The sequence below is a fragment of the Microvirga pudoricolor genome, from assembly GCF_016892705.1.
GTDB lineage: Bacteria > Pseudomonadota > Alphaproteobacteria > Rhizobiales > Beijerinckiaceae > Microvirga > Microvirga pudoricolor.
Genome location: NZ_JAFEMB010000001.1, coordinates 111235 through 224982, shown reverse-complemented (window position 1 = coordinate 224982; position 113748 = coordinate 111235). Strand labels below are relative to the sequence as shown.

101 protein-coding genes and 1 tRNA gene (2 of these 102 cut by a window edge) are annotated in these 113748 nt (G+C 64.7%); 57 read left to right on the top strand and 45 right to left on the bottom strand.

Annotation, left to right across the window (positions count from 1 at the left end):
- Both ILT42_RS01030 and ILT42_RS01025 read right to left on the bottom strand, forming a co-directional pair.
- Positions 1-118, bottom strand: the 5' end (the start) of a protein-coding gene (locus ILT42_RS01030; RefSeq protein WP_204213450.1) for an Lrp/AsnC ligand binding domain-containing protein. It extends 119 nt beyond the left edge of the window; the window shows 118 of its 237 coding nt (coding positions 1-118); it begins with the start codon at positions 116-118; its stop codon lies beyond the left edge, outside the window.
- A 19-nt stretch (positions 119-137) separates the two neighbouring features.
- Positions 138-1505: a UDP-glucose dehydrogenase family protein gene (locus ILT42_RS01025; RefSeq protein ID WP_204213449.1), complete on the bottom strand. Its 1368-nt coding sequence runs from the start codon at positions 1503-1505 to the stop codon at positions 138-140.
- Between the two features lie 121 nt (positions 1506-1626).
- Here ILT42_RS01025 and ILT42_RS01020 point away from each other — a divergent pair, with 121 nt between their 5' ends.
- Entirely contained in the window at positions 1627-2637 is a 1011-nt protein-coding gene (locus ILT42_RS01020) for an asparaginase (RefSeq protein ID WP_204213448.1), read from the top strand.
- On the opposite strand, the gene meaB is transcribed toward ILT42_RS01020, so the two are convergent.
- The 3 genes from meaB to ILT42_RS01005 all read right to left on the bottom strand — a co-directional run bounded on the left by meaB (position 2632) and on the right by ILT42_RS01005 (position 6336).
- Positions 2632-3618 carry a methylmalonyl Co-A mutase-associated GTPase MeaB gene (gene meaB, locus ILT42_RS01015; RefSeq protein ID WP_204213447.1) on the bottom strand — a complete coding sequence of 329 codons (987 nt, stop codon included), beginning with the start codon at positions 3616-3618 and terminating at the stop codon, positions 2632-2634. The two genes, ILT42_RS01020 and meaB, sit on opposite strands and share 6 nt — an antisense overlap.
- 40 nt (positions 3619-3658) lie before the next feature.
- Positions 3659-5353, bottom strand: coding sequence for a calcium-binding protein (locus ILT42_RS01010; protein WP_204213446.1), 1695 nt, complete (start codon positions 5351-5353; stop codon positions 3659-3661).
- Positions 5354-5523: 170 nt separating this feature from the next.
- Positions 5524-6336 carry a DUF3750 domain-containing protein gene (locus ILT42_RS01005; RefSeq protein ID WP_204213445.1) on the bottom strand — a complete coding sequence of 271 codons (813 nt, stop codon included), beginning with the start codon at positions 6334-6336 and terminating at the stop codon, positions 5524-5526.
- A 173-nt stretch (positions 6337-6509) separates the two neighbouring features.
- On the opposite strand from ILT42_RS01005, the gene ILT42_RS01000 reads away from it, so the two are divergent.
- Positions 6510-7493: an alpha/beta hydrolase gene (locus ILT42_RS01000; RefSeq protein ID WP_204213444.1), complete on the top strand. Its 984-nt coding sequence runs from the start codon at positions 6510-6512 to the stop codon at positions 7491-7493.
- Positions 7494-7581: 88 nt separating this feature from the next.
- Complete coding sequence (locus tag ILT42_RS00995) at positions 7582-8208, top strand: LysE family translocator (RefSeq protein ID WP_204213443.1); 627 nt, start codon at positions 7582-7584, stop codon at positions 8206-8208.
- Positions 8209-8230: 22 nt separating this feature from the next.
- Here ILT42_RS00995 and scpA read toward each other — a convergent pair whose 3' ends face one another.
- From scpA to ILT42_RS00975, 4 genes are all read right to left on the bottom strand, one after another.
- Complete coding sequence (scpA, locus tag ILT42_RS00990) at positions 8231-10399, bottom strand: methylmalonyl-CoA mutase (RefSeq protein ID WP_204213442.1); 2169 nt, start codon at positions 10397-10399, stop codon at positions 8231-8233.
- 56 nt (positions 10400-10455) lie between these two features.
- Entirely contained in the window at positions 10456-10821 is a 366-nt protein-coding gene (locus tag ILT42_RS00985) for a hypothetical protein (protein WP_204213441.1), read from the bottom strand.
- Positions 10822-10882: 61 nt separating this feature from the next.
- Positions 10883-12886 carry a methylmalonyl-CoA mutase family protein gene (locus tag ILT42_RS00980; RefSeq protein WP_204213440.1) on the bottom strand — a complete coding sequence of 668 codons (2004 nt, stop codon included), beginning with the start codon at positions 12884-12886 and terminating at the stop codon, positions 10883-10885.
- Positions 12887-13080: 194 nt separating this feature from the next.
- The gene (locus ILT42_RS00975) at positions 13081-13464 is read right to left on the bottom strand and encodes a DUF2267 domain-containing protein (RefSeq protein ID WP_204213439.1); all 384 of its coding nucleotides are present in this window, start codon (positions 13462-13464) and stop codon (positions 13081-13083) included.
- A 132-nt stretch (positions 13465-13596) separates the two neighbouring features.
- Between ILT42_RS00975 and ILT42_RS00970 the strand changes: the two genes are divergently transcribed.
- On the top strand, positions 13597-15138 hold the full coding sequence (locus ILT42_RS00970) for a helicase HerA-like domain-containing protein (RefSeq protein ID WP_204213438.1): 1542 nt from the start codon (positions 13597-13599) through the stop codon (positions 15136-15138).
- Between the two features lie 214 nt (positions 15139-15352).
- Positions 15353-16738 (top strand): dipeptidase, encoded by a 1386-nt coding sequence (locus ILT42_RS00965; protein ID WP_204213437.1) that lies wholly within the window; start codon positions 15353-15355, stop codon positions 16736-16738.
- A gap of 48 nt (positions 16739-16786) precedes the next feature.
- Here the strand turns inward: ILT42_RS00965 and ILT42_RS00960 are convergent, their stop codons facing one another.
- Positions 16787-17878: a serine hydrolase domain-containing protein gene (locus ILT42_RS00960; protein WP_204213436.1), complete on the bottom strand. Its 1092-nt coding sequence runs from the start codon at positions 17876-17878 to the stop codon at positions 16787-16789.
- A 168-nt stretch (positions 17879-18046) separates the two neighbouring features.
- On the opposite strand from ILT42_RS00960, the gene ILT42_RS00955 reads away from it, so the two are divergent.
- Positions 18047-18526 (top strand): YkgJ family cysteine cluster protein, encoded by a 480-nt coding sequence (locus tag ILT42_RS00955; protein ID WP_204213435.1) that lies wholly within the window; start codon positions 18047-18049, stop codon positions 18524-18526.
- Positions 18527-18535: 9 nt separating this feature from the next.
- On the opposite strand, the gene ILT42_RS00950 is transcribed toward ILT42_RS00955, so the two are convergent.
- The 3 genes from ILT42_RS00950 to ILT42_RS00940 are packed head-to-tail and all read right to left on the bottom strand — an operon-like array spanning position 18536 to position 21668.
- Positions 18536-19417: an efflux RND transporter periplasmic adaptor subunit gene (locus tag ILT42_RS00950; protein ID WP_204213434.1), complete on the bottom strand. Its 882-nt coding sequence runs from the start codon at positions 19415-19417 to the stop codon at positions 18536-18538.
- Between the two features lie 11 nt (positions 19418-19428).
- Positions 19429-19629: a DUF1656 domain-containing protein gene (locus tag ILT42_RS00945; RefSeq protein WP_204213433.1), complete on the bottom strand. Its 201-nt coding sequence runs from the start codon at positions 19627-19629 to the stop codon at positions 19429-19431.
- The gene (locus tag ILT42_RS00940) at positions 19626-21668 is read right to left on the bottom strand and encodes an FUSC family protein (protein WP_204213432.1); all 2043 of its coding nucleotides are present in this window, start codon (positions 21666-21668) and stop codon (positions 19626-19628) included. The genes ILT42_RS00945 and ILT42_RS00940 overlap by 4 nt, the downstream gene beginning before the upstream one ends.
- Before the next feature lie 290 nt (positions 21669-21958).
- On the opposite strand from ILT42_RS00940, the gene ILT42_RS00935 reads away from it, so the two are divergent.
- Complete coding sequence (locus ILT42_RS00935) at positions 21959-23182, top strand: MFS transporter (protein WP_204213431.1); 1224 nt, start codon at positions 21959-21961, stop codon at positions 23180-23182.
- 8 nt (positions 23183-23190) lie between these two features.
- On the opposite strand, the gene ILT42_RS00930 is transcribed toward ILT42_RS00935, so the two are convergent.
- Complete coding sequence (locus ILT42_RS00930) at positions 23191-23811, bottom strand: TIGR02466 family protein (RefSeq protein ID WP_204213430.1); 621 nt, start codon at positions 23809-23811, stop codon at positions 23191-23193.
- Positions 23812-23999: 188 nt separating this feature from the next.
- Here ILT42_RS00930 and ILT42_RS00925 point away from each other — a divergent pair, with 188 nt between their 5' ends.
- From ILT42_RS00925 to ILT42_RS00910, 4 genes are all read left to right on the top strand, one after another.
- Positions 24000-25223, top strand: a complete 1224-nt coding sequence (locus ILT42_RS00925; protein WP_204213429.1) for an adenylate/guanylate cyclase domain-containing protein — start codon at positions 24000-24002, stop codon at positions 25221-25223.
- Positions 25224-25288: 65 nt separating this feature from the next.
- Positions 25289-25364 (top strand) — tRNA-Ile (locus ILT42_RS00920).
- 548 nt (positions 25365-25912) lie between these two features.
- Complete coding sequence (locus tag ILT42_RS00915; protein ID WP_204213428.1) at positions 25913-27361, top strand: amidohydrolase family protein; 1449 nt, start codon at positions 25913-25915, stop codon at positions 27359-27361.
- A gap of 70 nt (positions 27362-27431) precedes the next feature.
- The gene (locus tag ILT42_RS00910) at positions 27432-28883 is read left to right on the top strand and encodes an amidohydrolase family protein (protein WP_204213427.1); all 1452 of its coding nucleotides are present in this window, start codon (positions 27432-27434) and stop codon (positions 28881-28883) included.
- Between the two features lie 54 nt (positions 28884-28937).
- On the opposite strand, the gene ILT42_RS00905 is transcribed toward ILT42_RS00910, so the two are convergent.
- Positions 28938-30572 carry an amidohydrolase gene (locus tag ILT42_RS00905; RefSeq protein ID WP_204213426.1) on the bottom strand — a complete coding sequence of 545 codons (1635 nt, stop codon included), beginning with the start codon at positions 30570-30572 and terminating at the stop codon, positions 28938-28940.
- Between the two features lie 189 nt (positions 30573-30761).
- Between ILT42_RS00905 and ILT42_RS00900 the strand changes: the two genes are divergently transcribed.
- The 3 genes from ILT42_RS00900 to ILT42_RS00890 all read left to right on the top strand — a co-directional run bounded on the left by ILT42_RS00900 (position 30762) and on the right by ILT42_RS00890 (position 34154).
- Positions 30762-31799, top strand: coding sequence for an amino acid ABC transporter substrate-binding protein (locus tag ILT42_RS00900; protein WP_204213425.1), 1038 nt, complete (start codon positions 30762-30764; stop codon positions 31797-31799).
- 66 nt (positions 31800-31865) lie between these two features.
- The gene (locus tag ILT42_RS00895; protein WP_204213424.1) at positions 31866-33038 is read left to right on the top strand and encodes an amino acid ABC transporter permease; all 1173 of its coding nucleotides are present in this window, start codon (positions 31866-31868) and stop codon (positions 33036-33038) included.
- Between the two features lie 3 nt (positions 33039-33041).
- On the top strand, positions 33042-34154 hold the full coding sequence (locus ILT42_RS00890; protein WP_204213423.1) for an amino acid ABC transporter permease: 1113 nt from the start codon (positions 33042-33044) through the stop codon (positions 34152-34154).
- 17 nt (positions 34155-34171) lie between these two features.
- Here ILT42_RS00890 and ILT42_RS00885 read toward each other — a convergent pair whose 3' ends face one another.
- Both ILT42_RS00885 and ILT42_RS00880 read right to left on the bottom strand, forming a co-directional pair.
- Entirely contained in the window at positions 34172-35473 is a 1302-nt protein-coding gene (locus ILT42_RS00885) for an NAD(P)/FAD-dependent oxidoreductase (protein ID WP_204213422.1), read from the bottom strand.
- A 158-nt stretch (positions 35474-35631) separates the two neighbouring features.
- The gene (locus ILT42_RS00880; protein ID WP_229428389.1) at positions 35632-36597 is read right to left on the bottom strand and encodes a Bug family tripartite tricarboxylate transporter substrate binding protein; all 966 of its coding nucleotides are present in this window, start codon (positions 36595-36597) and stop codon (positions 35632-35634) included.
- Positions 36598-36976: 379 nt separating this feature from the next.
- On the opposite strand from ILT42_RS00880, the gene ILT42_RS00875 reads away from it, so the two are divergent.
- The 12 genes from ILT42_RS00875 (at position 36977) to ILT42_RS00825 (ending at position 48846) form a co-directional block, all read left to right on the top strand.
- Positions 36977-37066 carry a K(+)-transporting ATPase subunit F gene (locus ILT42_RS00875; RefSeq protein WP_204213420.1) on the top strand — a complete coding sequence of 30 codons (90 nt, stop codon included), beginning with the start codon at positions 36977-36979 and terminating at the stop codon, positions 37064-37066.
- Between the two features lie 11 nt (positions 37067-37077).
- Positions 37078-38793 (top strand): potassium-transporting ATPase subunit KdpA, encoded by a 1716-nt coding sequence (kdpA, locus tag ILT42_RS00870; protein ID WP_204213419.1) that lies wholly within the window; start codon positions 37078-37080, stop codon positions 38791-38793.
- A gap of 3 nt (positions 38794-38796) precedes the next feature.
- The gene (locus ILT42_RS22995) at positions 38797-38931 is read left to right on the top strand and encodes a hypothetical protein (RefSeq protein ID WP_267874373.1); all 135 of its coding nucleotides are present in this window, start codon (positions 38797-38799) and stop codon (positions 38929-38931) included.
- 36 nt (positions 38932-38967) lie between these two features.
- Positions 38968-41079, top strand: a complete 2112-nt coding sequence (gene kdpB, locus ILT42_RS00865; protein WP_324617686.1) for a potassium-transporting ATPase subunit KdpB — start codon at positions 38968-38970, stop codon at positions 41077-41079.
- A 12-nt stretch (positions 41080-41091) separates the two neighbouring features.
- Entirely contained in the window at positions 41092-41694 is a 603-nt protein-coding gene (locus tag ILT42_RS00860) for a K(+)-transporting ATPase subunit C (protein WP_204213418.1), read from the top strand.
- A 51-nt stretch (positions 41695-41745) separates the two neighbouring features.
- On the top strand, positions 41746-44445 hold the full coding sequence (locus tag ILT42_RS00855; RefSeq protein ID WP_204213417.1) for a sensor histidine kinase: 2700 nt from the start codon (positions 41746-41748) through the stop codon (positions 44443-44445).
- A complete protein-coding gene (locus ILT42_RS00850; RefSeq protein WP_204213416.1) occupies positions 44442-45134 on the top strand; it encodes a response regulator transcription factor in 693 nt (230 codons plus the stop codon). Before ILT42_RS00855 ends, ILT42_RS00850 begins: the two co-directional genes overlap by 4 nt.
- A 41-nt stretch (positions 45135-45175) precedes the next feature.
- The gene (locus ILT42_RS00845; protein WP_229428388.1) at positions 45176-45625 is read left to right on the top strand and encodes a PTS sugar transporter subunit IIA; all 450 of its coding nucleotides are present in this window, start codon (positions 45176-45178) and stop codon (positions 45623-45625) included.
- Between the two features lie 195 nt (positions 45626-45820).
- On the top strand, positions 45821-46144 hold the full coding sequence (locus ILT42_RS00840; RefSeq protein WP_204213414.1) for a hypothetical protein: 324 nt from the start codon (positions 45821-45823) through the stop codon (positions 46142-46144).
- Between the two features lie 286 nt (positions 46145-46430).
- Positions 46431-47072, top strand: coding sequence for a glycoside hydrolase family 25 protein (locus ILT42_RS00835; protein ID WP_204213413.1), 642 nt, complete (start codon positions 46431-46433; stop codon positions 47070-47072).
- 408 nt (positions 47073-47480) lie between these two features.
- A complete protein-coding gene (locus tag ILT42_RS00830; RefSeq protein WP_204213412.1) occupies positions 47481-47909 on the top strand; it encodes a DUF4112 domain-containing protein in 429 nt (142 codons plus the stop codon).
- The gene (locus ILT42_RS00825) at positions 47881-48846 is read left to right on the top strand and encodes an amidoligase family protein (protein WP_204213411.1); all 966 of its coding nucleotides are present in this window, start codon (positions 47881-47883) and stop codon (positions 48844-48846) included. The genes ILT42_RS00830 and ILT42_RS00825 overlap by 29 nt, the downstream gene beginning before the upstream one ends.
- On the opposite strand, the gene map is transcribed toward ILT42_RS00825, so the two are convergent.
- Both map and ILT42_RS00815 read right to left on the bottom strand, forming a co-directional pair.
- Entirely contained in the window at positions 48814-49605 is a 792-nt protein-coding gene (map, locus tag ILT42_RS00820) for a type I methionyl aminopeptidase (RefSeq protein ID WP_204213410.1), read from the bottom strand. The genes ILT42_RS00825 and map overlap by 33 nt on opposite strands.
- Positions 49602-49814 carry a ParD-like family protein gene (locus ILT42_RS00815; protein WP_204213409.1) on the bottom strand — a complete coding sequence of 71 codons (213 nt, stop codon included), beginning with the start codon at positions 49812-49814 and terminating at the stop codon, positions 49602-49604. Before ILT42_RS00815 ends, map begins: the two co-directional genes overlap by 4 nt.
- Before the next feature lie 489 nt (positions 49815-50303).
- On the opposite strand from ILT42_RS00815, the gene ILT42_RS00810 reads away from it, so the two are divergent.
- Positions 50304-51314, top strand: a complete 1011-nt coding sequence (locus ILT42_RS00810; protein WP_204213408.1) for a hypothetical protein — start codon at positions 50304-50306, stop codon at positions 51312-51314.
- A 57-nt stretch (positions 51315-51371) separates the two neighbouring features.
- Positions 51372-51854, top strand: a complete 483-nt coding sequence (locus ILT42_RS00805) for a nucleoside deaminase (protein ID WP_204213407.1) — start codon at positions 51372-51374, stop codon at positions 51852-51854.
- Positions 51855-51923: 69 nt separating this feature from the next.
- On the opposite strand, the gene ILT42_RS00800 is transcribed toward ILT42_RS00805, so the two are convergent.
- On the bottom strand, positions 51924-52496 hold the full coding sequence (locus ILT42_RS00800) for a peroxidase-related enzyme (RefSeq protein ID WP_204213406.1): 573 nt from the start codon (positions 52494-52496) through the stop codon (positions 51924-51926).
- A 141-nt stretch (positions 52497-52637) separates the two neighbouring features.
- On the opposite strand from ILT42_RS00800, the gene ILT42_RS00795 reads away from it, so the two are divergent.
- On the top strand, positions 52638-53438 hold the full coding sequence (locus ILT42_RS00795; protein WP_204213405.1) for an enoyl-CoA hydratase: 801 nt from the start codon (positions 52638-52640) through the stop codon (positions 53436-53438).
- Positions 53439-53444: 6 nt separating this feature from the next.
- Here the strand turns inward: ILT42_RS00795 and ILT42_RS00790 are convergent, their stop codons facing one another.
- From ILT42_RS00790 to ILT42_RS00775, 4 genes are all read right to left on the bottom strand, one after another.
- Positions 53445-55070 carry an acyl-CoA synthetase gene (locus ILT42_RS00790; protein WP_204213404.1) on the bottom strand — a complete coding sequence of 542 codons (1626 nt, stop codon included), beginning with the start codon at positions 55068-55070 and terminating at the stop codon, positions 53445-53447.
- Between the two features lie 96 nt (positions 55071-55166).
- Positions 55167-55967, bottom strand: a complete 801-nt coding sequence (locus ILT42_RS00785) for a DeoR/GlpR family DNA-binding transcription regulator (RefSeq protein WP_204213403.1) — start codon at positions 55965-55967, stop codon at positions 55167-55169.
- A gap of 14 nt (positions 55968-55981) precedes the next feature.
- Positions 55982-56974, bottom strand: coding sequence for a protein phosphatase 2C domain-containing protein (locus tag ILT42_RS00780; RefSeq protein WP_204213402.1), 993 nt, complete (start codon positions 56972-56974; stop codon positions 55982-55984).
- A 34-nt stretch (positions 56975-57008) separates the two neighbouring features.
- Entirely contained in the window at positions 57009-57983 is a 975-nt protein-coding gene (locus ILT42_RS00775) for an extracellular solute-binding protein (protein ID WP_204213401.1), read from the bottom strand.
- Between the two features lie 141 nt (positions 57984-58124).
- On the opposite strand from ILT42_RS00775, the gene ILT42_RS00770 reads away from it, so the two are divergent.
- From ILT42_RS00770 to ILT42_RS00755, 4 genes are read left to right on the top strand one after another with little or no spacing between them, the layout of a single operon-like run.
- Positions 58125-59186, top strand: coding sequence for an ABC transporter ATP-binding protein (locus ILT42_RS00770; RefSeq protein WP_204213400.1), 1062 nt, complete (start codon positions 58125-58127; stop codon positions 59184-59186).
- A 1-nt stretch (position 59187) separates the two neighbouring features.
- Positions 59188-60825, top strand: coding sequence for an ABC transporter permease (locus tag ILT42_RS00765; RefSeq protein ID WP_204213399.1), 1638 nt, complete (start codon positions 59188-59190; stop codon positions 60823-60825).
- Positions 60826-60846: 21 nt separating this feature from the next.
- Positions 60847-61614: a glucosamine-6-phosphate deaminase gene (locus tag ILT42_RS00760; RefSeq protein ID WP_204213398.1), complete on the top strand. Its 768-nt coding sequence runs from the start codon at positions 60847-60849 to the stop codon at positions 61612-61614.
- A gap of 5 nt (positions 61615-61619) precedes the next feature.
- Positions 61620-62660 (top strand): N-acetylglucosamine-6-phosphate deacetylase, encoded by a 1041-nt coding sequence (locus ILT42_RS00755; protein ID WP_204213397.1) that lies wholly within the window; start codon positions 61620-61622, stop codon positions 62658-62660.
- Here ILT42_RS00755 and ILT42_RS00750 read toward each other — a convergent pair.
- The 5 genes from ILT42_RS00750 to ILT42_RS00730 all read right to left on the bottom strand — a co-directional run bounded on the left by ILT42_RS00750 (position 62639) and on the right by ILT42_RS00730 (position 67291).
- Positions 62639-62992, bottom strand: coding sequence for a RidA family protein (locus ILT42_RS00750; RefSeq protein WP_204213396.1), 354 nt, complete (start codon positions 62990-62992; stop codon positions 62639-62641). The genes ILT42_RS00755 and ILT42_RS00750 overlap by 22 nt on opposite strands.
- A 64-nt stretch (positions 62993-63056) precedes the next feature.
- On the bottom strand, positions 63057-64136 hold the full coding sequence (locus tag ILT42_RS00745) for an ABC transporter ATP-binding protein (protein ID WP_204213395.1): 1080 nt from the start codon (positions 64134-64136) through the stop codon (positions 63057-63059).
- 58 nt (positions 64137-64194) lie between these two features.
- Positions 64195-65019, bottom strand: a complete 825-nt coding sequence (locus ILT42_RS00740) for a carbohydrate ABC transporter permease (protein WP_204213394.1) — start codon at positions 65017-65019, stop codon at positions 64195-64197.
- Positions 65016-65954 carry a carbohydrate ABC transporter permease gene (locus ILT42_RS00735; protein ID WP_204213393.1) on the bottom strand — a complete coding sequence of 313 codons (939 nt, stop codon included), beginning with the start codon at positions 65952-65954 and terminating at the stop codon, positions 65016-65018. The genes ILT42_RS00740 and ILT42_RS00735 overlap by 4 nt, the downstream gene beginning before the upstream one ends.
- Positions 65954-67291, bottom strand: a complete 1338-nt coding sequence (locus ILT42_RS00730; RefSeq protein WP_204213392.1) for an ABC transporter substrate-binding protein — start codon at positions 67289-67291, stop codon at positions 65954-65956. Before ILT42_RS00730 ends, ILT42_RS00735 begins: the two co-directional genes overlap by 1 nt.
- Positions 67292-67517: 226 nt before the next feature.
- Here ILT42_RS00730 and ILT42_RS00725 point away from each other — a divergent pair, with 226 nt between their 5' ends.
- The 3 genes from ILT42_RS00725 to ILT42_RS00715 all read left to right on the top strand — a co-directional run bounded on the left by ILT42_RS00725 (position 67518) and on the right by ILT42_RS00715 (position 72051).
- A complete protein-coding gene (locus ILT42_RS00725; protein ID WP_204213391.1) occupies positions 67518-68414 on the top strand; it encodes a dihydrodipicolinate synthase family protein in 897 nt (298 codons plus the stop codon).
- A 16-nt stretch (positions 68415-68430) separates the two neighbouring features.
- The gene (locus ILT42_RS00720; protein ID WP_204213390.1) at positions 68431-69117 is read left to right on the top strand and encodes a GntR family transcriptional regulator; all 687 of its coding nucleotides are present in this window, start codon (positions 68431-68433) and stop codon (positions 69115-69117) included.
- Between the two features lie 354 nt (positions 69118-69471).
- The gene (locus ILT42_RS00715; RefSeq protein WP_229428311.1) at positions 69472-72051 is read left to right on the top strand and encodes a DNA translocase FtsK; all 2580 of its coding nucleotides are present in this window, start codon (positions 69472-69474) and stop codon (positions 72049-72051) included.
- A 71-nt stretch (positions 72052-72122) separates the two neighbouring features.
- Here the strand turns inward: ILT42_RS00715 and ILT42_RS00710 are convergent, their stop codons facing one another.
- From ILT42_RS00710 to ILT42_RS00675, 8 genes are all read right to left on the bottom strand, one after another.
- Positions 72123-73670, bottom strand: coding sequence for a hypothetical protein (locus ILT42_RS00710; protein WP_204213389.1), 1548 nt, complete (start codon positions 73668-73670; stop codon positions 72123-72125).
- Positions 73667-74842, bottom strand: coding sequence for a TAXI family TRAP transporter solute-binding subunit (locus tag ILT42_RS00705; protein WP_204213388.1), 1176 nt, complete (start codon positions 74840-74842; stop codon positions 73667-73669). The genes ILT42_RS00710 and ILT42_RS00705 overlap by 4 nt, the downstream gene beginning before the upstream one ends.
- Positions 74843-75266: 424 nt before the next feature.
- A complete protein-coding gene (locus ILT42_RS00700) occupies positions 75267-77024 on the bottom strand; it encodes an ABC transporter substrate-binding protein (protein WP_204213387.1) in 1758 nt (585 codons plus the stop codon).
- A 78-nt stretch (positions 77025-77102) separates the two neighbouring features.
- A complete protein-coding gene (locus tag ILT42_RS00695) occupies positions 77103-77384 on the bottom strand; it encodes a DUF2160 domain-containing protein (protein WP_204213386.1) in 282 nt (93 codons plus the stop codon).
- Positions 77385-77395: 11 nt separating this feature from the next.
- A complete protein-coding gene (locus ILT42_RS00690) occupies positions 77396-78172 on the bottom strand; it encodes a carbohydrate ABC transporter permease (RefSeq protein ID WP_204215094.1) in 777 nt (258 codons plus the stop codon).
- A gap of 104 nt (positions 78173-78276) precedes the next feature.
- On the bottom strand, positions 78277-79173 hold the full coding sequence (locus ILT42_RS00685) for a carbohydrate ABC transporter permease (RefSeq protein WP_204213385.1): 897 nt from the start codon (positions 79171-79173) through the stop codon (positions 78277-78279).
- Entirely contained in the window at positions 79170-80273 is a 1104-nt protein-coding gene (locus tag ILT42_RS00680) for an ABC transporter ATP-binding protein (protein ID WP_204213384.1), read from the bottom strand. The genes ILT42_RS00685 and ILT42_RS00680 overlap by 4 nt, the downstream gene beginning before the upstream one ends.
- A 10-nt stretch (positions 80274-80283) precedes the next feature.
- Positions 80284-81369 carry an ABC transporter ATP-binding protein gene (locus tag ILT42_RS00675; RefSeq protein ID WP_204213383.1) on the bottom strand — a complete coding sequence of 362 codons (1086 nt, stop codon included), beginning with the start codon at positions 81367-81369 and terminating at the stop codon, positions 80284-80286.
- 484 nt (positions 81370-81853) lie between these two features.
- Here ILT42_RS00675 and ILT42_RS00670 point away from each other — a divergent pair, with 484 nt between their 5' ends.
- From ILT42_RS00670 to ILT42_RS00635, 8 genes are all read left to right on the top strand, one after another.
- On the top strand, positions 81854-82201 hold the full coding sequence (locus ILT42_RS00670; RefSeq protein WP_229428385.1) for a DUF2726 domain-containing protein: 348 nt from the start codon (positions 81854-81856) through the stop codon (positions 82199-82201).
- Between the two features lie 42 nt (positions 82202-82243).
- Complete coding sequence (xylB, locus tag ILT42_RS00665) at positions 82244-83722, top strand: xylulokinase (protein WP_204213381.1); 1479 nt, start codon at positions 82244-82246, stop codon at positions 83720-83722.
- Positions 83723-83874: 152 nt separating this feature from the next.
- Positions 83875-85434 carry a sugar ABC transporter ATP-binding protein gene (locus ILT42_RS00660; protein WP_229428310.1) on the top strand — a complete coding sequence of 520 codons (1560 nt, stop codon included), beginning with the start codon at positions 83875-83877 and terminating at the stop codon, positions 85432-85434.
- Positions 85431-86471 (top strand): ABC transporter permease subunit, encoded by a 1041-nt coding sequence (locus tag ILT42_RS00655; protein WP_204213379.1) that lies wholly within the window; start codon positions 85431-85433, stop codon positions 86469-86471. Before ILT42_RS00660 ends, ILT42_RS00655 begins: the two co-directional genes overlap by 4 nt.
- Before the next feature lie 93 nt (positions 86472-86564).
- Positions 86565-87500 carry an ABC transporter substrate-binding protein gene (locus ILT42_RS00650; protein ID WP_204213378.1) on the top strand — a complete coding sequence of 312 codons (936 nt, stop codon included), beginning with the start codon at positions 86565-86567 and terminating at the stop codon, positions 87498-87500.
- A 61-nt stretch (positions 87501-87561) separates the two neighbouring features.
- Positions 87562-88251 carry an L-ribulose-5-phosphate 4-epimerase gene (locus tag ILT42_RS00645; protein WP_204213377.1) on the top strand — a complete coding sequence of 230 codons (690 nt, stop codon included), beginning with the start codon at positions 87562-87564 and terminating at the stop codon, positions 88249-88251.
- A gap of 53 nt (positions 88252-88304) precedes the next feature.
- Positions 88305-89906: a ribulokinase gene (locus ILT42_RS00640; RefSeq protein ID WP_204213376.1), complete on the top strand. Its 1602-nt coding sequence runs from the start codon at positions 88305-88307 to the stop codon at positions 89904-89906.
- Between the two features lie 12 nt (positions 89907-89918).
- The gene (locus tag ILT42_RS00635) at positions 89919-90899 is read left to right on the top strand and encodes a glutathione S-transferase family protein (RefSeq protein ID WP_204213375.1); all 981 of its coding nucleotides are present in this window, start codon (positions 89919-89921) and stop codon (positions 90897-90899) included.
- A gap of 51 nt (positions 90900-90950) precedes the next feature.
- Here ILT42_RS00635 and ILT42_RS23140 read toward each other — a convergent pair whose 3' ends face one another.
- Positions 90951-91628, bottom strand: a complete 678-nt coding sequence (locus ILT42_RS23140) for a GntR family transcriptional regulator (protein WP_204213374.1) — start codon at positions 91626-91628, stop codon at positions 90951-90953.
- A gap of 181 nt (positions 91629-91809) precedes the next feature.
- Here ILT42_RS23140 and ILT42_RS00625 point away from each other — a divergent pair, with 181 nt between their 5' ends.
- From ILT42_RS00625 to ILT42_RS00595, 7 genes are all read left to right on the top strand, one after another.
- The gene (locus tag ILT42_RS00625) at positions 91810-92787 is read left to right on the top strand and encodes a TRAP transporter substrate-binding protein (RefSeq protein ID WP_204213373.1); all 978 of its coding nucleotides are present in this window, start codon (positions 91810-91812) and stop codon (positions 92785-92787) included.
- Positions 92788-92841: 54 nt separating this feature from the next.
- Complete coding sequence (locus ILT42_RS00620; RefSeq protein ID WP_204213372.1) at positions 92842-93381, top strand: TRAP transporter small permease; 540 nt, start codon at positions 92842-92844, stop codon at positions 93379-93381.
- A gap of 5 nt (positions 93382-93386) precedes the next feature.
- Positions 93387-94667: a TRAP transporter large permease gene (locus tag ILT42_RS00615; RefSeq protein WP_204213371.1), complete on the top strand. Its 1281-nt coding sequence runs from the start codon at positions 93387-93389 to the stop codon at positions 94665-94667.
- Between the two features lie 28 nt (positions 94668-94695).
- The gene (gene kduI / locus ILT42_RS00610; RefSeq protein WP_204213370.1) at positions 94696-95532 is read left to right on the top strand and encodes a 5-dehydro-4-deoxy-D-glucuronate isomerase; all 837 of its coding nucleotides are present in this window, start codon (positions 94696-94698) and stop codon (positions 95530-95532) included.
- Between the two features lie 11 nt (positions 95533-95543).
- Positions 95544-96299: a 2-dehydro-3-deoxy-D-gluconate 5-dehydrogenase KduD gene (kduD, locus tag ILT42_RS00605; protein WP_204213369.1), complete on the top strand. Its 756-nt coding sequence runs from the start codon at positions 95544-95546 to the stop codon at positions 96297-96299.
- 25 nt (positions 96300-96324) lie between these two features.
- Positions 96325-96669, top strand: coding sequence for a cupin domain-containing protein (locus ILT42_RS00600; RefSeq protein ID WP_204213368.1), 345 nt, complete (start codon positions 96325-96327; stop codon positions 96667-96669).
- A 107-nt stretch (positions 96670-96776) separates the two neighbouring features.
- Entirely contained in the window at positions 96777-97457 is a 681-nt protein-coding gene (locus tag ILT42_RS00595; RefSeq protein WP_204213367.1) for an extensin-like domain-containing protein, read from the top strand.
- A 14-nt stretch (positions 97458-97471) separates the two neighbouring features.
- On the opposite strand, the gene ILT42_RS00590 is transcribed toward ILT42_RS00595, so the two are convergent.
- Positions 97472-97714 (bottom strand): hypothetical protein, encoded by a 243-nt coding sequence (locus tag ILT42_RS00590; protein ID WP_204213366.1) that lies wholly within the window; start codon positions 97712-97714, stop codon positions 97472-97474.
- A 335-nt stretch (positions 97715-98049) separates the two neighbouring features.
- Here ILT42_RS00590 and ILT42_RS00585 point away from each other — a divergent pair, with 335 nt between their 5' ends.
- Positions 98050-101400, top strand: coding sequence for a PAS domain S-box protein (locus tag ILT42_RS00585; RefSeq protein WP_204213365.1), 3351 nt, complete (start codon positions 98050-98052; stop codon positions 101398-101400).
- Positions 101401-101407: 7 nt separating this feature from the next.
- On the opposite strand, the gene ILT42_RS00580 is transcribed toward ILT42_RS00585, so the two are convergent.
- Both ILT42_RS00580 and ILT42_RS00575 read right to left on the bottom strand, forming a co-directional pair.
- Positions 101408-102340: a dihydrodipicolinate synthase family protein gene (locus tag ILT42_RS00580; protein ID WP_204213364.1), complete on the bottom strand. Its 933-nt coding sequence runs from the start codon at positions 102338-102340 to the stop codon at positions 101408-101410.
- 108 nt (positions 102341-102448) lie between these two features.
- Positions 102449-103501 carry an NAD(P)-dependent alcohol dehydrogenase gene (locus ILT42_RS00575; protein ID WP_204213363.1) on the bottom strand — a complete coding sequence of 351 codons (1053 nt, stop codon included), beginning with the start codon at positions 103499-103501 and terminating at the stop codon, positions 102449-102451.
- Between the two features lie 287 nt (positions 103502-103788).
- Here ILT42_RS00575 and ILT42_RS00570 point away from each other — a divergent pair, with 287 nt between their 5' ends.
- The 5 genes from ILT42_RS00570 to cls all read left to right on the top strand — a co-directional run bounded on the left by ILT42_RS00570 (position 103789) and on the right by cls (position 109425).
- Positions 103789-105060, top strand: a complete 1272-nt coding sequence (locus ILT42_RS00570; protein WP_204213362.1) for a glycerate kinase type-2 family protein — start codon at positions 103789-103791, stop codon at positions 105058-105060.
- Positions 105061-105125: 65 nt separating this feature from the next.
- Positions 105126-106361 carry a patatin-like phospholipase family protein gene (locus ILT42_RS00565; protein WP_204213361.1) on the top strand — a complete coding sequence of 412 codons (1236 nt, stop codon included), beginning with the start codon at positions 105126-105128 and terminating at the stop codon, positions 106359-106361.
- 50 nt (positions 106362-106411) lie between these two features.
- Positions 106412-107149 carry an acetoacetate decarboxylase gene (locus ILT42_RS00560; protein WP_204213360.1) on the top strand — a complete coding sequence of 246 codons (738 nt, stop codon included), beginning with the start codon at positions 106412-106414 and terminating at the stop codon, positions 107147-107149.
- A 35-nt stretch (positions 107150-107184) separates the two neighbouring features.
- Positions 107185-107970 carry a 3-hydroxybutyrate dehydrogenase gene (locus ILT42_RS00555; protein ID WP_204213359.1) on the top strand — a complete coding sequence of 262 codons (786 nt, stop codon included), beginning with the start codon at positions 107185-107187 and terminating at the stop codon, positions 107968-107970.
- 27 nt (positions 107971-107997) lie between these two features.
- The gene (gene cls / locus ILT42_RS00550) at positions 107998-109425 is read left to right on the top strand and encodes a cardiolipin synthase (protein ID WP_204213358.1); all 1428 of its coding nucleotides are present in this window, start codon (positions 107998-108000) and stop codon (positions 109423-109425) included.
- Here the strand turns inward: cls and ILT42_RS00545 are convergent.
- The 4 genes from ILT42_RS00545 to ILT42_RS00530 all read right to left on the bottom strand — a co-directional run.
- On the bottom strand, positions 109422-110660 hold the full coding sequence (locus ILT42_RS00545) for an MFS transporter (protein WP_204213357.1): 1239 nt from the start codon (positions 110658-110660) through the stop codon (positions 109422-109424). The two genes, cls and ILT42_RS00545, sit on opposite strands and share 4 nt — an antisense overlap.
- Before the next feature lie 113 nt (positions 110661-110773).
- Positions 110774-111547, bottom strand: a complete 774-nt coding sequence (gene tam, locus ILT42_RS00540) for a trans-aconitate 2-methyltransferase (protein ID WP_204213356.1) — start codon at positions 111545-111547, stop codon at positions 110774-110776.
- A 50-nt stretch (positions 111548-111597) separates the two neighbouring features.
- A complete protein-coding gene (locus tag ILT42_RS00535) occupies positions 111598-112062 on the bottom strand; it encodes a hypothetical protein (RefSeq protein WP_204213355.1) in 465 nt (154 codons plus the stop codon).
- 174 nt (positions 112063-112236) lie between these two features.
- Positions 112237-113748: the 3' portion of an FdhF/YdeP family oxidoreductase gene (locus ILT42_RS00530; RefSeq protein WP_204213354.1), read on the bottom strand. Its footprint extends 816 nt past the window's final position; only the last 1512 of its 2328 coding nucleotides appear in the window; its start codon lies beyond the right edge, outside the window; the stop codon is at positions 112237-112239.

The window sequence follows — 113748 nt, the reverse complement described above, 5'->3', positions numbered from 1 at the left end:
TGTCGTAATTGCCGGCCGTCGAGTAGATCTCGGACGCGATCTCCCGGTCGGCGAGCTTGCTCGCCACGCTGTAGGTTCGCCCGAGCTTGCATTTGATCTCGACGAAAAAGGTCTGCATCGGCTGACTCCGGATATGTTCAGGGCGTCGTGATGAGGCGCGGCGCCGTGGTGTCGCTCACCGCGTCCGCCTGTTCGGCAGCATCGGGACGTCCGATGCTGTGATATTGGAAGCCGTTTTGTTTCATGTCGTCGGGGCGGTAGACGTTGCGCAGGTCGACGATGACGGGCGCCTTGAGCAGGCTCTTCAACCGGGTCAGGTCGAGCGCCCGGAACATGTCCCACTCGGTCACGATCACCAGAGCGTCCGCGCCCTCGGCACACGCATACGGGTCGCCCGCATACCCCACCCCCGACAGCAGCGCCTTGGCCGCCTCCATCCCTTCAGGATCATAGGCCCGGATCTCGGCTCCGCCATCCTGCAGCGCCCCGATCACCGAAAGCGAGGGCGCATCGCGCATGTCGTCGGTGTTGGGCTTGAACGTCAGGCCCAAGATGGCGATCCGCTTGCCCCGCACGCTCCCGCCGCAGGCCGCGATCACCTTGCGGCCCATCGCACGCTTCCTCTGCTCGTTGACCGACGCCACCGTCTCCACCAGCCGGATCGGAGCGGCGTAATCCTGCGCCGTCTTGATCAGCGCCAGCGTATCCTTGGGAAAGCACGAGCCGCCATAGCCCGGCCCCGCATGCAGGAACTTCGACCCGATGCGGTTGTCCAGCCCGATGCCCCGCGCCACGTCCTGCACGTTGGCGCCCACCCGCTCGCACAGGTCGGCGATCTCGTTGATGAAGGTGATCTTGGTGGCCAGAAAGGCGTTGGCGGCATACTTGGTCAGCTCGGCCGTGCGGCGCGAGGTGACGAGCAGCGGGGCCTGGTTGAGATAAAGCGGACGGTAGAGCGCTGTCATCACGTCCACGGCCGGCTCGCTCTCGGCCCCGATCACGATGCGGTCGGGGCGCTTGAAGTCGGCGATGGCCGCACCTTCGCGCAGGAACTCGGGGTTGGAGGCCACGTCGAAGCGGGCGTCAGGCCGGGCCTCGCGGATGATGCGCTCGACCTCGTCGCCGGTGCCCACGGGCACGGTGGATTTGGTGACCACGACGGTGTAGCCGCGCAGGGCCGCGGCGATGTCGCGGGCGGCCTGGTGGACGTAGGACAGATCCGCATGGCCGTCGCCGCGGCGCGAGGGGGTGCCGACCGCGATGAACACCGCATCGGCGCAAGCCACCGGCTCGGCCAGGGCGGTGGTGAAGGTCAGGCGGCCTTCGCGCACGTTCTTGGCCACCAGCTCGGCCAGGCCGGGCTCGTAGATTGGCATGCGGCCGGCCTGGAGCGCCGCGATCTTGGCCGGGTCCACGTCCACGCAGCACACCTCGTGCCCGAAATCCGCAAAACACGCCCCCGACACAAGACCAACATACCCAGACCCTATCATCGCTACGCGCATGACGATCCCTCTCTCGCAGGTGGGAGGTTTAAGGGGCCGGGCGGTTTGCCGCAAGGGATGGTTCGGGATTTGACTTCCGGCCCGGTCTCCCTAAAAGGCGCCGGTCACAACGAGATTCCGTATGGATAATCCCTTCCTGGTCGAAGTCACCCGAGGCGCGCTCGTCGAGTCGCGCCACCGCGGCGCCGTGTGCGTGATCGACGCCGATGGCGGCGTCGTCCTCAGCCTGGGCGACGTGGAGCGCCGGGTCTTTCCGCGCTCGGCCGTCAAGGCGCTGCAGACCTTGCCTCTGGTCGAGAGCGGGGTGGCGGACAAGCTGGGGCTGAGCGACGACGAGATCGCGCTCGCCTGCGCGTCCCATTCGGGCGAGCCCAGGCACGCCGAGACGGCGGCCCGCATGCTGTCCAAGGCGGGCCAGGATGCGGGGTGCCTCGAATGCGGCACCCACTGGCCCATGGGCGAGGCGGCATCCCGCGCCCTGGCCCGGTCTGGCGGGGAGCTGAGCGCCCTGCACAACAACTGCTCCGGCAAGCACGCGGGCTTCGTGTGCCTGGCCTGCGGCACGGGCCAGGATCCCACGGGCTACATCCGGCCGGACCATCCGGTTCAGCAGGCGGTGCACGCCTCGCTCGAGGACCTGACCGGCGCCTCCCATGGCCCGGAGATCGCCGGGATCGACGGTTGCTCGATCCCCACCTACGCAATTCCACTTCCGGCGCTCGCCTTCGCCTTCGCGAAGTTCGGGTCGGGCCACGGGTTGTCCCGCTCCACCGGGGCGGCGGCCGAGCGCATCCGCAGGGCCGTGGCGGCGCATCCCTTCATGGTGGCCGGCACGGGGCGCTTCGACACGGTGCTGATGGAATCGCTGGGCGAGCGGGCCTTCGTGAAGGTCGGGGCCGAGGGCGTCTACTGCGCGGCCCTGCCGGAACAGGGCTTCGGCATCGCCCTGAAGATCGACGACGGCGCGGGCCGGGCCGCCGAGGTCGCGATGGCGCAACTCCTGCGGCATTTCCTGACCCTGAAGAACGGTCAGCTCGCGACCGTGGAATCCCTGGCCCGCCCGGTGCTGAAGAACTGGAACGGCATCGAGGTCGGCCACCTGCGCGCCGCCGAGGCGCTCGCGTCCCTATAGGCCGAGCAGGACGGCGATCTCGTCGGCGGCGGCATCGGGGGACAGGATTCCGCCCGAGAGCTGCCGCTCGATCTCCGGCAGGCGCGCCCGCAGGGCGGCGTCGGTGGCGATCTTCTGATGCATGCGCTCGTCGACCAGGGCCCACATCCACTTGGCATCCTGAGCGCGGCGCTTGGCGGCCAGCTCTCCTGTGGCCTCGAGGCGGGCGCGGTGGTCGAGCACCTTGGCCCAGAGGGCGTCCAACCCATCGCCCGTCAGGCCCGAGATCGTCATCACGGGGGGCGTCCACGCGGACGTGGCCGGAGTCAGGATGTGCAGCGCCGCCTTGTACTCCGCCGCCGCCGCCTGCGCCCGAGGCCCCGCGTCGTCCGCCTTGTTGACGGCGATCATGTCGGCGAGTTCGAGGATGCCCTTCTTGATGCCCTGGAGTTCGTCGCCCGCGCCCGGCAGCATGAGCACGAGGAAGAAGTCGGTGAGGTCCGCCACGGCGGTCTCCGACTGGCCGACGCCCACGGTCTCCACGAGGATCACGTCGAAGCCCGCCGCCTCGCAGAGCAGCATGGTCTCGCGGGTCTTGGCCGCGACGCCGCCTAGCGTCCCGGAGGACGGGGAGGGGCGGATGAAGGCGTCGGGATCGGTGGCGAGCCGGGCCATGCGGGTCTTGTCGCCTAGGATCGCCCCGCCGGTGCGGGTCGAGCTCGGATCCACCGCCAGCACGGCCACTTTATGCCCCCGCGCCGTGAGCAGGCTCCCGAGGCTGTCGATGGCCGTGGACTTGCCCACGCCCGGCACGCCGGTGATGCCCACCCGGACCGCCGCGCCGGTGCGCGGCATGAGTGTCTGCAGCAGGTCCCGCGCCGCCGCCCGGTGGTCGGGGCGGCGGGATTCCATGAGCGTGATCGCCCGCGCCAGCGCGGCGCGGTCCCCGTTCGCCACGGCCTCGGCCGTCACAGCTGTTCGTCGCTTGCCATCCCCATCCATGCGCCAGCTTTAGCGGGCCACGCGGATTCACGCCAGCCGCTCAAACGATCAGGAAGTCCGCATGCGTGAGGGTAGGTTTCTTGTCGAACCGGGCGATCTGGACGGCAGCCGCCGCGCCGTCGCCGTCTCGGTCGTACCAGAGGATGCCCTTCCCCTTGTCGTAGACGATGCGGTCGTTCCCGACGTGGGCCGCCTCGCTGACGTAAAACGCGGCCTTCTTGAGGGCGCCCTTCGGGCCGATCTTGCCGAAGGCGGACTTCGCCAGCTCGATGGTGTCGTCGGCGCTGCTGAAGCCGCTGATCGTATCGACGTTCTTGGCCGAGGGCCTGGTGTCGAACACGAACGCGTCCTTGCCGGCGCCGCCCTTGAGCCAGTCGAGGCCGCCCTTGCCGTAGAGCCGGTCGTCGCCCGCCCCGCCATGGAGCTTGTCCCGTCCGGCCTTGCCGAGCAGGAGCGAGTCGCTGCTGCCCGCATAAACCGTGCCGCCCTTGGCGCTCTGCACGGCGACGATCTGGTAGGATTTGCCGACCGGGACAGGGATGGGGGTTGGTGTCGTGGGCGACGTGGCAGGAGGGGTCGGCGTTCCGGGCGTCGGATTGCCGGGATCGGCAGCGCCGATATAGACGACTTCCTCGACCTCATAGAAGCCTTTGGTCGATTTGAGCGTGGTGTAGACGATGTCGTAGCCGCCGTTCGGGGTCTCCCTGATCTCGTCATCCTCATGATCGACGTAATATCGGTCGTTGCCCCCTCCGCCGATCAAGGTGTCGGCACCGCCGCCGCCATTCAGGGTATCGTTGCCCTTTCCTCCGACAAGCTTGTTGCCGCTGGCGTTGCCGGTGAAGTTCGCCTCCGACGTCCCATCGATTGTTTCGAGAATGAGATGTTCGATGTTTTTGACCGTGAGTTTATGACCGAGACCCGTCGCTTGTTGGGTTTCCTTCTGCAGGTCGACCGTTAGGATGCCGCGGCTTCTGATCGTGAGCGTGTCCACGCCACCTCCGCCGTCGAAGAAATTCGTGAGAGTTTCGGGGGTGTAAGTAGCTACCGGTTCGTTGTCATACTTGAACCTCTCGTCGCCTCCACCACCCGTTGCGTGATTGTCACCGCTACGCAGGTCGATGAGCCCGGTCACCGTGCCGGTGCCACTGTAGACGTCGCCCTTGACGTTGCCGGTGACGTTGCCTTCGATGATGCCGGAATTGCGGATGTCGGCGGACGCGAGGAGGCCTGAGACGAGAATGTCGCCCTGGATCAAAAGGCGATTCTCGACGATGCGGTTCCCGTCACCGGCCATATCCAGGGCCAGGGTGTTATCGACATTCTTGATGATGCCTGTATTCGTGAGGTGAACCTTGGACGTACCCCCAAAGCTGAGCGCGGCTGCGCTGCTCGTGGACACGATGCTGCCGCCGTTCATGATCGTGTGTGTTCCAACTGCGAAGTAGGACGCTTTGCCGCCACTGACGACGCCTCCCGGCAGAACCGTGAGGTCGATGTTGCCGTGTGCCGTGATGGCTTCCGCCGACAGGGAGACTGCCGCACCCGCGATGGAGACCACGTAGGTCCAGTTGGAGTTGATGGGTGGGCGGAGGTTGATGGCATTTCCAACCGGGTTGTTCGTTCTGAGAAGTCCGTCGGCCGCGATCGTCACGCTGTCGTTCTTGGACGTCTCGAAAGCGTGCAAGTTCGCATCGCTGATGGAGTTGCTAGCGGAAAAGACATAATCCGTCACAGGTTTACCCCCTCGAAGCGTTGTGCTCTACTGTCGAAGAGACCATAAACGTTACGTAATATTAAAACAACTCATCGTAGGGTTGAGTTTTCGCTTCGGAATGCCGCAAAGGCAGGTGTGGCAAGGGACTGGACCGCTTCCGCGACATTCCCGCGCAGCCCGGAACCCCTCTACCAGACGACCGGGTTCATGCCGATCCGGCCCCAGGCCGGGATCTTGATCGCCGGGCGGCGGACATCGAGACCGGCGGTCAGGCCCATGAAGTCGATCTCGATGCCCTCGACCCAGCCCACCGACAGACCGGCATAGCCTCCGAGCGAGACCTGGACGCCGGTGCGGCTCGGGGTGAGGCCGACGATGTCCGTGAGGGGCTGCCAATCCTTGCCGAGGGCGGTCGGGGGCAGGGCGGCGCTGAGTTCCGGCACCGAGCGCATCACGTGGGCAACGAAGGTGTTGGAGTTGGGGCCTGGCCAGGCGTTGTAGTCGCCCGACACCTTGTAGGGGTAGCTCGCCACGGCGGCGCGGATCGTGGGGATCAGGGCCTCGGCCTCCCGGCCCTCGATGAACACGATAGGGTGGGGGACGTTGCCGAACCACCGTCCGTCCGCCACCCAGCCGTTGGTGCGGATGGGGCTGCCCCAGCCGACCTTGTCGTAACGGGTATAGGCCGTGGCGCCGGGCTCCTTCACCACCACCCAGGTATGATGGGCGAAGATGCCCCGCCAGCGACCCACGCGGGCCGCGTAGACGGCCACGATGGCCTGGGGCGCTTCAGAGGCCGCGGGGAGCAGCTTGGCGCTCGACCAATCCGCATTGCGGTAGTTCGGCGCCACGTCGTCGCGCAGGGCCCACCAGACCGCATGCGTGGCCAGGGGCAGGATGAACAGGGCGAGGATGACGAGGAGGATGCGGGCGGCGAGAACCATCGTCTCCAAGGTATGGGTCGGCCGCCCCCGCTTCAAGCGGGCGGCTCGCCCGCTCATGAAGTGTTTACCATGATGGCCGAGGGTGTTCCCCCGCACGGCGGCTCTGCCTTGCGCTTGCCATCATCCGGGGCAAGACAGCAGACCCGTCACGTCGTCCCGTGACCGCCCAGGCCCGATTGGATTCGACCGTTCCCGTCATGTTTCATCGATATTCCCAGCCGGCTCGCTTGATGGCCGCCGCCGTCCTCACCCTGTCCCTGGCCGGCTGCTTCGGGGGCGACCCAGAAGTCGCCGGGGCCCTGGTGCCGTCGCGAACGGCCGATATCGCCCGCGATCCGACGGTGCTCGTGGCCACGACCCGCATGCCGGCGGGCGACCCGGTGCAGAAGCCCTGGTTCACGGGTCAGCGTTCGCCGGATCTGATCTTCGCCAAGGCCCGCATGAACGTGCCCGATACCGATCCGTCCATGATGACCCGCGTAGCTTCCATGGTGTCGGACGATTGGGGCGTGCGGAAAGTCGATGCGCTTACCCGATCGGACGCCGCCCATGCCTTCTCCCAGGCGGCCCTGGGGCAGGACGTCCTGCTCTACGTGCACGGCTACCGGGAAAGCTTCACGTCCGCCGTCAGCTCCGCGGCGCAATTGTCCAACGGCATCGGTTTCCGGGGCGTGACGGGCCTCTTCACCTGGCCGTCCGCCGGATCCACCTTGAGCTATGTCAGCGACCGCGAGAGCGCCATGTGGTCCCGCGACGCCATGGAGGACCTGCTCACGGCCATCGCCAAGTCCCCCAGCGGCGGCCGCGTGAACATCGTCGCCCACAGCATGGGCACCCTCCTGACCCTCGAGGCGCTGCGCATGGTGCGAGCGGATGGCGGCGAGAGCGCCATGTCGCGCATCGGCGCGGTGGTGATGGCGGCACCCGACATCGACATCGACCTGTTCGCCCGCGGCCTCGAGCGGCTCGGGCCGGATGCCCGCAAAATCACCGTGATCAGCGCCACGAACGACCGGGCCCTGGCCGTGTCAAGCCGGCTGGCGGGCGGCATCGTGCGGGCCGGCGCGGCCGAGCGCGAGCGCCTGGAATCGCTGGGTGTTCGCGTGGCGGACGCATCGGAGTTTTCCAGCTCCATCGGCATCAACCACGACCTGTTCCTGTCGAACCCGGACGTGCAGCAGGTGGTCAAGCGGGCGATCGAGCGGGTCCTGTAGGGCCTTTCGCCGGGCGCAGCGCTGACGCGAACCGGGAGATGACAAGCGGCCGGGCCTATGGCTTGATGAGCGGACGAAAGGCTCTTTCATGTCCATTGAAACCTGGCTCGCTTTTGTTGCCGCCTCGGCCGTCCTGCTCGTCATTCCGGGGCCGACGATCCTGCTCGTGGTGTCCTATGCCCTCGGCCAGGGCTGGCGCACGGCGCTCCCCATGGCGGTCGGGGTGGCCCTCGGCGACTTCACGGCCATGACCCTGTCTCTCCTGGGGCTGGGAGCCGTCCTGGCGGCGTCCGCGACCCTTTTCACGGCGCTGAAATGGCTGGGGGCCGCCTATCTGGTCTGGCTCGGCGTGAAACTCTGGCGGGCGGGTGGCGCGATGGACGCGAAGCCGCGCAAAGATGCGGCTTCCGCTCTCAAGATGCTGGGCCATGCCTGGCTCGTGACAGCGCTGAACCCCAAGGGCCTGACGTTCTTCGTGGCCTTCCTGCCCCAATTTCTCGACACAAAGGCGGCGCTTCTTCCGCAACTCGGGATCTTCGGCGCGACCTTCCTGACTCTGGCCTTCGTCAACGTGCTGGCCTATGCCCTCGTCGCATCCCGGGCGCGAAGCGCGGTTCGCAACCCGCGCACCATGAGCATCGTCAACAAAACCGGAGGCAGCCTGCTGATCGGCGCGGGTGTCGCAACCGTTGCGATGCGAGCGGGGCAGGGATAGAGGGATCCGACGTCGCCGGGTCTTACTCCGCTGCCTGCCTCGGCTCGTAGCCCAAGCGCTTGTTCAGGTCGTGGATGAGGTTCACGGCCGCCTCCGCGATCACGGTGCCCGGCGGGAAGATCGCGGCGGCGCCCGCCTCGTGAAGGGCCGCGAAATCCTGCGGCGGGATCACGCCACCCACCACGATCATGATATCGTCCCGCCCATGCTCGGCCAGCGCCGTGCGCAGTTCCGGCACCAGCGTCAGGTGGCCCGCCGCGAGCGACGAGACGCCGACGATGTGGACGTCGTTCTCGATGGCCTGACGCGCCGCTTCCGCCGGAGTGGCGAAGAGCGGGCCGATGTCCACGTCGAAGCCGAGATCGGCGAACGCGGATGCGATGACCTTCTGGCCCCGGTCGTGCCCGTCCTGGCCCATCTTGGCCACCAAGATGCGTGGGCGGCGGCCGTCGTCGTGTTCGAAGGCTTCCACGAGAACACGCACCTGCTCGACGGCTGGCGATGTCACTCCCACCTCCCGCTTGTAAACGCCCGAGATCGACTTGATCGAGGCCACGTGACGGCCCCACACATTCTCCAAAGCGTCTGAAATCTCGCCGACTGTCGCCTTGGCGCGTGCCGCTTTTACGGCGAGATCGAGCAGATTGCCGGCTCCTGAAGATGCGCCCTTGGAGAGCGCGTCAAGGGCCGCGTCTACATCCGCTTGGTTACGCTCCCCGCGCAACCGCTTCAGCTTGTCGATCTGGCTCGCGCGCACAGCGGCGTTGTCGACTTTCAGGATGTCGATGGACGCTTCGTCGGTGGGCTTGAAGGCGTTCACGCCCACGATGGTCTGATGGCCCGAATCGATCCGCGCCTGGGTGCGGGCGGCGGCCTCCTCGATCTTCAGCTTCGGGATGCCCGCCTCGATGGCCTTCGCCATGCCGCCGAGCGCCTCCACCTCCTGGATGTGGGCCCAGGCTTTCTGCGCGAGCTCATAGGTCAGGCGCTCCACGTAGTACGAGCCGCCCCACGGGTCGATGATACGCGTGGTGCCGCTTTCCTGCTGCAGGAAGAGCTGCGTGTTGCGGGCGATGCGGGCCGAGAAATCGGTGGGCAGCGCCAGCGCCTCGTCGAGCGCGTTGGTGTGCAGAGATTGCGTATGGCCTTGGGTCGCCGCCATCGCCTCGACCTGCGTGCGGATGACGTTGTTGAACACGTCCTGGGCCGTCAGCGACCAGCCGCTTGTTTGCGAGTGTGTGCGCAAGGGCAGGGACTTCTCGCTCTGGGGGTTAAAGCCCTTGACGAGCTTCGCCCAGAGCAGGCGCGCCGCGCGTAGCTTGGCCACCTCCATGAAGAAGTTCATGCCGATGGCCCAGAAGAAGGACAGGCGCGGCGCGAACTGATCGACGGTGAGACCCGCCTGGATCCCGGCGCGGATGTATTCGACGCCGTCGGCCAGCGTATAGGCGAGTTCGAGATCCTGCGTCGCGCCCGCCTCCTGCATGTGGTAGCCGGAGATCGAGATCGAATTGAACTTCGGCATGTTCTGCGAGGTGTACGCGAAGATGTCCGAGATGATGCGCATCGACCCCTTGGGCGGGTAGATGTAGGTGTTACGCACCATGAATTCCTTGAGGATGTCGTTCTGGATCGTGCCCGATAGCTTGGCCTGGGGCACACCCTGCTCTTCGGCCGCCACGATGTAGAGCGCGAGCACGGGAAGCACCGCGCCGTTCATGGTCATGGACACGCTCATCTGGTCGAGGGGAATCCCTGCGAACAGCGTGCGCATGTCGTAGATCGAGTCGATGGCCACACCCGCCATTCCCACGTCGCCGGAGACGCGCGGATGGTCGGAATCGTAGCCGCGATGGGTGGCGAGATCGAAGGCGACGGACAGGCCCTTCTGGCCAGCCGCGAGGTTGCGCCGATAGAAGGCGTTGGAATCCTCCGCCGTGGAGAAGCCCGCATATTGCCGGACCGTCCAGGGCTGGTTGACGTACATGGTCGGGTAGGGACCGCGCAGATAGGGAGCGATCCCCGGATAGGTGTCGAGAAAATCGAGGCCCGCGCGGTCGCCGGAGCCATAGGCGGCCTTCACGGCGATGCCCTCGGGCGTCAGCCAGGGCTCGGCGGTCTCGGAGGCCGGGGAGGGCTGGGCAGCCGCGTTCGCCCAGTCGAGGGCCGAAAAATCCGGAATGCGTGTCATGGCCTCAATTCTAGGGCAAGGACCCGACGGATGCTACTCGACCAAGGCCGCACCCGTCAGCCTCTCTTGTCGGCGTTCCACTGCCCCGAACAGGCTCGGCCCCCGGAGGTCGTCCAGGTGCCCGTGCCCCTGGTACCCGACAGGCGTCCGCTCACGTTCGCCCGGTCCTGGCCGCGCGCGATGCCCGCCGACACCGCGCCGTTGGGCTGCACGCTGCCGGTGATGTCGAAGGCCTCCGGGCCGCCATAACGGGCACGGCCGTTCTCCACGACGATGGTGTAGCGATAGGCGCGGTCGCAATTGCCCTGCTGGGTCACGACTTCCACGCTCCAGGTTCCGTCATAAGCGCGGTTCTGGGCCAGAGCCGGGGCAGCAATGGCGAACAGCGCGAGGGTCGACGCGCCAAGGCACAAGAGCCGCATGAAAACCTCCGTGAGCGGTTGGGGCTCGGTCAACGTGGGGGCGCCGGGACCGTTCCTGGCCTCACGAAGCTGTGCGAAGCGCCTCTTCCAGGGTCGCGAGCACGTCGCAGCCGGCGAACACGAATGCCGACACGCCGGCGGCTTTCAGTTCGTCTTCTCGATCGCCCGGCCGCCCGGCCAGGTAGATCGCCAGGGCGCCGGCGCGCCGAAGCGCCTCGGCGGCGGAGGTGGCCTGCGTGGCGTAGATCTCGTCGGACGAGCAGAGGCAGGCGAGGCGTGCGCCGCTCTCCCGGTAGGCCTCGACCATTTCCTCCAGCGACGGGAATCCCTCGTTGGTGATGGCTTCGATGCCGCCGGCCTCGAAGGCGTTGCGGGCGAAGGTCGAGCGGGCCGTGAAGGCCGAGACAGGACCGAGATTGGCCAGGAAGACCGCTGGTCTGCGGCCGGTCTCCTTGAACACCTGGTCCGAGCGGTCCCGCAGGCGCTCAAAGGGTTCGGGGACGCGGTGAGCCGTCAGGGGCGCAATGGCGACCGGACCGGGACCGGGAGCGGTCGCGGCGAGCTCCGCGAGGCTCGCGCCACCGGCCGCGTCCGCCACGAGCGACGCGAAGGGCGCGCGGACGGCCGCTGCCGGGCGGCCGGAGCCGGTGAGGGGTGAAGCGGCGCCTTCCGGGCGCTTTCTCGCAGGTCCGGGAGCCCTGGCGTCGCCGGAGGTAGCGGGAAGCAGCACGGCCACCTCCGTCTCGCGGATGTTGGGGAACTCGCTCGTGCCGGTGATGGGGTCCCGGCGGGTGGCGATGGCCTTGTCTCGGGCGGCGCGCACCGCCGCGATCCGGTCTTGGATCGTCCCCTGGGAAAGGCTCGCAACGATGCCGCCCTCGCGCTCGATCTCCTGGAACAGGCCCCAAGCCTTCTCGCACAACTCGTCCGTGAGCGCCTCGAACCCGCCTGCCCCTGCGGCCGGGTCGGACACCCGCCACAGATTGGCCTCGTCGAGCAGGATGAGCTGGGTGTTGCGGGCGACCCGCCGGGCAAAGGCGTCCGGGAGGCCCAGCGCCGCCGTGAACGGCAAAACCGTAACGGCGTCCGCCCCGCCGATCCCGGCCGAGAAGGCCGCCACCGTCGTGCGCAGCATGTTCACCCACGGGTCGCGCCGGCTCGTCATGCGCCAGGCCGTTTCGGCATGGAGGCGGAGCGGCAGGGGCTCCAGGCCGCAGGCCTCCTCGACCCGGGCCCAGAGACGACGCAGAGCCCGGAACTTCGCGACGGTCAGAAATTCGTCCGCATCCGCCACCAGCAGGAAGGCGAGCCCCTTTCGCCCCGCATCGAGCGAGTGCCCGCCGGTCTCGAAGGCGCGCAGATAGGCGAGGCCCGTGGCGAGCACGGCCGCGAGTTCCTGCGCCTCGCTGGCGCCCGCCGCATGATAGGGCCGCCCGTCGGCCAGGAACGTCCGCCCCGTGAATCCCTTGTCGTTCAGGCCCGCCAGGGTTTCGGCGCAACGCCAGGCGACATCCTCCCAGGAGGCCGAGAGCTTGCCGTGGGCCGCCATGGCGCCGATGGGATCGAGGCCGAAATCCACGGACAGGGACGCAGGCGCATGGCCTCGCCGCTCGGCCAGCGCCACGAACAGGGCCGCTACCTGCCGCCCGTGTCCTCCCGCGTCGAGGCGGATATGGACGAGGTCGAGCATCACGCCCGACAGAGCCCGGTCGAGATCGTCGACGGATCGGATCTCGACCCCGAAGCCGTAGCCCGCGGGAGCCCCAGCGGTCACGAGGCTCAAGGCGTTGGCGCCGCCCTCGAGATCGAGAATCGCCAGCTCTCCGGCCTGGGCGGGGTCCGGATGGTCGACCCGCTGCGACACGAGCCAGGGACCCCGGCAGGGGCGGCCCGTCGGCACACCGTTCTCGGCCTTCCCATAGAGAGGCTGGATCGCGATCCCATCATAGGTCCGCCCCACGAGCTTTTTGGCGAAATCCGCACCCTTCAGCACGCCTTCCACCCGCCCGAGCCATTGCTCGCGGGTCGCATCGGGAAAATCGGCGGCAAGAGGGAGGGTGTCCATGCGGGGCCTCATTGTGGGGATCGCGTCGGCGTGTCCTGCCCCCAATGGGCGCAAACGGACCGGAGGTCTATTGGACTTGCGGTTGATGGCGCCGGTCGGGCCGGACTCCCTCGGGACTGTGTCCCCGGAAGCGATCCGGGGACGACGTCGTGCGCGCGGCGCGGGAGGCCGGACGGCGGCCCGAGGGGCGGCCCTCAGACGAACTGCGTCAGGCCGGGGATCGAGCCGACGATGGGGCCCATCACGTCCTCGCCGGCCTTCTCGCGGCCGTAGGCGAAAAGCTCCTGGCCCAGGGGCTGCATCTGGCCCATGGAGACGCCCGCCGACATCAGCTGGCCGCCCAGCGCCATCACGCCGCCGCCCATGGAGCCCATCATGCCCATGAGGCCTCCGCCTCCCCCGCCGTTGCCGGCCTGGGCGATGACATCCTCCGATCCCGGAAGAGCCGCGATGAGCTGGTTGACCTCGTTCGGGGGGCCCTCCTTCTTCAGGAAGGCCAGGATGAGGCCGATGGCCTTTTCGGCTGTCGCGGCGTCGAGGCCCGTCTTCTGGGTGACGCGGGCGAGTAGTTCTTCCATGAAATTCTCCTGATGCGTGGTTCGCAGGTTGCGCACTAGGTCGGGTTCGGGGGCTCAAAATCAAGTCCGGGCCTCCGATGGAAACCGGCGGCCGGGTCTCCTATAAAGGTGAGGGCTGCCCGGAGGAACAGGATGCTCCAAGACGGAAAGATCTTCATCGGCAAGGCCGGCGAAAAGGCCGAGTACCTGGACCTTCGCCTCGCCAACCGCCACGGCCTGATCACGGGCGCCACGGGCACCGGCAAGACCGTGACCCTCCAGGTTCTGGCGGAAGGGTTTTCCAACGCGGGCGTCCCGGTCTTCGCGGCCGACATCAAGGGCGATCTCTCAGGCATCGCGGCCCCCGGGAACGCCAAGGACGCTTTCGTCAAGCGCGCCGCCGAAATGGGCCTGGACTACCGGCCGGACCAGTTTCCGGTCGTGTTCTGGGACCTGTTCGGCGAGCAGGGCCATCGGGTGCGGGCGACGGTGTCCGAGATGGGCCCGCTGCTGCTCTCGCGGCTCCTCGATCTCAACGACGTGCAGGAGGGCGTGCTCAACATCGCGTTCCGCATCGCCGACGAGCAGGGACTGCTGCTCATGGACCTCAAGGACCTGCGGGCCTTGCTGCAGCTCATCTCCGAGAACGCCGCCGAACTGACCACCACCTACGGCAACGTGTCGAAGGCCACCATCGGCACGATCCAGCGACAGCTTCTGGTTCTGGAGAACCAGAAAGGCGACGAGTTCCTGGGCGAACCCGCGCTCAACATCAAGGATCTGATGCGCACCGACCGCGATGGACGCGGGATCGTGAACATCCTGGCCGCCGACAAGCTCCTGAACAACCCGCGCCTCTACGCGACGTTCCTGCTCTGGCTCATGTCGGAGCTGTTCGAGGAGCTGCCCGAGGTGGGCGATCTCGACCAGCCCAAGCTGGTGTTCTTCTTCGACGAGGCGCATCTGCTCTTCACCGACGCGCCCCGCGCGCTGATCGAAACCGTGGAGCGCGTGGTTCGCCTGATCCGCTCCAAGGGCGTGGGCATTTACTTCATTACGCAGAACCCGGCCGATATTCCCGAATCCGTTCTGGCGCAGCTCGGAAACCGTATCCAGCACGCCCTGCGCGCCTATACGCCGCGCGAGCAGAAGGCGGTGCGCGTGGCGGCCCAGACCTTCCGGCAGAACCCGGCTTTCGACACCGAGAAAGCTATCACGGAGCTGGGGGTCGGCGAGGCCCTCGTCTCGACCCTGGAGGGCAAGGGCTCGCCGTCCATGGTGGAGCGAACCTTCATCGCGCCGCCCATGGCGCAGGTCGGGCCCATCGACGCGGCCGAGCGCCAGCGGATCATCGCGTCGAGCCCCATGAAGGGCAAGTACGACCAGACCATCGACAGCGAATCCGCCTACGAGATGCTGGCCAAGCGCGCCGAGAAGGCCGCCGCCGACGCCCAGGCCGAGCAGGAGGGCGGAGGCATCCTCGACATGCTGGGCGGCCTCTTCGGCACCGGCCCGGCCCGCAAGGGCTCCATGACCGTGACCCAAAGGGTCACCCGCGAGGTGACCCGCACCATCGTGAACCAGACGGTGGGCAATCTCGCGGCAGGGATCGGCAAGTCCATCGGGGGACGCCAGGGCAGCTCCATCGGCCGGGCCATCGTTCGCGGGACCCTGGGCGGGCTCTTGAGGCGGTGAGGTTGCACTCGTTCCCTCCCCCTTGTGGGGAGGCCTAGGGTGGGGGTGTGAGCGGCCACATCGAGCCAGCGTAGTGCCAACACCCCCACCTCCAACTCCTCCCCACAAGGGGGAGGAGAGTCCGTCGCGTTCACCCCCTTGCCCCAAGTCCCCGATCGGATGCACCTTGCCGTCCGCCAAGACCCTAAGATTCCCTCCAACAGAACGAAACCTCATGTCTCAGCTCGACCAAGTTCTCGCCAAGATCGATTCGGATCTCGATGCCTCTCTCGCACGGCTGTTCGAATGGCTCCGGATCCCGTCGATCTCCACCGATCCCGCCTACAAGGCCGATTGCCGCCGGGCCGGGGAATGGCTGGTGGCGGATCTGAAGGGCCTGGGGGTTGATGCCTCTTTGCGCGAGACGCAGGGCCATCCGGTCGTGGTCGGCCATGCCAAGGGCGCGGCCGCGCCGCACGTCCTGTTCTACGGTCATTACGACGTGCAGCCGGTGGATCCGCTGGAGCTTTGGGACACGCCGCCCTTCGAGCCCAAGATCGCGACCCTGGCCGACGGGCGCAAGGTGGTCAGCGCCCGCGGTTCCTCCGACGACAAGGGCCAGGTGCTCACCTTCGTAGAGGCCTGCCGCGCCTGGAAGGCCGTGACGGGTTCGCTGCCGATCAACGTCACCTTCCTGGTCGAGGGCGCCGAGGAGGACGGATCCAAATTCCTTCCCGAATTCATCGAGGCCAACAAGGACGAACTGAAGGCCGACGTGGCCCTCGTCTGCGACACCGGCATGTGGGACCGCGATACGCCCGCCGTCACGTCGTCGCTGCGCGGCATGGTCTACGAAGAGGTGAAGGTCCGCTGCGCCGACCGCGACCTGCATTCGGGCACCTTCGGCGGCGCCGCCCAGAACCCGATCCACGTGCTGTCCAAGATCATCGCGGCGATACACGACGAGAACGGGCGTATCACCATCCCGGGCTTCTACGACGGCGTGCCCGAGACGCCCACGCAGATGCTGGAGCAGTGGCGCGGACTCAACCTCACGGAGGAGGAGTTTCTCGGGCAGGTCGGCCTGAAGCACTCCGCCGGCGAGAAGGGCCGCATGCTCATCGAGCAGATCCAGTCGCGCCCCACCTGCGACGTCAATGGCATCATTGGCGGCTACACGGGCGAGGGCACCAAGACGGTGATCGCCTCGGAGGCGAGCTGCAAGGTCTCGTTCCGCCTCGTGGGGGACCAGGACCCGGCCAAGATCGCCGAGAGCTTCCAGGCCTTCGTGCGCGAGCGCATCCCCGCCGATTGCTCGGTGGAGTTCATCCACCACAAGGGCTCGCGAGCCCTGTCACTCCCGCACGATTTCTCGGCGCTGACCGTGGCCAAGGGCGCCCTGCACGACGAGTGGAAGAAGGAGCCGATCGTGATCGGCATGGGCGGTTCGATCCCGGTGGGCGGCGATTTCAAGCGGACCCTCGGCCTCGACACGCTCTTCGTGGGCTTCGGTCTCGATGACGACCGCATCCATTCGCCCAACGAGAAGTACGACCTCCAGAGTTTCCACAAGGGGACCCGGAGCTGGGCGCGAATCTTGGCGGCGCTGGCCCAGAAATAGCCGAATCCCTGTCGAGCCGCGCCCGGCGCTGAGCCGGGCCCGGCCGCATCAGCTTCGTCCGCCGGCCGGCGAGGCCGCAGCGGCATCGTCTCTCGCGCCGCTGACGGCCGGGATGATGCCGTTCGCGAGCAGGGCGTGGAGGTCGCGCACATAGCCGGTTCGCCCGGAGGGCGCGGTCGGATCCGAGGTCATGACCACCGTGAGGCCGAGGCTTGGCACCACATAGAGCATCTGGCCGCCATAGCCCCATGCGTAGTAGATCGTGTGGTCCCCAGCCTGGCGGATGAACCAGCCGTAGCCATACGAGTCGCCCGTGAACGGGGATGCGGTCCGGGGTTCCCAGGATGCCTTGACCCAGCTCTCCGGCACCACCCGCCGGCCGTCGATCATGCCGCCTTGCCGGTACATCTCGCCGAAGCGCAGGAGAGCGCGCGGCGACAGGGCCATCTCGTTGCCGCCGAGATAGATGCCTTGCGGGTCGCGGGTCCAGGCCGCGACGTCGATGTCCAGCGGTTTGCCCAGCCACTCCCGTGCTAGATCCAAGGTGCTGTCCCTCGAGACGCGGGTCAGGATGGCTGAGAGCAGGTGAGTGCTGCCCGTGGAATAGAGCATCCGCCCCCCAGGCTCGTCCACGAAGGGTCGGGAGAGGACGTAGCGCACCCAGTTGGGGCTTTCGATCCAGCGCCCGTAATTCGCGCCCGATGTCCGCTCCAGCCCCGCCCGCATCGACAGAAGGTGACCGATGGTGATCCGCCCGAGGCGCGGGTCGGGATCGGGGGGTGCGCTCCTGTCGAGGAGGGCGACGGCGGGCTGGTCCACGCCGTCGAGAAGGTCCTTCTCGATGGCGATGCCCACCAGGGCGGACAGGATCGTCTTCGAGGCGGATTTCACGTTCACCGGCCTGTTGGCCGCCGGCCCGCGGAACACCTCCTCGGTCAGGACGGTGCCGTTTTGCGAGATGATGAGGGTGCGCAAGCTCGGAAAAGCCCTGGCGCGCTCCAAAACCGGCGACAGCCGAGCCGGGTCGGCGCTTGCGGTGCCTTGCGCCGGGGGCGAGGCCCTGTCCTGGGCGAGCGCCGCCGGTCCTGAAAGCGCCAGGGCGAGGCAGACGGGCAAGGCGAAGTGAAGCGCGACGCGCATCGGCGGATCTCCTGTCGGGTCCCCTTGCACATGGTCGGTCGCCCGGGCCGCGCAACCAAGTCCCACGAGAACGTGAGGTTTCCTCCACCGAGGCTTCCGGGGAGGATTCGGGCTATTGAAATGGCGGCTCGCCGGTCCATGATAGACCAGAGACGGCAAGGAGCGCTTATGGCCGAGAGAGTGATCAAGGACGACCAGCCGCGCACCTACTTCGATTGTACCAAATGTCCGGCCTTCTGCTGCTCGATCTACGAGCGGGTGACCGTCACCAAGCGCGACATCAATCGGCTGGCCAAGCATTTCGGCGTGTCCGTCGAGGATGCGAGGCGGGATTACACCAAGGATTTCGAGGGCGAGCGCGTGCTCAAACGCGTGAAGGACGTCATCTTCGACGAGACCTGCATGTTCCTCGATCAGAAGACGCGTGGCTGCACGATCTATCACGGCCGTCCGGGCGTCTGCCGCTCCTATCCGGGCCGGTCCCGGTGCGCCTATTACGATGTGCTGAAATTCGAGCGGATCCAGCAGGGCGACGAGAACGTGGTGCCGGTCGTCAAGATCATCTTCCGCGAGGTCGAGGAGGTCGAGGTTTCCGACGAGGACGGCACCGAGGAGATCTACGAGTGGAAGGAGCGGACGGACCGCTGAGGCTCAGGCTCACGGTCGCGGTCGTTCGCCGTCCCGTACCACCACGGTCGCCGTCATGCCGGCCGTCAGGCGCACCGTTTCAGGCACGACGTCGAGGCCGATGCGGACCGGGATTCTCTGCGCGAGGCGCACCCAGTTGAAGGTGGGATTGACGTTGGCTATGAGGTCCGCGGTGCCTTGCACGGTCTCCCGGTCCACGATGGCACGCGCGACGCTCTCCACATGGCCGCGCAGCTCGTCGGGATACCCCATCAGCTGGATCGTGACGGGGTCTCCCTCGCGGATGTTACGGATCTTGGTCTCCTCGAAATAGCCGGCCACATAGAACGAATCGCTGTCGACGACGGCCAGCGAGGCCCGGCCGGCGGTGGCGTAGTCGCCGGGATTGACCAGCAGGTTCGTGACGTAGCCGTTCACGGGTGAGCGCACTCCTGCGCGGTCGAGGTTGAGGCGAGCGGTGTTGAGGGCCGCGGACGCCTCGTTGTAGGCGGCTTCCGCCGTGGCCACGGCGGTTTCGGCCTGCTCGCGGGCCTCCGCCGTGATGGCTGCGCTCGACAGGCGGGCACGGCGCTCCAGTTCGCGGCGACGCTGTTCGCGCTCTTCCTCCCGCCCCGACAAGGCCGCCTCGGCCTGCGCCAGCGCGAAACGGTAGCGGGTCGGATCGATGGTGAACAGGATGTCGCCTTTGCGGACGGCCTGATTGTCCTTCACGAGCACCTGAGCGACCTCTCCGGACACGTCGGGCGCGATCTCAATCACGTCCGCACGCACGCGGCCGTCCCGTGTCCAGGGATTGTTCGTGTAGGTCAGCCACGCGAACCAGCCCGCCGCGACCGCCAGGGCGACGACGAAACTGGTGATGACGAAGCGGGCCGTTCGAGAGAGGTTCACGGAAGGGGATCCTAACGAAAGATCGCGATGACGATGACGGACAGGATGAGGCCGTAGAGGGCGGTGTTGAACAGAGCCGCATGCCAGACGAAGCGGTAGATTCCGACGGCGCTCAGGCCCTCGCGCAGGACGTACCAAACGGCGAAAGCCGCTGCCGCGTAGGCGAGGAGTGGCGGCACGAATACGCCGAAGAGGTCGATTTCCTTGATCATGCGGGCGTTCTTTCGCTCAAGGGCGCCGGCAGCATCGTGGGCGCCGCCACCTCGAAGAATCCGGCATGGCGGTGCAGGGCGCTGGAGATCGCGACGAGCGCGGTGAGTGCATCTTCCGCCGCCGGACTCGGCCCGTGGGACAGGAGAGCCGTGACGGCGCGGTCGATGTCCGGCAACGAAGCGTTGGCGGCCTTGCCGTTCTTGAGATGCCGGAAATGGCGGGAGAGGGCGTTCAGCGACTGCTCGACCATACGGCCGGCCCCCGGCTCAAGCCTTGGACGAACGCGCTGCAGGGTTGTGAGGTTCAGGCCGATGCGCAAGGCCGCAAGGCTGCCGCGCAGCAGGTCGCGCTGAGTCGGATCGGCGCCATCGAGGCGTGTGAACAGGGCGTTGATCCGGTCGAACATGCGTCCGGCGAAGGCTTGGCGCGAACCGGATGAGCCTGGATCGGCAAGAACCTGGAGCTCGCGCAGGATGCTTCGGCGGATGCGCCTCACCGTCCAATCCACGCCGAGCGGCCGCAGGAGCCGGAAGGCCAGGATCCCGGCCACGAGTCCCGTGAGCAGGGCCAGGGTCGAATTGACGAACGCGGCGAAATCCGGGGGCGTGCTCGAATTGGTCAGCCCGATGAGCGCCACGAGATTGAGGCCGAGCGGCGTCACCTGCAGGCCGAGGCGTGGCAGCGCCAGCAGGATGCCGAACGGGATGTAGAACGGGATCAGAACCATGACGAGCGACGCGAAGCCGTCGATGCGCGGCAGCACCGCGAAGGCGTAGACGGCGGCCGCAAGGGCCGAATAGATCGTCATCTTCAAGAAGTTGGCGGCCGCCGTCGCGGGATCGTCGAGGGACGCCAGGATGCTGCAGATCACGCCGCTGAAGATCACGGCGGAGCTGCCCTGGGACCAGCCCGTGGCGATCCAGAAGGCCGATGTCGTCAGGACGGCGGTGGTGGACACGGCCGCTGCCACCGCCGCCAGGGTGAAATCGCGGTCCCGCGCAGGCGAGGGCGCCGCCTCCCGGACGGCTACGGGCCTGCCAGAGAAGAGCGCGTCCCGCCATTCGAGGACCCGCTGCCAGGTCTCCAGAACGTCCGACAGGCGCAGCAGGATGTTGCGGACCAATATGGTCTCGCGGTCCCGGACGAGGTCGGCGAAACGGGGCGTCCGGGTGGCGATCGTGGCGCGAAGTTCCTCCACGGAGGCGACAAAGCCGGGTGACAGGGACGCTTGGTGGTCCAAGAGGTCTGCGACCTGACCGAGGAGGGGCTGAAGCGCCGCTTCCTTGGCCGGAGCATGCTCCCGGAGCACGGCCATCCGGTCGTGGATCGAGACCAGCAGGGACAGCATGTTGAGCAGCTGTCCCTGCAGATGGCGGGCCACGTCCGCCGCGGCACGGACGGACGGCGTGTCGAAGGCCGAGAAGACCCGAAGCGCGTCGAGGGCGATGACGTCCGCGATCATGCGCTGCTGGTCGTCCAAAGCCTTCTCGTCCCGGCTTCGACCCCGCAAAACGTCCCCGATCCAGAGCGAGACCGCCCCGATCGTGGCCTCGACCGATCCCTTGAGGGCGGTGCCGGCCGTCTTCGGAAAGACGAGCTGGCTCACCAGGGTCGCGCAGCCGATGCCGAGCAGGATCTCCAGGCAGCGTCCGATGGTGTAGTCGAAGGCCGTGTCGGGCGCGAGGGCGGAAGGGATGCCCACGATGGCGGCCGTATAACCCGACAGCAGGGCCCCGTAGGCCGCGGGCGCATCGCGCAGCAGGACGGACGTGAACGTACAGGCTCCGATCCAGAGGGCGAGCGCCAGGAGAAAGACCGGACCGTTCTGGGCAAACAAGCCCACGAGGACGAGAGCCGTCGCCCCGCCCATCACCGTTCCGACGACCCGGAAGAGGGATTTGGCCACCACCATGCCGGCAATCGGCTGGGAGACGACGAACACCGTCAGCATCGCCCAACTGGGCTGGGTCAGGCTCAACTTGAAGGCGATGAACAAGGCCAGCACCGCCGCGCCGAAGGTCTTGATCGAGAAAACCACCTCTCGCCACCCCGGCTGCGGCATGAAACTCGTGCGCCTCTCGATGGATCCGCATTCCCTTTTCGGCTCGTGCGGAGCATGGTGATTTCGTGGAGGTAGGCCCCCGGGGGGGGGGATCAAGCCACCCGGCAGCCCCCGCATAGCAGAACGGAGATCGCGGGCGATTGTGCCTGGGGCAACCCAGCCCTGCGCGGTTTTGGCATGCCAGAGGCCCCCAAGCGGTCTATACAGCTCGGAATGGGTCGATTTTCCGGCCCCGGCCCGCGCCAGGCCTGCAGAAAAGACGTTCCATGGACACGAAATCGACGATCGCCCCCGCCACCCCCGCCATGACCCGGCCGGAGCGGGTGGCCGTACCCATCCTGGCGGCGATCAGCGTTTCGCATCTCCTGAACGATCTCATTCAATCCCTCATCCCGGCGATCTATCCGGTCCTGAAGGACGCGTTCCACCTCGATTTCGGCCAAATCGGGCTCATCACCTTCACGTTCCAGCTCACCGCCTCCCTGCTGCAGCCTCTCGTGGGGCACTTCACGGACATGAAGCCCCAGCCGTTCTCACTGGTGATCGGCATGGGTTTCACCCTGGTCGGCCTCCTGACGCTCTCGATGGCGGGATCCTACGGGGTGCTGCTGATCGCGGCAGGCCTCGTGGGCATGGGGTCCTCGGTCTTCCACCCGGAATCCTCCCGGGTCGCCCGCATGGCCTCGGGCGGACGGCACGGCATGGCGCAATCGGTCTTCCAGGTCGGTGGCAACACCGGCACCGCGCTCGGGCCGCTGCTGGCCGCCTTCATCGTGGTGCCGCGAGGGCAGGGCAGCATCGCGTGGTTCTCGGCCGTCGCCCTCCTGGCGATGGCGATCCTGTTCTGGGTTGGGCGGTGGTACGGCGAGCGGCTAGCCACCCTGAGGGCCAAGCCGCGCGGGCCATCGGGCGCAGCCAAGCATTCGCGGGCCCGGGTGTTCTGGGCCGTGACGATCCTGATGCTGCTGGTTTTCTCCAAGAACTTCTATCTCGCGAGCATCAGCAGCTATTTCACCTTCTACCTGATCGGAAAATTCCAGCTTTCGGTTCAGGACGCCCAGGTCCATCTCTTCGTCTTCCTGGCCGCCGTGGCCGCCGGCACCGTGCTGGGCGGCCCCATCGGGGACCGGATCGGGCGCAAGTACGTGATCTGGATCTCGATCCTGGGCGTGCTCCCGTTCACGCTGGCGCTGCCTTACGCCAACCTGTTCTGGACCGGTGTCCTCAGCGTTCTCATCGGCCTGATCCTGGCCTCCGCCTTTTCGGCCATCCTGGTCTTCGCAACGGAGCTCGTTCCGGGCCGGGTGGGCATGATCGCGGGGCTGTTCTACGGCCTCTCCTTCGGCATGGGCGGCCTCGGGGCGGCGGTTCTGGGTCATGTGGCCGACCTGACGAGCATCGAGACGGTCTATCAGATCTGCTCGTTCCTGCCGGCTATCGGGCTCCTCACCTACTTTCTGCCCCATGAGCGGCCGGCGCGTTACGCCTGAGGGATCGGTCACCGCCAGGCGTAGTTGAAGCTCACGCTGATGCGCTCGGCTTCCGCCTCGTTGACGGGCACCTCGTGGCGGAGCCAGCTCTCCCAGAGCAGGACCGTGCCGGGCTTCGGCGCCATATAGGCAAACTGCCGGTTCTCGGGGCGCGCCTTCGCCTTCCGGGGCGGGGCCGCCATCATGAAGCCGAGGCGTGGGTCTTCGAGCTTGAGGGCGCTCGCTCCATCGGGAATGCTCACGTAGTAGGTGCCGCTGATCACCGAATGAGGATGGATATGGGACGTGTGGACGCCTCCGGGCGGCAGAACGTTGATCCAGAGGCTGTCCAGGACGAGCTTGCGCCCCTTGAGGTCGAATTCGAGCTCCTTGGCGAAGCCCGCTACATGCTTGTCGAGGGCCTTGCGCAGTTCCCCGAAGACGGGGACGCGCCAGGGAAGGTCGTCCAGGGACGCATAGGATGTGTAGCCCGGGTAGCCGTTTTTCTCGCACCAGCGCTGGCCGGCCTCGTCGTCCTCCGCGATGGAGAGGCAGGCCGCCTCGATCTCGGACAGAAGACCCTGCGCTTTCTCGTCGTTCATCTCGGCGCGATAGACTTTGGTGACGAAAAGCGTATCGATGGTTTGCATGATGGTTTGGCCCTGGTGCTCGCTTCGATGGATTCGACGTCTGCCCTGAACGCTTCCTTGCGGCGCATTCTCAGATGGTTCAAGGGGCCGGCCGGGAAACGGCCCGGACAAAATTTTTCCGGTCTCCCGCGTCCGGTTCCGGCTCGGCCGCGCTTGTGGGCCGGGCCATCAGGTCCCACCTTGGCCGTATGAGCGCGTCCGACACCCTCCTCGATTTTCCAGCCGACCCACTGGTCTTGGGCCGCAGCCTCGAGCCGGAGCTCCTGGCCGGGGTCTTGGCTCTCAGGGACTGGCTGGTGAAGGAGGGAGCGCGCCTCGACGATCCGAGCGACGTCTTCACGGGTTTCATCGAAAACCTCAAGAACCTCGGCCTTCCCATCGACCGGGCCGCGTCGGCGGTCGAAACCCTGCATTCGGAATATGCGGGCATCGGCCGCTTCTGGACGCCGGAGGAGGGGACCGTGGTGCGCTACCTGCCCCACGGGGACCGCCGGGAGGTCGTCTACAAGGCCAGTCCCTTTGCCTACGTGAACAAGACCGGCGAGTGGCTGTTGATGAACCTCGGCGAGACGCCGGACGAGCGCTTCAGCATCATCCCGGAACTCAAGGAGGAGGGTTTCCGGCACTACCTGGTCATCCCGATCCGCTTCATCAATGGGGCCGAGAACGCGGTTTCGTTCGCGACCCGCTCGCCGGAAGGTTTCAGCACGCAGAGCCTCAAGGCCCTCCGTCTCATCATGCCGACCTTCGCCCTCGTGTCCGAACTGAGGGCCACCAGCAACCGCCTGGACGACGTGCTGCGGATCTATGTGGGCGACGAGCCCCATCGGGCCATCCTGTCCGGCGCGATCCTGCGCGGGCAGGTCTCCCGTATCCGCTCGGCGATCCTCTTCGCCGACATGCGCAGCTATACCCGCCTGTCCTCGACCCTGACCCCGGAAGGGGCGGTCGAACTCCTCAACAATTACTTCGACTGCCTCGTGCCGCCCATCGAAGACGAGGGCGGAGAGGTGCTCAAATACCTCGGCGACGGCCTCCTGGCGATCTTTCGCGACCGGGGCGACGATACCGGCGGAGCGCCCCAATCGGCCCTGACGGCGGCCACCAGCGCCATCCGGCGGCTCCAGACGGCCAACAGCGAGGGCCGGTTCCCGGTCCCGGTCCAGGTCGGGATCGCCCTCCATCACGGGGAGGCCGCCTACGGCAATGTGGGCTCCGGCCAGCGCCTGGATTTCACCGTGATCGGCCCGGACGTGAACCTCGCCAGCCGCATCGCCCACCTGAACAAGGAGTTGGGCGAGCCTCTTCTCATGTCCAAGCCCTTCGTGGACCACCTCTGGGGCAACCCCACACCCCTGGGCACCCACCTCGTCGATGGCCTCGACGAGCGAGTGGAGGTGTTCAAGCCGTAAGCCCCACCTTGCGAAACGGCCCTCTTTGCCGCTAAAAGCGCCTCACCCTTCTCGAAGGTTCGGAAGGGCCTGTAGCTCAATGGTTAGAGCCGGCCGCTCATAACGGTCTGGTTCCCGGTTCGAGTCCGGGCGGGCCCACCAATATTTTCAGGCACTTAGAGCCCGGCAAGGTTCTCAGCCTGCAGCACCCGGTGAACCACCCCATTTTCGACTGCCTGACGTCCATCGTCGGGGATCCGATCGCTCGCGTTCCACCGTCCCGGTGACCTTGGTGATGCCCAGGGACGCGGACGAACGTCTCATCGCTCACGCCAACGGCGCATGCTTCAATCCTGCGCTGAGGGACCGTTCGCTCGACAACGCCGAGACCGTGTGAAGTCACGGCAGGGCGTCGGTTGGACGGCCACGTCCGGTTCTCCGGCCACCGTCATGCTGAGAGGCTTCGATTACGCCGCCCGCTTCGTCGACAGGACCGTCTTGCAACCTTGCCGTCGTGATGTCGAAGCCAGTGATGGGGCGTGAACACTCCGCTTAGGCCTAAAGTCTCGTTGACCCCGGCATGGATTGCATATTTTTTGATCACCATGCTCCCGGAATATGCCTGATGCCCCGGACTTCGACTCCGCTTCACAAGACGTTTCCACGTGCTCGCGCGACCTGCGGCGCTTCGGTTCGGGAGACACAAATCCATGACTGATATTTCGAGGTCTGACGTCACGGTCATCCGTCAGGCGGATTGGGCGATCGTTTGGAACGAGGAGCGCCAGGAACACGCCTACGCGCGCGGCGTCGATGTCGCGTTCTCGGATGGAAAGATCCTCAGCATCGGCACCCGCTACGACGGTATCGCGGCGCGCGAGATCGACGGCCGGTCCTCCATGGTCATGCCGGGTTTCGTGAACGTGCATTGCCATTCCGGCGACGAGCCCATCGCGAAGGGGCTGTTCGAAGATGTGGGAACCGAAGCGCTTTGGGGGAACGCGCTCTACGAGTACTCCGCGCTGATCGACGCCGACGCCGACGCGAAGGCGGCGTGCCAGACGGTGATGCTGTGCGACCTAATCCGCAGCGGCGTCACAACGTGTCTCGACATCGCCTCGCCATATCCGCAATGGCTGTCGATTGCGGCGGATAGCGGAGTGAGAGCCTATCTTGCGCCCGGCTTCCGGGAGGCGGAGTGGCGCATGGCCGGGAGTCATCGCCTGGACTTCGACTGGAACAAGGCGGCCGGTAGGGAGCGTTTCAGGGCCGCACTCGATTTCGTCGATGCGGCGCAAGCGCATCCGAGCGGACGCATCCGGGGCGTCGTGGCGCCCTCGCAGATCGAGACGTGTTCGGAGGAACTCATCGTCGAGGCCGTCGGTGAAGCCCGAAAGCGTGGGATGCCGATCACCATCCACGCGGCGCAGACGATGGCGGAGCACGAGGAATTGCTGCGCCGAACCGGTGAAACCGCGCCGGCGATGCTCGACCGCCTGGGCGTGCTCGGGGCCGATCTCATCCTCGGCCATTGCATCTTCCTCGATCATCACTCCTGGACCCGGCAGCGCCGCCACGAGGACCTGCGGCGCCTCGCGCGCACGGGGACCAACGTCGCGCATTGTCCGGTCACCTTCGCCCGGAGCGGCATGACGCTCGAAAGCCTCGGCGGATACCGCCGCGCGGGCGTCAATGTGGGGATCGGGACGGACAGCTATCCCTTCAATATGATCGAGGAAATGCGGGAGGCGCTCATCTGCTCGCGCGTTGCCGGCAAAAGCGTTTTCGACCTCGACACGGGCGGCATCTTCGCCGCGGCCACGACGGGCGGCGCGAAGGCGCTCGGGCGTGATGACATCGGACGCCTCAAGCCGGGAGGGCCGGCCGACCTGGTGCTCGTCGACCTCTCCCAGCCGGCCATGCAGCCTCTCCACGACCCCTTGCGCAACCTCATCCACTGCGCCGCCGAGCGCGCCGTTCGAGACGTTTTCGTCGACGGGCGCACGATCCTCGAGAACAGGCGGGTGACCAACCTCGACTACGAGGGGGCGGTGCGTGAGCTTCAGGATGCCCAGCGGCGTGCCAGCCGCCGGGCCGAACAGGCCGATCCTCAAGGTCGCTCCCTCGCCAGCCTCGCCCCGCTCTCCCTTCCGTCGTGACGTCCGGCTCACACGCATAACGCCTCACGGGAACGTCACTCTTCCGCGCCATCGGACAATGGAACCTGTCATGAACGCCCATCAAGCATCGACGACCGTTTTTCGGAACTGCGACTGGCTGGTCGCCTGGGATCAGGATGCGGGGTCGCATGTGTATCTGCGTCAGGCTGATTTCGCGATCCGCGGCAACGAGATCGTGCATGTCGGACCGGGCTATTCCGGCGACGCCGACACGGAAGTCGACGCGCGGCAGATGATGATCATTCCGGGCTTCGTGAACGTTCACAGCCACCCGGGCCATGAGCCGGGATGGAAGGGCATGCTGGAAGAACTGGGAAGCCCCCGCTTGGGGCAGAGTTCCCTCTACGAGTTCATGCCCGTCTTCCAGATCGACGAACAATACACGCGGCCCGCTCTCAGGATCGCGGCGTCCGAGCTACTGAAGAGCGGCGTGACGACGATCTGCGATCTCGGGCGACCGCGCGAGACCTGGGCGGACGAGTATGCCGAGACGGGCATCCGGGCGGTCCTGTGGGGCATGTTCCGCTCCGGGCCGTGGAAGACCCGCAACGGCCACTCCGTCGAGTACGACCTCGACCCAGCGCGAGGAGACAAGCTGCTGCGCGAGGCCATCGAGATCGCCGACGCGGCATCGAAGCATCCGAGCGGCCGGATTACGGGATATTTCGGCCCCGCGCAGATCGACACCTGCACCGAGGGTCAGATCAGGGACTCCCTGGAGGCCGCACGGGAACGCGGCCAGCCGATCCAGATTCATGCGGCGCAGAGCATCGTCGAGTTCCAGGAGATCATGCGGCGCTACGGCTGCACGCCGATCGAATGGCTCGATCGGATCGGCGCTCTCGGGCCCGACACGATCATCGGCCACTGCATCTTTCTCAACGATCATCCGTGGCTGCACTGGCCGCACGCCAACGACTTCGAGCGCCTGCGGGACAGCGGCGCCGGGGTCGCCCATTGTCCGGTGGTGTTCGCCCGCAGAGGGATCGCCCTGAACGCGCTGAGCCGCTATATGCGGGCCGGCATTCCTTGCGGCATCGGAACCGACACCTTCCCGCACAACATGCTCGACGAGCTGCGTATGGCCTGCTACGCGGGCCGCATCGTCTCGGGAAGCTTCACGGGAGCGACGACGAGGGACGCGTTCATGGCCGCCACCGCGGTTGGGGCCGACATGATCCGCCGGCCAGATCTCGGACGGCTGGCGCCGGGATGCAAGGCGGACTTTGCCGTCGTCGACATGAGCAATCCCTACATGCAGCCCGATTACGAGCCCATCAGGAGCCTCGTCTATTCGGCGAACGACCGGGCCATCAAGGATGTCTTCGTCGATGGCCGGCAGGTGGTGAAGGACGGCGAAATCACCGACTTCGACATCGCAGAGGACGTGGAGACCTTGCGCCGAGGGCAGGCCGAAGCAGTTTCCACGGCGAAACAGCGCGATTGGGCAGGCCGCCGCATGGAAGAGTTGAGCCCGCGGGTCTTTCCCATCGCGGGCTGAGCGATCCTGACCGGAGGGCGCTCATCGATGCGCCTCCGTTCAGGGCATTCCGCCTCAGGCGGTCTCGCCATAGCGGTCGAAGACGATGTTCCCGTCGAGGATCGTGAGGTCGCAGCGGGTGTCGTTCAGAATATCCTCAGGGCTGGCTTCGAGCATATTGCGCGAGAACACCGCGACATCGGCGGCAAGACCCGGCACGAGACGTCCCCATTCAGTCTCCGCCTTGTTCACATAGGCTCCGAACTCCGTGAAGGCCGCGATCGCCTGCGCGATGGACACCGTCTCCCCTTCGCACATGATGGTCCCCTGCGACGTCTTTCGCGTGAGCATGCTGTAGAAGTTCGGGAAGGGATCGATGTCGCACACCGGTGCATCACTCCCGGCAGCCGGCTTGAAACCCTGGTCGATCCACGTGCGGAGAGGATAGGACGGCTTGGCCCGCTCCTCGCCGACTACGGATACGTAGAGATCTCCGAAGTCGTAGATGAACACCGGCTGCGGGACAGGCTGGACGCCAAGGCGCGCCATCCGAGCGTTTTGATCCGGGCGCGCGTAGCCCGCATGTTCGATTCGGTGGCGCCGGTCCGGATCCGGCATGGCTTCGAGAGCGAGCTCGAAAGCGTTGAGAGTCTGCTCGATGGCCGCGTCGCCGATGGCGTGCACGGCAAGCTGGTAGCCCTTCGCATGGTAGTCGTGTACGAGATCGTTCATCTCGTTGTCGCGCAGGAGCATCAAACCTCGGTTGTCGGGTTGCCCGACATAGGGCTCCGTCATCGCGGCCGTGCGTCCGCCCGCGCTCCCGTCCGTGAAGATCTTGACGGGACCGACGCGCAGCATCGCGTCACCGGCACTCGTGACCACGCCGTCCCGGAACGCCTGCTCCACGATGCCACCGGGTCCCCCGAGAAGACACTGAGTTGTCCGCACCGGGAGCTTGCCGAGGCGCTGGGCTGTCCGGTAGGCCGCCACCTCTCGATATCCAGCCCGCATTCCGACACCGGCGTCCATCACGCTCGTGATGCCGTAGGACAGGCAGGCTTGGCCCGCCGCCTCGATCGCCGCGACGAGTTCCTCGTCGGTCGGCTCGGGCAAGACGGCTTTGAGCCGATCCCGCCCCGTTTCGGCAAGGAGACCCGTGAGCCTGCCGTCCTTCTGTTCGATGGCGCCACCCTGCGGGACCGGCGTCCCTTCATCGATGCCGGCGAGCCGCAGCGCCATAGAGTTGCAGATCGTGACATGGCCGCAGGCTCTGACGATCGCGACGGGATGGTCCGGGGCTGCGGCGTCGAGTTCCTCTCGCAGGGGGTGGCGTCCGACATCCAGGTTGAACTGGTCGTAGCCACGGCCTTGGATCCATTGACCCGGCGGCGTCGCGGCGGCGCGTTCCCGCACCTTGTCCAGCAGCGACGCCAGGGTTGGAGCGCTCGCGCTTCGAACGTCGACGTGCCCCATGATGAGGCCGTAGGGCAGGAGGTGCATGTGCGAGTCGCAAAGGCCGGGCGTCGCCAACCGACCCTTGAGATCGATCACTTTCGTCCCGGGACCGGCCAAGGGCTCGATGTCGGACGCCGCGCCGGCGGCCAGAACACGGCCGGACCACAAGGCGACGGCATCGGCGACACCTTCATTCAAGCCGAGAAAGACGCGGCCGTTCGTGAGGATCGTATCTGCGAAAGGGAGAGCTGGCATTGCGCATTGCACCAAAGTTTGGCTCAACGAGAGGCGTTGCAGCCACAGTTTCGCGAGAGTGCATCCCTATTTTGCAGTCAGCAAGCGCGATTGGCACGGTTTTGAGAAAACGGGCCTTGAAACTTGAACCGCTGAAGGGATAGCTTCACGTGTCAGCGGCCAAATAAGGCGCGGCATTGGAGGAAATCAATGGTGAAAGCACGTTCGTTGACCCGCTGGCTCGCCTTCGGCTTTGTCGCCGGCTTGGGGTTCGTCTCCGCGGCTCCCGCATCAGCGCAGGCGACTCTCGACACGGTCAAGAAGCGCGGAAAGATTCTTTGCGGCGTGTCTCCGGTGGCTCCAGGATTTTCCTATGCCGACGACAAGGGAGTGCGCCGCGGATTCGACGTGGACATTTGCCGAGCGGTCTCGGCAGCGGTCTTCGGTGAGCCTGACAAAGTCGAATATGTGCCGTTGAACACGAATGTCCGCTTCCAGGCGGTTCAGTCGGGAGAGGTCGATATTCTCTCGCGGCAGAACACCTGGAGCTTCTCGCGCGACAACTCGCTCGGCCTCGATTTCGGTCCCGTGGTCTTCTACGACGGACAGGGCCTCATGGTCCCCAAGAAGCTCAATGTCTCGAGCGCGTCGGAACTGGCCAACGCGGCCATCTGCCTCCTGCCCGGCACGACCACGCTTCAGAACCTCGAGGACTTCTTCCGGCCCAAGAACATCAAGTACGAACCGGTCGTGTTCGAGAACTCGGACGAGTGGCGAAACGCGTTCTTCAGCGGCCGCTGCGATGCCATCACGACCGATCGGTCCGATCTGGCATCCGTGCGCGCCATCGCGAGCGATCCGGACGCCTACGTCGTCTTGCCGGAAACGGTCTCCAAGGAGCCGCTGGCGCCGACGATCCGGCAGAATGACCCCAACTGGCGCAAGATCGTCGATTGGTCGGTCTATGCCCTGATCGCCGCCGAAGAGAAAGGCATCACGCAAGCGAATGTCGATTCCCATCTCAAGAGCGAGGATCCCGAAATCCAGCGCCTTCTGGGCGTGAACGGCGACTTCGGCAAGATGCTGGGTCTGGACAACAAGTGGAGCTACAACATCATCAAGTCCCTCGGGAACTACGTCGAGGTCTTCGATCGAAACCTCGGACCCAAGACGCGTCTCGGATTGACACGCGGTCCCAACAAGCTCTGGACTGAAGGCGGCCTCCTCTACGCGCCCCCGTTCCGGTAATCGAAGCATCAGGCAGGCGGACGATCCCGCCTGCCTGCCTTGCCACAGGATACCGGGAAGTCCACCATGCGCCCCGTCGCGTCGAGCGGAACAAGCCTCTTCTACAATCTTCGTTTCCGCGCGATCCTCTATCAGGTCGTCGCCGTTGGCATCATCGTTCTCATCAGCCTCTACCTCTTCTCGAACGTCTCCCAAAAACTCGCCGAGCAGAATATCGCGACAGGGTTCGGCTTTCTGAGCCGCGACGCCGGCTTCGTCATCAGCCAGTCCCTCATCGACTACAAGCCGACGGACAGCTACGGGCGCGCCCTCTTGGCCGGGATCGCCAACACCGTCTGGGTGTCCGCATGGGGTGTCGTGCTCGCCACGATCCTCGGCCTCGTCGTCGGTATCGCCCGCCTTTCGCGCAATCCGCTCCTGGCCTTCCTGGCCTTCCTCTACGTGGAAGCGCTTCGCAACGTTCCTCTCCTGCTCTACCTCTTCCTGTGGTACGCGCTGATCGTCACCACCCTGCCTTCCGTCCGGGAGGCCTGGGAGCCGATCCCCCACGTCTTTCTCAGCAACAGCGGCCTGACCGTCCCATCGCTTTCATGGACCGGAGCGCACAGCCTGACGCTGGCAGCCCTCTGCGTCGGCGTCGCGATGGGTGTCGCCGTCCGGCGCCGGGCGACGGCAAGGCGCGTCGCCACGGGCCAGCATCGGCCGTCCTGGCCTTGGGTCGTCTTGGCGGTTGCGGTGCCGGTCGTCCTGGCCGTTCTCCTGTTTCAACCCGACCTGACGGTGAGCCTTCCTGAGAAGGGCCGGTTTCGCATGACGGGCGGAGCGCAACTTCGACCCGAATTCACGGCGCTGCTCGTCGGGCTGGCCTTGTCGGCCTCCGCAGGCATCGCCGAGATCGTGCGCAGCGGCATATTGTCGGTTCGCAAGGGGCAATGGGAGGCGGCTCGGGCCTTGGGCTTGCGCGACGGCCTTTCCATGCGCCTCATCATCCTCCCGCAGGCGCTGCGGGTCATCATTCCGCCTCTGACGAGCAGCTACCTGAGCCTGTTCAAGAACTCTTCCCTGGCGATCGCCATCGGCTACCCGGATCTCGTGATGGTCTCCAATACCACCATGAACCAGACCGGGCAGGCCATCGAGGGAATTGCCATTTTCATGATGGTCTATCTGGGCTTGTCGATCGTTATCTCGCTGTTCATGAACTGGTACAACAGCCGCGTCGCGCTGAAGGGGCGTTAGGTCATGACGACAGCAACCGACCTCGCCGAAGCGCAATCCAAGCTGCCGATCAGGGGCGGCCAGAGGCCCAGGCGCGGCTTCGTGAGCCGGGGCATCAAGCCTTTTTTCGGCACGCCCATCAATGCGCTTGTTACTCTTGCGTGTCTCTGGATCCTGTGGCTCGGCGTGAAGGCTGCCTATGGCTGGCTCATCGTTCGCGCCGTGACAGCGGGCGGTGCAGAGGCCTGTAAGGTGGGACAGGGCGCCTGCTGGCCCTTCTTCGCCGCCAAGCTCAGGTTCATGATCTTCGGGATCTACCCCTACGACGAGCAGTGGCGTGTGGCGCTCGCAATGATCCTGTTCCTCGGCATGATCGGCATCTCGATGGTGCCCAGATTCTGGACGCGGGCGCTCCTTGGATTCTGGGCGGCGACGATCGTTGTCACGGCCATCCTGATCAGCGGCGGAATCCTGGGATTGAGCCATGTGCCCACGACCCAGTGGAGCGGACTCCCCCTGTCCTTCCTGCTGTCGGCAGTCGGTCTCGCCTTGGGCTTTCCGCTGGGCGTCGTTCTGGCGCTGGCGCGGGCCTCCAACCTTCCCGCCATACGAGTTCTCGCTGTCGTCTTCATCGAAGTCATTCGCGGCGTTCCGCTGATCAGCATTCTGTTCATGGCTTCGGTCATGCTTCCCCTGTTCATGCCCAGCGGCATCACCATCGACAAGCTGCTGAGAGCTCAGGTCGCCATCATCATCTTCGCGGCAGCCTACATCGCGGAGGCCATCCGAGGTGGCCTTCAGGCCATACCCCAGGGCCAGCATGAAGCATCAAACGCGATGGGGCTGCACTACTGGCAATCCATGCGTCTCATCGTGCTGCCTCAGGCTTTGAAGATCGCCATTCCGCCTCTCGTCAACATCTCCATCGGCTTCTTTCAGGATACGACCCTCGTCACCATCATCGGTCTGCTGGATTTCCTCTCCACGGTCCGGACGGCGATGCAGGACCCATCGTGGATCGGACTGGCGGTGGTCGAAGGTTATGTTTTCGCGGCATTCATCTACTTCGTCTTCTCCTACATCATGGGAGCCTACAGCCGCTTCCTGGAGAGACGTGCGCGTCTCGGGCATGATTAGCCGGAGCCGCAAGGCCTTCATCGCTCTGTACGGGATGCGGCGCGGCGCTCCTTGATGCGATCCGTCATCTGGTAGTGCCAGTATGTGAGCTGAGCCGCCGCGACACCGAAGGGGCCGCCATTCCAGGCCAGTCCGAACGGCTCGAACATGCGATAGCGATCCGTTCGACCCAGAATGCCCTCTGCGACGACCCGGCCGCCGATGGCTGTCGTGTTCATGCCGCGCCCGCCGAATCCGGTCACGTACCACGCCCCAGGTTCCAACTGCCCGATCAGCGGCATGAGATGGCGCGGGTAGGCCATCAGGCCAGTCCATGCGACATCCACCTCAACTCCCTCGAGCTGCGGGTAGGTCGACACCATCGTACCCCGCATCATCCGGGCGAGGCGCCGCGGCTCCGTCGTGCGGGTCGTGATGCGACCGCCCCATAGGAGCCTCCTGCCGCCGTCGACCAAGCGATAGTAGTCGCCCGCCCTTCGGTTGTCGCTGATCGCCATCGGTGTTCTGACGGCATCTTCGATCCGGCCCTTGGCGTCGTCTGTGAGCAGAACATATGTCGCGATGGGCAACAGGCTTCGGCGTATGGCCGGCACCAAGCTGTCGGTATAGCCTCCTCCGGCGAAGACGACGTCGCGGGCACTGACGCTGCCATTTTTCGTCCTGATGGTCTTACGCCCAGCCGACGGATCGTATGCGACGGCGGGTGAGCCCTCGAATATCCGCCCTCCCGAAGCCTCTATGGCTGTTGCAAGCGATCGGGCGTAATTGAGCGGGTGGAAGTGGAAGCACGCCGGATCGTAGAGAGCTTGGTAGTATTTCGAGGTGCGTAGGAGCGCGCGGACGGCTTCGGTCGGCAGAACCGACACGTCGTAGCCAAAATCCCTCGCCAGGACATCCCGCTGCCGGGCGAGACCGTCCGGGTCGTGGTAGCGAAGCACGCTGAGCTTCCCATACACCTGTGGATTATCGTCGTGCGCAAATTTCAGGAGATTGTCCTTGACGATCTCAACTCCCTCGATCGAAAGCCGGTGCAGCGCCCGAGCTCGTTCCTCGCCAACCATCCGGGCGATATTGCTGTGGCCTGTTGCAAATCCCGGCCCGACGAAGCCGCCGTTGCGGCCGGAGGCTCCCCATCCGACCTGATGGGCCTCAAGGATCACCACCGAACGACCTGCCCGAGCCAACTCATATCCGGCCGTCAGGCCCGCGAGGCCGCCGCCGACGATAACGACATCTGCGGATAGGTTTTTCTCCAGAGCCGGACGACGCGCAGCGTCGTTGAGGGTGCGAGAATAGTATGTATCCGGATATCCCGACATGTTCGTTCCCGCGCCCTGCTTCTCGATTTTTCGATACTTTTTTACCCGTCAGAGCCGGAAGTGTAGCAGTGCGGCCATCTGTTGCGAACAGCCCACCGAGAGGGCCGCCGAAGCCCTTTGCCTCAGGCTTGCGGCGGCTCCTCAGCCTCAGGCCACCATCAGTCGATTTGAACGCCCGCTTCCTTCACGACGGGTGTCCACTTGACGATTTCGGCCTTGACGTGTTCTCCCAAAGCCTCGGGTGTCGAGCCGACCACTGTCGCGCTGAATGTCTTCAGCCGCTCCTGCACGGCCGGATCCTGCACGGCCTTGACCGCTTCGGAGTTCAGGCGATCCACCACGTCCTTCGGGGTGCCGGGCGGAGCGAACAGGGCGTTCCAGGTATAGGTCTCGTAGCCGGACAGTCCGCCTTCGGCGATCGTGGGCATGTCCGGGAAAGATGGTGCGCGATCCTTCGTCGTCACGGCGATGCCGCGCAGCGTTCCGGCCCGGATGAATTCGGAGGCCGACGGCAGGTTGTCGAACATGATCGGCACTTGGCCCGCGACCACATCGTTGAGAGCGGGCCCCGCGCCCCGATAGGCGATGTGCTGCATATTGACCTTGGCTATCGTCTTGAAGAGTTCTCCGGACAGGTGGAGCGGCGTGCCGACGCCCGAGGAGGCGTAATTGTATTTGGACGGGTCCGCCTTCAGGAGAGCGACGAGTTCCGGAACAGTCTTGGCCGGCAGGCTGGGATGGACCACCAGCACGTTGGGAACCACAACGAGGAGGGACACCGGAGCGAAATCCGTCACGGCGTCGTACGGTTTGCGCTTGAGCATGAGCGGATTCAGCGCATGAGTCGCCACAGTGCCCATCAGGATCGTGTAGCCATCTGGTTCCGCCTTGGCTACGCGGGCCGCGCCGGTGCTGCCGCCAGCTCCCGCCACGTTCTCGATAACAACCTGCTGGCCCAGGCTCTCGGACATTTTCTGGCCGATGATACGTGCGACCACGTCGGTCGATCCGCCCGCCGCAAACGGCACGACCAGAGTAATGGGTCGAGCCGGAAAGGTCTGAGCCGCCGAGGGGGCAGGCGCCAAGGCCGCGCCCGCCAATAAGGCGCTGCAAGCCATGAGCATCTGGCGTCGGGTGGTCCTCGTCATAATTTGCGCTCCCGTGGGTGATGTCCGAGTGAAAGGAAGTCGTCTCTGGCACTACCCATAGCCGAGAACCGAGGCTACGTCATGCGGCGGCGGAAGCCTAGCCGTGCCGTCCTTCTGCGGGGCGGCGCAAGTGCTTTGATCTTTATAACAATTTTATACCGGCCCGATCCCCTCTCTCTCGAACCTTTATACGACATTTGGCATCTCTCTGGCCTGGGCGCGCCGAATTCCGTGCGGCGGGCCGCCCGTATGGAGTTCCGTCCCATGGACATTCTGATGCTCGCGCTAGGCCTTGGCTTTTTCGGCCTCGCCGTCGCCTACACCGCCGCCTGCGACCGGCTTTGAGGATCCCGTCATGACCTTCGACTACACCCTGGCCGGTCTCGTGACGGCCGGGCTTCTCGCCTATCTCACCTACGCTCTCGTTCGGCCCGAACGGTTCTGACGGAGGCTTCCATGACCATCAACGGTTGGATCCAGATCCTCATCTTCTGCGCTCTCGTCCTAGCGCTCGTGAAGCCCCTGGGCTGGTACATGACGCGTGTCTTCAGCGGAGAGCACACCCTCCTTTCTCCCGTCCTGCGGCCCGTCGAGGCCGTGCTCTATAGGCTTTCGGGCACCGGTGAGCGCGAAGAGCAGCACTGGCTGACCTACGCGTTGTCGATGCTGGCCTTCAACCTGCTCGGCTTCTTGGTTCTTTATGCGCTGCAACGCTTTCAAGACGTTCTGCCGTACAATCCGATGGGCATGGCCGCGGTAGCGCCCGATCTCGCCTTCAACACCGCCGTCAGTTTCATGACCAACACGAACTGGCAGAATTATGGTGGCGAGAGCACCATGTCGTATCTGGTCCAAATGGCAGGCTTGACGGTGCAGAACTTCGTCTCCGCCGCCACGGGCATCGCCATTGCGGTCGCGCTCATCCGCGGGTTCTCGCGCGCATCAGCAAAGAGTGTCGGCAATTTCTGGACTGATATGAGTCGCGCAGTCCTCTACCTGCTGTTGCCGCTCTGCGCGGTCCTGACGGTGTTCTACGTGGCCCGGGGTGTGCCGCAGACACTCTCTGCCTATGTGGGCGCCACAACCCTGGAAGGTGCCAAGCAGACGATCGCCGTCGGTCCCGTGGCCTCGCAACTTGCGATCAAGATGCTCGGCACGAATGGCGGCGGCTTCTTCAACGCCAATTCGGCCCACCCGTTCGAGAATCCGGACGCCCTCGTCAACCTGATCCAGATGGTGTCGATCTTCGCCATCGGCGCGGCACTGACCAATGTCTTCGGCCGTATGGTCGGCGATCAGCGCCAGGGGTGGGCGATCCTTGGCGCCATGGGCGTCATCTTCATCGTCGGCGTCGCCGTCGCATATTGGGCGGAAGCCTCGGGCAATCCGCTGGTGCACGCGCTCGGCGTCGAGGGCGGCAACATGGAAGGCAAGGAAGTCCGCTTCGGCACCGCCTTGTCCGCCTTGTTTGCCGTCATCACGACGGCCGCGAGCTGCGGCGCGGTGAATGCCATGCATTCGAGCTTCATGCCGCTGGGTGGGCTGATCCCGCTCATCAACATGGAGCTGGGCGAGATCGTCATCGGCGGTGTCGGCGCCGGGCTGTACGGAATGCTCCTCTTCGTCGTGCTCACCATGTTCGTGGCAGGCCTGATGGTCGGCCGGACCCCCGAATATCTCGGCAAGAAGATTGAGGCCAAGGAGGTCAAGATGGCGATCCTGGCCATTTTGTGCCTTCCGCTCGCCATGCTGGGCTTCACGGCGTTAGCGGTGGTTCTGCCCGCGGGCCTCGCGTCCATCGGCAATCCGGGACCGCACGGCTTCTCGGAGGTGCTCTATGCGTATGTGTCGGGTGCCGCCAACAACGGTTCGGCTTTCGGCAGCCTGTCGGGCAACACCCCATGGTACAACCTGACCATCGGCATGGCGATGCTCATGGGCCGGTTCCTGGTCATCGCGCCTGCGCTCGCGATCGCCGGATCCATGGCAGCCAAGAAGACGGTGCCGGTCTCCTCGGGCACGTTCCCGACCCACGGAGGACTGTTCATCGGCCTTCTCGTCGGCGTCATCCTGATCGTCGGAGGCCTAACGTTCTTCCCGGCTCTCGCTCTCGGTCCGATTGTCGAGCATCTCTCCATGATCGCAGGCCAGACCTTCTCGGTGGGAGGCTGAGGCATGGCTAGACCTGTCGATCGCTCCCGCCCCAAGCCGAGGCCTTGGAGCCCGGTCACCGTCGTCCTGACCCTGACGGCCGGCATGGTTGTCCTGGTCGGTCTCTTCCATCTCATCACTCGCATCGTCACCGCCTGAGGGCTGGGTGGCTCAAGGATATCCAGGAGTTCATCGATGAACACCGCTCAGACCCGTGGCGGGGCCTCCAAGGCCTCCATCATGGACCCGCACATCATTGTTCCGGCACTGGGTGCCGCCTTCACCAAACTCGATCCCCGGATCATGATCCGCAACCCGGTCATGTTCGTCGTCGAGGTCGTCGCGATCCTCACCAGCGTCCTGTTCGTCAAGCATCTGGCGATCGGTGGAGAGAGCCTCGGTTTCTCGTTCCAGATCATCCTCTGGCTCTGGTTCACGCTGCTCTTCGCGAATTTCGCCGAGGCCGTGGCGGAGGGAAGAGGCAAGGCCCAAGCCGCGTCCTTGCGCAGGACCCGGACCGAGACGACCGCCAAGAAGCTTACTCACGCCTCCGGGAGGGATTACACGGTCATCGCGGGCACAGAGTTGAAGGTTGGCGATCTCGTCCTCGTCGAGACTGGCGACATCATCCCCAGCGACGGTGAGGTCATCGAGGGCGTGGCATCCGTCAACGAAGCCGCCATCACGGGCGAGTCCGCGCCCGTGATTCGCGAGTCGGGCGGCGACCGCTCGGCGGTCACGGGGGGCACACAGGTGCTGTCGGATTGGATCCGGGTCCGGATCACGGCGGCGCCCGGCTCGACCTTCATCGACAGGATGATCGCGCTCGTCGAGGGCGCCTCGCGCCAAAAGACCCCGAACGAGATCGCCCTCAACATCCTGCTCGCCGGATTGACGCTGATCTTCGTCATCGCCGTCTCGACCATCCCCAGCTTCGCAAGCTATGCCGGCGGCGCCATTCCGATCATATCTCTCGTGGCGCTCTTCGTCACGCTGATCCCGACGACCATCGGGGCGCTCCTCTCCGCCATCGGCATCGCCGGCATGGATCGCCTTGTGCGCTTCAACGTGCTCGCCATGTCGGGCCGTGCCGTGGAGGCTGCAGGCGATGTCGACACGCTCCTGCTCGACAAGACCGGCACCATCACCCTTGGCAACCGTCAGGCCACATCATTCAGGCCCATTCGCGGCGTGAGCGAGGTGGAATTGGCTGACGCGGCCCAACTCGCGTCGCTGGCTGACGAGACTCCCGAGGGGCGCTCCATCGTCGTGCTGGCAAAGGAGAAGTATGGCATCCGCGCCCGCGACATGACCGAACTCGGCGCCGCCTTCGTGCCGTTCACTGCGCAGACCCGCATGAGCGGTGTCGACATAGGAGGGAGATCGATCCGCAAGGGGGCAGTGGATTCGATCCTTTCCTCCGTGAGCGGAGCGATTCCCGTCTTTCACGGCGGGGCCGCTCAGTCCCTAAAGCCACTGGTGACCTCCGAGCAGGTGCGCGAGATTCAGGCCCTTGCAGACGAGATCGCCAAAGCAGGCGGAACCCCGCTGGCCGTTGCCATGGACGGACGCCTTCTCGGCGTGGTTCAGCTCAAGGACGTCGTCAAGGGGGGCATCCGGGAGCGCTTCGCCGAGTTGCGTCGCATGGGCATCCGAACCGTGATGATCACCGGCGACAATCCCATGACGGCGGCCGCCATCGCGGCGGAGGCAGGGGTCGACGACTTTCTCGCGCAGGCGACACCTGAGGACAAGCTCCAGCTCATTCGCTCCGAGCAGGCGCAAGGCAAGCTCGTGGCGATGTGCGGCGACGGCACGAACGATGCACCAGCCTTGGCGCAGGCCGATGTGGGCGTTGCCATGAATACCGGCACGGTCGCGGCCCGGGAGGCCGGGAACATGGTCGATCTCGACAGCGACCCGACGAAGCTGATCGAGATCGTGGAGATCGGGAAGCAATTGCTGATGACGAGGGGATCTCTCACGACCTTTTCCATCGCCAACGATGTCGCCAAGTACTTCGCGATCATTCCGGCAATCTTCGCCGGGATCTATCCCCAACTCGGCGCTCTGAACGTCATGGGTCTCGCGACACCCGAGAGCGCGATCCTGTCCGCCATCATCTTCAATGCACTCATCATCATCGCGCTGATCCCATTGGCCCTGAGGGGCGTGAAGTACCGCGCTGTGGGGGCCGGGCCGCTCCTGCGCCGCAACCTCATCGTCTACGGCCTCGGCGGCATCGTCATCCCATTCATCGCCATCAAGGCCATCGACATGGCCATCAGCGCCATCGGCCTCGCCTGAAAGGTCAACCCCATGCTTCGTCAGCTTCGCCCCGCTCTCGTGATGATCGTCGCCATGACGGTGATTACAGGCCTCCTTTATCCCCTTGGCATGACAGGCATCGCCCAAGCCGTTCTACCCGGCAGAGCCAATGGGAGCCTGATTGCGGTGAACGGCCAGGTGATCGGATCAGAACTCATTGGCCAGAATTTTGCGAGTGATCGCTACTTTCAAGGCCGTCTGTCCGCCACCGTCGGCCCTGATCCCGCCGACCCGAGCAAGACGACCTCCGTCCCCTACAACGCGGCAAATTCCGGCGGCTCCAACCTTGCCCCCACCAGCCAGGTCCTGATCGACCGCATCAAAGGCGATGCGGACGTCCGGAAGTCCCAGAACCGAGGGCAATCTGTGCCGGTCGACCTCGTGACCGCCTCCGGTAGCGGCCTCGATCCCGATATTTCGCCCGAAGCTGCCCTGTTCCAAGTCCCTCGTGTCGCCGCCGCCCGGGGCCTCCAGGAGGAGCGCGTTCGGCAGATCGTGGCGGAGCATACGGAGCAGCGGGTGCTGGGCGTCCTTGGGGAGCCCCGGGTCAATGTCCTCAAGCTGAACCTCGCGCTCGACCGCATTAACGGGTAACCTCTTGCCACCGGTGCGACCGTCATCCGGTCGTTCCGACCCTGAACCACCATGGCTGACACCCGAATCCTCGACTCCTTTCGACCCTCGCCCGATGCCCTGCTCCGCGCCGCGAAGCGGGAGGGTCGAGGCCGCCTGAAAGTCTTCCTCGGCGCCGCCCCAGGCGTCGGCAAGACCTATGAAATGTTGATGGAGGCAGCCGCCAAGCGAAACGAGGGTATCGACGTCGTCATCGGTGTCGTGGAAACCCACGGCCGCCGTGAAACCCAAGCACTGGTCGAGGGGCTTGAGATTCTGCCGCGGAGGACACTCGATTACAAGGGCCACCGCCTCGAGGAAATGGATCTCGACGCGATCCTGAAGCGGCGGCCTGAGCTGGTGCTCGTCGACGAGCTGGCCCACACGAATGCGGACGGCAGCCGGCACCCCAAGCGATACATGGACGTCGAGGAGCTTCTCGCGGCGGGGATCGACGTGTTCACGACGATGAACGTCCAGCATGTGGAGAGCCTGAACGATGTCGTGGCGCAGATTACTCGGATCCGCGTACGGGAGACCGTTCCGGACGCCATCCTCGAGCGGGCCGACGCCATCGAGGTGATCGACATCACCCCAGAGGACCTGATCCAGAGACTCAATGAGGGCAAGGTTTATGTCTCTCAAACGGCGCAGCGGGCTCTCACTCACTATTTCTCTCCCGGCAATTTGACTGCCTTGCGAGAGCTTGCGCTGCGACGCACTGCCCAACGAGTCGATGCACAGCTCCTCGATCACATGCAGGCCAACGCGATCCCAGGACCTTGGGCGGCAGGAGAGCGCATTCTGGTCTGCATCGACGATGCCCCCGGCAGCGAGGCCCTTGTCCGGTATGCGCGTCGCATGACCGAACGCCTCCAGGCGCGCTGGACCGTGCTGCACGTGGAAACGGCGGCCTCGCTCCGTCGCGTGGAGGCCGCAAACGACCGGATCAACGAGACCTTGCGATTGGCGGAGCGCCTCGGTGGCGAAGCCGTGACGATCCCGGGTCGCGATGTGTCCGGGGAGGTCGTTCGTTACGCCGAGACGCACAACGCGACCCATATCATCATCGGAAAGCCGGCCAAGTCCCGCTTCCAGGAGATGATGTGGGGATCGGTCACGCATGAGATCATCCGGCAGGCCGGAAACATCAGCGTTCATGTCATTGCGCTCGGTAACTCGGATAGCGCGCCCAGCCGTCGGTCGTTCCAGCCGCCCCGTTCCGAGCTGGCCGCTCGTTCCTACGCCATCAGCGCCACCTTCGTGCTGGGGGCTCTCGCGCTGGGGATCGTGCTCGACCGCTTTCTCGACGTCCAGAACATCGCCCTGGTTTTTCTGACCGCAATCCTGGGAGCCTCCGTGACGTTCGGGCTGTGGCCGGGCCTTTACGCTAGCCTCCTGAGCGTTCTTGCCTTCAATTTTTTCTTTCTGCCGCCCGTTCAGACTTTCACCATCGCCGACCCTGAAAACGTTCTCGCGCTCTTCTTCTTCATTCTTGTCGCGCTCATTGCCAGCAATCTGACCGCACGCGTGCGCAGCCAGGCGATCGTGGCCCGCCAACGGGCGAAGACGACGGAGGATCTCTATCTGTTCAGCCGGAAGCTCACGAGCGTCGGCACCATCGACGATCTGCTTTGGGCGACATCTTTCCAGATTGCATCGATGCTGAAGGTGAGGGTCGTCGTCCTCATGCCGGAGCACGGGCAACTGGAACTGAAGTCAGGATATCCCCCCGAGGATCGGATGGATGATGCGGATCTAGGCGCCGCAAAATGGTCTTTCGATCATGATCGAGAGACAGGGCGAGGATCCGACACGCTTCCTGGCGCGAAACGCCTCTTCATTCCCATGCGCACGAGCCGTGGCGCCGTTGGCGTCATCGGTATCGATAGGGACAGACCCGGTCCTCTTCTGACGCCCGAGCAGCGCCGTCTGTTTCACTCCTTGTCCGATCAATCGGCCCTCGCGGCAGAGAGGATCCGGCTGGTGGAGGATGTGGACCGTACCCGGCTGCTGGCAGAATCCGACCGCCTCCGGTCCGCCCTCCTGACCTCGATCTCCCATGACCTCAAGACACCCCTGGCGGCGATCATCGGCGCGGCCGAAACCCTGAAGGGCTACTGGACAGCCCTTGACGCCACATCCAGGGATGAACTGCTTGCGACGGTCGAGGATGAGGCCGAGCGCCTCAACCGTTTCATCGCCAACCTGCTGGACATGACGAAACTTGAGTCGGGAGCGATTGCGCCCAATATCGCGCTCAACGACCTGAGCGATATTCTCGGGGCCGCGCTGCACCGGGCTCGCAATGTCCTGTCGGACCATCGGATCGAGGTTCGCCTGGCTCCCGATCTACCTATGATTGCCGTCGATCCGGTTCTGTTCGAGCAGGTTCTGTTCAATCTTCTCGACAACGCCGCCAAGTATTCCCCACCGGGGTCGACAATCCTCGCAAGGGGCTGGGAGGAGGAGGGAATAGTTCTCCAGATTCTCGATGAGGGCGAGGGTATTCAGGAGTCAGACCTGGAACGCGTGTTCGACAAATTCTACCGAACCCGGAAAGGCGATCGGGTCCGTGCCGGTACAGGCCTCGGCCTTCCGATCTGCCGGGGTTTCATCGAGGCTATGGGTGGTTCCATCGTGGCCACGAACCGCGCAGACCGAAGCGGTGCGGTCTTCACGCTCAGGCTGCCGTTCACGGATCGTAGGCAAGCGGAGGGAGACGCGGCATGACGGCACCAGGCATCAAGGTTCTCGTCGTTGACGACGAACCGCCGATCCGTCGCCTTCTGCGTGCAGGCCTTACCACTCAGGATTACGTGGTGCACGAGGCAGGCAGCGTGGAGGAAGCGCTAGACGCGATCGCGAAGGACGCTCCCGACGTCATGCTGCTGGATCTCGGTCTGCCAGGACGAAATGGCATGGATTTCCTGGCCGAGCTTCGAGATAAAGGATCGAACTTCCCGATCCTTATTCTGTCGAGCCGCACTGACGAAACAGGAATCGTGCAGGCGCTGGAACTCGGCGCGGACGATTATATCACCAAGCCCTTCGGCATGAAGGAGGTGATCGCCCGACTCCGGGTGGCGATCCGCCACCGCCTTCAACAGCAGGGTGAGCGTCCGATCTTCCAGGTCGGTGCCCTCAAGGTGGATCTCGTGCGAAGAACAGTGACAGTGCACGACCAGGACGTCAGGCTCTCTCCACGCGAGTATGAGATCTTGAGAGTGCTCGTTCAACACGCCGGCAAGGTTCTGACGCATCGCTTCATCATTCACGAGGTTTGGGGCGGCCCTGTCGACGCCCAGAACCTGCGTGTCCATATCCGACAGTTGCGCCAGAAGCTCGAGAGCGACCCGGAGCAACCCGCTCTCATCCACACGGAGACTGGCGTCGGCTATCGTCTCCAGGCACCCGATTGATCTGCCGAGCCTTCCGCTCGTCGAGGGACGTCCGTATCACCATGACCATTCAAGAGTTCCTACAGGCTTCGAACGTGATCGTCGACGTGGCAGCAGGCGGCAAGAATGCCGCATTGCGTGACCTTGCGGGTCGGGCGGCGGCTTTGTTGAACGAAGATGTGAAGGTCTTGTTCAAAGCGCTGCAAGACCGCGAAAAGCTCGGGTCCACCGGGATGGGCGATGGTGTCGCAATCCCGCATGTTCGGGTTATGGGCACTGATCAGCCTATCGGAATCCTGGTCCGGCTGAAGAATCCCATTGACTTCGATGCCGTCGACGGCAGGCCCGTCGACATCCTGTTCTTTCTGGCTCTGCCGCAAATGCCCAAAGGGGGCGTCCAGCTCAATGTATTGGCCTGCGCCGCCAGGCGCTTGCGTGACGAGGTGACCATCGCGGAAATCCGCAAGGCTCCCGACGCGTCCAGGGCCTATCGGGCGATCCTCGGCTCCTGATCTGGCTCGGGAACGAGCCCGCTGCCTTTCACAAGAACGCGAGCGGAATTCAGGACATGAAGACCTTTGATCGTCTCGGCGAGGCACTCACCTGTGCCGCACGGGACGATCCTCGCGTGAAGTCCCCACGCATCTGTGAATCGCGACTGACCGGGAATGCGCTAGCTAGAAGAACGTCATCAGAGGTTCGAATCCTTGCGCGCTGCATTAGTCATCCTGTCCTCGCTTCTGGCAACCGCCGCCCTAGCCCAAAGCGAGGTTGTCCACCGGGCCAAGCAGATTATCCTTGAGCGCCGTCTTTTGACGAAGGAGGAGATGGCTTGTTCGGTGTATGTCGTGGCCGATCATGGCCCCGGCACGATGGCCGAGGTTCGTGTCCACCGGAAGCAGGGTAAGGGCTGCGGTGGGGATACGCATAGTATGCCACGGCGCTTCACTCTTGAGATCGACATGGCCACGGGCTTGGCCCGATGGGACGGCAACCCGGAGATGGAGATGCGCCCACTCCCCGCGGACTGAAGCGCAACCGAGGCCGTCATGGCTTATGCGGAACCCTGTGACCCGATTGAACGGATTGTTCACGTCGCGCCCTGACAATGGCGGCAGGGTGGATGACGTCACCCTTCGCAGCGAAATCGAGCTCAGAAACATGACGGAAATACAGGCCTTCGGGGCGTTTTCTCGCCGAACCCTATACGCCGCCGTTGGGACAGCATTGCTGGGGTCGGGATGGCAGGTTCATGCCAGCGAATACCCGACCAAAGGAGACTCGGCTCGTCACCCAGGCGTTGCTCGGGTCCACAAGATGCCGGTTCACGGCATCGACGTGTCGCATTGGCAGGGTGAGATTCACTGGTCGGCTGTCGCCAAAGCCGGGACGAAATTCGCCTTCATCAAGGCTACCGAGGGTGTGGACCATCTCGACTCGAAGTTCAAACTGAACTGGAGTGGAGCCGCACGGGCCGGAATTCCCCGCGGCGCCTATCACTTCATGGTTTGGTGCCGGTCGGCTGAGGAACAAGCCCGCTGGTTCGCCAGGAACGTGCCTGCGGACCCTCACGCCTTGCCTCCCGTTCTTGACGCGGAATGGAATGGAAATCCCAAGACTTGTCCGGGCAAGATCCCGCCGGGTCGAGCGCGGGCCATGATGAAGACGGTACTCGACGCCATGGAGCGGCACTCGGGAAAGCGACCGATCATCTACACCGATATCACATTTCACGAAGAGGTTCTCGAGGGCGAGTTTGACGCCTATCCCTACTGGGTGCGGAGCGTCGCCGCCGACCCGAAGGAGCGATACCGGAACCGCACCTGGACCTTGTGGCAGTTCACCACCACGGGTCGGGTTCCGGGCATCAAGGGGCCCGTCGACAGGAACGCGTTTGTGGGGAACCGCGCCCAATGGGCGAGTTGGCTGGCCGGTCGCTCTACGGTTGCGACGCGCTGACCATCCCTCAGGCCGACGCTTCCAGGGAGCAGATCGCCAGGAAAACGGAGACCGCTCCGATCAAAGGCAGCACATCGAACAACACAGTCGGCATTTCTTCCTCACATGACACCAAAATCCGGACCTAAGGTCCATATCCGGTGGACATCTCCGATCGGATCCCCATCGACAAGCGCTTTCCAAGGCTGTCGATGTTGGGATTATGATGCGTGGAACATGAGCGAGAGCTGAACGGGGAGGAGGGTTATCGGTCGGGACATCGACGGAGGCAAAGGGTCCTTGCGGGCGCGAGCCATCGACCCCATTTGTGATCCATCGGGGTCCGGGTCCCTCTGGCAGCCTTCCTAGAGGCTGCGATGTCGGACTCTCTCACCTGAGGAGCCGTCGCTCCGCATCTGGGAGGCGACCATGGCGACTTTTTCCTACGCATCTTCCTTCGATCCGTCATCCCGCGCTCAGGGGACCCGTGCGCGCCTGGACACCCTCGCGCGCCTGCTCGACAGCGCTCTCCGGGTGCCAGGCACCAACATCCGCTTCGGCGCCGACGCCATTCTGAACCTAGTGCCGGGATTCGGATTGCTCACCTCGAAGGGTATGTCCGCCTACCTGATCTGGGAGGCTCATCGACTTGGCGTCCCTGCTTCGACGATCATGAAAATGGTTCGGAACGTCGGCATTGACTTCGTCATCAGCGCAGTTCCGGTCGTGGGTTGGATGGCGGACGTGTTTTACCGCTCCAATTTGCGCAATATGAGCCTGTTGCGACAACACTTGGACAGGACCCACCCTTTACGGATGGGAGACGATCATGCGGATCGACGCGGCGGTCGACGCTGACATCCTTTCGTCTGAAGACCTGATACCGCCTGGGTTCCCTTTGATGACGGTCGATGGCCGCCCGCGACGGGTCGGCGTCGAGATCGAGTTCATGGGGCCGAGCGCGCGCGTAGCCGCCGATGCTCTGGCGCGGGTATTCGGTGGCACCCGTCACGCTGAGGATCCGCATGCCTACCGGGTCGAGGCGAGAGGGATCGGATCCCTGCGGGTCGAAACTGATTTGCGGCACGTTCACCCTCAGCGGCACCGCAATCTCGGTTTGACGCTGCCTCCACGCGTCGCGGCTTGGCTTGGGACCATGGTGGCGCCCGTCGTCCCGCGTGAACTCGTGCTTAACCCCCTGCCAATGGACCAGCTGGAGCCGGTCGATCAGGTCGTCCGAGCCCTTCAGGAGGCTGGCGCACGGGGGCGAGGAGCCATGCTGTGGGATACTCTCGGGCTCCATTTCAACATCGATCCGCCGGAGCTCGATGCACAAACGCTGGTGCGATACTTTAAGGCGTTTCTCCTTCTCGAGGATGAGCTTCGCGACGCGACCGCGGGGCGAAGCGTGCGGTTAGGACTTCTGTTGCCTCCGCGCTATCCGGCAACCTACCGCCGCCGCGTACTGGACCCGGACTACTGGCCCGACATCCAAGGCTTCACGAACGACTATCTCCTAGCCAATCCGACCCGTAAGCGATCCCTCGACCTCCTGCCACTGCTAGCCCATCTCGACGGCGATCGGGTTCGCTCGGTTCTCCCGCACGAGAAGATCGGTCCCCGGCCGGTGTTCCACTACCGTTTGCCGGTGGCTCACCTCGGCCGTCCGGGCTGGAACATGCTGCCCGACTGGCAACGGTGGTTGCACGTGGAGCGCTTGGCGATGGATCGGGACAGGTTGGTGGAGTCGAATGCGTCCGCTTCAAAGCGTTCGGATCTGCCGGCTCGCGCGTGAACCGACCTCGTCGGAGCGGAGCGTGAGTACCGAGAAGCCCGATGCCGTCACGGCGACGGTATGCTCGAACTGTGCGGACAATGAACCGTCGGTCGTCACGACGGTCCATCCATCGGCTTCGGTTCTGACGCTGCGCCTTCCCTTATTGAACATCGGCTCGATCGTGAAGACCATTCCCTCGCGGAGGAGAAGCCCGGTCCCCGGCTTGCCGTAATGCAGGACTTGCGGCTCCTCATGCATCTCCCGCCCGATCCCGTGGCCGCAAAACTCGCGCACGACGGAATAGCCGCTCTGTTTGGCATACCGCTCTATGGCCCAGCCGACATCGCCCAGCTGCGCGCCCGGCCGAACCATGCGAATGCCCTTCCACAGGGCCTCATAAGCGGCCAGCACGAGGCGCCTAGCGGCCGGCTTCACCTGCCCCACGAGATAAGTCTTGCTGGAGTCCGCGATGAAGCCATTCTTTTCGAGCGTGATATCGAAATTGACGATGTCGCCCTCCTTGAGAACGGCGGTGGCCGATGGCACCCCGTGGCAGACAACATCGTTCACCGACGCGTTCAGCACGAAGCCGTACCCGTACTGGCCTTTGCTCGCGGGCCGTGCCTTGAGGTCCTGCACGATGAAGCGCTCGACCATGTCGTTGACCTGGAGGGTCGACAAGCCGGCAAGGGACGTTCGATCCAGCATGTCAAAGACGGAAGCGAGCAAGCGGCCGGCTTCCGCCAGCAGCACAAGCTCCGAGGGCTGCTTGGTCACGCCTCGCTCTCGATCAATGGCCGAGCCCTCACGCCGGCTGCCCGCAACTCGCGCTCGACGATCTCCTGAAAGTTGAGGCCAGGATTGGTCTCGCAGAGCATGCCGAGTTTGATCCAGTAAGCCGCCTGCGCATTGATCGACCGAAAGGAGACCTTGCTCGCCCTGCGAAGCTGGTCGTGCAGGTCGTCCTCAATGTTCACGATACCCATCGCTCACCCTATATATGATTCATATACGTATTATATATGAAGGGCGGGGGTTGGGCTACGGCAATCGTTCCGAAAGCGACATTCGGATCGCTGCCAATACATTCACTCCGTTGCGAAAGAGACAGTCAGACCCTGAACGTGTCCGCTAGGAGCCTATTGGCTGGGTGATTGCCGCGTGATCGGGGCGGTATTCGGGTTGTTGGCGGGAGCTTGACTTGGGCTCAGATGAGTCGAGTACAAGGCGACGTAGAAGCCGGCGACAGCAATACCGATGACGCCTAAAATGATCCAAGCACGCGTGTTCATTGCGTTCGCTTCCTGACCGATGCCCGTCAAGCGAACTTGCGGGTGCCCGTCTTGTTCCAAACGGCTGAGAAAGCGCAGTTGCCCGTTCTCGCCTGTCCTTAGACGAAAGTGCCGAAGGCCTAAGTGTTTCCAGCTCTGTCTGCGCATGCTACGGGAGCTTTATCATTAGATAATGGATTTCGGATGCAGAGCGCCTCCCATGCCGACACTGCGTCCTCCACAACTGTGGGAAAGCCGTCACCCGCTGGCAAAAATTTCACCTCGGCCGGCGTCAGCGCGATTACCAGCCGCTTTATCCTCGCCGAGGCCTCACCTCAGACCTTCGCGGGCTGGCAGGCGAAACTGAGCCGGGCCGCCACTGGCGCGGCAGGGTTCGTCAGCATCGAAATGATCCCGATCTATTCGGGCTCGCCCGAATGGCAAGTCGCGCAGCGCTTCAAGTCTAGTGCTGACTTGCAGGCATGGCGCACTGGAGGCGAGCGTGCCGCCCTCTTCGCGGAGTTGTTGCCCCTGCTCTCCCGCGACAACCCGGATATCGTGGAGGAGGCGGCGCCGGATTATCACGCCACATCCTTCGTAACGGAGGTCGTCACCACGACCGTGCAACCCGGCGGCGAAGGTCGGTTTCAAGCCTTCGCGCAGGCCATCCAATCCGCGCAGGCGTCTTTCCCAGGATATATGGGCACGCTGATCCAGGCACCGGTATCCCAGGACGTGCCGTATTGGACAACCCTTGTCCGCTTCGCGACGCCGGCAGAACTCGACGCCTGGATCGAGTCCGACGAGCGGAAAGCTTTGTTGGCTCAAGTGGACCGGGAAACGTCGACATGGGAAAGCCGCCGGATGCAAAGCGGCTTTGCGGCGTGGTTCCCAGGCGCCGGCAGCGACTCGCCCCCGGCTTGGAAGCAGACCATGCTGGTGCTCCTGGTCCTATTTCCGGTGGTCATGCTGGAAATACGGTTTCTCAGTCCCTACCTGGCATCCCTGCCATTGGCCGTTGCCACCTTCATCGGGAACGCCCTCAGCGTCGCACTCGTGTCATGGCCCCTGATGGCGCTTGCCGTCTCGGGTCTCGGGTGGTGGCTGAGGCCGTCGCCGAGCAATCGTGCGCAGGCCGAGGCCACGGGGCTCGCCGTGGTGCTGGCTCTCTACGCGATCGAGATCGCCGTCTTCACGTTTCTCTACCATCCATGATCGACGAACGATCGTGGGACGCGTCCTAAACAGAGTGAGAGTTCCAGAGGAGGTCATATGAACGAAGACGACAAGAAATTCATGACGCGGGCCATCGCCCTGTCCGAGAAGACGTCACTCATTGAGAGCGCCGGCGGCGTCTTCGGAACCGTGATCGTTCGAGACGGCGAAATCATCGGGGAAGGCGCAAACCGCGTCGTGGCGGAGAACGATCCGACCTGGCATGGCGAAATCGAAGCGATCCGCAACGCCTGCAAGAAGGCGGGAAGCTTCAAGCTCCCCGGAGCGGTTCTCTATACCAGCGCCGAGCCCTGTCCGATGTGCATGGCGGCGGCCTATTGGGCCGGTATCGAGAAGGTCTACTACGCGTCGACTAACGCCGATGCGCTGGAATACGGCGATTTCGACGACTCGATGATCTACGGCGAACTGCGCAAGCCGATCTCCGAGAGATCCATCACCTGCGTGCAGATCATGCAGCCTGAAGCCGTCGAAGTCTGGAAGAAGTACAAGAATAAAGCTGATCGCGTTCCCTACTAGCCGAAAACGGCCGGAGCGGGAACTCCCGCTCCGGCGCCCCGATCCCAGCTCACCTTCAGGTGCGGCGGATCAGCCGCGTCCCATCATATAGAATTCGTCGTTCGGCCTCATGTTGGTGACGTTGGCCAGACGGTTGGACATGCCGAAGAAAGCCGCGATCGCGGCGATGTCCCAGATGTCGTCGTCGCTGAAGCCGTGCTCTCTCAAGTCTGCCAGATCGGCATCGTTCACGGCCTGAGAGTGCAAGGCGACTTCCATGGCGAAGGCCAGCATCGCCTTCTGACGGTCCGTGATATCGGCCTTGCGGTAATTGACGGCGATCTGATCAGCCACCAGCGGATTTTTGGCTCGAATGCGAAGGATCGCGCCGTGAGCGATGACGCAGTACTGGCACTCGTTGGCGGCGCTCGTCGCGACCACGATCATCTCGCGCTCCGCCTTGGTGAGATTGCCGGGTTTTTCCATTAACGCGTCGTGATAGGCGAAGAAGGCTCGGAATTCGTCCGGCCGGCGGGCCAGGGTGAGGAATACGTTCGGAATGAAGCCGGACTTCTCCTGAACGGCCTCGATGCGCGATCGGATATCGTCCGGCAGGTCCTTCAGAGCGGGGACGTCGAAGCGGCTGATGGGATGCGAGCTCACGGGTATATCGGTCCTTGTCGCGGAGGCATCGGGAACGGCCGAGCCTCATTCCGGGATCTGGAGGCTACCATAGTCAGGTTGGCGCCGAACCGTAACCTGTCCTAGAGTCTAGGGAACCAGCCCTCGCGATGGAGGCCGCCCATGAGCCTAGCCCAAACCCATCCGGTCGAGCCGATCCTGCTGCGCAACGACGCAGGAGGCGTGGTCACGCTCACCCTGAACCGTCCAGGCCAGTTCAATGCCCTGTCGGAGGAGATGCTGGCCGCCCTCCAGGAAGCCTTGGACGGTATCGCCGACGACCCGGCGGCGCGCTGCGTGGTGATCGCGGGAGCCGGAAAGGCCTTTTGCGCTGGGCACGATCTCAAGCAGATGCGTGCCAATCCGCGCCAGGACTATTATGAGGACCTGTTCGCCCGCTGTAGCCGGGTCATGCAGAGCATCGTGTCGTGCCCGGTTCCCGTCATCGCTCGGGTCCATGGCATGGCGACGGCGGCGGGCTGCCAATTGGTGGCTACCTGCGACCTCGCGGTGGCCGCAGAGAGCGCCAGTTTCGCCGTCTCGGGTATCAATGTGGGACTGTTCTGCTCCACCCCGGCCGTGGCCTTGTCGCGCAACGTGGCTCCCAAGCAGGCTTTCGATATGCTGGTGACGGGGCGCTTCATTTCGGCCTCCGAAGCCCTCTCCCATGGCCTCGTCAGCCGGGTGGCTCCGGATGGAGAGCTCGATGCCGCCGTGGCTTCGCTCACAGCCGATATCTGCTCGAAGAGCCCCGTGGCGATTCGTACCGGCAAGGCCATGTTCGGACGACAGCGCTCGATGGGGCTCGAAGACGCTTACCGATATGCCGGTGACGTCATGGCCTGCAACATGATGGTAGAGGATGCGGCGGAAGGCATCGACGCCTTCATCGCCAAGAGAAAGCCGACCTGGAAGGGCCGGTAGAGGAAGTCAGTCCCGCTCCCGAGCCAGCTCCCTGAGGAGGAACTTCTGGATTTTGCCGGTCGAAGTCTTCGGCAGCTCGGTGAAGACGACGGCGCGAGGACATTTGAAGGCTGCGAGATGCTGGCGGCACCAGGCGATGATGGTCTCCACCGTCGCCTCAGCGCCGGGCTTCAGCTCCACGAAGGCGCAGGGCGTCTCGCCCCACTTGTCGTCGGGCATGGCCACCACGGCGGCCGCCTGCACGGCGGGATGCTTATAAAGGGCATCCTCGACCTCGATGGATGAGATGTTCTCGCCCCCTGAGATGATGATATCCTTGGACCGGTCCTTGAGCTGGAGATAGCCGTCCGGATACTTCACGCCGAGATCGCCCGAATGGAACCATCCGCCCTCGAAGGCCTTGGCGGTGGCGACTGGGTTTTTCAGATACCCCTTCATGACAACGTTGCCCCGGAACATGACCTCGCCTAGCGTCGCGCCGTCGGCCGGGACGGGGACCATGGTCTGGGGATCGAGCACGTCCAGAGCCTCGAGGACGGGATAGCGCACGCCCTGTCGCGCCTTCCTGGCCGCATATTCGGCGGGCGGCAGGTTGTTCCAATCGTCATGCCACTCGTTGACGACCGCAGGTCCGTAGACCTCGGTTAGGCCATAGAGATGAGTGACGTCGAACCCGGCCTCCTTCATGGCGGCCAGGACGGCCTCGGGGGGAGGGGCTGCGGCGGTCATGAACTTGACCGTCTGGCTGAAATCCCGCTTCTCCGGCGCGGCCAGGAGCGTCGACATGACGATCGGGGCGCCGCAGAGATGCGTGACTCCATGATCGGCAACCGCGTCGTAGATCGGCTTGGCGCGAACGGCGCGCAGGCATACATGCGTGCCCGCCACGATGGAGAGGGACCAGGGGAAGCACCATCCGTTGCAGTGGAACATGGGCAGCGTCCAGAGGTAGACCGGATGCTGGCCCATGCCGCTGGTGACGATGTTGCCGAGGGCCAGAAGATAGGCGCCCCGGTGGTGATAGACGACGCCTTTGGGATCGCCCGTGGTGCCGGATGTGTAATTGAGGGTGATGGCATCCCACTCGTCCGCCGGCAGGTTCCATGCGAAGCCGGGATCGCCGTCGGCCAGGAACTGCTCGTATTCCAACGTGCCGAGTCGCTCGCCCGGGCCGACATATTCGGGGTCGTCATAGTCGATGACCATCGGCTTGACGCGACACAGGCCAAGCGCCTCCTTCACAACTTCCGAGAACTCCCGGTCCGTGATCAGAACCTTGGCGTCACAATGGTCCAGCGAGAAGGCGATGACACGGGCGTCGAGGCGCGTATTGAGGGTGTTGAGAACCGCACCCGCCATCGGCACGCCGTAATGGCATTCCAGCATGGCCGGAGTATTCGGCAGCACCGCCGAGACCGTGTCCCCATGCCCGATGCCTCGCTCCGCCAGGGCGGATGCAAGCCGCCGGGATCGGGCGTAGAAGTCCCGGTAGCTTCGCCGAAGAGACCCGTGAAGGATCGCCGTCCGGTCCGGGTGCACGCTTGCGGCCCTCTCCAGGAAGGTGAGGGGAGACAGGGCCTGGAAATTGGCAGGGTTCTTGTCGAGGTCGATATCGTAGGCGGACGGCTTCATGGACGTTTCCCTGGCCTGTAGGCCGATCCAGTATGGTTCAACCGGGTCGGGCTGACCATCCTCCGGCGGCCCGGCCGCCGGGCCGCCAGGCCGCCATCAGCCTTCGATATTGATCAGCCGTGTCCCTTTGACGATTTCAGGGTTGGCCACCTTGGTGCGCACGTCGCAATTGGTGACGAGGACCGAGACATCCTGCATATGTGCCACGACGTGCGGGGCCCGGCTGTTGAATTTTTCCTCCTGGATCACGAAGATGACCCTGCGAGAGGCCTTGATCACGTCCCGCGTGAATTCGGCCTCCAGAGGGTCAAAGGCCAGGAAAGCGCCGTCCTCATCCACCGCATTGGCCCCGAAGATGGCCACATCGAACTTGAACCGGTCGTGCAGGCCGCCATCCGTGACGGCCAGGATCGCGGTGTCGTTGCGGCGCAGGTAGCCTCCGAACACGAAAAGCGTCACGCCGGTATTGAAGGTGCAGCTATGGGCGACGCCCAGATTGTTCGTCGCCAGGATAATTCTCGGCTGGTCTCGCAGGATTTCATGCACTGAATTGAAAGTCGTGCCGAGACCTACGAAGATTGTCGCGCCGGGCTCGATGAATTCCGCCAGTCTCTGGACGAGCCTGCGCTTCACCTCGACCTGCGTGACGCTGCGGTCCTTGTAGGCTTGAACGACGGTTCCCGGACCCGCAAAGGCCGCCCCATGGGCCTTCTGGATCAATCCTTGGGCTCCGAGCTTCTCGAGGTCACGGCGGATGGTCTGGGTGGTGACGCCGCATTCGCGGGCGAAGGTCGCGACCGAGATGGCGCCCTTCTTCGCGATGGCGTCGACGATGAGCCGCTGGCGCTCGTCGGCGTCGAGCTTGGCCTCTTGAAGGAGTATGGCTTGCCCCAGCATTCTCCTGCAGCTCCCTAGAGCTGGACTCCGAGATAGGTTCGGTCGTCCGTGTAGGCCGATGACGTGGTGCCCTTGGTGCTCATGTACGGGCCGATCTTGTGAGGGTCCACCTTCTCGACCTCGCGGAAGGCTTCTTCCCAGGACGCGACGCCGAAATCGTCCCCGCACTTGAAATAGCCGTCCGAGAAGAGCTCGATCTGCTCGACATCCTTCACGGGAAAGGCGAGGTGGAGGACATGCTGATCCGGCACATCGAAGCCGTCCAAGAGACCATAGGCGAGTTCGAGATCCGCCTTGTTGGAAAATCGTCTCTGGCCATGAGCGATGCCATTCGCGATGAGGTGCTCGACCTCCGCCGGCGGGATCCCTTGGAACATGCCCGCGAAGGCCTGGAGGACGCGCTCGCGGATTGTCGCCTTGCGCTTATCCGTGATCCTCGGATCGGCTTGGTGGTTGACGCCGTAGCGATTGATCGAAGCGGAGAGCGAGTCGCTGTCCAGCTCGCCGAAACCTTCGGCGGCAAACAGGTTCCAGGCCTCGCGCCGCATGAGGGATGTCACAACATCGAGCGGCTTGGCCATCTGGTGAACGTCGCGGCCGTTGAGACGGACGCCCGCGTCGCCGACCGCCACGATGTCGAGGCTGTCGCCCGCATGGATCGCGACCGTGAAGGCGCAGCCGGCACGCCTGTTCAAGTCCGCGCGGGCATTTTCGAGTTGACCATGGTGCTCATAGGCTTCCCGGAGCCGCTTCGAGAGATGGCCGACAAGATCCTGCGGATCGGGGCGGGACCCGGAATCCTGCCGAGACAGGAGATACTCGCCCAGAGCCCGCTTGACGGTCTGCGAGGCGAAACGCCCGGCCTTCACGTCGCCGAAATAGGTGCCGTTGTGGTCGGTTACGCCGTCGATGACGGCGTAACCGATGCCTGGGATGACGATGAAGCTGTCTTCGTTGTCTTCCGGCCGCAGGAAAACCTTGCCTTGGGAGAACGCTTCGATCCGCATCAGTCTCGCTCAGGTCTCGTGTCGCAGGTCGGCCTTACTGGCCGGTGGCCTTGCGCCACTGGTTTAGGATCGCCTCCGTGCCGCCCAGATCTTTGATGTTCTTCAAGGTGACGAGGTTGAGGCTGCTCAGCGGAGGAACGTCGCCGGGTCCCTTAACGTCCGTGCGGACGGACCGGCGCCCGCCTTCCTGGACGAGGGCCTCCTGGGTCTTTTTGGTCAGGGCCCAATCGATGAACTTCTTGCCGTTCTCAGCATTAGGCGCGCCCTTGATGAGGGCGACGCCGTCCGGAGACGCGGTCGTGCCGTCCGCGATGTAGGCAATCTTCACGGGAGCGCCGCCGACCTTGTACTCAAGCGCATTGTCCTCGAGAGTCAGGCCCAATGGAGCCTCCCCGTCGGCCACGTAGCGCGGTACGGCGCCGGAGCTGTCCGTGAAGACGAAGTTCTGGGCCAGCTTCTGGTACTCGTCCCACCCCTTGTCGCCGAAGACCGACAGGACCGTCATCATCTGCTGGAAGGCCGAGCCGGAATTGTCGGCGCGGGCGGAGGCGACCTTGCCCTTCCATTTCGGGTTGCTGAGCTCGGCCCAGTTTTTGGGCGTATCGGCATCAGGCACCATCTTGGTATTCTGCATCAGCACGTAGATCACCGCCGTGTAGGGCGTCCACGCGTCGCTCTTCACGAAGCGCTTGTCGATGGCGTCGAAATCCTTGGGCTTGTAGGGCTCCAGGAGGTCCGGATTGTTGCCAAGAATGTCGCCCGTGATGCTCCAGATCACATCGGCCTTCGGGGCGCTCATCTCCGCGCGGGCGCGGCGGACAATTTCGCTCGAACCGAGCTGAATGACCTCGGTCTTGATGCCGGTCTCCGCTTCGAATTGCGGCGCCAGCTTCTGCACAAGGGATGTCTTGTGAGCCGTGTAGAGAACGACCTTGCCCTGCGCGAAGGCAGTGCCTCCCAGGGCGACGACGCCGATGGCGCCCGCAACCAAACTCGTGAACGTCTTCATCGCTTCCTCCCGAAGACCGAAGATGCAGTGTGACCCTGCGTTAAGGAATGTCGCAAAACGAACGGCCATATGTTGCAATCTAAACATCGACCTTTATGGTGTAAAGGAAGCAAGGGCAGCAATAAGTTCAAGGGCGGGCGCATGGCCTATCTGGAAGTCGAGAATGCAACTAAAGTCTATGGAGGCGCAGCGCGCGCCCTGGACGGCGTTTCTCTTTCGGTGGGAAGGGACGAGTTCTTCACGCTTCTGGGTCCGAGCGGTTGCGGGAAGACGACGCTGCTACGGTCGATCGCCGGCTTCATCGAATTGTCGGACGGGAATATCAAGCTCGACGGCCGGCGCCTCGATACCGTGCCGGCCCACAAGCGCGACATCGGCATGGTGTTCCAGGACTACGCTGTTTTTCCGCACCTGACCGTCAGCGAAAACGTGGCCTTCGGCCTGAAGGCCCGCAAGGTCCCGGCGGCCGACATCCAGAGGCGTGTCGCCGAGGCGCTTGCGACGGCACGCCTGACAGATTTCCGGGACCGTCTTCCGGCAGCGATGTCGGGCGGGCAGCAGCAGCGCATCGGCCTTGCGCGCGCGATGGTGATCAGGCCTAAGCTCCTCCTCATGGACGAGCCGCTCTCGAACCTCGATGCCAAGCTCCGCGTGGACCTGCGGGACGAGATCCGCGATATCCAGAAGAAGATCGGGATCGCCGCGATCTACGTCACCCACGACCAGGAGGAAGCGCTCGCCATCTCCGACCGCATCTGCGTGATGAGCACGGGACGCATTCAGCAGATCGGCACGCCGCAGGACATTTACTCATCGCCGCAAACCCTATTCGCGGCCTCGTTCGTGGGCACCATGAACGTGCTTCAACGCGGGACCGACCCGGCCCTCGAAGCTTCGATTCTCCAGGATGCTCCAGCCAGCCTGAGCCAATGGGCGATCCGGCCCGAGCATATCCGCCTCGGCGAGGGCGACCTGCCGGCCGACACGATCCGGGTGCCCGGCACGGTCGAAAAGTACACCTATCTCGGCCGAGAGGCCCATATCGCCGCCAAGACTTCCGTTGGGAAGTTGGTGGTGCAAGTCGCGGATCCCGAGCCGTCGCTGACGATGGAACAGGGACATCCGGTGACACTGGCCTTCCGACGCGGTCACGTGATGGGGTTCGATCAGCAGGGCGCGCGCGTTTCCCTCGGAGCACGATAAGATGCGGCTCAATTTCTGGACCGTCGTCAGCATCCTGGCCTGGCTGATCCTGATCGTCCTGCTCGTCATCCCGCTGGGATCGGTGCTGTTGTCGAGCATGCAGGACGCGGCCGGAAACTTCTCCCTGGCGAATTACGAGCGCTTCTTCACGACGCCGCGTTTCCGAACCGCCTTCGTCAACACGCTCATCGTCGGCTTCGGCGGTCTCGTGGGATCGCTGGTCCTCGGCTCCATCATGGCCTTCTGCATGGCCCGGCTCGAGATCAAGGGCGGCCGGTTCGTGTCGCTCTTGGCGATCCTGGCCCTGGTCTCTCCGCCCTTCATCGGCGCCTATTCGTGGATCGTCCTGTTCGGCTCCAACGGTCTCGTCCGCCAGACCCTCATGTCGTGGGGGTTCTTCATGCCGCCCATTTTCGGCATGTGGGGCGTGCTCATCGTCTTCTCGTTCAAGTTCTATCCTTACGTCTATCTCCTGGCATCCGGCGCGCTCGGGAACATCAACCGCTCCCTGGAAGAGGCCGCCGAGAGCCTCGGCATGACGCCCTTCAAGCGCGTGATGAAGATCTCCTTCCCGCTGGTCCTGCCGGCTCTCTCGGCGGGGGGGCTTCTCGCCCTGATCCACTCCATCGCGGATTTCGGAACGCCACGGCTCATCGGCCGCGGCTTCAGCGTGCTGGCAACCGAGGCCTACACGCTTTACTCGGCGGAGATCGGCAGCAATCTCGGCATGGCGACGACCATCAGCATCATGCTGATCCTCCTGTCGATGCTGTTCGTCTTCGGGCAGCGCTACATGTCCCGCAAGAATGTCTACCACGGCAACCTCATCAACAAGCCCGTCAAGAAGAAGCTGACGGGCGTCTGGAACGTGGTGGCCCACGTGGCGGTCTACTTCATCGCCCTTGCGGGTGCGATGCCGGCCATCATCGCGGCGATCTATTCGATCCGGCGCACGAACGGGCCGGTGTTCCAACCGGGCCTGGGACTCGATAGCTACCGGCGGATCCTCTACAACCTCGCCGATGTGGTCCAGAACTCCCTGGTGTTCTCTGCCGCGACCGTGTTCCTGACGGTGACCATCGGCACCATCATCGGCTGCCTCGTGGCGCGCCGGACGAACGTGAACACCTCGTCTCTCGATGCAACCCTCATGGTTCCCTATGTGATGCCGGGGATCGTGGTCGGCATCGCGTTCGTGGCCGCTTTCAACTCTCCGCCATTCGCCATCACCGGAACGGCGCTCATCATCATCCTGTCGATTTTCATCCGGCGTCTGCCGTATTCGGTTCGGTCGTCCGCCTCCGCGCTTAGGCAGGTCAGCCCGAGCATGGAGGAGGCTGCCATCTCGCTCGGCTACAGCCCGCTCCAGGCCTTCATGAAGGTCACGGTGCCGCTGATCGTTCCCGGCATCATCGCGGGCGGCATGCTGAGCTTCGTCACGGCCATCAACGAGCTGTCCTCGTCCCTCGTGCTGTATGTCGGCAGCACCGCCACGATGCCGGTCCGGATCTACATCGCGATCAACGACGGCGATTACGGCACGGCGGCGGCACTTTCCACGGTTCTGCTTCTCATCAGCGGCGCCGCCATCTATTGTGCTTTTCGTCTCATGGGCCGCGACGAACGGGCCCTGCTCTGACCCTCAGGATTGGCTGACACGATGGATATACGGCTCTTCGACGACAAGCAGTCTCTCGGCGCGGCGGCCGCGGCGCAAGGTGCCGCCGCGATCAGGAACGCCATTGCGGAGCGCGGGGAGGCGAACATCATCGTGGCGACCGGGGCCAGTCAGTTCGAGGTTCTTGGCGCCCTCGTTGAGATCCCCGGCATCGACTGGTCGAAGGTCTCGGCCTATCATCTCGACGAATATGTAGGGCTGCCCAAAACCCATCCGGCGAGCTTTCGAGGCTATCTGCAGGAGCGTTTCGTCTCCCGAGTTCCCGGCCTGGCGGTCTTCACGGAGGTGACCGGCGACGCCGAAGATCTCGACGAGGAGATCGTCCGCCTCAACAGGGCCATCGACGGAAAGACCATCGACGTGTGCTTCGCGGGGATCGGCGAGAACTGCCACCTGGCCTTCAACGATCCGCCTGCGGATTTCGATACCCGGTCGCCGTATATCGTCGTCGAGCTCGACGAAGGCTGCCGCCGCCAGCAACTGGGGGAGGGCTGGTTCCCGTCCCTCGAGGATGTTCCCGCCAAGGCGATCTCCATGAGCATCCAGCAGATCTTGAAGAGCGACGTGCTGGTGATCTCCGTCCCGGACGAACGCAAGGCAGTGGCCGTCCAGGCCGCCATCGAGGGCCCGATCACGCCCGACTATCCGGCGTCGATCCTGAAGACCCATTCCCGCTGTACGGTCTTCCTGGACCGCCCCGCAGCGTCGCGCCTGTCGCCCGAGACACTGGCCGACGCGCAGGAGGGTTGAGGCCGATGATCACCGGGGGCCTTTTCGATCTTCAGGTCAACGGCTTTGCCGGCGTCGACTTCAACGATGCCGGCCTGACCCCGGAAGCGTTCGACAGAGCGCTGGCCGGCATGCTGGAAACCGGCGTGACCCTCTGCCTTCCCACCTTGATCACCGCCGATGAGGCGACCCTGGCGGTACGCTTTCGAGCGCTCGATCACGCGGTGCGCGAGAGCCGCCTCGGGCCCCGCATGGTGCCGGGCTACCATCTCGAAGGACCGTTTCTGAACCCCACGGAAGGTTATGCGGGCTGCCATCCGCGCGAGGTGATGATCCCGCCCGATATCGATCTCGTGGCGCGGGTGGAAGCGGGCCTGAGCCGGCCGATTTTGCTGATCACGCTGGCGCCCGAGCAGGCGGGAAGCGAGAGCTTCGTGCGGGCAGCCGTGGAGGGCGGCAAGATCGTGGCGGTCGGGCATTCGTCCGCCGACGTGGAGACCATTGGCCGATCGGCGACGGCGGGGGCCACGCTGTCGACCCATCTCGGCAATGGGATCGCGCAAACTCATCACAAGTTCGCCAATTCGCTTTTCGCTCAGCTGAGCGAAGATCGGCTCGTGGCCACATTCATCGCGGACGGGATCCACATCCCGCCCTCGGCTCTCAAGGTGATGCTGCGCGCCAAGTCGCTGGCCCGATCCATCCTCGTCACGGACGCGGTCGCGGCGGCCTACGCACCGCCGGGCGAGTACCCATTCGCAGGCATGGTCGTGGAACGCTCCGGCGACGGCACCGTCAGATTGCCCCGGAGCACCTACCTGGCCGGTTCGTCGCTGACCCTGGACGATGCCGTCCGCAACGTCGTGGACTGGGGGCTTTGCACTTTCGACGAAGCGATCGCGATGGCGCACGATCACCCGATCGCCGCCATGCAGCCTGCGCTCGCGAAACATGGGATCGTTCTGGATCCAGGGGAAGTGGAGTGGGGTCCGGATCTTCGGATCCGTCAGGTCATGCTCGCCGGCGAGGTCTACCGCTCCCGCCGTCAGAGCGCCGCCGTCACCTGAATTTCGAGCGCGTAGGCGGGGTTTGCCAGTCGCGATTCGACGCAAACCCGGGCCGGAGCGTGTCCCCGTTCGAGCCATGCGTCCCAGACGCCGTTCATCTCGTCGTAGAAACCCATGGACGACAGCCAGATCGTCGCCCTGAGCAGCTTCGTCTTGTTGCTGCCGATCTCGCGCAAGGATTGCTCGATCTGGTCGAGCACATCCTGCGTTTGTTCGCGCACGGTGAGGCCTTCGGAGTTCTCCGGTACGTAACCCGAGAAATGCGCCGTATCGCCGAGGATGACGAGGTCGCTGTATCGCGCAGCGACTCCAACGCGTCGTGGTTCTGCCATGGGTCCCAAGCCTTGAGAATGATCGGTCCGCCCAAGCGTATGACGGTCCTAGGGGAGGTCGGCGTCAGACCCGGCGGCCGCTTTCATCGAAGAGATGGATGCTCTTTGGGTCGGGCGCGATGCGGATCACGTCGCCTGGTCGGGCGGCGATGCGGTCCTTCAACACGCAGGTGATGGCGCTGGAATGGTCCGCGACGGGCTTGTCGCGCTCGCCCGCGGGCCGGACGATGATCTGGGTCTCCGACCCCGTGGGCTCGATCACCACCACTTCCACCGGCACGCCCTCGTCCGTCAGGCGGATATGCTCCGGCCGGATGCCGTAGACCATCGGGCGCCCGTCCGAGGCGGCCGGAGCAGCCGCCAGCGGGAAGGTCTGCCCGCTCTCGGCCTTGAAGCCGTTGGAGCCGACATTGCCCTTGATGAAGTTCATGGCGGGCGAGCCGATGAAACCCGCCACGAAAAGGTTGGCGGGCCGGTCGTAGAGCTCCAGCGGCGCTCCCATCTGCTCGACGATCCCGTCATGCATGACAACGATCTTGTCCGCCATGGTCATGGCCTCGATCTGGTCGTGGGTCACATAGATCGTCGTGGTCTTCAGGCGCTGGTGCAGCGCCTTGATCTCCGCCCGCATGGCCACGCGCAGCTTGGCGTCGAGGTTGGACAGGGGCTCGTCGAACAGGAACACCTGCGGATCGCGCACGATGGCCCGGCCCATGGCCACGCGCTGGCGCTGACCGCCCGAGAGCTGGCGCGGAAACCGCTCCAGCAGGGGCTTGAGGCCTAAGATCTCGGCCGCCCTGGCCACGCGCTCGTCGATCTCTCCTTGAGGCGAGCGCTTGAGCTTGAGCGAGAACGCCATGTTCTGGGCGACCGTCATGTGCGGGTAGAGCGCGTAATTCTGGAACACCATGGCGATGTCCCGGTCTTTCGGCGGCACGTTGTTGACCACCCGCGATCCGATGCGGATCTCGCCGCCCGAGATGTCCTCGAGGCCTGCGATCATGCGAAGCAGCGTGGACTTGCCGCAGCCCGAGGGACCCACCAGGATCACGAACTCCCCATCCTGGATGTCAATCGACACACCCTTGATGATGTCGACGGCACCGAAGGATTTGCGGACGTCACGGATGGTGACAGAGGCCATGGCGTATTTCCGTTCGTTCTTGGCCCGACAGGGCCTATCAATGGATGGGTGAGGGCGCTTAGCCGCCCTTCACGGCTCCGGCTGTGAGGCCGGCGATAATCTGGCGCTGCGCCACGATGGTCAAGATCAGAACAGGCAGCGTGACGATGAGAGCCGCAGCCGCGAGCGGTCCCCAGCTGACCTGCTCGAAGGACAGCATGTTGTAGACGGCCACCGGCAGGGTCCTGGTCTCGCGGCTCGCCAGCACGATGCCGAACACGAAGTTGTTCCAAGAGAAAATGACCGACAGGATGAACGCCACCACGATGCCGGGCTTGGCGATCGGCAACGCCACGTTGCGGAACACCTGCCAACGGGTCGCGCCGTCGATCATGGCGGCTTCCTCCAGTTCCAGGGGCGTCGTCTCGAAATAGCTGATCATGATCCAGATCACGATCGGTACCGTCACGACCAGATGGATCAGGATTTGGGGCACCAGGGTGCCGAGAAGGCCGAGCCATTGGAACAGCAGAAACAGCGGGATCAGGAACGACAGCCCCGGCGTCATGCGGGCGATCATGATCACCATGGCGGACTTGGTGGCCCGCATCCGGGCGATGCCGTAGCCCGCCGGCACTCCGACCATCAAGGCCAGGAGCGTAGCGCCGCCCGTTACGATGATGCTGTTTTTGAAATAGAGCAGGAAATTGTTCGACTCGAAGACGCCTGCGTAGTTTTTCCAGGCGATCCGCTCGGGGATCAGGATGGGCGGATAGGCGCCGTTGTCGATCTCGTATTTGAGCGAGAGCGACAGCATCCAGATGAAGAAGAACAGGGCGGGCGACACGAGCAGAAAGACACAGAACGCCATCCAGGTGCCATGGACGATCTTGCGGAGGTTCATTTGCCGTCTCCCGAGGACCAGGCTGCGCGCTGGCGCAGGTGCAGCAGAACCAGGGACAGCAGAATGATGAGCAGGAAGAACACGACCGCGATGGCGGAGCCGTAGCCCACGTCGTAATAGGCGAAGGCGACGCTGTAGAGATAGAGGTTGATGGTCTCGGAGGCCGTGCCGGGACCGCCCTGCGTGATGGCGTAGATGATGTCGAAGCTCTTCAGCGCGTCGATGGTGCGGATGATGACCGCCACCATGAGGAAGGGTGAGATCATCGGCAGGGTGATGTAGCGGAACTTCTGCCACGCATTCGCACCGTCGATCTGGGCGCTTTCATAGGGCTCCTGGGGAATAGCCGCGAGGCCCCCAAGCACGATGAGCATGACGAGAGGCGTCCATTGCCAGGTCTCGACGAGGACGAGAGACGGGATCACGCTGGCCGGATGGAACACCCAGGCCTGCGGCGGGATGCCGACGAGGGACAGGAGATAGTTCAGGACGCCGAGCTGCGGGTGGAACATCATGGTCCAGACCAGCGCGATGGCCACCGGCGTCGCCATCATGGGCATGACGAAGATGCCACGCAGGAGACCGCGGAAGGGCAGCTTGGTGTTGAAGGCCAGGGCCGCCGCCGTCCCGAGAATCAGGGGGGCGACCACCGACAGGACGGTGTAGAGGATCGTGTGCCAGAGAGATTCGAGGAATCTCATGTCCGTGGCGAGGCGGATGTAATTCGCAAGTCCGACAAAGCTGGTGTCGGATCCGACGCGCCATTCGTTCAGGCTCATCCAGATCGTAAAGACCCAGGGGAACAGGATGACGGCCCCGACGACGAGGAGAGCGGGCAGAACGAAGGGCCAGTAGGATGGCTTGAGGTGCCCGCCCTTGTGGGGGCGGGCCTCTTCTTCGCTGGCAGGGACAGCGGGTGTGGAGACTGCGGTCATCAAGCCCGCTCGCTGCGCTCAAGCACCGGCTTGAACTCTTCCGTCGCGCGCTTCAGCTCGGCCGCTGCGTCCGCGCCGGCGAGCAGGTTGGTGAGCGCCACGCCCATCGTGTCGCGGAATTCCGTCACCGGTATGATGACAGGCAGCGTCAGGCGGCTGATCTTGGCCGATTGGGCGACGGCGTCGACCCACTCGGCCGGCATCTTCACGCCCTTGCGCACTTCCGCGTCGTTCAGGATGGAGTTGCGGAACGGCACGCCGGAGCCGGTCTGAAGGAGGCGAGCGCCCATTTCCTTGGAGATCGCCCACTGGCAATAGAGGTAGGCGGCTTCCTTCTTGGTGCTGGCCTCCGTGACGCCGATGCCGTCGCCCGTGGTGGCGGCCGCCTGGACCTTGGGGCCCTTCGGCATGACGCCGTAGCCGACCTTGCCGACCACGCGGGACTTCTCCGGATCCTCCAGGGGAGGCGCGAAGCCGACACCGTCGAACCACATACCCACCCGGCCCTGAAGGAAGGCGGACTGGCACTCGGCCCAGTTGAAGCCCGCGACCCCCGTGGGCGAGGCCTTGGTCAGGAGGGTCTGGTACATCTTGGCGGCGTCGATGGCCTCCTGCGTGTCCGTCATCAGCTTGCCGCTGGGATCGACCGACGGCATGTCGTAGCCGAGCATGAAGCTCGTCCAGACCGGCGTGTTGGCGTTCTTCTGGCCGCGGGCCACGAAGCCGTAGGTCTGGGCCTTGGGATCCGTCAGGGCCTGGGCGGTGTCGATCATCTCCGCAAAGGTCTTCGGGAACGCCAGGTTCTTCTTCGCGAAAAGGTCCTTGTTGTAATAGACGATCCAGTAATCCACCGAGAAGGGCAGGGACCGGATCGCGCCCTGCTGGTCCTTGGCGAAGGCCATGCCGGCCTCGGCGAAATCGCTCTCGACCATGGACGGGTCGGTAAGGTTGGCATCCTTCAGGAAGCCCGACAGGTCGGCGAGCCAGCGGCCCTTCTCGAACTGGCGCTTTTGGACGTGATAGCTGATGTGGATGACGTCGAAGCTCGGCTTGCCGGAGGTCAGCTCGATCACGGCCTTCTGGCGCTGCTGCTGCTCGGGGGTCATCTCGGAATTGACCTTGATGCCCGTCAGGTCCTCGAATTCCTTCTGGTACTTAGTCAGAAGTTCGCCGCGGGGGCTTTTCGTGAGGTTCACGTCGATGGTCGTGCCCGCGAACTTCTTCCAGTTCACGTTGGCGAAGGCCGGGCGCACGCCCATGAGCCCCAGGCCACCGGCTGCGGCGGTCGTCGCCAGGAAGTTCCGGCGCGTCAGGTTCTTTCCAATGATCTCAGACATTTTCCACCCTTGGGTCAGTTCGGTTGTGATCGCCTGGTTCTTACGGACGGCGTTTCTGCCTGATCCGGTGCCGGCTTGTCGAATGGGATGCCACCATGACCCGAACCCCGGGTCCAGCAACGTCCAAAGACCATAAATCCGTTTCGCGTCGCTTGTAAACAGAAAAACAGCGTACTAACATGTCAGCGTGTTTCCGGCTCGAGATGAGCCATGCTGAGGTAGAATCGTGGCCCAATCTGTTGAACGTTTTGGTCTTTCCTGCGCCCTCGCGACCCCTTTCGACGAGTCCGGGCAGGTCGAGGGCGCAAAGCTCGCCGCTCACGTCCAATGGGCTCTCTCCCAGGGGTGCGACAGCGTCACGGCTTTCGGCACGACCGGTGAAGGGCCGTCATTGGGCATTCCGGCCCGCCAGACGATCCTGAAGGCCATTGCCGATTCAGGCATCGATCTGCGCCAGCGCGTCCTGGGCGGCGTGGCCGCTTCCTCCCTGCACGAGGCGCTCGACCAGACCGCCATCCTTCTCGATGCGGATTGCCGTGCGATCCTCCTGGCGCCGCCTTTCTACTTCAAGGGTGTGAGCGACGACGGGCTGTTCGCATGGTTCTCGTCCTATTTCGACAAGCTCGGCGACAGGGCACGGGACGTTATCCTCTACAATATCCCTTCCGTGACCGCCGTGACCCTGTCGGTGGATCTCATCTCCCGCCTGAGAACGGCGTACCCTCAGATCATCACCGGCGTGAAGGATTCCTCGGGCGATTGGGCCTACACGCAGAAGCTCCTGGCGGCCCACAAGGACATCGCCATCCTCATCGGCGACGAGCGTCACTTGGCCCAGGGCGTGCGCATCGGCGCCCAGGGCGCCATCTCCGGCATGGCGAATGTCTGCCCGGATCGGCTCAAGCCCATGATCACGGCGGGTCAGGAGAGCGATCAGGTGGTTCGGATCGTCGAGGATGTTCTGAAGTTCCCCGTGACCCCGGCCGTGAAGGCGCTCGTCGCTCATCGGACCGGCGATAACGGCTGGCTCCGGGTCCGCTCGCCTTTGATGGCCCTGTCGGCTGCGGATGCAAGCCGCGTCGCATCCGCCTATGATGCGGCTTTCGCATCGAAAGCTGCCTGAAACCATGACCGCGTTCGTGAAACCATCGTCGGCCGAGCGCGAGCCGCTCAACCTTCGCGAACGCGCGTATGACAGCTTCACGCGGCATCTCCTGGCCCGGGACATCCGGGCCGGGCAATTCATCTCCCAGCGCGAGCTCGTGGAGATCACGGGCCTGCCGCTGGGGGCGATTCGTGAGCTGATCCCACGCCTCGAGGCGGAAGGCTTGGTGCGGACGATCCCGCAGCGGGGGATGCAGATCGCCCATGTGGACCTCAACCTGATCCAGGACGCTTTCCAGTTCCGGCTCTTCCTGGAAAAGGAAGCCACGGCGGTCTTCGCGACCGAAGCGACCGATTCGGTTCTGGCGCAACTCCTCGACCAGCACGAAAGCATCATCGCCACCTGCGAGCGGGCGGAAGCCAATGGGGGAATCACCACCGAACTGGTGGATGAAGCCCAGGAGATCGACTGGAGCTTCCATCGCCTCATCATCGACGCGCTGGGCAACGCCATCATCGCCGACGCCTACAGGGTCAATCTCCTGAAGATTCGGCTTATCAAGCAGGAACAGACCCGCCTCAATTACGCTGTTCTGATTCCCACCATGCGCGAGCACCTCGCCGTGATCGGCGCCATCTCGACCCGTGACCCTGCGAAGGCATCGGAAGCCATGGGCCGGCATATCATGAGCGCCCGCGACCGCGCCATTGGGCGCCGATAGGCGGCGAAACCGCACTGCCGCCAAACCTGATAATCGCCTCGAGGCCGTAGCAGCCCAGGGTTTCGGGCGCTTGGAGCCGTTCTGGCTGACCTAAGGGTATGATCTGCAAGAGATTCGCGGCGCACCAGAGACGCGAGCGAGTGGACGGGGGACCGGCTTCCTAATCCTCTTTTTACTAATGCGGCCGCACATTGGGGGCGAACGTCAGCAGTCCGCTGAATGGCCTCCAACCAACAACAGACAATGCAATCCTCTCGACGGTCTCCTCACCCTCCCGGTTTGCGCCATTCCTCGACCGAGGACGGCGCCTCAACGACGATTCCGGCCTCGCAGCCGGCTCCAGCGCGGCCGTGGATGGCCGAGCCGGCCACCCCCGCCCAGGGGCGGCCGCATCCGACGGATCCGACCCTTCTCGGACAAGGTCCGAAGGCGGCGATTCACGACCCGTCGGAGCCCGCTTGGCGCACGGTGTTCACGGCCCCGTCCGGCGTCCGGTACACGCGAACACCCGACCGGGTTCTGCGTGAGCGCATGGGTCCGGCCCGCCCGCTGGAGCTGCCGGTGGTGGACCCGCGCGTGACGGAAGCCAATGACCGGCGCATCGAATCACTCAAGGCTCACCTGGCTCCCGGACCCGGTCCCTTCGGCGCGAAGCCCCAGAGTCCTCCGGCGAAGGGCCCGTTCACGGCACCGCCCCAAGCCAGGGCGGCGGACCGCGAGGCCACCGCGAAGCCGGAAACACCTTCAATGCAGACGCAGGCCATCGAACAGCCTTCGCCCATCGTCGTCGAAAATCAAGAAAAGCCCGCCGCTCAGGCGGTCCGGACTGAAGGTCAGATGAAAGCCAAATCTCAGACAGCCGCCGAACTGCAAGCCGAAACCCAAAAGACCGAGGAAACCATGACTACGGGACCGGTGAGCATCCGCTCGGCCGCTTTCGCCTGGTCCTCGGACCCCTACCGTTTCGATCCGATCCGCCTCATCGGCTCGCTGGACAAGCTCGTCGCCAGCACGGAAGAGGCGGTCGAGGCCTGCGAAGCGCAGCTCGAAGAGGTTCTTGAGGTCGAGGCGACGCTGGTCGAGGTCACGCCGGTGGACATCGCTCCCGAGCCGGTCGTCGCGGAAGCCCCGGCATCCCACGAGCAGGACGATGTGGATTGGGGCTTCCTATCCCTTTATGCCGACAGCCTGCCGGTCGCTCGGGCTCAACCCTCGCCAGCCGAGGCGAAGACGATCCCGCCCGTGGAGCCTGAAACCGCCGCGTGCGAGGTCGAGGGAGAGCCCATCGATGCCGATTTCACGGCCGAGACACTCGAACTGCCTCCTGTAACGCCGGAGGCTGAGATCCGCGCCGTCGCCCTGGCCCAAAACTTGCTTCCCGCGCCGGTACGGTCCCTCGAACGGGATGGTGGTTACGAGTTTCCGGACATCGATTTCCTGGCCGAGCCGCCCGAGAAGGATGGGCCTATCCTGACGGAAGACATTCTGGAGGAGGCAGCCGGCCGACTCGAGAAAGTCATCCGCGATTTTGGCGTTAAAGGTGAGGTGATTCACGTTCGCCCAGGTCCGGTGGTGACGCTCTACGAATTCGAGCCCGCGCCGGGCACCAAGTCGTCGCGTGTCATTGCCCTCTCGGACGACATCGCCCGCTCCATGAGCGCCGTGTCGGCCCGCGTCGCCGTCATCCCCGGACGCAATGCCATCGGGATCGAGCTGCCGAACCAGACCCGGGAGACCGTGTTTCTGCGCGAACTTCTCGTCTCGCAGGATTTCGAGACGACGAAGCAGAAGCTGGCGCTGTGTCTCGGCAAGACCATCGGCGGCGAGCCCGTGATCGCGGATCTCGCCCGCATGCCGCACCTGCTGGTGGCCGGAACCACCGGCTCGGGCAAGTCGGTGGCCATCAACACCATGATCCTGTCGATCCTCTACCGGCTCAAGCCAGAAGAGTGCCGCCTGATCATGGTCGACCCCAAGATGCTCGAACTCTCCGTCTACGACGGCATCCCGCATCTGCTGACTCCCGTCGTCACAGATCCCAAGAAGGCGATCATCGCCCTTCGCTGGGCGGTCCGCGAAATGGAGGACCGCTACAAGAAGATGGCCAAGCTGGGCGTGCGCAACATCGACGGCTTCAACGCCCGTGTCTCCGAGGCCAAGGCGCGGGGCGAGGTCATCACCCGCACGGTCCAGACCGGCTTCGACAAGGAGACCGGCCAGGCCGTGTACGAGGACGAGATCATGGATCTCGATCCCTTGCCCTACATCGTGGTGATCGTCGACGAGATGGCCGATCTGATGATGGTGGCCGGAAAAGAGATCGAGGGCGCGATCCAGCGCCTGGCCCAGATGGCTAGAGCTGCGGGCATCCACGTGATCCTGGCGACGCAACGCCCTTCCGTGGACGTGATCACGGGCACGATCAAGGCGAACTTCCCGACCCGGATCTCGTTCCAGGTGACCTCGAAGATCGATAGCCGCACGATCCTGGGCGAGATGGGCGCCGAGCAGCTCTTGGGCCAGGGCGACATGCTGTACATGGCGGGGGGCGGGCGCATCACCCGCGTGCACGGACCGTTCTGCTCCGACGAGGAGGTCGAGAAGGTCGTCGCTCACCTCAAGCGCCAGGGCCAGCCGGTCTATCTGGATGCCGTGACGGCCGATGACGACGAGGAGATCGAAGAGGACGAGACCCCCATCTTCGACGAGGGCGAGATGGGACTGGGCTCCGGTGATCTCTACGACCAAGCCGTGTCCATCGTGCTTCGCCATAAGAAGGCCTCGACCTCCTATATCCAGCGCCGCCTCCAGATCGGCTACAATCGCGCCGCTTCCATCATGGAGCGCATGGAGAAGGAGGGCGTCGTCGGTCCGGCCAACCACGCGGGCAAACGCGACATCCTCGTCGACCAGGGTGGGCACGATTTCGATTAGGATCGACCACATACCTGTTGCGAAAGAGAGGCCCATGGCCTCTCTTTTTCGTTTGGGACCGTCAATTGGACCTACCGCTGGCCCGCTTCCCGGACGCCCCCCGCCAGAGCCCTGGCATAAAGCTCCTGCGCTTTCGCAGAATCCCCCTTGATCCCCACCACACGCCAGCTGGCGAGCACCTTCGGATCGTAAGTCTGGGCCAGCAGATAGGTGGCCCGCGCGCTGCCTGCCGACATCGCATGTTCCAAAATGAGCCGCGCGCCGCTGATGTCGGCGTTCTTCAGCAGAGCTTCAGCGCGTTGGATCAGCTTGTCCTCGCTGGGGCCTGCTGTGGATTGAACGGGGGCCTGGGCCAGGGTTCGGGCTGGGGCAGGATTGGAGGTTGCAGGAGGTGGCAACGTTACCGGGGCGCTGGGTTCCGGATCGGGCAGGGCGAGATCGACATGCGCTTGCGCCGACGACACATCCGTGCCGACCGCATCGTCCCGCACCGCCTGCGGCTCAGGAACCGTCTCGGGCTGAGGCTGAAGGAGGGTCGGCGGCAGGGACGGAGCCGTCAACCAGCTTTGCAGCGTTTTCGCCTTCATGGCCCCAAGCTCCCCGCGCAGTTCGGTCAGCTCCTCGGTTAGCTTCTCGGCCCGTTCGCGCTCTAGGTTCAGGGCCAAATCGCGCAGATCGGGAAGGGAATTGTCCGACGCGCCTTGCAGCTCCGGAACGTCGGTTTTTCCCAGGGTCACCGTCACGTCGGCCGGCGGGATGACGGGAATGGACGCTGTGTCGGCCGGAAGGTCTTGGACTGGAGCCTGCGTGCGGATCGATTCCGCTCTCTGCGCTGGCTCCGAGACCGGAGCCGCCGGTTCCAGGATCGGCGGGGCGGGTGCGGGCTCGTGCTGCTGAATGGCGTTCGGAGCGGGCTCGGCCTGGGCTGTCTGCTCCGGCTCCAAGGTGGGAAGCCCCGGTGTCTCCAGGGAGGAATCTTGAGAGGTGGGCAAGCCGGAGGCTTCGTCGGGCGGCGAGGGAACGTCCATCTCCGCAGCGATCGTGTCCGGCTCAGGTTCCGGAATGAACCAAGCCGTCACCTGTTTCAGGCTCGGAACCCCGGCGAGCGCCGCATTCCCGGCGGAAGCCAGCATATCCCGTAGCCGGACGGCGGCGCCCGTGGCCTGATCCAAGGAAAACGGGGGCAGGGCGGACGCCCAGGCGCGGGACGGGTCTTTGGTCGCAAGGGGCGCCAGGGCTCCGAGGCTCACGAGAACGCCAACCGCGATGATCCAGCGGACGAGCGGCCTGCGCACCGTTGCCAGATGGGGCTCCAAACCTGAGGCTGTGGAGCCGGATCCCGGATGCGCCGCGTCCTCGCGATCATCGGGAAATTCCTGGAAGGCACGATCGAGATCGTCGGGAATCTCAAGCTTGGCGTGACCCGCTACGGCAGACGCTCTGGTTGCGGCTCCCGTCCGGAAATCGAAAGGCCGCAGCGGCTCGTCCCGTTCCTCGTCCACCGTGTCGAACATCCGGTCGACCTCATTCGGGATACTCGGCGGCTTGGAGGACAGTGTCGGGCCGTGAGTGAAATCGGGGCCCGCATCCACGGATGGCAGCTTGCGAGTGACTGTCATCGGGCCGCCCCCGTCCGAGTGCGCTCCCTGTCTCGCTGCCATGCGATGAACTCGCGGAAGAGGCGCTCGCGGTCAGCCGCGGAGGCGATGATTCCCTGCGCATCCATGAAGGCCTTGAAGTCGTTGGAACGGCCCGTGGCCGCGCCGGAGCGCCCGCTTTCGAGCCAGTCCTGGGCGGCCTTGGACCGCTCCCATCCGGGCACTTCGGCCGTCAGGCTGACTTCCTTCCATTTCGGGTGGCGGCCCGGCAACGTGAATTCGTCGAAGCGGGAGAAGAACGCATTCACGAAGCGCTCAACCCGGCGGTAGCGATCGGAATTGTCGGGCCAGTTGAAGACCGCCAGGATGCTGCCGACCGCAAGCGTGTTGATCTCTTGTCCGGGTTCGACGAGACGCGGATAGTCGGAGCCCGTGAACTTCGCCGGAAAGTAGCTTTCCGCGATCTCGCCTTCGAATGGGATCGCGAGCAGATGAAACCGGCCGTCACCCTGGAATTCCGAGATTGCTCGTACGGGCCGTCCGGCCACGTAGAGGGCGGCTGCGATCTCGCCGGACCGAAGGCGCTCATAGGACGAAGCCTGATCGTAGGTGACAAGATCCGGCTTGATGCCGAGCTTCTCGAAGATCAGCCGGGCCGTCAGGTTCGTGCCGCTGCCCGCCTTGTCGATGTTGACTTTCTTGCCGTCGAGCTGGCGAATATCCGTGATGTCCTTGCTGGCAAGAACGTGGACCTCCTCATTGTAGAGACGTGTGATGTAACGCAGCCGGTTCAGCGCCTGCTGTTCCAGTCCCTCGTTGCGAAGGCCTTCCCGCGCATCCATCTGGACGATGCCGATATCGACGCCGCGCAGGAACATGATGTCGCGCAGGTTCTGCAGCGATCCGCGACCGATAATGGGCAGCACCCGCAGGTCGCTTCCATCCAGCACGGTGGCGAGGTCGGCTGCGATGCGGATATAGGTTCCATCGGCACCGCCCGAGATGACCCCCAGCGTTCCGGCATTCATCGCCCCGGCGGCGGCTCGCGCGCTGGCGGCCCCGCTCTCGGGCCTGGTCTGGGCTGCGACCGGAACGGAAAGAGTCGCAAGTGAAATCAGGGTCAACCATAGACGGAGCGTTTGCCCGAGAACCCGTCGGATGAGCGGGAAAGGACGGCGGGTCGTGTAGCGCATCGGGGACGCCTCCCGGTTGGTCGCTGCAATCCACGGATTGATCAAGGACTCCTGTAGGGATGCCTCATGATCAAGGGCTCGTCTTCAGGCAGAGACAATGGACCCGCGTGAACAGCTCCACAATTGACCCATTGGGGTTAATCGCATCGAATAATAACCCGCAGTCTTTCCAGTAAAGATGACGAATATCGACAGGAAAATTTTCGAAGAAAGACCGAATATGTGCTGTATCAACTATGGATAGACGAATTATCTGTTCATTCATGAGTGTTGGTGTATTAGGAAGATAGCAACGATTATCCATCACATTTTTTTATGGAACAAAAACAAACTAAGTTTTAATTCCTTTATTGGTTTGATTGAAGTGGTAATCAAAGTAAAAGAGGGGCCTAAGCCCCTCTTTATTGGCAAGAAGTTATGGCGTTTAGCTTCTTTTTGGCGGGGAGGCCGGCCAGCTCTTGATAAGAGTGTCGTAATCGACCGTTTCGCCCTTTGGCTTCTCGTTGGCGAGTTTACGCTGAGGCGCGATGTTCCCGGCCGCCTCGGACTTCTTGTACCAATCCTCGGCCGAGGTCTTCGGGTTCAGCTTCGGGCCGCATTCGCCTTGGACATTGGCGCGCTCCAGGCGTCCGAGAACCTCGTCCTGCGCCGCTGCGAGCGAGTCCATCGCCTGTTGCGGAGTTTTGGCACCGGAGGCCGCGTCACCGATATTCTGCCACCAGAGCTGGGCCAGCTTCGGATAATCCGGGATGTTGTTGCCCGTCGGCGTCCATTGCACCCGCGCAGGCGAGCGATAGAACTCCACGAGGCCGCCGAGCTTCGGAGCGCGCTCGGTGAAACTCTTGTCCCAGATGTCGCTCTCGCGGATGAAAGTCAGCCCCACATGGCTCTTCTTCAGGGAAACCGTCTTCGAGGCCACGAACTGCGCGTAGAGCCATGCGGCCTTGCGACGTTCGACCGGCGTCGACTTCAGCAACGTCCACGCGCCCGCATCCTGATAGCCGAGTTTCATGCCCTCCTTCCAGTAGGAACCCTTCGGCGAAGGAGCCATGCGCCATTTCGGCGTGCCGTCGTTGTTCATCACCGGCAGGCCGGGCTTCACCATGTCGGCCGTGAAGGCGGTGTACCAGAAGATCTGCTGGGCGATGTTCCCCTGCGCCGGGACGGGGCCGGATTCGGAGAAGTTCATACCGTTCGCCTGGGGTGGCGCGTACTTCTTCATCCACTCCAAGTATTTTACGATCGAATAGACGGCCGCCGGACCGTTCGTGTCGCCGCCGCGGTCAATCGACGAGCCGACCGGCCGGCAGCCTTCCATGCGGATGCCCCACTCGTCGACGGGCTTGCCGTTGGGAATGCCCCTGTCGCCATTGCCAGCCATGGACAGCCACGCATCCGTGAAGCGCCACCCGAGAGACGGGTCCTTCTTGCCATAATCCATATGGCCATAGACCTTCACGCCATCGACTTCCTTGACGTCGTTGGTGAAGAACTCGGCAATGTCCTCGTAAGCCGACCAGTTGACCGGCACGCCGAGGTCATAGCCATACTTGGCCTTGAACTTCTCCTTGAAATCCGGGCGCTGGAACCAGTCGTAGCGGAACCAGTAGACGTTCGCGAATTGCTGGTCCGGCAACTGATACATCTTGCCGTCGGGTGCTGTCGTAAAGGAGCGGCCGATGAAGTCGGCGATGTCGAGGGTCGGAGAGGTGACGTCCTTTCCTTCGCCCGCCATCCAATCGTCGAGGGCGATGGCCTGCTTGTAGCGGAAGTGGGTGCCGATCAGGTCCGAGTCATTGACCCAGGCGTCGTAGACGTTCCGCCCGGATTGCATCTGGGTCTGGATCTTCTCGACCACGTCGCCTTCCTGGATCAGGTCGTGGGTCAGCTTGATGCCCGTGATCTCCGAGAAGGCCTTGGCCAGGGTCTTGGACTCGTATTCATGGGTCGTAATCGTCTCGGAGACGACGTTGATCTCCTGGCCGGCGAATGGTTTTGCCGCATTGACGAACCATTCCATCTCCTTGAGCTGCTCCTCCTTGGAGAGCGTCGATGGCTGGAACTCGCTGTCGACCCAGCGGCGGGCCTCCTCCATGCCCGCGAGGGCGGAGCCGGCCCCAAGGGTCATCGCGAGCGCGCTCGCCGAGACCAGAAGGGTCAAATGTCGTTTTGGCAGAGTCATTGGTTCCTCCCAATTATAGCGACCGGCGGGCCGGCCGTTCCCTTCGGCTTCAAGCCGGAGAGCGGTGGGGGCTGTCCTTCATACGAAGCGGAAAACTCCCGCCGCGTAGACGAGGGACAGGCCGAGAGCAGGCCAAAGGTCCGGGCCGACGAGCCCGAGCCAGGCGAGATTGATGAAGGCGGCGCCAATCAGGGAGATGAACAGCCGGTCGCCCCGTGTGGTCGGAATGCGCAGGATTCCCACCTGCTCCGTTTCGGGCCAGCGAAGGGCCAGGACGATCAGCGAAACCAGCAGGCACGCGATGACGATGAAGAAGATCCCCGTCTGCCACGTCCAGGCCATCCAGGTCAGGTCAGGCATCCCAGCCTCCGTCAAACGCGGCCCAGGGCGAAGCCCTTGGCGATGTAGTTGCGCACGAACCAGATCACGAGCGCCCCGGGCAGGATGGTGAGCACGCCGGCCGCCGCGAGCAGGCCCCAGTCCATGCCGGAGGCCGAGACCGTGCGGGTCATGGTGGCGGCAATGGGCTTGGCGTTCACGGTGGTGAGCGTGCGGGCGAGGAGCAGTTCGACCCACGAGAACATGAAGCAGAAGAACGCCGCCACCCCGATCCCGCTGGCGATGAGCGGCATGAAGATCTTGATGAAGAACCGCGGGAAAGAGTATCCGTCGATGGCCGCCGTCTCGTCGATCTCGCGCGGCACGCCTGACATGAACCCCTCCAGGATCCACACCGCCAGGGGCACGTTGAACAGACAGTGAGCCAACGCCACGGCCCAGGGCGTGTCAAAGAGCCCGATGGCCGAATAGAGGTTGAAGAAGGGCAGGGCGAAGACTGCGGGTGGCGCCATCCGGTTGGAGAGCAGCCAGAAGAACAGGTGCTTGTCTCCGAGGAAGCGGTAGCGCGAGAACGCGTAGGCGGCCGGGAGCGCAAGGGAAATCGACAGGACCGTGTTGATGACCACGTAGGTCAGCGAGTTGATGTAGCCGCCGTACCAGCTCGGATCGGTGAAGATCTTGCGATAGTGCTCGAAGGTGATCTGGCGGGGCCAGAGGGTCAGGGAGCTGGAGATTTCGAGGTTCGTCTTGAGGCTCATGTTGATGAGCCAGTAGATCGGCAGCATGAGGAACAGGAGGTAGAGCACCATGACGACGGTGCTGCCGCTGACCCAAGGTCTCGCGATGGCTTTGTTCGCCGTGACCGAGGCGGTACGGGCCTGGGCTTCCTGTGGGCCGAGGAGTGCGGTATCGCTCACGCTTCGACCCTTTCGCGGCTTGCATCCGTGTGGGTCATGACCGTGTAGAACACCCAGCATACCACGAGGATGATGAGATTGTAGACCAGCGACATGGCGGCTGCCTTGCCGAGGTCGAATTGGCCCAGCGCCAGCTTCACGAGGTCGATGGACAGGAAAGTGGTCGCGTTGCCCGGCCCACCGCCCGTCAGCACGAAGGGTTCGGTGTAGATCATGAAGGAATCCATGAAGCGGAGCAGCACGGCGATCAGCAGGACGCGCCGCATCTTGGGCAGCTGAATGGTGCGGAACACGGCCCAGCGCGAGGCCCCGTCGATCCGGGCCGCCTGGTAATATGCATCGGGGATCGACTTGAGGCCCGCGTAGCAGAGGAGGGCAACGAGGCTCGTCCAGTGCCAGACGTCCATCACCACGATGGTGGCCCAGGCATCGAAGGAATCGCCCGTGTAGTTGTAGTCCATGCCAAGGCGGTTGATGCCCCAGCCCAGGAGACCGATATCGCCCCGCGCGAAAACCTGCCAGATGGTGCCGACCACGTTCCATGGGATCAGCAGGGGCAAGGCCATCAGCACGAGGCTGACCGCGACCGTCCAGCCCTCCCGTGGCATGGCGAGGGCAACGGCGATGCCGAGCGGGATCTCGATCGCCAGGATAATGGCCGAGAACAGGAGATTGCGCCACAGGGCTTCGAAGAAGCGTCCACCCAGCTCCTTGGAGGGATCGAGCAGGTCCTGGAACCAGGCCACGCCGTTCCAGAAGAACTGGTTGTTGCCGAACGTGTCCTGGACGGAGTAGTTCACCACCGTCATCAGGGGGAGCACCGCCGAGAAGGCGACGACGGCGAAGACGGGCAGGACGAGGAGCCAGGCTCGGTTGTTCACGGTCTTCGTCATGGGCGGCCTCCCCGACCCAGCGGTTCGCCCGGGATGAGGTGCCCATCGGCGTAGATATGGACGTGGCTGGGGTCGACGCTGAGAGCCGCCTCCTCGCCGTCGATGACGAGCGCGTCCGGTACGCTTGCGGCCAGAGGTTTGCCGTCCATTTCCACGCGGGCGATGCGGGCGCGACCGATATCGTCGATCCGCCGAACGCGCACCGGCAGGCCTTGTCCGCGCGACCGGAGCCACGCGAATTCCGGCCGGATTCCCAGCTCGATCCGCCGCCCCTCCGGAAGGCCCGGATAGACGCGGGTCAGCTCGATCCGGCCCTCGCCCACATAGGCGGCTGCTCCCTCCACGCGGCAGGGCAGGACGTTCATGCCCGGAGACCCGATGAAGTGTCCCACGAACGTGTGGGCGGGGCGCTCGAACAACTCGTCGGGCGTACCGGTCTGCACCACCGCGCCATCGTGCATCACCACGACCTTGTCGGCAAAGGTGAGCGCCTCGGTCTGGTCGTGAGTGACGTAGATCATGGTGATGTCGAGAGCCCGGTGGATTTCCTTCAGGGTCGAGCGGAGCTGCCATTTCAGGTGGGGATCGATGACCGTCAGCGGCTCGTCGAACAGGATCGCGGCGACGTCCGAGCGCACGAGGCCACGGCCCAGCGAGATTTTCTGCTTCATGTCGGCCGTCAGGTTGCTGGCCTTGCGGTCGAGCACCCGCGCCAGGTCGAGGAGCCGCGCGATTTCCTCGACGCGGGCAATGGTCCTGTCCTGCGGCACGCCGCGGTTCTTGAGCGGAAAGGCGAGATTCTCGCGCACCGTCATGGTGTCGTAGACCACCGGAAACTGGAAGACCTGGGCGATGTTGCGGGCTTCGGTCGGCAGGTCCGTCACGTCCCGGTCGTCGAACAGGATCCGTCCGCGCGTCGGCCGCACGAGACCCGAGATGATGTTGAGGAGCGTGGTCTTGCCGCAGCCGGACGGTCCGAGGAGCGCGTAGGCGCCGCCCTGGGACCAGACGTGATTGATCTCCTTCAAGGCGTAGTCGCCGGCCCCCTCCGGGTTCGGCTTGTAGGCGTGGGCGAGATGATCGAGAGTGATGCGGGCCACGGCCGTCTCCTCAAGCGGCTCTGGCGAAATCGGCCGCCATGAGGCGCCCTGACTCGTCAAAGAGGAAGAGATCCCGGGGATCGAGGTAGGCCGTCACCGCAGAGCCCGGATCGAGGCGTTTCACCCCTGGCACGAGGGCGACGAACCGACGGCTCCCGGCGTCGAGATGGATGAAGCTCTCGGAGCCTGTGATCTCTGACACCGACACCGCTGCCGGGATGGCCAGAGGTTCGCCGGAGGGGCGTTCGAGCCTCAGGTGATGCGCCCGGAACCCGACCGTGTACTCGCCGTCCGGCACGGCCGCGAAGGCGCCGGCGGCGTGTCCATCGCCTCCCGTGCTCAAGGAGACGGTCGCACCGGCTTTGCGCGCTGTCAGGGTATTGAGCGGCGGATCGGAGAAGACCCGCGCGGTCGTGATGTCGTGCGGGCGCCGGTACACCTGCGGGGTCGGACCGAACTGGGTGACCGCGCCTTGATGCAGCGTCGCGGTGCTGCCGCCGAGGAGGAGCGCTTCGGTCGGCTCCGTCGTCGCATAGACGAAAATCGCCCCGGAGGCGGCGAAAACCTTCGGCAGCTCTTCACGAAGCTCTTCCCGAAGCTTGTAGTCGAGATTGGCCAGGGGCTCGTCGAGGAGCACCAGGGAGGCACGCTTCACGAGGGCTCGCGCGATGGCGGTGCGCTGCTGCTGGCCGCCGGACAGGTTCAGGGGTTTGCGGTCGAGATAGGGCTCGAGCTTCAGCAGCCTTGCGGCGTGCCCGACGCGCGCTTCGATCTCGGCCTTCGGCAGCCGGGCCACGCGCAGCGGGGAGGCAATGTTCTCGTATACGGTCAGCGACGGGTAATTGATGAATTGCTGATACACCATCGCGACGCTGCGGCGTTGCACGGGCAGGCCGGTCACATCCTTGCCGTCCACGAGGATCCGGCCGCTCGTCGGGGCATCGAGGCCCGCCATGAGCCGCATGAGCGACGTTTTTCCGGCAAGCGTCGCGCCCAGCAACACGTTGAGTGACCCTGGCAGCAGGCTCAAGGAGACGTCGCGGATGTGGTCTTCCGCCCCGACCTTCCTGCTCACGCCTTCGACGATCAGCGTCATCGGCCCTGGTCCTCTCCGCATCAGCCGCAGGCCGCCGGAACGGCTGCGGGCAAGCTTCGAGTGCGACTCCGGGAAGCCATCCGCGAATAGCGGAAACGGCAGCCCTTGCGTGCGCTCTCCCTCTGGAAGCGGCTCTCGTTTCGAATCGGCCGGTTTCCAAAACTGTTCTTACGTTCAAGGCTAGGTTGGCCGTTACATAAGTGCAAGAGGATCCGACAGGCCCGATCCCAGTATAGCATGATCGCTCAACCTGAGACGCGGCGCCGGTTTCGACGGCGCTTGCATCTTCGTGCGTATCCGGGTCGTATTGGGCCGGCGAATGTCATCAACAGGAACGGGAAATCATTCCCTACGGGTACCTTTGTTCGGAAGTCATCTCCCTGCGGCGTCCTGGTACGCTACCGCGGCCGTCCTCATCTTCGCATTCGCCATCCTGGCAATTCTCCGGGCAGGGCGGAAACCCCGGTTCCGGCGGCACGCCGTGATGACGGCCAACGAGCGCGAGTTTCATACCCGTCTGGAGCGGGCCTTCCCGGATTGCCGGATCTGGCCCCAGATTCCGATCCTGTCCCTCGTGCGGCCCGACGCCCGCGACGCGTCCCGCTTGTTCTGGAAGGGCTTCCGGGCGATCTCCAACGCTCGGGTCGACTGGGTGGTCGCGCGGGATCTGGAGATCGTCGCCGTGATCGAGCTCGACGACCGCACCCACGATGCCCGAAAGGATGCGCGGCGGGATCGCATTCTGGCGTCTTGCGGCTACAAGGTGGTGCGGTTCGAATCGAGCCGCAGGCCCGATCCGAGGCAGATCCGGGAAGCCGTGTTGAGGAAGTAGGCGGTGTCCGGCCCCGGTGCCGGCGCCGATGGGAGCAGGCGCGTGACGACCTTTCTGGGGATCGATGTGGGCACCTCGGCCGTCAAGGCCATCCTGGTGGACGAGCGCCAGGCGGTGCTCGCCGAGGGCAGCGTTCCCCTGGACATTTCCCGTCCCAAGCCGCTTTGGTCCGAGCAGGCGCCCGACGCGTGGTGGCGGGCCGTGGAGGAGGCCGTGGCGGGCCTGCGCGAAGCGGCTCCCGAGGCTTTCGCGTGCTTGCGGGGCATCGGCCTGTCGGGCCAGATGCACGGAGCCGTGCTCCTGGGCGACGACGACCGGCCGCTGCGCCCCGCGATCCTGTGGAACGACGGGCGATCCTTCCGGGAGGCGGAGGAACTGAATGCCCGGCACCCAGGCCTGTCCCGGGACACCGGCGTCCTGCCCATGCCGGGGTTCACGGCGCCCAAGATCCTCTGGCTCGAGCGCCATGAGCCGGAGATCTTCCGGGCCATCCGCACGATCCTCCTGCCGAAGGACTACATCCGCCTCAAGCTGACGGGCGAGTTGGCCACCGAAATGTCCGACGCCGCCGGAACGTGGTGGCTCGACGAGGGAGCCCGCGCCTGGTCGGGCGCCGCCCTCGCGGCCACGGGCCTCGACCGGTCCCGGATGCCGCGGCTGTCCGAGGGGTCCGAACCGTCCGGGATGCTGCGGCCCGACATTGCCCATGCCTGGGGGCTTTCGCATCCCGTGGTGGTCGCGGGCGGCGGGGGCGACGCGGCCACCGGCGCCGTCGGCCTCGGCGCCGTGGAGGACGGGGCCGCCTTCCTGTCCTTGGGGACGTCGGGCCAGCTCTTCGTCGTCACGAAGGAGTACCGGCCGGCGCCCGAGACCCTGGTTCACGCATTCTGCCACGCGGTGCCGGGACGATGGTTCCAGATGGCCGCGATGCTCAACGGGGCGAGCTGCCTCGCCTGGGCCGCGAACCTGCTGGGGCGGGACCTCGCCGGTCTTCTCCGGCAGACGGAGGAGGATTTCACCGGTCCGGGATCCTGCCTGTTCCTGCCTTACCTGACAGGGGAGCGGACCCCGCACAACGACCCGCACGCGCGCGGCGTCTTCTTCGGCCTGTCACCCGAGACGGGACCCTCCCAGCTCATGCAGGCTGTGCTGGAGGGCGTGGCATTCAGCTTCGCAGATGCGAAAACCTGCTTGGCGAATGCCGGAACGACCATTCCGACGGCAGGCGTCATCGGCGGAGGAGCACGCAGCCTTTTCTGGACGAAGATCCTGGCGAGCGTCCTCGACCTCTCCCTCGTCCGCTACAAGGGAGCCGACAAGGGCCCAGCCTTCGGGGCCGCCCGTCTCGGCCAGCTTGCGGCCGGTGCGGGCGATTTGCGGGAGGTCTGCTCCGTGCCCGAGATCCTCGACGTGACGGAGCCGGTCCCCCGCATCGTCGAGGCTTACGCGCCCCGCATCGAAGCCTATCGCCGTCTCTACAAAGTTCTCAAGCCTGAATTTGCGTCTGCCCCCCACGGCTGAGATTGACAGGCTATGCCATCGCGTTAGCTTTCGTATGACCTAAGGATACGGCGTCCGGCCGGAATGGATGCTCTCGGGAGGTCGACTTTGCGCCGATGCGATCGCGTTACCGGTCGGGGGTCCATGCCCTTCCCGATCCGGATATCCCCTGGATGCGGCTTTCCATCGGGAGGTCGGCCGTGAGCGCGCAGACCCCGATTCTGGAAATGCGCCACATCTCCAAGACATTTCCGGGCGTCAAGGCCCTGACGGACGTGTCTCTTCAGATCTATCCCGGCGAGATCCATGCCCTGATGGGCGAGAACGGGGCGGGCAAGTCCACGCTCATGAAGATTTTGTCGGGCGCCTATCAGGCGGATGCGGGTGGCGAGATCCGGATCGCAGGACAGCTGGTGGTCATCGACGGTCCGCTGACGGCGCGCCAACACGGCATCGCGACGATCTACCAGGAACTCTCGCTCGCGCCGAACCTGTCGGTGGCCGAGAACATGCTGCTCGGCCGCGAGCACAAGACTGGCCCGATGATCGACCGAGGGTCGATGGAAGAGGCCTGCCGCTCTGTCCTCCAACGGCTCGGCGTGCATTTCAAGCCGTCCACGAAAGTGAGCGAGCTTTCCATGGCCGAGTGCCAGCTCGTCGAGATCGCCCGCGCGCTCATCGCCAATTCCCGCATCCTCGTCATGGACGAGCCCACGACGTCCCTGTCGTCGCGCGAGACGGAGGCCCTGTTCGCCCTTGTGCGCCAGCTGCGCGCGGAAGGTCTCGCGATCATCTACATCAGCCATCGCATGGCGGAGATCTACGAGCTGGCCGATCGGGTGACGGTTCTGCGCGACGGGTCCTATGTCGGCACTCTCGACCGGTCGGAGCTGTCCGCCGACCGTCTCGTGCGCATGATGGTCGGTCGTGACCTGTCCTCGTTCTACAAAAAGGACCACGACGCCCATGGCAGCCGGGGGAAGGTCATCCTCAGCGTCCGCCGCATGGGCGACGGCGCACGGGTGCAAGACTGCTCCTTCGACCTGCACGAGGGAGAGGTGCTAGGCATCGCGGGCCTCGTGGGCGCCGGCCGCACGGAACTCGCCCGGTTGATCTATGGAGCGGACCTGCGAACGTCCGGCGAGGTGTCCCTGGACGGAAAGCCGCTTTCGATCCGGCGGCCGCAGGACGCCATCGATTCCGGTCTCGTTTATCTCACCGAGGACCGGAAGCATCTGGGCTTGTTCCTCGACCTGACCGTGCGCGAGAACGTCAATCTCAGCGTTCTCGGGCGCGATGCCCGCATGGGCGGGGTCATGGATCTGCGCGCCGCCAAGGACCGCGCCATCGCGGCCATCAAGGCGCTGGCTATCCGGGTGGCGAGCGAAAAGGTGCAAGTGGGAACGCTGTCGGGCGGCAACCAGCAAAAAGTCCTCCTGTCCCGTCTCCTGGAAACGAAGCCCCGCGTCTTGATCCTGGACGAGCCGACGCGCGGGGTGGATATCGGAGCCAAGTCCGAGATCTACCGCCTGATCGACGAGCTGGCCCGCAGGGGCGTCGGCGTCATCGTCATCTCCAGCGAGTTGCCGGAGATCGTGGGCGTCTGCGACCGGGTGCTCGTCATGCGCGAGGGCCGCCTCGCGGGCGAGGTTGGCGGGCCCGGCAACCCGCCGATCACGCAGGAAAACATCGTAGCGATCGCAACAGGTATGAGTGAAGAGGCGGCAGCATGACGGCTCCTGGGAATGATACGAGCGCATCCGTGCAAAGCTCGCCGACGAAAAGTCCGGGAGCCGATCTCGACCGCGCCGGTGCGCAGCGCGCCATTGCGTGGCGCACGACGCTCCAGGCCGTCGGGATGCTGCCGATCCTGATCATCCTGGGCATCGCCTTCGAGCTGATGTCGGGACGGTTCTTCAGCTTCCAGAACCTGTCCATCGTGGCCCAGCAGGCCTCCATCAACACGGTGCTGGCGGCAGGCATGACCTTCGTCATCCTGACGGGCGGCATCGACCTGTCGGTAGGCTCGATCCTGGCCGCCGCCGCCATGGTGGCGGTCATCGGGTCCAAGATTCCGGAATGGGGCATGATCGGGATTCCGGCGGCCCTTCTCATGGGTCTGGCGCTCGGCTTGGTCAACGGCGCCCTCATCGCCTTTGCCCGATTACCGCCCTTCATCGTCACGCTGGGGTCGCTGACGGCGGTGCGCGGCCTGGCGCGCCTGCTCGGCTCCGACACTACCCAATTCAACCCCCAGCTTCCCTTCGCTTTCATCGGCAACGGTACGCTGTTCGGGGTGCCTTGGCTGGTGATCATCGCGCTCCTTGTGGTCATCATTTCGTGGTTCATCCTGCGGAGAACGGTGCTGGGCGTGCACATCTATGCGGTCGGCGGCAATCCGGACGCCGCGCGGCTCACCGGCATCAAGGTCTGGGCCGTGCTGCTGTTCGTCTACGCGATGTCGGGCCTCGCGAGCGGGCTCGGCGGCGTCATGTCGGCGGCCCGCCTCTACGCGGCAAACGGATTGCAGCTAGGTCAATCCTACGAACTCGACGCCATCGCGGCCGTCATCCTCGGCGGGACGAGCTTCGTGGGCGGCATCGGGTCGATCTGGGGCACGCTGATCGGCGCGCTGATCATCGCGGTTCTGTCCAACGGCCTGATCCTGGTGGGCGTGTCGGACATCTGGCAGTTCATCATCAAGGGCTTCGTCATCATCGGCGCAGTGGCGCTGGACCGCTACCGACTGAAGGGCTCCGCTCGCACTTAAAACAACCGGTTCCAACGCCCCGAATGGGCGGTGGTCAACGGCGAGGGGCGGCCCAACACCGTTCCGCCACTCGCCTTTCGCTAGGAGGACGCCATGAAAGTATCCCATCTCACCCTTGGACTTGCGGTCGCCGCGGGCCTGACCGGTGCAGCCCATGCCAAGGACCTGACGAATGTCGGCATTTCGGTCGGCTCCCTCGGCAATCCCTTCTTCGTCGCCACGATCAAGGGCATCGAGGACAAGGCCAAGGCCGTGAACCCGAACGTGAAGGTCAACGCGGCCTCGTCGGACTACGATCTGAACAAGCAATTCACCCAGATCGACAACTTCATCGCCGCCGGCACGAACGTCATCATGATCAATGCGGTCGATCCGGTGGCCGTCGAGCCGTCGGTGAAGCGCGCCCAGGCCGCCGGCGTGGTCGTGGCGGCCTTCGACGTCGCGGCGGCGGGAGCCGACGTGACGGTGATGACCGACAACGTGAAGGCGGGCGAATTGGCCTGCCAGTACATCGTCGACCACCTGAAGGGCAAAGGCGACGTGATGATCGTCAACGGCCCGCAGGTGTCGTCCATCGTCGACCGGGTGAAGGGCTGCAAGGCGGCTTTCGGCAAGGCTCCCGGCATCAAGATCCTGTCGGACGACCAGGACGGCAAGGGCTCGCGCGAGGGCGGATTCGCCGTCTCCCAGAGCCTTCTGACCCGCTTCCCGAAGGTTGACGCGGTCTTCGCCGTGAACGACCCGACGGCGATCGGCGTCAATCTGGCGGCCAAGCAGCTCAACCGCAACGAGTTCATCATCACGGGCGTCGACGGCGCTCCGGACATCGAGGCGGAGCTGAAATCCGGCACCTCGCTGATCAAGGCGTCGGCCTCGCAGGACCCCTACGTGATGGCCGGTCAGTCCCTGGAACTCGCCAACGGCATTCTCAACGGCAAGAAGCCTGAGCAGAAGGTCATCCTCCTGGCGCCCAAGCTGATCACGGCCGACAACCTCGGCGAGTACAAGGGCTGGACGGCCGCCCGCTGATCGTGCTTAGAGCGCGCGGCTCGCATTTGCGGCCGCGCGCTTCCTTTTTTAGGAACCAGGTATGCTCCAATCCCTGAGGGAAGAGGTGCTGGAGGCCAACCGCGAGATCGTCCGGCGCGGCCTCGTCCTCTACACGTTCGGCAATGTCAGCGGCATCAGCCGAGAGGATGGCCTTGTCGTCATCAAGCCCAGCGGCGTCGATTACGAGCGGATGACCGCCGACGACATGGTGGTGACGGATCTCGACGGGACCGTGGTGTGGGGCAAGCTTCGTCCATCCTCCGACCTGAAGACTCATCTCCACCTCTACCGGTCCTTTCCAGCCGTCGGCGGCGTCGTTCACACGCATTCAGAGTTCGCCACCATATGGGCCCAGGCCCGGCGCTCCATCCCGCCCCTCGGCACCACCCACGCGGATTATTTCTACGGGCCCATCCCGGCGACCCGTGAGCTGACCCGCGAGGAGATCGAGGGCGATTACGTGCACGCGACGGGCGTCGCCATTGTGGACAGCTTCGGCAACCGCGATCCCATGGAGGCTCCGGCGGCGCTGGTGGCCGATCACGGGCCTTTCTGCTGGGGCGCGACGCCCGCCGAGGCCGTGCACAACGCCGTCGTGCTGGAGGCGGTCGCCCGGATGGCCTATCACACAATCGCCTTGAAGCCTGACAGCGCCGGGATTACCCAGGCGTTGCTCGATCGGCACTACAAGCGCAAGCACGGCGCCGCCGCCACCTACGGACAGAGCTGAGGCGGCATGCTCCCGCGCATCGAAGACACCCCTCGGAAGACATGGAGATGCGAATGCCGATCGTGGCAGGCGTGGATTTCGGCACGCTGAGCGTTCGCGCCACCCTGGTCGACGACCGCAAGGGCACCCTGGGCCTGGCGACGGCCGAGTATCCCCTTCACCGCCGCCGGGACGATCCCGACCACGCGACCCAGTCGCACACGGATCATATGGACGCCCTGGCGCGCGCCATGCGGGACGCCCTGCAGGCGGCGGGCGTGAACGGCGAGGACGTGGCCGCTCTCGCCATCGACACCACCGGGTCCAGCGTGATCATGGTGGGTGAGAATCTGGAGCCCCTGGGCGAGTATTATCTCTGGTGCGACCATCGGGCGAAGGACGAGGCGCGGGAGATCACCGAGCTGGCGCACCGGGAGGGCCTGGAGGCCATCGAGTGGTGTGGCGGGACCTATTCGCATGAATGGGGCTTCGCCAAGCTGCTGCACTGGCTGCGCCAAAATCCGGAAAAGCGCGGGCGGCTCGTCACCGCCCTGGAACATTGCGACATGGTGGTCGCGACCCTCTCGGGAATCACCGATCCCCGACGGCTCAAGCGCAGTGTCTGCGCCATGGGCCACAAATGGATGTGGAACCCGCGCTGGGGCGGCCTCCCGTCGCAGGAGTTCCTGTCCAAGGTGGATCCGCTCTTCGACGGCATCCGGGACAAGCTTGCAAGCGCGTACGAGACCTCCGACAGGATCGGCGGGCATCTTTCCGAGCGCTGGGCTGAAAAACTTGGCTTGAAAGCCGGCATCCCGATTCCGGTCGGAGCCTTCGATGCGCATTGGGATGCGATCGGGGCGGGCGGGCGCGTCGGCGACGTCGTCAACGTGGTCGGCACGTCCACCTGCATCATCGCTATGGCGCCCGAAGTCGGCCTGATCCCCGGCGTGTGCGGCGTCGTGCCCGGCAGCGTCGATCCGGGTCTCGTCGGCATCGAAGCAGGGCTGTCGGCCACGGGTGACATCTTCGAGGCCATTGCCCGGCGCGCCAACGTCTCGATCCGGGACCTGGCGAAGGGCCTCGAGGCTTACCGTGCGGGCCAGACCGGCTTGCTGCGTCTGACCTGGGACAATGGCGACCGCACGGTGCTCGTGAACGCTGATCTCGGCGGCATCACCCTAGGCTGGAATCTCACTCACACAGCTCAGGACGAGCTCTTCGCCGCCATCGAGGGCACGGCCTTCCACACCCGCATCATCCTGGAGCGCATGGCGGAGCGGGGCGTTCCCGTGAAGCGCGTCATCAATGCGGGCGGCATCCCGCAAAACAGCCCTGTGCTCAACCAGGTTTACGCCAACGTGCTGAACCGGCCGGTTCTCGTGCCGGACGGTATTCCGACCGGGCTCGGCTCCAGCATCTTCGCCAGCCTGGCGGCCGGGACCTATGGCAGTCTGGAAGAGGCTCAAGACGCCATGGGTCTGCCGTTTCGCACGTTCGAGCCCGACCCGTCCACGAGGGACGTCTATGAGCGGCTCTACGCGATCTACAGAACGCTTTATTTCGGCTTCGGCGGCGTGACCGAGGCTGTTGCCCTAGGCCATGTCCTGCGCGACCTGAAGACGATCGCCGCCATCCCGATTCCGCCGGTCCCGTCCGACCCGGTGGTCGATTGAGAGGTTTTCAGCATGGGTCTCCTCGTCGACGGCGTCTGGCGCGACCAATGGTACGACACGAAGAAGAGCAGCGGGCGGTTCCAGCGCGACGACGCGAAGCTCCGCCACTGGGTCACGGCCGATGGCGGTCCCGGGCCGACCGGGGAGGGTGGTTTCAAGGCGGAGGCCGGACGCTACCATCTCTACATCGCCCGTGCTTGCCCCTGGGCGCACCGGACGATGATCTTTCGCGAGTTGAAGGGCCTCCAGGGCTTGGTCGATTACTCCGTCGTCCATTGGTACATGGGCGATCACGGCTGGACCTTCGAACCGGGGCCGGGCGTCACGGGAGATCGGCTGCACGGTGCCCGATATCTCTACGAGGTCTATCTCAAGAACGACCCGCATTATACCGGACGGGTCACGGTGCCGGTCCTATGGGACAAGAAGACGGAGAGCATCGTCAGCAACGAGTCCGCCGATATCATCCGCATGTTCAACGGCGCCTTCGACGGCATCGGCGCCGCGCCGGGAGACTATTACCCGGAGGCGGAAAGCGGCAGGATCGACGATCTGAACGAGCGCGTCTACGACACGGTGAACAACGGCGTCTACAAGGCCGGCTTCGCCACCACGCAGGAGGCCTACGACGAGGCCGTCACGCCTCTTTTCGAGAGCCTCGACTGGCTGGAAGGCATCCTGTCAAAGCAGCGATATCTGTGCGGGGACCGCCCAACCGAAGCCGATTGGCGTCTCTTCACGACGCTGCTTCGGTTCGATCCGGTCTATGTCGGACATTTCAAATGCAACCTGCGCAGGCTCGTGGATTATCCGGCCCTCTGGTCCTACACCCGTGAACTCTATCAGGTGCCGGGGATCCGCGGGACGGTCGATTTCGACCACATCAAGCGGCACTACTACCAGAGCCACCGCACCATCAACCCGACCGGGATCGTGCCGCTGGGGCCGGTCATCGATTTTGAAGCAGCACCGGATCGGGTTCTGCCCGCGTAAAAAATCGCCCAAGGCCGCCCGAGGGCCTCGCGCGCGTTTCGCTTTCGATCCTTACTCGAACAATTCCGGGTGCTCCGCCTCGATCCTCGGCAGCGCCCGCAGAATTTCCGTGAGGTGAAAGCGCATGGCCTCCTCGGCCTTGGCCTCGTCCTGCGCGTCGATGGCGGCCACGATGGCCTTGTGCTGGGCGATCAGCGGCAGCATGGCGTTCGCACCGGGAAGGCTGAGCTGGCAGACCCGGTCCATATGGGCCTTGATGTCCTGCACCGTGTCCCAGGCCAGCGGGCAACCGGCGCCCTCCGCGAGGGTGACATGGAACATCTCGTCGTAACGCTGGAAACCCGTGTGGTCGTCGCGGCGGGCGGCATCCTCCTGCATCCCGAGAAGGTCGTCGATGCGCTGGCGGCTCTGCCGGTCGAAGGACGAGCAGGCCCGGCGCACCACTGCCGTCTCGATGGCCTCCCGGATGAAGCGGGCCTCCATCATCTTGCGCGCCGAGATCTTGACGACGACGGTCCCCCGCTGCGGTAGGATCTCGACCAGCCGGGCCCGCGCCAGCGCGATCATGGCCTCGCGCACGGGCTGGCGGGACATGCCGTGGCGTCCGGCGATCTCCTGCTCCGACAGGCGCGTCCCTGGCGGGAGATCCAGGGCCACGATGGCCCGGCGAAGCTCCGCCTCGATCCGCTGAGCGGCTGATCCCTGGGGGACCGGAAAGGGCTTGTTCACAGGGCTCTCTCAAACCTTTGGCTGATTGCGTCCGGTGTAATCTACACTACCATACAAGTGTCGACCAGCGCCGCAACGGGAAAATTTCAGTCCTGTTCTAGCGGCAAAACCCTTGATGGCCAAACGCTTCGCCGGTTGGCCGGAGGGACAAAAGCAAACGACACGAGAGGGAGATGACATCATGATCACGAGACGGGCAATTTATGGCGCGGCCCTCGCATTATGCGCCTTCGCGGCGGGTGGGGCCCAAGCCCAGACGGTCCTGCGCTCCACCGACATTCACCCGGACGGCTACCCGACGGTCGAGGCCGTGAAGGCCTTCGGGAGCGCCTTGGAGAAAAAAACCAACGGACGCTACAAGGTTCAGGTCTTCCACTCAGCTCAGCTCGGTCAGGAGAAGGACACCATCGAGCAGACCCGGTTCGGCGTCATCGACCTCAACCGGATCAACATGGGGCCGTTCAATAACCTGATCCCGGAAACCTTCGTACCGGCACTGCCTTTCATCTTCCGGTCGGTCGATCATATGCGCAAGACCATGGACGGCCCGATCGGCGACCAGATCCTCAAGGCTTTCGAGCCGCACGGTCTCGTGGCCCTGGCCTTCTACGATTCCGGCGCGCGCTCGTTCTACGACTCCAAGCGACCCATCAAGGCCCCCGCCGACATGAAGGGCATGAAGATCCGCGTGCAGCAATCGGATCTCTTCATCGATCTGGTGAACGCGCTGGGCGCCAATGCCACGCCGATGCCGGCCGGCGAGGTCTATTCGGCCATCCAAACCGGCGTCGTCGACGGCGCCGAGAACAATTGGCCGAGCTACGAATCCTTCCGCCACGCCGAGGTCGCCAAGTTCTACTCCCAGACCGAGCATTCCATGTCGCCGGAAGTGCTCGTGATGTCCAAGCGGAGCTTCGACAAGCTGTCTCCCGCCGACCAGCAGGCCGTGCGCGAGGCCGCCAAGGAGTCCGTCGTCGAAATGCGCAAGCTCTGGGAGGCCCGCGAGAAGACGGCCGAGGAAAAGGTTCGCGCGTCCGGCACGCAGGTCAATGCGGTCGACAAGCAGCCCTTCATCGACGCCATGAAGCCCGTCTACGACAAGTACGTGAAGGACGCGAAGCTCAAGGAGCTCGTCGCCCGCATCCAGGCCACCAACTGAGGCGCCACAGACCGGGGCCCGTTCGATGGGCCCCGGCCCAACGGAGTTGGACACATGATCACCAGCGCATCCGTGCTGCCGCGCTTCCTGTCACGCTTGAGCCAGGCGGCCCTTTGGATATCGGGCGTCGGGCTGGTCGCCATGACGGCTTTCGTGGCCTGGCAGGTCTTCGGTCGCTACGTCCTCAACGAGTCCCCGAGTTGGACGGAGCCCGCCTCATTGCTTCTCATGAGCTGGTTCATCCTCCTGGGATCCGCGGTCGGCGTGAAGGAGGGGGTTCATCTCGGGTTCGAGACAGGCCTTCACTACGCGCCGCATGCTCTGCGCCGCATCATGCTCGCCGTGACGGAAATTCTCGTCATCGGGTTCGGGGCCGCCATGTCCTGGTACGGCACGCTGCTCGCCATCGAGACATGGTCCGCCAACATGGCCGGGCTGCCGATCCCCCAGGGCATGGACTACCTGCCTCTCGCCTTCGGCGGTGCGCTGATCGCCATCTTCTCCCTCGAAAAGCTCGTGCTTCTGATCGTGCGCGACGAGGAGGTTCCCCTGGTTCGTCCCGACACGCCGCATCTCGTCACGGTGAAGGAATAATCGTCATGGAGCTCTGGGTTCTCTTCGGCGTCTTCACGCTGCTGCTCTGCATCGGGACGCCCGTTGCGTTCTGCCTTGGGATCGCGTCCCTGGCGACGGTTCTGGTCATGGGCCTGCCCCCCATCGTGGTGTTCCAGCAGATCAATTCCGGCATGAATGCCTTCGCGATGATCGCTATCCCGTTCTTCATCTACGCCGGCGACATGATGGTCAGAGGCGGCATCGCCGAGCGATTGATCCGGTTCGCCGCCGGTCTCGTCGGGCACCTGCGGGGCGGTCTTGGCCAAGTCAACATCCTGGCCTCCACCTTCTTCGGCGGTGTCTCCGGTTCCGCCATCGCCGACGCATCGGCGGTGGGCGGCATCATGATTCCGCAGATGGAAAAGCGCGGCTACGCCAAGGATTACGCCGTCAACGTGACGGTCAACGCGGCCATCATCGCGCTCCTCGTGCCGCCCTCGCACAACATGATCATCTACTCCATCGCGGCTGGCGGCAGCATCTCGGTGGCCGACCTCTTTACCGCCGGCATCGTGCCCGGCCTGCTGCTTGCGGCGGCTCTCATGATCACCGCGTATGTCGTGGCCGTGCGCCGGGGCTATCCCGCCGAGAAGTTTCCAGGCTTCGCCACCGTGGGCTACTGGCTCGTCGCGGCTCTCCCTGGCATCCTGCTCATCGGCATCATCTTCGGCGGCGTCCGATCCGGCGTGTTCACGGCGGCGGAGAGTTCGTGCATCGCCGTGGTCTACGCGCTGCTCATCACAGTGTTCGTCTATCGGGAGATGACCTGGGCAGGTTTCGTCGAGGCCACGCTTGGCGCCGTGCGAACGACCGCGATGGTGCTTCTCGTCATCGGCTGCGCCAGCGCTTTCGGATGGCTCATGGCCTTCCTGCAAGTGCCCCAGGCGACGATCTCGGCCATGCGGGCGATCTCGGACAATCCCATCGCGATTCTGCTCCTGATCAACGTGGTGCTCCTGGTCCTCGGCACCTTCATGGACATGGCGCCGATGATCATCATCTGCACGCCGATTTTCCTGCCCGTGGTCAAGGCCTTCGGCATCGATCCGCTGCACTTCGGCATCGTCCTGATCCTCAATGCGGGCATCGGCCTCAACACGCCGCCGGTGGGATCCGTGCTCTTCGTGGGATGCGCGGTGGGCAAGATCTCCATTGGCGAGGCCATGAAGACGATCTGGCCTTTCCTCGGCGCGAGCGTCTTCGTCCTGCTCCTCGTCACCTACATTCCGGGCCTGTCGCTCTGGCTGCCCAACCTCTTCCGCTAAGCGCACGCGCATCTTCAAAGGAAAGCCCATGTCCATCGAAATCCGGCAGGTCAACCACCCCGAGGCCGTGAAGCGCTTCGACACGGAGGAACTTCGCCGTCATTTCCTGATCGAGCAGCTCTTCGCCGCCGATGAGGTCTGCCTCACCTACAGCCACCTGGAACGCCTGATCGTCGGCGGCGCGATGCCGGTGACCAAGCCAGTCGACTTGCCCACGCCGGGCGCGGTCGGGACGGATGCCTTCCTGAAGCGCAGGGAAATGGGGATCATCAACATCGGTGGGCCGGGACGCGTCGGCGTCGGCGGGCATTCCCACGACCTCGGCCCTCGCGACGCGCTCTACGTCGGCATGGGCGCAGGCGATGTCGTGTTCGAGAGCGCGAACGCGTCCCACCCGGCGAAGTTCTACCTCGTCAGCACACCCGCCCATGCGGCCTATGACACGGTCAAGATCTCCATCGATCATGCCAACAAAATCGAACTCGGCGACCAGGCCACCTCCAACAAGCGGACGATCCATCAATACATCATCCCTGGCATCTGCCGGTCGTGCCAGTTGGTCATGGGCCTGACCCAGTTGGAGCCCGGTAGCATGTGGAACACGATGCCGGCCCATGTGCACGACCGGCGCTCCGAGGCTTACGTCTACTTCGATCTCGACGAATCAGCTCGGGTCATCCACCTGATGGGCGAACCGCAGGAGACGCGTCACCTCGTCGTCGCCAACGAGCAGGCGATCCTGTCGCCAGGCTGGTCCATCCATTCCGGGGTCGGCACGAGCCATTACGCTTTCATCTGGGCCATGGGCGGCGACAACCAGGATTACACCGACATGGACCCGGTTCCCATGACCGCGTTGCGATAGAGGCTTTCGGCATGAACGGGATGTTCGATCTCACGGGCAAGCGGGCCCTTGTGACCGGTGCCAATACCGGCCTTGGGCAGGCGATCGCCGTCGCGCTGGCTCATGCGGGCGCCGGAATCGTCGCGGTCGGGCGCTCTTCCATGGCGGAAACCGAAGCCATGGTGGCAGGAACGGGCTCATCGTTCCAGGCCATCTCGGCGGATCTGTCCACCCTGGAGCCCATCGACCGCATCGTCTCTGAGGCCTCGGCCGGCGGGCGCGTCGACATCCTGGTGAACAATGCTGGCATCATCCGTCGCGCCGACGCCATCGACTTCACGGAAGCCGACTGGGATGCGGTGATGGACGTGAACCTGAAATCCGTCTTTTTCCTCACGCAGGCCTTCGCCCGTCGAATGATCGCAGATGGTGCGGGCGGAAAGGTCATCAACATCGCCTCGCTACTTTCCTTCCAGGGCGGTATCCGCATCCCGTCCTACACGGCCAGCAAGAGCGGTCTGGCGGGACTGACCCGGCTTCTTGCCTGCGAGTGGGCCGCCAGGGGCATCAACGTCAACGCCATCGCGCCGGGCTACTTCGCCACCAACAACACACAGGCCTTGAGGGACGACCCCGACAGGAACGCGCAGATCCAGGCGCGCATCCCGGCAGGTCACTGGGGCAAGCCGTCCGACCTTGGCGGCGCGGCGGTGTTCCTGGCGTCGGACGCCTCCGCCTACGTTCACGGCGTCGTTCTGCCTGTCGACGGCGGCTGGCTCGCCCGTTGATCCGCTCGAGCATGAGAGAAAGACAATGACACGCAAGGGCCAAGCATTCGCGGTCGATGGAGACCTCCCGTGGGAAGCGGCCGGGGACGGCATCCGGCGCAAGGTGCTCACATACGACGATGGGGTCATGATGGTCCGGGTTGCGTTCGAGGCAGGCGCCGTCGGGGCGCCTCACCAGCATCCCCATGTGCAGTGCAGCCTTGTCGAATCGGGCATCTTCGACATCACGATATCGGGCCGGACGCAGCGTCTCGCGGCCGGTGACAGCTTTCTTGTTCCGCCTCACGCGCTGCATGGCGCCGTCGCGGTCGAGGCCGGTATCCTCGTGGATGTCTTCACACCCATGCGGGAGGACTTCGTCGGGGCCTGATACGGTAGCAGGGGCTCCGGCGGCACCCTATATCAGGCCGCATGGAGCCGACCCCGGGTCAACGGCATCGACCGAATCTCTGGCGCATTGTTCTGGGCCGGGTGGCGATGGCGATCGCGCTGGCCGCATTGGCCGCCGTCGCCTTGGCGGGGTTGGGCGTCTTCGCCGTGCCGGGTTACCTCAATCCGTTCGCGCCCCTCCGGATCGACGATCCGGTCGGCATTCTGACCCGCATGAAGATTTCAAGACTGGAAGCCGACGGACCACAATGCCGGTCGGTCCTGAACGGCTCCAAGGTCGTCCACCGCGCTCTGCCGGATCGCTCTGGGAGCGACGGCTGCGGTCTCAGCAATGGGGTTGACGTGGAACGGTCCGAGGTCGCGTTCAATCGGGGCTTCGTCGCGACCTGTCCGTTGACCGTCGCTTGGGCGATGTTCGAAACGCATGTGTTGCAAGAGGCGGCGCGCCAGCATCTCGGCCAGGACGTCGTTCGCGTGGTTCAGCTCGGCACCTATGCGTGCCGCAACATCAACCACAGCGCCGGCGGACGGCGCAGCCAGCACGCGACGGCAAACGCCATCGACGTCTCCGCCTTTATCCTGGCGGATGGCCGACAAATTTCGGTTCTGGACGATTGGGAGGGCGGCGATCCGCGTCGGACAGCCTTTCTCAGGGCTGTACGGGATGGAGCTTGCCGCTTCTTCGATGTCGTGCTGGGCCCCGATTACAACAGCGCCCACCGGGACCACTTTCACTTCGACATGGGGCCTTTCCGGTCGTGCCGGTGACGTGCTTCGCCGGCTCAGTTGACGGTCTGGGACGGCGCTTCGCCCATATGGGCTGCCCGGGCCGCCAGCAGCAAGGCCTCGCCCAGCTCGCGGGCATGCTCCGGCGTCATGGCGACGGGCATCTGGTGGCGGATGCCGCTGCTGAAGCCTTCGGGCGTTGAGATTTCGATCACCATCATGGCGTCGCGCCCATCGAGGGTGCCGACGGAGAAGCTCGTGAGGGCACCGATCGTATCGAGGTTGAGGTCGAGGCTCATGGGCGTTGTGCTTTCGGTTTGCTTAGGTGCGTCTTGTCTACCCCTAGGTCAAAACCCTGTCTGCTCTCTGCCCGGAGAGGAATAATGTTACTTTTGATGTTTTTCCGCCTCTACCTGCGTATTTTGGTCTTCCGCGCCCGAGCGTTTCAGCCCGAAATACTTGTAATAAGATAGCCAATCGGGGCATCGGTAGCCGCGGATTTCTTGGAGAGCGTGTCAATTCAGCCGGTGAGGGTTGTCGTCGAGGACGCGTTGAGACAGACCTATGTTGCCGATTGTCGCAGACGGTCTAAAAATATCGGACCGGTTCCCGAGGCCCAAACCCCGTGCACGACATGCCGCGCCACAATCGCCAGGAGACGACAGCAGCCGATGGCGGGCCAGGGGCCGCCTTGCGTGGCGACGGCGGCATGGCCGTCAAACCGGGACTGAAGGCGCTCGTGGAGGCGTTCGACTGGTCCCGGACAGCGCTGGGACCTCGCATGTCCTGGCCCCAGAGCCTGAAGCTCACCGTCGATCTCCTCCTGCACGCTCACGTGCCGATGACGCTGCTCTCGGGTCGGACCGGCGTGATGATCTACAACGATGCCTACGCGGCCCTCATGGGCGACCGGCATCCGGGTCTTCTCGGCCTTCCGGCCGCAGAAGCCTGGCCCGATGCCGCCGCATCCATCGACCGGGCGCTGGAGGCCGTCTTCGGCGGGAAGACGGTGTCGATCAAGGATCAACGATACACGCTCGACCGCTCCGGCGGATCCCGGCCCATCTGGGCCAGCCTGGATTGCAGTCCGGTGTTCGACGAGAATGGCGCGGTGACCGGGTGCCTTGCCATCGTCATCGAGACGACCCGGAGCGTCCAGATCGCTCAGGCCCTGCGGCGCAGCGAGGAACGCCACAGCTTCCTCCTTGCCCTCGGCGACCGCCTCCGCACCATCTCGGACCCCCTGGACATGATCGCCGCGGCCGAGGAAGCCCTTGGCAAGCACCTCGGGGCCAGCCGCGTCGGCTATGGGGAAGTCGACGCGACGCAACGCCACTTCACCGTGGAACGGAACTGGACCGACGGCACCGTCGCCCAAAGCCTGGGCGAGCACGACCTTGCCGGGTTCGGTCCGGACGTGCTCTCTACCTTGAGGTCTGGCGTGACGCTCGTCGTGAACGACGTGGTCCGGGATCCGCGAACCGCGACCCCAGATCGTTTAGCGGCCTTCGCGGCCCTCGAAACGACTGCCACCGTGACCGTGACGCTTCTCAAGCAGGAACGTCTGGCCGCGGCGTTGTACGTGCACGACCGCGAGCCGAGGGAGTGGACGCACGCGGAGATCAAGCTCGTCGAGGATGTGGCTGAACGAACCTGGGAGGCCCTGGAGCGGTCTCGTACCGAAGCGGCCCTTCGGCACAGCAACGAGCGTCTGCGCATCGCGCAGCGGGCCGGAATGATCGGGACCTTCGAGTGGTATCCGGCGTCGGGGCGGCTCGAGGTATCGGACGAATATCGGAGAATCTGGGGCATCGCACCCGACATCCCAGTCACGGACACGTTTCTCGTCAGCCTCGTTCATCCGGACGACCGCACCCTCACGGGGCCGTTGCGGATGACCGACCAGAATCCGTTGACCTACGCGGAGTATCGCATCCTCCGCGCCGATACCGGCGAGCAGCGCTGGATCGCGCGGCGCGGCGAGGTCATGCTGTCGCGCGAGCACAACGAGAGGCGGTTCGTCGGGGTCGCCTTCGACATCACGGAGCGCAAGCGGTCGGAGGCCGCCCTGAAGGAGAGCGAGGAACGCTTCCGCATCATCGCCAACAGCGCGCCCGTTCCCATGTGGGTCAGCGGGCCGGACAGTCGTCGGGAGTTCGTCAACCACGCCTATTGCAGCTTCATCGGACTGCCTTACGAGCAGGCCATCGCCGTGGACTGGACCGACATCCTCCATCCCGAGGACGGCGACAGGATCCTGAGGAATCATGCGGAGAACCTCACGTCCGAGGATGCCATCACCCTGGAGGCCCGCTTCAGGCGCGGTGACGGCCAGTGGCGCTGGCTGCATTCCCAGTCCCAACCGCGCCTGGGCCCCTCCGGCGAGCATCTCGGGTTCATCGGCGTCGCCCACGACGTGACCGACGTGCGAGAGGCGCAGAACGCGCTCAAGCGTCTCAACGAGACCCTGGAGGTGCAGGTCGAGCAGAGGACCCGGGAGCGCGATCTGGTCTGGCAGAACTCCAACGAGTTGATGGCGGTCTTCGGGTATGACGGGTACCGCAAGGCCATCAATCCCGCATGGTCCCGCCTGCTCGGCTACGATGAGGAGACGCTGCTTTCGTTGCCCTTCGACGAGATCACGCATCCCGAGGATGTGGACAGCCTCAAGGAGAGCATCCGGGCCCTGGCGGCGGGCAAGTTCATCCGGCAGTTCGAGGACCGGCTCCGTTGCGCCGATGGAAGCTACCGCCTGATCTCCTGGACCGGAATACCGGGCGACGGCGAATTCTACGCCATTGGCCGCGACATCACGGAGCAGAGGCTGACGGAGGATGCCCTGCGCCAGAGTCAGAAGATGGAGGCGGTCGGCCAGTTGACGGGCGGGATCGCGCACGACTTCAACAACCTGCTCACCGGCATCACCGGGTCACTCGATCTCCTGCAGCGCCGGCTGGCTGCGGGTCGAACCCAGGATGTTCAGCGCTACATCGATGCCGCCACCTCGTCGGCCGCTCGGGCGGCGGCCCTCACGCACCGCCTCCTGGCCTTCGCCCGACGCCAGTCCCTCGACACGCGACCCACCGACGTGAATGCGCTCGTGACCTCCATGGAGGACCTGCTTCGTCGGACGATGGGCGAGGCAATCGCCGTGGAGACGGCGTTGGACCCTTCCACCTGGCCCGCACTGACGGACGCCAATCAGCTCGAGAGCGCTCTGCTCAACCTCGCCATCAATTCCCGCGACGCGATGCCCGAGGGTGGACGCCTTCGGATCGAGACGCGCAACATCTCGTTCAGCCTGCGCGATTCCCGCCACCTGAGGGGCATGGTGCCTGGGGATTACGTCGCCCTGATCGTGGCCGATACGGGATCCGGCATGGCCGCGGACGTGAAGGCGAAGGCCTTCGAACCGTTCTTCACCACCAAGCCGATCGGGCAGGGGACCGGTCTCGGCCTGTCCATGATCTACGGTTTCATCAAGCAGACCAAAGGCTACATCCAGATCGACAGCGAGGAAGGAAACGGCACGACAGCGATCCTCTACCTCCCGCGTCATGCCGGCGAGGTCGAGGAGCGCGCCGATGACGGGCTCTCCCTCGTGCCGCTGGCTCGGCAAGGTGAAACGATCCTCCTTGTCGAGGACGACGATGCGGTGCGGATGCTGATGGCGGACACGTTGAGGGAGCTGGGCTACAGGGTCTTCGAGGCGATCGATGCCCGCTCCGCGCTCCTCACCGTCGAGAGCGGGGAGGACCTCGATCTCATGGTGTCCGATGTCGGGCTTCCCGGCGGCTTGAACGGGCGGCAACTCGCGGAGCTGGCGCGCGGGGTTCGGCCGGGCCTGAAGATCCTCTTCGTGACCGGCTATGCGGAGGGCGCCGCGATCCGGGGCGGCTTCCTCGATTCCGGCATGGAGATGATCGGAAAGCCGTTTGCCATCGACGACCTGGCCCACAAGGTTCGGCTGATGATAGGGGCGTAGGCCGCCCTCATGCGGCCTTGTCGGCGCGGGCTCCCCGTTCGATCCGGGCCATCATCCAATCCACGTCGGCGACGGTCTCGAGCGTCAGCTTCGGGCCGGGCTTGCGCAGCGTGTCGGAGCCGATGATGCCCCGCCGCATGAGCACGTATTTGCGCACGGCAAGCCCCACACCCGGCTGGGTCTCGTAGCGGACCAAAGGCAGGTGCCGGTCGAAGAGGTCATGAGCCTCCTCGCGCCGCCCCTGCCGGGACAGGTTGACGACGCCGGCCAGCATCTCCGGGTAGGCATAGCCCGTCATGGCGCCGTCCGCGCCGCGCTCCATCTCGAAGGGAAGGAAGAGGCCGCCATTGCCGCAGAGGATCGAAACGCGACGGGTCTGCCCCGCATCGCTCGCGCGTCGAAGGGTCGTGATCTTGTCGAGACCCGGCCAGTCCTCGTGCTTGAGCATCACGCAGGACGCATGAGAATCGATGATGCGCATGATGACCTTCGGGGTCATCACCACGCTGGTGGTGAGCGGGTAGTCCTGGATCACGAAGGGAATGTCGGCGCCGATCGCCTCGACGGCGTCGGCATAGTAGGTGACGATCTGGTCGTCGGTCTTGAGAGAGGAGGGCGGCGCGATCATGACGCCGGACGCGCCTGCGTCCATCACGCGTCGCGCGAGGCCCGACATGGCCGCGAATCCGGCGGCCGACACGCCCACGATCACCGGAACCCGCCCGGCCACCGTGCGGATGACCTGCTGCGCGAAGGCGAAGGATTCCTCCCCGGTCAGCTTGGGGGCTTCGCCCATGATGCCGAGGATGGTCAGGCCTGTGGCACCGGCCTTGAGGAAAGCTTCCACCATCCGATCCGTCGAGGCGACGTCGACCCGTCCATCCGCTTCGAAGGGGGTCGGGCAGATCACGTAAACACCCGCGGCGGAAGCGGTCAGCATGGCGGCATCTCCTCGTTGGCCCTCCCCGGCGCAAGGGACCGGGGAGGGCCTGTCTATCCCTTATCCGGGCGACGGTCCAGGGATGCCCCGGGACCGTTCACGGCCGGATCAGGCGGCATCCTTCAAGGACGCCATGTCGATGACGAAGCGGTACTTCACATCGCTGCGCAACATGCGCTCGTAGGCTTCGTTGATCTTCTGGATCGGGATCAGTTCGATCTCCGACGTGATCCCATGCTGGGCGCAGAAATCCAGCATCTCCTGGGTTTCGGCGATTCCGCCGATGAGCGAGCCGGAGAAGTTGCGACGCTTCCAGATGACGCTGAAGGCCGACACCGCCAGAGGCTTCTCGGGCGCGCCGACCTGGGTCATCGTTCCGTCGCGCTTGAGCAGATTGAGATAGGCGTTGATGTCGTGGTCGCCCGCGACCGTATCGAGGATGAAGTCGAAGCTCTCCACGTGCTTCGCCATCTCGTCCGGATTCTTCGAAATCACGACCTCGTCCGCGCCGAGCTGCTTGGCGTCCTCGACCTTGTTGGGCGACGTGGTGAACAGCACGACACGGGCCCCCATGGCGTGGGCGAGCTTGACGCCCATGTGACCGAGCCCGCCGAGACCGACGACGCCCACCTTCTGGCCCGGGCCCACCTTCCAGTGCCGCAGAGGCGAGTACGTGGTGATGCCCGCACAGAGCAGCGGCGCGACCGCCGCGAGATCGAGGTTCTCCGGGATTCGGAGCACGAAATCCTGGTCCACGACGATGTGGCTCGAATAGCCTCCGAAGGTGTGGCCCGTATCCTTGTCCGGCCCATTATAGGTGCCGACGAAGCCGCGGTCGCAAAACTGCTCCAGACCTTCGCGGCAATTCGCGCATGTCCGGCAGGACTCTACCATGCAGCCGACGCCCGCCAGATCGCCTTCCTTGAACTTGCTCACCTCGTTGCCAACCTTCGTGACGCGGCCGACGATCTCGTGGCCCGGAACGCAGGGGAACAAGGTATTCTGCCATTCGTTGCGGGCGGTATGCAGGTCGGAGTGGCAGACGCCGCAATACTGGATTTCGATCTGAACGTCCCGCGGGCCGGGATCGCGGCGCTCGAAGCTGAAAGGAGCCAGAGGCGTGGTGGCCTCCTGGGCGGCATAGCCTGTGCAAATGAACATGCTGGTTTCCCGATCTAAGATAAAGTCACGCGGAAAGTCGCCGATTCAAAGAATGACGAGGAGGCAACCGCTGACGCAGGGGATACTTGGGAGAATGATCTAAAAGGCAAGCCTCCCTCGTTTCAAGCCTCTCAGACGGCCCGATTCCGGCGGCCCAACGCCAAGCTCCTCAGAGTCCGTCGCCGCGCCCCTGGTAGGCATGCCGGGCGGTTTGAGCGTATAAATCGGCGCGTTGAGCTGGCCTGGCTGATCCTCCCGACGCTGGCCCGAAACCCTGCGAGAGTTCGATGACCGCCCCAAGGGACCTCCTGAAATCGCTGTTCGAGGCGGCCATCGCGTCCGCGAACCCGGCGCTGGGGGTGGCGGGAGCGCTGCCGGAGCCTCCAAGGGGCCGCACGGTCGTCGTGGGGGCTGGAAAGGCCGCGGCGGCCATGGCGCGGGCCTTGGAGGAGCGCTGGCCGGGCGATCTCGCGGGTCTCGTCGTCACGCGCTACGGCCATGCCGTTCCCACCCGGCGCATCGAGGTCGTCGAGGCAAGCCATCCGGTGCCGGACGAGGCCGGCCTGGAGGCCGCCCGGCGCATCCTGGCCATGGTCCGGGGTCTGAGCGCCGACGACCTCGTCATCTGCCTAATTTCAGGGGGTGGTTCGGCCCTGATGCCGCTTCCCCTGGATGGCCTGACCCTGGCCGACAAACAGGCGGTCAACCGTGCGCTTCTGAAATCCGGCGCCAAGATCGGCGAGATGAACTGCGTGCGGCGTCACCTGTCGGCCATCAAGGGCGGGCGCCTGGGAGCAGCCTGCCATCCGGCCCGTGTGGTCACCCTGCTGATCTCGGACGTGCCGGGCGACGATCCGGTGGACATCGCGTCAGGCCCTACGGTGCCCGACCCGACCACCTGCGCCGACGCCCTCGCGATCCTTCGGCGCTACGGTATCGACGCGCCGCCCGACGTGCTGGCGGCACTCGAAACCGGGCGGGGCGAAACCGTGAAGCCGGGCGACCCGCGCCTGCCCGAACCCGACCTGCGCATGATCGCCACCCCCCAAAAGGCCCTGGAGGCGGCCGCAGCGGTCGCGGCGGGGCACGGTATCGCGGCCCATATCCTAGGGGATTCCATCGAAGGAGAGGCCAGGGACGTCGGCGCCGTGATGGCGGGCATCGCCCGTCAGGTGGCACGGCGCGGCCAGCCCTTCACGCCCCCGTGCGTCCTCCTCTCCGGCGGCGAGACCACCGTGACCGTCCGGGGAGGCGGAAGGGGCGGGCGGAACGTGGAATTTCTCCTGGCCCTGGCCGACGCCCTCGACGGCGAACCTGGCATTTATGCCGTGGCGGGAGACACGGACGGCGTCGACGGTCTCGAGGAGACAGCCGGAGCCCTCGTCGCGCCGGACACGGTCGCGCGGGCCTGGGAGAAAGGGATCGCCATCAAGGAAAGCCTCTCCCGCAACGATGGCCACGGCTTCTTCGAGGCCCTCGGAGACAGCATCGTCACAGGCCCGACACTCACCAACGTGAATGATTTTCGGGCAGTTCTCATCACGGGATCATCGTCCTAGGAGGCTTTCCTATCGGGAGGCTTCGACGCAAGATAGGCGACCCGCCCCCGGAAGGAGATGTCGGAATGGAGATGGAGAGCCGCGACCGCAGGGCCCCCCAAGCCCGGGCCTCTGGAAACGAGCCCTCTGGGACCAGGGCCGCTGGGACCGAGGCGTCCGGGAAGAATGCTTCCGGGTCGCGGTCCCGCACGACGGAGGCCGGTCGGGACCGGGTTCTCGTCCTTCAGGGCGGCGGGGCGCTCGGATCCTATCAGGCCGGGATCTTCGAGGTTCTCGAGGAGGCGGAGCTTTGCCCGCAATGGGTGGCCGGCATTTCCATCGGGGCCATCAACGCAGCCATCATCGCCGGCAACGAGCCTGGACGCCGGGTGGACCGCCTGCGGGAGTTCTGGGCCCTGGCCTCGTCCACGGTCCTGCCGAGCCCCCTGGTGCCGCCGGAGGGAATCCGCTCGTTCTTCAACGACATCAGCGCGACGGCGATCGCGGCTTACGGCGTTCCGGGCTTCTTCATGCCGCGCTTCCCGCCGCCCTTCTTCCACCCCCCGGGCAGCGTCGAGGCGCTGAGCTTCTACGATACGGCCCCCTTACGCGAGACCCTGGAGCGGCTCGTGGATTTCGAGCGCATCAACGCCCGCGAGACCCGGCTCAGCGTGGGGGCCGTCAACGTCAGGACGGGCAATTTCATCAATTTCGACAACCATCATCACCGCATCGGTCCGGAGCACATCATGGCGTCGGGCGCGCTGCCGCCGGGGTTCCCGCCCATCGAGATCGACGGCGAGTTCTACTGGGATGGCGGCCTGGTTTCCAACACGCCCCTGCAATACGTGATCGACGAGGAGAAGACCCGCGATCTCGTGATCCTCCAGGTGGACCTTTTTCCGTCGCGCGGGCCGATGCCGCGCAACCTGTCGGAGGCGGCCTCGCGGGAGAAAGACATCCGGTATTCGAGCCGCACGCGCCTCAACACGGACGACAGCCTCAGGATGCACGCCGCGAAGGTGGCCTTGCGCAAGCTCATCGACGCGCTGCCCGCGGGCCTCGTTTCGGAGGACGAACTGGATCTCCTGCGCTGCGCCAGCCAGGAGAGCTCGGTGACGGTGGTCCAGCTGATCTACCGTCACAAGGCCTATGAGGGACACTCGAAAGACTATGAGTTCTCCCGCGCCACGATGCAGGAACACTGGGCGGCCGGCCGGGACGACATGCAGCGAACCCTCCAGCACCGCGAGTGGCTCGTACAGAACTTCCCTGAAAGCGGCGTGGCGACGTTCGATTTCAGCCGCGCGACCGAACGTTGACATCGTCTTCAGCAACACGAGCCGAGCCGTCAGGCTCCCGGAGGTCCGACTTGAACCGCGACGCGATTTTGAAATCCGCATCCATGCCCGCCTTCAGCCCGAGCTATCCCCGCGGGCCCTACCGGTTCGTTCGGCGCGAATACCTGATCGTCACCTACGAGACGGACGCGGACGCCATCCGGGCGGCATTGCCCGAGCCCCTGGAGCCCGCGCCGGGCAACCTGGCCTTCTACGAGTGGATGAAGATGCCCGACAGCACTGGTTTCGGCGACTACGAGGAAAGCGGGAGCGGCATCTTCGCGACCTACCAGGGTGAGCCCTGCAACTTCTCCGTCCAGATGTACCTCGACGACGAGCCGCCGATCACAGCCGGGCGAGAGATCTGGGGTTTCCCCAAGAAGTACGGGGTCCCGCGCCTCAAGGTCATGAAAGATACGCTCACCGGGACGCTCCATTACGACGAGGAGCGCGTGGCCATGGGGACCATGGCCTACAAGCACGTGACCCTCGACCCGGCCGAGGTCGCGAAGGGCTTGGGCAAGCTCAACGTCAACCTGAAGCTTCTCCCGGATGTGGACGGCTCACCCAAGGTCGCCCAGCTCGTGGGCTACAATCTCGAGAACATCCACGTTCACGGCGCCTGGGACGGCCCGGCGCGGCTGCACCTCATCCCGCACGTCAATTGCCGGGTGGCGGATTTGCCCGTTAAGCGCATTGTGGGCGGGCGCCATCAGGTGGTGGATTTCACCTTGCCATACGGTCGCGTGCTACACGATTATCTCGCCTGACATTATCCCCCAAACGATTGCCCCCGGAGCATTCCATGACCTTGAAATCCAAGACCGCCGTCGTCACCGGCTCCACCAGCGGCATCGGCCTCGCGATCGCGCGGGCGATGGCGCGGGAAGGCGCGAACGTCGTCATCAACGGGTTCGGCGAGGGGAGCGCCATCGAGGCCGAGCGCTCCGGCATCGAGAAGGAATTCGGCGTCAAGGCGGTCTATTCTCCCGCCGACATGTCGAAGCCCGACGAGATCGAGGGCATGGTCGAGGAGGCCGTGAAGACCTTCGGATCGGTGGACGTGCTCGTGAACAATGCAGGCATCCAGTTCGTCTCCCCCATCGAGGATTTCCCGCGCGAAAAGTGGGACCAGATCATCGCCATCAACCTGTCCTCCGCCTTCTTCGCCATGCATGCGGCGATTCCGGGCATGAAGGCGAAAAAGTGGGGTCGCATCATCAACACGGCCTCGGCGCATTCCCTCGTGGCCTCGCCCTTCAAGTCGGCCTATGTGGCGGCCAAGCACGGCATCGCCGGATTGACCAAGACGGCGGCGCTCGAACTCGCCACTTTCGGGGTCACCGTTAACTGCATCAGCCCCGGCTATGTGTGGACGCCCCTCGTCGAGCGGCAGATTCCCGACACCATGAAGGCCCGCAACATGACCAAGGAGCAGGTGATGAACGACGTTCTGCTCCAAGCGCAGCCCACGAAGGAGTTCGTCACCGTCGATCAGGTGGCGTCTCTCGCGGTCTATCTCTGCTCCGACGCCGCGAGCCAGATCACGGGCGCGAACCTATCCATGGATGGCGGCTGGACGGCGGCCTGAGCCGCCCGTCTCGGTCGGTCTCGAACCATGGAAGCTCTGAGCTGGGGTCTCGTCTATTTCCTGTCCGAATGGGTGATCCGCATCGTCATGGTCGTGGTGATCCCGTTCCGGCGCTCTCCGGATGCGGCGAGGGGCTGGCTTTTGCTCGTCCTGTTCCTGCCATGGCCGGCGCTCATCCTGTATCTTATGATCGGCCGGCCGGACTATCCGCGCTGGCGGCACGAACGCTTCGGGCAACTCGCGAAGGTGTTCCCGGGCATCATGGGCAAGGCGGCCGAGCCCCGCGCTCAGGCCGTGGCGCCGCTCCCGGACCATCTCCAGCCCGTGGCTCTCCTGAGCCGAAATCTCGGCCATTTCCCGGTCGTCGATGGCAATAGCCTCGAATATCTGCCCGACTACGACACGGTCATCGACCGTCTCGTGGCCGACATCGATGCGGCGGAGCGGGAGGTGCATCTCCTGTTCTACATCTTCGCGTCCGACGAGGCCGGGCGGAAGGTCACGGATGCGCTGGCCCGGGCCGTTGCGCGAGGACTCGATACCCGCGTTCTCATCGACGCCCAGGGGTCGCGGCCATGGGCCAAGGCAACGCTGGCCGGCCTGGAGGCGGCGGGCGTGTCGGTTCACCGGATGCTGCCCGTGCGGTTCCGGCCCGGGCACCGCATCCGCGCGGACCTGCGCAATCACCGCAAGATCGCCATCATCGACGGCCGCTACGGCTATGTGGGCTCACAGAACATCGTCGACCGCGATTTCAAGCCCGGCATCGTGAACCAGGAACTCATGGTGCGCCTGCAGGGGCCCATCGTGCAGCAGTTGCAGGCGACCTTTCTGGCGGATTGGTTCCTCGAGACGACGCAGGCCCTGTCGACGGACGATTTCGAACGGGAGGTCGACCGGGAGGGGAACGCGGTCCTTCAGATTCTCCCCAGCGGCCCGGACTACGTCGGCACCGGCATCGAGCACCTCGTCGTGGCGCTGGTGCACAATGCGCGCGAGCGCATCATCGTGGTGACGCCCTATTTCGTCCCCGACGGCGCCTTGCTGAACGCCATGAAGATCGCCGTTCTGCGCGGGGTCGAGGTTCATCTCGTCGTGTCGAAGATCGCCGACCAGACCCTCGTGCGCTTGGCGCAGCGTTCCTATTACGCGGAGCTGCTGCGGGCGGGCGTCCGGATCCACCTGTTCAAGAACAAGCTCCTTCATGCCAAGAACATGAGCGTCGACGGCCGGATCGGGCTCGTCGGGTCGAGCAACTTCGACATCCGCTCGTTCGTTCTCAATTCCGAGATCAGCCTGCTCGTCTACGACGAGGCCTCTGCCGCGAGGCTCGTGACGATCCAGGAAGGCTACCTGAGGGACAGCGAGTCGCTGACCTTCGAGGAGTGGCGCCGGCGTCCCTTCGCGATCCGTATCGTGGAGAATCTGGGCCGGATGCTGAGCCCGCTGCTCTAGGCTTTGCCGTCAGGCTGGATCACGAGTTGATCGCGATCCCGCAGCGCCGGGAAGAGCTTGCTCCAGATGCCCGCCACGAGCAGCGTCGCGAACCCGCCCGCGACCACGGCCGGGACGGCTCCGATGAGGGCCGCCAGGGCGCCGGACTCGAACTCTCCCAATTCGTTGGAGGCCCCGATGAAGATCGTGTTCACGGCCGCCACGCGCCCGCGCATCTCGTCGGGGGTGTCGCTCTGCACCAGGGTCTGGCGCACGAACACGCTCACCATGTCGGCGGCGCCCAGCACGAAAAGGCAGAACAAGGACAGGGGAAGACTTTTGGACAGCCCAAACGCGATGGTGGCCAGCCCGAAGACCGCGACGGCGACGAGCATTCGGCGTCCCGCTTTCCGCGGCAGGGAGTTGTGGGCGAGATAGAAGCTCATGCACAGGGCCCCGGCGGCGGGCATGCTGCGCAGCAATCCCAGTGCCCAGGGGCCCACGCCGAGCACGTCCTGGGCGAAGATCGGCAGCAGGGCCACCGCGCCGCCGAGGAGCACGGCCACGAGATCCAGGCTGATCGCTCCGAAGATGACGGGACGGGAGCGGATGAAGGTGAGCCCCGCGCTGAGAGTTTCCCAGCTGATCTTCTGGCGCGCCGTGTCGGCGCGCCTGTGGCTGATGAAGGAGACGAGGATCGCCGCGACCGCGAACGCCGCCGCCGAACAGGCGAACACGACGGTGGGGCCGAGAACATAGAGGAAGCCGCCCAGCGCCGGTCCCGAGATGGTCGCGGTCTGGTTGATGGACGAGTTGAGCGCGATGGCGTTGCCGAAATGCTCGCGGGGCACGAGGTTCGGCACAAGGGCTTGGCTTGCCGGGTTACCGAAGGCCCGCGCCGTGCCGATGAGGGCGACGAAGACGTAGATGGGCCAGATCACCTCGATGCGAAGGTAGGCGCAGGTGAAGAGGCCGGCGGAGGCGAGCGCCGTCAGCACATGGCTTGCGGCGATGATGCTGCGGCGGTCGAAGTGGTCGGCCACGTGCCCCGTGATCAGCGCGAAGGTGATGGCGGGCAGGAACGCCACGAGGCCCACGAGCCCCAGGGCCCAGGCGCTCTGGGTGATGTCGTAGACGAACCAGCCGACCGCCACGTTGTGCATCTGAAGGGCGAGGCCCGCCAGGAAACGCGACACGCTGTAGAGACGAAAATCGACGAACTGGAAGGCCGACCAGCCTCTCCCCATGCGCGACATCGGGCGAAGAACCTTTGAGGATCCGGGATGCCGGCCCATGAAGTCCGTTGCCGACGAAGGCTCCGTACGCCCCCGGTGCCCAAAGATCAACCCGACCGGACGGGGGCCTGGATTCAGGCCTTCCTGGCCACGAAGGAGAGGCGGGGAAAGCGCAGCAGCACCTTGCCGTCCGACTGCAGCGGATAAGCCCCTGCGATCGCGTCGCGGTAACGGGCGAGGAAGTCCCGGCGCTCCTCCTCGTCGAGCGGATCGATGAAAGGCTTGAGACCGGTGCTCTTGAGCCATTCGACGATGGCATCCGGTCCGTCCAGGGGATGAACGTAGATGGTGCGCCAGATGTCCACCGTGCAGCCTGCCTCGATCAGCCAGGCATAGATCTCCTCCAGCGACGCGACGGCTACGCGCTCGACGGCCGCCCCCTGAAGCTTCCGCGACCAGGGTCCCGACCGGGCCACGTCCCGCATGAGCGCGTGGGAGGCCTCGGACAGGTTGTTCGGGACCTGCACGGCAAGGCAGCCGCCCTTGGACAGGAAGGATGCGAGCCGGGGCAGAAGGGTCCGGTGATCGGGCACCCATTGCAGGGCCGCGTTGGCAAAGATCAGGTCTTGGGGCGCGTCCGGCTGCCAGGCGCCGATATCCGCCTGCTCGAACCGGGCGCCCGGCACCCGGACCCTGGCCTTGTCCAGCATGTCGGGGGAGGTGTCGATGCCCGTGACCAGGGCGTCGGGAAACCGTCTCGACAGAAGTTCGGTGCTGTTGCCGGGTCCGCAGCCGAGATCGGTGACGCGCGAGGCCCCGGCAAGGGGAACGCGCGCCAGGAGCTCGACGGCCGGACGGGTCCGTTCATCCTCGAACTTGAGATAGAGGTTCGCGCTCCAGTCGTTCATGCCGGCCTCCACGGGTTTCCCGGAGGGTTACAGGGCAGGCGGATCCGCCGCTAGCGTCCGGGCCGGCGCGGCTGTGGAAAATGGTAATCCTCGTCCTCTTCGTCGGCAGGCGGCTCGCCGGGCGCAGAGTGCGCCCCGCCCCACGGGACGAGATGGCGCTCGTACATGGCGGTCCAGCTTCGATACAGCCCCCGCATGATGAGGAGCCCTGCCGCCGCCCCGATCCAGTTCATGGCGATGTGGGCGATTTCCGCCTGAGCCGAGAAAACGAAGGTGTGCAGGGCCAGGAGGACACCGCCCACCGCCAGGAGAGCGGGAACGAACCATCGCCCGGCCGTGATCGGCACCCCGACCCCGAGGGCGACGCCAGCCAGGAGCGCCGAGCCAAGCTGCTCCACATGCCCCTCGAGCCCCGGATGCTCCTCCAGACGCAGAACCAGGGTGTGCTGGATCAGGCGGGCGATGACGTAGAAGCAGGCGACCGCGATGGCGATCCTGGCGGCAAACCTGAGCATGCGGTGATGGCTCTGTCTCGGGTCCGAGGGGCTCGGACGCAGCGACACGACAACGCCCGATGGAAGGAATTCGTTCAGCCTCGGCCGACGTCGAAATGACAATAAGCCTTTATAACGTATATGAAATTCGCCGCGATGGGACGCGCAGGGCGCTTGGCCCGGCACGTCGGAGTGTCACTCGGCGGCTTCGGTGTGAGAATCCGCGCGCCGGACGAGCACCGGGACGCTCTTGGCGGCCGGGACCTTGCTCTCCCGCGCATAGTGCCAGAGCGGAATCAGCACGTTGAGCTCCGGGTAGTAGCCGCCGCAACACCCTTCGGGCACATTGTAGGCGGTCACGCGCAGGCCGCCCACCTGGCGCTCCACCCCGTCGTCGACGGCGGTCTCGAGCCGGACGATGTCGCCTTCCGCGAGGCCGAAGCGCTGCATGTCCGCGGTGTTCATCAGAACCACGTCGCGGGTGCCGCGAATCCCGCGGAACCGGTCGTCGTAGCCGTAGACCGTGGTGTTGAACTGGTCGTTGCTGCGCAGCGTGATGAGGCGCAGGGCCTCCGGCTTCTTGTCGTAGATATCGATGCCGTCCGCCGTCAGGGCCTCCGGCACCTTGAAATTCGCCTTGCCGGTCTCGGTCTTCCAGGTCCGGTAGCGTGCCGCGACGGGCCGGGGGAAGCCGCCGGGCTTGAACAGGCGCTTGTTGAAGTCCTTGAACTGATCCGGATAGGTCGCCTCGATGGCATCGCGGATGCGGGCATAGTCGCCCACCCACGCGTCCCAGTCGATCCTCGGGTTCGGCGGCAGGGTCGCCTTGGCGAGTTCGGCCACGATCCGGGGCTCCGACAGGAGATGGGTGCTCGCGGGCTCGACCTGGCCCCAGGAGCCGTGGATGCAGGTGGTGCTGTCCTCCATGGACACGGCCTGCTCGCCCGTCGCCTGCCGGTCGTACTCGATCCGTCCGAGACAGGGCAGCAGGTAGGCGATCTCGCCATGCACCAGATGGCTCCGGTTGAGCTTCGTGGCCACCTGCACGGTGAGGCGCATCCGGCCCCAGGCCTCCTCCATCAGCCGCGTCTCGGGGATGGCGCGCACGAAATTGCCGCCGAGGCCCACGAAGGCCAGAACCTCTCCCTTGAGGATCGCCTCGCAGGCCTCGACGGTGTTGAGGCCATTCTCCTGCGGCGGCTCGAAGCCGTAGAGTTCCTTCAGCTTCTCGTTGGGCACCAGCGCGGGTTTTTCGGTGATGCCCACGGTCCGCTGGCCCTGCACGTTGGAATGGCCGCGCACGGGGCAGATCCCGGCGCCGGGCTTGCCGATATTGCCGCGCAGGAGCAGCAGGTTCACGAGCATCTGCACGGTCTGCACGCCGAGCTGGTGCTGGGTGAGCCCCATGCCGTAGACCCCGATGACCGCCTCGGATCGCGCATAGACCCGCCCGGCCGCCTCGATCTCGGCCCGACGCAAGCCGGAGGCCTTCTCGATTTCGTGCCAATCGGCGGCGCGCGCGGCCGCCTCGAAGGCGTCGAGGCCGTGGGCATGCGCCTCGAGGAACTCGACGTCCAGAACGCGCGGCTTCCCCGCCGCCTTCGCGTCGTCGTCGAGGGCGAAGATCGTCTTGCAGATTCCCATGATGGCCGCGATGTCGCCGGCCGCCTTCACCTGGTGGTATTGCGTGCTGATCTTCGTCTCGAT

Coding starts and splice junctions, on each gene's coding strand:
- ILT42_RS01025 (WP_204213449.1), bottom strand. CDS start 1,505: ATGCGCGTAGCGATGATAGGGTCTGGGTATGTTGGTCTTGTGTCGGGG.
- ILT42_RS01020 (WP_204213448.1), top strand. CDS start 1,627: ATGGATAATCCCTTCCTGGTCGAAGTCACCCGAGGCGCGCTCGTCGAG.
- meaB (WP_204213447.1), bottom strand. CDS start 3,618: ATGGATGGGGATGGCAAGCGACGAACAGCTGTGACGGCCGAGGCCGTG.
- ILT42_RS01005 (WP_204213445.1), bottom strand. CDS start 6,336: ATGAGCGGGCGAGCCGCCCGCTTGAAGCGGGGGCGGCCGACCCATACC.
- ILT42_RS01000 (WP_204213444.1), top strand. CDS start 6,510: ATGGCCGCCGCCGTCCTCACCCTGTCCCTGGCCGGCTGCTTCGGGGGC.
- ILT42_RS00995 (WP_204213443.1), top strand. CDS start 7,582: ATGTCCATTGAAACCTGGCTCGCTTTTGTTGCCGCCTCGGCCGTCCTG.
- scpA (WP_204213442.1), bottom strand. CDS start 10,399: ATGACACGCATTCCGGATTTTTCGGCCCTCGACTGGGCGAACGCGGCT.
- ILT42_RS00985 (WP_204213441.1), bottom strand. CDS start 10,821: ATGCGGCTCTTGTGCCTTGGCGCGTCGACCCTCGCGCTGTTCGCCATT.
- ILT42_RS00980 (WP_204213440.1), bottom strand. CDS start 12,886: ATGGACACCCTCCCTCTTGCCGCCGATTTTCCCGATGCGACCCGCGAG.
- ILT42_RS00975 (WP_204213439.1), bottom strand. CDS start 13,464: ATGGAAGAACTACTCGCCCGCGTCACCCAGAAGACGGGCCTCGACGCC.
- ILT42_RS00970 (WP_204213438.1), top strand. CDS start 13,597: ATGCTCCAAGACGGAAAGATCTTCATCGGCAAGGCCGGCGAAAAGGCC.
- ILT42_RS00965 (WP_204213437.1), top strand. CDS start 15,353: ATGTCTCAGCTCGACCAAGTTCTCGCCAAGATCGATTCGGATCTCGAT.
- ILT42_RS00960 (WP_204213436.1), bottom strand. CDS start 17,878: ATGCGCGTCGCGCTTCACTTCGCCTTGCCCGTCTGCCTCGCCCTGGCG.
- ILT42_RS00955 (WP_204213435.1), top strand. CDS start 18,047: ATGGCCGAGAGAGTGATCAAGGACGACCAGCCGCGCACCTACTTCGAT.
- ILT42_RS00945 (WP_204213433.1), bottom strand. CDS start 19,629: ATGATCAAGGAAATCGACCTCTTCGGCGTATTCGTGCCGCCACTCCTC.
- ILT42_RS00935 (WP_204213431.1), top strand. CDS start 21,959: ATGGACACGAAATCGACGATCGCCCCCGCCACCCCCGCCATGACCCGG.
- ILT42_RS00930 (WP_204213430.1), bottom strand. CDS start 23,811: ATGCAAACCATCGATACGCTTTTCGTCACCAAAGTCTATCGCGCCGAG.
- ILT42_RS00925 (WP_204213429.1), top strand. CDS start 24,000: ATGAGCGCGTCCGACACCCTCCTCGATTTTCCAGCCGACCCACTGGTC.
- ILT42_RS00915 (WP_204213428.1), top strand. CDS start 25,913: ATGACTGATATTTCGAGGTCTGACGTCACGGTCATCCGTCAGGCGGAT.
- ILT42_RS00910 (WP_204213427.1), top strand. CDS start 27,432: ATGAACGCCCATCAAGCATCGACGACCGTTTTTCGGAACTGCGACTGG.
- ILT42_RS00905 (WP_204213426.1), bottom strand. CDS start 30,572: ATGCCAGCTCTCCCTTTCGCAGATACGATCCTCACGAACGGCCGCGTC.
- ILT42_RS00900 (WP_204213425.1), top strand. CDS start 30,762: ATGGTGAAAGCACGTTCGTTGACCCGCTGGCTCGCCTTCGGCTTTGTC.
- ILT42_RS00895 (WP_204213424.1), top strand. CDS start 31,866: ATGCGCCCCGTCGCGTCGAGCGGAACAAGCCTCTTCTACAATCTTCGT.
- ILT42_RS00890 (WP_204213423.1), top strand. CDS start 33,042: ATGACGACAGCAACCGACCTCGCCGAAGCGCAATCCAAGCTGCCGATC.
- ILT42_RS00885 (WP_204213422.1), bottom strand. CDS start 35,473: ATGTCGGGATATCCGGATACATACTATTCTCGCACCCTCAACGACGCT.
- ILT42_RS00880 (WP_229428389.1), bottom strand. CDS start 36,597: ATGCTCATGGCTTGCAGCGCCTTATTGGCGGGCGCGGCCTTGGCGCCT.
- ILT42_RS00875 (WP_204213420.1), top strand. CDS start 36,977: ATGACCTTCGACTACACCCTGGCCGGTCTCGTGACGGCCGGGCTTCTC.
- kdpA (WP_204213419.1), top strand. CDS start 37,078: ATGACCATCAACGGTTGGATCCAGATCCTCATCTTCTGCGCTCTCGTC.
- ILT42_RS22995 (WP_267874373.1), top strand. CDS start 38,797: ATGGCTAGACCTGTCGATCGCTCCCGCCCCAAGCCGAGGCCTTGGAGC.
- kdpB (WP_324617686.1), top strand. CDS start 38,968: ATGAACACCGCTCAGACCCGTGGCGGGGCCTCCAAGGCCTCCATCATG.
- ILT42_RS00860 (WP_204213418.1), top strand. CDS start 41,092: ATGCTTCGTCAGCTTCGCCCCGCTCTCGTGATGATCGTCGCCATGACG.
- ILT42_RS00855 (WP_204213417.1), top strand. CDS start 41,746: ATGGCTGACACCCGAATCCTCGACTCCTTTCGACCCTCGCCCGATGCC.
- ILT42_RS00850 (WP_204213416.1), top strand. CDS start 44,442: ATGACGGCACCAGGCATCAAGGTTCTCGTCGTTGACGACGAACCGCCG.
- ILT42_RS00845 (WP_229428388.1), top strand. CDS start 45,176: ATGACCATTCAAGAGTTCCTACAGGCTTCGAACGTGATCGTCGACGTG.
- ILT42_RS00835 (WP_204213413.1), top strand. CDS start 46,431: ATGCCGGTTCACGGCATCGACGTGTCGCATTGGCAGGGTGAGATTCAC.
- ILT42_RS00830 (WP_204213412.1), top strand. CDS start 47,481: ATGGCGACTTTTTCCTACGCATCTTCCTTCGATCCGTCATCCCGCGCT.
- ILT42_RS00825 (WP_204213411.1), top strand. CDS start 47,881: ATGCGGATCGACGCGGCGGTCGACGCTGACATCCTTTCGTCTGAAGAC.
- ILT42_RS00815 (WP_204213409.1), bottom strand. CDS start 49,814: ATGGGTATCGTGAACATTGAGGACGACCTGCACGACCAGCTTCGCAGG.
- ILT42_RS00810 (WP_204213408.1), top strand. CDS start 50,304: ATGCAGAGCGCCTCCCATGCCGACACTGCGTCCTCCACAACTGTGGGA.
- ILT42_RS00805 (WP_204213407.1), top strand. CDS start 51,372: ATGAACGAAGACGACAAGAAATTCATGACGCGGGCCATCGCCCTGTCC.
- ILT42_RS00795 (WP_204213405.1), top strand. CDS start 52,638: ATGAGCCTAGCCCAAACCCATCCGGTCGAGCCGATCCTGCTGCGCAAC.
- ILT42_RS00790 (WP_204213404.1), bottom strand. CDS start 55,070: ATGAAGCCGTCCGCCTACGATATCGACCTCGACAAGAACCCTGCCAAT.
- ILT42_RS00785 (WP_204213403.1), bottom strand. CDS start 55,967: ATGCTGGGGCAAGCCATACTCCTTCAAGAGGCCAAGCTCGACGCCGAC.
- ILT42_RS00780 (WP_204213402.1), bottom strand. CDS start 56,974: ATGCGGATCGAAGCGTTCTCCCAAGGCAAGGTTTTCCTGCGGCCGGAA.
- ILT42_RS00775 (WP_204213401.1), bottom strand. CDS start 57,983: ATGAAGACGTTCACGAGTTTGGTTGCGGGCGCCATCGGCGTCGTCGCC.
- ILT42_RS00770 (WP_204213400.1), top strand. CDS start 58,125: ATGGCCTATCTGGAAGTCGAGAATGCAACTAAAGTCTATGGAGGCGCA.
- ILT42_RS00765 (WP_204213399.1), top strand. CDS start 59,188: ATGCGGCTCAATTTCTGGACCGTCGTCAGCATCCTGGCCTGGCTGATC.
- ILT42_RS00760 (WP_204213398.1), top strand. CDS start 60,847: ATGGATATACGGCTCTTCGACGACAAGCAGTCTCTCGGCGCGGCGGCC.
- ILT42_RS00755 (WP_204213397.1), top strand. CDS start 61,620: ATGATCACCGGGGGCCTTTTCGATCTTCAGGTCAACGGCTTTGCCGGC.
- ILT42_RS00750 (WP_204213396.1), bottom strand. CDS start 62,992: ATGGCAGAACCACGACGCGTTGGAGTCGCTGCGCGATACAGCGACCTC.
- ILT42_RS00745 (WP_204213395.1), bottom strand. CDS start 64,136: ATGGCCTCTGTCACCATCCGTGACGTCCGCAAATCCTTCGGTGCCGTC.
- ILT42_RS00740 (WP_204213394.1), bottom strand. CDS start 65,019: ATGAACCTCCGCAAGATCGTCCATGGCACCTGGATGGCGTTCTGTGTC.
- ILT42_RS00735 (WP_204213393.1), bottom strand. CDS start 65,954: ATGACCGCAGTCTCCACACCCGCTGTCCCTGCCAGCGAAGAAGAGGCC.
- ILT42_RS00730 (WP_204213392.1), bottom strand. CDS start 67,291: ATGTCTGAGATCATTGGAAAGAACCTGACGCGCCGGAACTTCCTGGCG.
- ILT42_RS00715 (WP_229428311.1), top strand. CDS start 69,472: ATGGCCGAGCCGGCCACCCCCGCCCAGGGGCGGCCGCATCCGACGGAT.
- ILT42_RS00710 (WP_204213389.1), bottom strand. CDS start 73,670: ATGACAGTCACTCGCAAGCTGCCATCCGTGGATGCGGGCCCCGATTTC.
- ILT42_RS00705 (WP_204213388.1), bottom strand. CDS start 74,842: ATGCGCTACACGACCCGCCGTCCTTTCCCGCTCATCCGACGGGTTCTC.
- ILT42_RS00700 (WP_204213387.1), bottom strand. CDS start 77,024: ATGACTCTGCCAAAACGACATTTGACCCTTCTGGTCTCGGCGAGCGCG.
- ILT42_RS00695 (WP_204213386.1), bottom strand. CDS start 77,384: ATGCCTGACCTGACCTGGATGGCCTGGACGTGGCAGACGGGGATCTTC.
- ILT42_RS00690 (WP_204215094.1), bottom strand. CDS start 78,172: ATGGTGCTCTACCTCCTGTTCCTCATGCTGCCGATCTACTGGCTCATC.
- ILT42_RS00685 (WP_204213385.1), bottom strand. CDS start 79,173: ATGACGAAGACCGTGAACAACCGAGCCTGGCTCCTCGTCCTGCCCGTC.
- ILT42_RS00675 (WP_204213383.1), bottom strand. CDS start 81,369: ATGACGCTGATCGTCGAAGGCGTGAGCAGGAAGGTCGGGGCGGAAGAC.
- ILT42_RS00670 (WP_229428385.1), top strand. CDS start 81,854: ATGACGGCCAACGAGCGCGAGTTTCATACCCGTCTGGAGCGGGCCTTC.
- ILT42_RS00660 (WP_229428310.1), top strand. CDS start 83,875: ATGCGGCTTTCCATCGGGAGGTCGGCCGTGAGCGCGCAGACCCCGATT.
- ILT42_RS00655 (WP_204213379.1), top strand. CDS start 85,431: ATGACGGCTCCTGGGAATGATACGAGCGCATCCGTGCAAAGCTCGCCG.
- ILT42_RS00650 (WP_204213378.1), top strand. CDS start 86,565: ATGAAAGTATCCCATCTCACCCTTGGACTTGCGGTCGCCGCGGGCCTG.
- ILT42_RS00645 (WP_204213377.1), top strand. CDS start 87,562: ATGCTCCAATCCCTGAGGGAAGAGGTGCTGGAGGCCAACCGCGAGATC.
- ILT42_RS00640 (WP_204213376.1), top strand. CDS start 88,305: ATGCCGATCGTGGCAGGCGTGGATTTCGGCACGCTGAGCGTTCGCGCC.
- ILT42_RS00635 (WP_204213375.1), top strand. CDS start 89,919: ATGGGTCTCCTCGTCGACGGCGTCTGGCGCGACCAATGGTACGACACG.
- ILT42_RS00625 (WP_204213373.1), top strand. CDS start 91,810: ATGATCACGAGACGGGCAATTTATGGCGCGGCCCTCGCATTATGCGCC.
- ILT42_RS00620 (WP_204213372.1), top strand. CDS start 92,842: ATGATCACCAGCGCATCCGTGCTGCCGCGCTTCCTGTCACGCTTGAGC.
- ILT42_RS00615 (WP_204213371.1), top strand. CDS start 93,387: ATGGAGCTCTGGGTTCTCTTCGGCGTCTTCACGCTGCTGCTCTGCATC.
- kduI (WP_204213370.1), top strand. CDS start 94,696: ATGTCCATCGAAATCCGGCAGGTCAACCACCCCGAGGCCGTGAAGCGC.
- kduD (WP_204213369.1), top strand. CDS start 95,544: ATGAACGGGATGTTCGATCTCACGGGCAAGCGGGCCCTTGTGACCGGT.
- ILT42_RS00600 (WP_204213368.1), top strand. CDS start 96,325: ATGACACGCAAGGGCCAAGCATTCGCGGTCGATGGAGACCTCCCGTGG.
- ILT42_RS00595 (WP_204213367.1), top strand. CDS start 96,777: ATGGCGATCGCGCTGGCCGCATTGGCCGCCGTCGCCTTGGCGGGGTTG.
- ILT42_RS00590 (WP_204213366.1), bottom strand. CDS start 97,714: ATGAGCCTCGACCTCAACCTCGATACGATCGGTGCCCTCACGAGCTTC.
- ILT42_RS00585 (WP_204213365.1), top strand. CDS start 98,050: ATGCCGCGCCACAATCGCCAGGAGACGACAGCAGCCGATGGCGGGCCA.
- ILT42_RS00580 (WP_204213364.1), bottom strand. CDS start 102,340: ATGCTGACCGCTTCCGCCGCGGGTGTTTACGTGATCTGCCCGACCCCC.
- ILT42_RS00575 (WP_204213363.1), bottom strand. CDS start 103,501: ATGTTCATTTGCACAGGCTATGCCGCCCAGGAGGCCACCACGCCTCTG.
- ILT42_RS00570 (WP_204213362.1), top strand. CDS start 103,789: ATGACCGCCCCAAGGGACCTCCTGAAATCGCTGTTCGAGGCGGCCATC.
- ILT42_RS00565 (WP_204213361.1), top strand. CDS start 105,126: ATGGAGATGGAGAGCCGCGACCGCAGGGCCCCCCAAGCCCGGGCCTCT.
- ILT42_RS00555 (WP_204213359.1), top strand. CDS start 107,185: ATGACCTTGAAATCCAAGACCGCCGTCGTCACCGGCTCCACCAGCGGC.
- cls (WP_204213358.1), top strand. CDS start 107,998: ATGGAAGCTCTGAGCTGGGGTCTCGTCTATTTCCTGTCCGAATGGGTG.
- ILT42_RS00545 (WP_204213357.1), bottom strand. CDS start 110,660: ATGTCGCGCATGGGGAGAGGCTGGTCGGCCTTCCAGTTCGTCGATTTT.
- tam (WP_204213356.1), bottom strand. CDS start 111,547: ATGAACGACTGGAGCGCGAACCTCTATCTCAAGTTCGAGGATGAACGG.
- ILT42_RS00535 (WP_204213355.1), bottom strand. CDS start 112,062: ATGCTCAGGTTTGCCGCCAGGATCGCCATCGCGGTCGCCTGCTTCTAC.